The 112513-nt window shown below is 41.2% G+C and carries 127 protein-coding genes, 1 tRNA gene, 2 rRNA genes and 1 riboswitch (2 of these 131 only partly in view); of the genes, 104 read left to right on the forward strand and 26 right to left on the reverse strand.

Translation table 11 applies throughout. The annotated features are described in order from the left end of the window. The 6 genes from IGJ74_RS08490 to IGJ74_RS08515 all read left to right on the forward strand — a co-directional run. Positions 1-141: ribosomal RNA gene (locus tag IGJ74_RS08490) — 23S ribosomal RNA — on the forward strand (it extends 2774 nt beyond the left edge of the window). An 81-nt stretch (positions 142-222) separates the two neighbouring features. Beyond that, positions 223-338, forward strand: a 5S ribosomal RNA gene (gene rrf, locus IGJ74_RS08495). A 139-nt stretch (positions 339-477) separates the two neighbouring features. Beyond that, positions 478-1392 (forward strand): hypothetical protein, encoded by a 915-nt coding sequence (locus IGJ74_RS08500; protein WP_008381990.1) that lies wholly within the window; start codon positions 478-480, stop codon positions 1390-1392. Continuing rightward, positions 1361-2422: a hypothetical protein gene (locus tag IGJ74_RS08505; protein ID WP_008381988.1), complete on the forward strand. Its 1062-nt coding sequence runs from the start codon at positions 1361-1363 to the stop codon at positions 2420-2422. The genes IGJ74_RS08500 and IGJ74_RS08505 overlap by 32 nt, the downstream gene beginning before the upstream one ends. A 71-nt stretch (positions 2423-2493) precedes the next feature. Continuing rightward, the gene (locus IGJ74_RS08510) at positions 2494-3501 is read left to right on the forward strand and encodes a zinc-binding alcohol dehydrogenase family protein (protein ID WP_194199929.1); all 1008 of its coding nucleotides are present in this window, start codon (positions 2494-2496) and stop codon (positions 3499-3501) included. Continuing rightward, positions 3502-4215: a class I SAM-dependent methyltransferase gene (locus IGJ74_RS08515; protein WP_086299484.1), complete on the forward strand. Its 714-nt coding sequence runs from the start codon at positions 3502-3504 to the stop codon at positions 4213-4215. Between the two features lie 130 nt (positions 4216-4345). On the opposite strand, the gene IGJ74_RS08520 is transcribed toward IGJ74_RS08515, so the two are convergent. Further along, entirely contained in the window at positions 4346-5449 is a 1104-nt protein-coding gene (locus tag IGJ74_RS08520) for an SLC13 family permease (protein WP_061054070.1), read from the reverse strand. A 162-nt stretch (positions 5450-5611) separates the two neighbouring features. Between IGJ74_RS08520 and IGJ74_RS08525 the strand changes: the two genes are divergently transcribed. From IGJ74_RS08525 to dat, 20 genes are all read left to right on the forward strand, one after another. After that, positions 5612-7081 carry a helix-turn-helix domain-containing protein gene (locus tag IGJ74_RS08525; protein WP_008381983.1) on the forward strand — a complete coding sequence of 490 codons (1470 nt, stop codon included), beginning with the start codon at positions 5612-5614 and terminating at the stop codon, positions 7079-7081. Further along, positions 7078-8442, forward strand: a complete 1365-nt coding sequence (locus IGJ74_RS08530; RefSeq protein ID WP_061054071.1) for an FAD-dependent oxidoreductase — start codon at positions 7078-7080, stop codon at positions 8440-8442. The genes IGJ74_RS08525 and IGJ74_RS08530 overlap by 4 nt, the downstream gene beginning before the upstream one ends. 635 nt (positions 8443-9077) lie before the next feature. Then, positions 9078-10028, forward strand: a complete 951-nt coding sequence (locus tag IGJ74_RS08535) for an ABC transporter permease (RefSeq protein WP_008381981.1) — start codon at positions 9078-9080, stop codon at positions 10026-10028. Further along, on the forward strand, positions 10025-10969 hold the full coding sequence (locus IGJ74_RS08540) for an iron chelate uptake ABC transporter family permease subunit (protein ID WP_194188808.1): 945 nt from the start codon (positions 10025-10027) through the stop codon (positions 10967-10969). Before IGJ74_RS08535 ends, IGJ74_RS08540 begins: the two co-directional genes overlap by 4 nt. Further along, positions 10966-11724, forward strand: coding sequence for an ABC transporter ATP-binding protein (locus IGJ74_RS08545; RefSeq protein WP_008381979.1), 759 nt, complete (start codon positions 10966-10968; stop codon positions 11722-11724). Before IGJ74_RS08540 ends, IGJ74_RS08545 begins: the two co-directional genes overlap by 4 nt. A gap of 25 nt (positions 11725-11749) precedes the next feature. Beyond that, positions 11750-12721: a siderophore ABC transporter substrate-binding protein gene (locus IGJ74_RS08550; protein WP_430608753.1), complete on the forward strand. Its 972-nt coding sequence runs from the start codon at positions 11750-11752 to the stop codon at positions 12719-12721. 185 nt (positions 12722-12906) lie between these two features. Further along, complete coding sequence (locus IGJ74_RS08555; protein ID WP_016612097.1) at positions 12907-13239, forward strand: PadR family transcriptional regulator; 333 nt, start codon at positions 12907-12909, stop codon at positions 13237-13239. Further along, positions 13236-14195, forward strand: coding sequence for a permease prefix domain 1-containing protein (locus tag IGJ74_RS08560; protein WP_008381974.1), 960 nt, complete (start codon positions 13236-13238; stop codon positions 14193-14195). Before IGJ74_RS08555 ends, IGJ74_RS08560 begins: the two co-directional genes overlap by 4 nt. 152 nt (positions 14196-14347) lie before the next feature. Further along, a complete protein-coding gene (locus IGJ74_RS08565) occupies positions 14348-14551 on the forward strand; it encodes a hypothetical protein (RefSeq protein WP_008381972.1) in 204 nt (67 codons plus the stop codon). A gap of 308 nt (positions 14552-14859) precedes the next feature. Then, positions 14860-15423, forward strand: coding sequence for an alkyl hydroperoxide reductase subunit C (gene ahpC, locus IGJ74_RS08570; protein ID WP_005226227.1), 564 nt, complete (start codon positions 14860-14862; stop codon positions 15421-15423). Positions 15424-15432: 9 nt separating this feature from the next. Next, positions 15433-16962 carry an alkyl hydroperoxide reductase subunit F gene (ahpF, locus tag IGJ74_RS08575; protein ID WP_008381970.1) on the forward strand — a complete coding sequence of 510 codons (1530 nt, stop codon included), beginning with the start codon at positions 15433-15435 and terminating at the stop codon, positions 16960-16962. A gap of 359 nt (positions 16963-17321) precedes the next feature. Beyond that, positions 17322-19217 (forward strand): endonuclease MutS2, encoded by a 1896-nt coding sequence (locus IGJ74_RS08580; protein WP_087664174.1) that lies wholly within the window; start codon positions 17322-17324, stop codon positions 19215-19217. 288 nt (positions 19218-19505) lie between these two features. Beyond that, a riboswitch (M-box (ykoK) riboswitch) is annotated at positions 19506-19681 on the forward strand. A 126-nt stretch (positions 19682-19807) separates the two neighbouring features. Beyond that, entirely contained in the window at positions 19808-20962 is a 1155-nt protein-coding gene (locus tag IGJ74_RS08585; RefSeq protein ID WP_008381965.1) for an FtsW/RodA/SpoVE family cell cycle protein, read from the forward strand. Continuing rightward, a complete protein-coding gene (locus IGJ74_RS08590; protein WP_005236186.1) occupies positions 20940-22133 on the forward strand; it encodes an FtsW/RodA/SpoVE family cell cycle protein in 1194 nt (397 codons plus the stop codon). The genes IGJ74_RS08585 and IGJ74_RS08590 overlap by 23 nt, the downstream gene beginning before the upstream one ends. Beyond that, positions 22130-22783 (forward strand): phosphatase PAP2 family protein, encoded by a 654-nt coding sequence (locus IGJ74_RS08595; RefSeq protein ID WP_087664171.1) that lies wholly within the window; start codon positions 22130-22132, stop codon positions 22781-22783. The genes IGJ74_RS08590 and IGJ74_RS08595 overlap by 4 nt, the downstream gene beginning before the upstream one ends. 1 nt (position 22784) lies before the next feature. Then, positions 22785-23708, forward strand: a complete 924-nt coding sequence (locus tag IGJ74_RS08600) for an LCP family protein (protein ID WP_042890381.1) — start codon at positions 22785-22787, stop codon at positions 23706-23708. Positions 23709-23908: 200 nt separating this feature from the next. Beyond that, a complete protein-coding gene (locus IGJ74_RS08605; RefSeq protein WP_061054078.1) occupies positions 23909-24325 on the forward strand; it encodes a GNAT family N-acetyltransferase in 417 nt (138 codons plus the stop codon). 73 nt (positions 24326-24398) lie between these two features. Next, positions 24399-24827: a hypothetical protein gene (locus IGJ74_RS08610; protein ID WP_008381958.1), complete on the forward strand. Its 429-nt coding sequence runs from the start codon at positions 24399-24401 to the stop codon at positions 24825-24827. Positions 24828-24988: 161 nt separating this feature from the next. Beyond that, positions 24989-26089 (forward strand): AI-2E family transporter, encoded by a 1101-nt coding sequence (locus tag IGJ74_RS08615; RefSeq protein ID WP_008381956.1) that lies wholly within the window; start codon positions 24989-24991, stop codon positions 26087-26089. 129 nt (positions 26090-26218) lie between these two features. Further along, a complete protein-coding gene (dat, locus tag IGJ74_RS08620) occupies positions 26219-27073 on the forward strand; it encodes a D-amino-acid transaminase (protein ID WP_086338181.1) in 855 nt (284 codons plus the stop codon). Positions 27074-27171: 98 nt separating this feature from the next. On the opposite strand, the gene IGJ74_RS08625 is transcribed toward dat, so the two are convergent. Further along, positions 27172-27345 (reverse strand): hypothetical protein, encoded by a 174-nt coding sequence (locus IGJ74_RS08625; protein WP_005236169.1) that lies wholly within the window; start codon positions 27343-27345, stop codon positions 27172-27174. Further along, positions 27345-28010 carry an NAD(P)H-dependent oxidoreductase gene (locus tag IGJ74_RS08630; RefSeq protein WP_035007267.1) on the reverse strand — a complete coding sequence of 222 codons (666 nt, stop codon included), beginning with the start codon at positions 28008-28010 and terminating at the stop codon, positions 27345-27347. The genes IGJ74_RS08625 and IGJ74_RS08630 overlap by 1 nt, the downstream gene beginning before the upstream one ends. Before the next feature lie 164 nt (positions 28011-28174). Here IGJ74_RS08630 and IGJ74_RS08635 point away from each other — a divergent pair, with 164 nt between their 5' ends. The 4 genes from IGJ74_RS08635 (at position 28175) to IGJ74_RS08650 (ending at position 32167) form a co-directional block, all read left to right on the forward strand. After that, positions 28175-28357 carry a hypothetical protein gene (locus IGJ74_RS08635; RefSeq protein WP_008381949.1) on the forward strand — a complete coding sequence of 61 codons (183 nt, stop codon included), beginning with the start codon at positions 28175-28177 and terminating at the stop codon, positions 28355-28357. A gap of 170 nt (positions 28358-28527) precedes the next feature. After that, positions 28528-29310: a MurR/RpiR family transcriptional regulator gene (locus IGJ74_RS08640; RefSeq protein WP_144330333.1), complete on the forward strand. Its 783-nt coding sequence runs from the start codon at positions 28528-28530 to the stop codon at positions 29308-29310. Positions 29311-29413: 103 nt separating this feature from the next. Further along, entirely contained in the window at positions 29414-30976 is a 1563-nt protein-coding gene (gene malX / locus IGJ74_RS08645) for a maltose/glucose-specific PTS transporter subunit IIBC (protein WP_218193453.1), read from the forward strand. 30 nt (positions 30977-31006) lie between these two features. Continuing rightward, positions 31007-32167 (forward strand): MalY/PatB family protein, encoded by a 1161-nt coding sequence (locus IGJ74_RS08650; RefSeq protein WP_218193452.1) that lies wholly within the window; start codon positions 31007-31009, stop codon positions 32165-32167. A gap of 63 nt (positions 32168-32230) precedes the next feature. Here IGJ74_RS08650 and IGJ74_RS08655 read toward each other — a convergent pair whose 3' ends face one another. Continuing rightward, positions 32231-32401, reverse strand: coding sequence for a hypothetical protein (locus IGJ74_RS08655; protein WP_005236154.1), 171 nt, complete (start codon positions 32399-32401; stop codon positions 32231-32233). Between the two features lie 185 nt (positions 32402-32586). After that, positions 32587-33987, reverse strand: a complete 1401-nt coding sequence (locus IGJ74_RS08660; RefSeq protein WP_218193451.1) for a C69 family dipeptidase — start codon at positions 33985-33987, stop codon at positions 32587-32589. A 164-nt stretch (positions 33988-34151) separates the two neighbouring features. On the opposite strand from IGJ74_RS08660, the gene IGJ74_RS08665 reads away from it, so the two are divergent. From IGJ74_RS08665 to IGJ74_RS08675, 3 genes are all read left to right on the forward strand, one after another. Beyond that, on the forward strand, positions 34152-34571 hold the full coding sequence (locus IGJ74_RS08665; RefSeq protein ID WP_430608754.1) for a DUF4430 domain-containing protein: 420 nt from the start codon (positions 34152-34154) through the stop codon (positions 34569-34571). Beyond that, complete coding sequence (locus tag IGJ74_RS08670; protein ID WP_218193449.1) at positions 34555-35100, forward strand: ECF transporter S component; 546 nt, start codon at positions 34555-34557, stop codon at positions 35098-35100. The genes IGJ74_RS08665 and IGJ74_RS08670 overlap by 17 nt, the downstream gene beginning before the upstream one ends. Positions 35101-35273: 173 nt before the next feature. After that, positions 35274-35645 (forward strand): hypothetical protein, encoded by a 372-nt coding sequence (locus tag IGJ74_RS08675; RefSeq protein WP_005226207.1) that lies wholly within the window; start codon positions 35274-35276, stop codon positions 35643-35645. 88 nt (positions 35646-35733) lie between these two features. Here the strand turns inward: IGJ74_RS08675 and IGJ74_RS08680 are convergent, their stop codons facing one another. After that, positions 35734-36006 (reverse strand): hypothetical protein, encoded by a 273-nt coding sequence (locus IGJ74_RS08680; RefSeq protein WP_005226206.1) that lies wholly within the window; start codon positions 36004-36006, stop codon positions 35734-35736. Positions 36007-36141: 135 nt separating this feature from the next. On the opposite strand from IGJ74_RS08680, the gene IGJ74_RS08685 reads away from it, so the two are divergent. After that, positions 36142-36339: a hypothetical protein gene (locus IGJ74_RS08685; protein WP_005236143.1), complete on the forward strand. Its 198-nt coding sequence runs from the start codon at positions 36142-36144 to the stop codon at positions 36337-36339. A gap of 36 nt (positions 36340-36375) precedes the next feature. On the opposite strand, the gene IGJ74_RS08690 is transcribed toward IGJ74_RS08685, so the two are convergent. Genes IGJ74_RS08690 through rsxC form a run of 3 tightly spaced genes read right to left on the reverse strand, consistent with a single transcriptional unit; the run spans position 36376 to position 39372 of the window. After that, positions 36376-36948, reverse strand: a complete 573-nt coding sequence (locus tag IGJ74_RS08690) for a hypothetical protein (RefSeq protein WP_008381938.1) — start codon at positions 36946-36948, stop codon at positions 36376-36378. A 23-nt stretch (positions 36949-36971) separates the two neighbouring features. Then, entirely contained in the window at positions 36972-38042 is a 1071-nt protein-coding gene (locus IGJ74_RS08695) for an RnfABCDGE type electron transport complex subunit D (protein ID WP_005236139.1), read from the reverse strand. Continuing rightward, a complete protein-coding gene (gene rsxC, locus IGJ74_RS08700) occupies positions 38035-39372 on the reverse strand; it encodes an electron transport complex subunit RsxC (protein WP_008381935.1) in 1338 nt (445 codons plus the stop codon). Before rsxC ends, IGJ74_RS08695 begins: the two co-directional genes overlap by 8 nt. A gap of 184 nt (positions 39373-39556) precedes the next feature. Here rsxC and IGJ74_RS08705 point away from each other — a divergent pair, with 184 nt between their 5' ends. Further along, positions 39557-41491: a heavy metal translocating P-type ATPase gene (locus IGJ74_RS08705; protein ID WP_429969888.1), complete on the forward strand. Its 1935-nt coding sequence runs from the start codon at positions 39557-39559 to the stop codon at positions 41489-41491. A gap of 31 nt (positions 41492-41522) precedes the next feature. Here the strand turns inward: IGJ74_RS08705 and IGJ74_RS08710 are convergent, their stop codons facing one another. Both IGJ74_RS08710 and IGJ74_RS08715 read right to left on the reverse strand, forming a co-directional pair. Next, the gene (locus IGJ74_RS08710; protein WP_008381931.1) at positions 41523-41966 is read right to left on the reverse strand and encodes a hypothetical protein; all 444 of its coding nucleotides are present in this window, start codon (positions 41964-41966) and stop codon (positions 41523-41525) included. Between the two features lie 120 nt (positions 41967-42086). Further along, positions 42087-42614, reverse strand: coding sequence for an HdeD family acid-resistance protein (locus tag IGJ74_RS08715; RefSeq protein ID WP_087664164.1), 528 nt, complete (start codon positions 42612-42614; stop codon positions 42087-42089). 137 nt (positions 42615-42751) lie between these two features. On the opposite strand from IGJ74_RS08715, the gene IGJ74_RS08720 reads away from it, so the two are divergent. Beyond that, the gene (locus tag IGJ74_RS08720; RefSeq protein WP_005226198.1) at positions 42752-43246 is read left to right on the forward strand and encodes a hypothetical protein; all 495 of its coding nucleotides are present in this window, start codon (positions 42752-42754) and stop codon (positions 43244-43246) included. 63 nt (positions 43247-43309) lie between these two features. Here the strand turns inward: IGJ74_RS08720 and IGJ74_RS08725 are convergent, their stop codons facing one another. Together IGJ74_RS08725 and IGJ74_RS08730 are read right to left on the reverse strand one after the other, a co-directional pair. Beyond that, positions 43310-43906, reverse strand: a complete 597-nt coding sequence (locus IGJ74_RS08725) for a nitroreductase family protein (RefSeq protein WP_074933687.1) — start codon at positions 43904-43906, stop codon at positions 43310-43312. 112 nt (positions 43907-44018) lie between these two features. Continuing rightward, positions 44019-45470 carry an NAD-dependent succinate-semialdehyde dehydrogenase gene (locus IGJ74_RS08730; protein WP_010748421.1) on the reverse strand — a complete coding sequence of 484 codons (1452 nt, stop codon included), beginning with the start codon at positions 45468-45470 and terminating at the stop codon, positions 44019-44021. 214 nt (positions 45471-45684) lie between these two features. Between IGJ74_RS08730 and lepB the strand changes: the two genes are divergently transcribed. From lepB to pheT, 6 genes are all read left to right on the forward strand, one after another. Continuing rightward, the gene (gene lepB / locus IGJ74_RS08735; RefSeq protein WP_087664163.1) at positions 45685-46233 is read left to right on the forward strand and encodes a signal peptidase I; all 549 of its coding nucleotides are present in this window, start codon (positions 45685-45687) and stop codon (positions 46231-46233) included. A 124-nt stretch (positions 46234-46357) separates the two neighbouring features. Further along, the gene (locus IGJ74_RS08740) at positions 46358-49975 is read left to right on the forward strand and encodes a PD-(D/E)XK nuclease family protein (RefSeq protein ID WP_087664162.1); all 3618 of its coding nucleotides are present in this window, start codon (positions 46358-46360) and stop codon (positions 49973-49975) included. Continuing rightward, entirely contained in the window at positions 49968-53645 is a 3678-nt protein-coding gene (gene addA, locus IGJ74_RS08745; protein WP_218193447.1) for a helicase-exonuclease AddAB subunit AddA, read from the forward strand. Before IGJ74_RS08740 ends, addA begins: the two co-directional genes overlap by 8 nt. Before the next feature lie 67 nt (positions 53646-53712). Then, a complete protein-coding gene (locus IGJ74_RS08750) occupies positions 53713-54033 on the forward strand; it encodes a winged helix-turn-helix transcriptional regulator (RefSeq protein ID WP_005226192.1) in 321 nt (106 codons plus the stop codon). A 357-nt stretch (positions 54034-54390) separates the two neighbouring features. After that, positions 54391-55437, forward strand: coding sequence for a phenylalanine--tRNA ligase subunit alpha (gene pheS / locus IGJ74_RS08755; protein ID WP_086317392.1), 1047 nt, complete (start codon positions 54391-54393; stop codon positions 55435-55437). Then, a complete protein-coding gene (gene pheT / locus IGJ74_RS08760) occupies positions 55438-57858 on the forward strand; it encodes a phenylalanine--tRNA ligase subunit beta (protein ID WP_218193446.1) in 2421 nt (806 codons plus the stop codon). A gap of 401 nt (positions 57859-58259) precedes the next feature. On the opposite strand, the gene trpS is transcribed toward pheT, so the two are convergent. Then, entirely contained in the window at positions 58260-59267 is a 1008-nt protein-coding gene (gene trpS, locus IGJ74_RS08765; protein WP_005236112.1) for a tryptophan--tRNA ligase, read from the reverse strand. Between the two features lie 266 nt (positions 59268-59533). Here trpS and IGJ74_RS08770 point away from each other — a divergent pair, with 266 nt between their 5' ends. The 8 genes from IGJ74_RS08770 (at position 59534) to cbpB (ending at position 65954) form a co-directional block, all read left to right on the forward strand. After that, on the forward strand, positions 59534-60271 hold the full coding sequence (locus IGJ74_RS08770) for an amino acid ABC transporter ATP-binding protein (protein WP_008381909.1): 738 nt from the start codon (positions 59534-59536) through the stop codon (positions 60269-60271). Between the two features lie 18 nt (positions 60272-60289). Then, positions 60290-61099 carry a transporter substrate-binding domain-containing protein gene (locus IGJ74_RS08775; RefSeq protein WP_008381907.1) on the forward strand — a complete coding sequence of 270 codons (810 nt, stop codon included), beginning with the start codon at positions 60290-60292 and terminating at the stop codon, positions 61097-61099. A gap of 11 nt (positions 61100-61110) precedes the next feature. Next, complete coding sequence (locus IGJ74_RS08780; RefSeq protein WP_005226186.1) at positions 61111-61758, forward strand: amino acid ABC transporter permease; 648 nt, start codon at positions 61111-61113, stop codon at positions 61756-61758. Positions 61759-61775: 17 nt separating this feature from the next. Next, positions 61776-62432: an amino acid ABC transporter permease gene (locus IGJ74_RS08785; RefSeq protein ID WP_005236107.1), complete on the forward strand. Its 657-nt coding sequence runs from the start codon at positions 61776-61778 to the stop codon at positions 62430-62432. A gap of 231 nt (positions 62433-62663) precedes the next feature. Continuing rightward, positions 62664-63479 carry a glutamate racemase gene (racE, locus tag IGJ74_RS08790; protein ID WP_008381904.1) on the forward strand — a complete coding sequence of 272 codons (816 nt, stop codon included), beginning with the start codon at positions 62664-62666 and terminating at the stop codon, positions 63477-63479. Continuing rightward, on the forward strand, positions 63480-64832 hold the full coding sequence (gene rph / locus IGJ74_RS08795) for a ribonuclease PH (protein ID WP_087664159.1): 1353 nt from the start codon (positions 63480-63482) through the stop codon (positions 64830-64832). After that, positions 64829-65341, forward strand: a complete 513-nt coding sequence (locus IGJ74_RS08800; protein WP_005236103.1) for a metallophosphoesterase — start codon at positions 64829-64831, stop codon at positions 65339-65341. The genes rph and IGJ74_RS08800 overlap by 4 nt, the downstream gene beginning before the upstream one ends. 109 nt (positions 65342-65450) lie before the next feature. Beyond that, the gene (gene cbpB / locus IGJ74_RS08805; RefSeq protein ID WP_005226181.1) at positions 65451-65954 is read left to right on the forward strand and encodes a cyclic-di-AMP-binding protein CbpB; all 504 of its coding nucleotides are present in this window, start codon (positions 65451-65453) and stop codon (positions 65952-65954) included. A 34-nt stretch (positions 65955-65988) separates the two neighbouring features. Here cbpB and IGJ74_RS08810 read toward each other — a convergent pair whose 3' ends face one another. Next, positions 65989-66906, reverse strand: coding sequence for a mechanosensitive ion channel family protein (locus IGJ74_RS08810; RefSeq protein WP_005236101.1), 918 nt, complete (start codon positions 66904-66906; stop codon positions 65989-65991). Between the two features lie 147 nt (positions 66907-67053). Next, positions 67054-67809 carry an enoyl-ACP reductase FabI gene (gene fabI / locus IGJ74_RS08815; protein WP_005236100.1) on the reverse strand — a complete coding sequence of 252 codons (756 nt, stop codon included), beginning with the start codon at positions 67807-67809 and terminating at the stop codon, positions 67054-67056. A 206-nt stretch (positions 67810-68015) separates the two neighbouring features. Between fabI and fabZ the strand changes: the two genes are divergently transcribed. Beyond that, entirely contained in the window at positions 68016-68456 is a 441-nt protein-coding gene (fabZ, locus tag IGJ74_RS08820; RefSeq protein WP_005226178.1) for a 3-hydroxyacyl-ACP dehydratase FabZ, read from the forward strand. Between the two features lie 128 nt (positions 68457-68584). Here the strand turns inward: fabZ and IGJ74_RS08825 are convergent, their stop codons facing one another. From IGJ74_RS08825 to IGJ74_RS08845, 5 genes are all read right to left on the reverse strand, one after another. Continuing rightward, positions 68585-69823, reverse strand: coding sequence for a tyrosine-type recombinase/integrase (locus tag IGJ74_RS08825; protein WP_218193445.1), 1239 nt, complete (start codon positions 69821-69823; stop codon positions 68585-68587). A 151-nt stretch (positions 69824-69974) separates the two neighbouring features. Then, positions 69975-70871: an Ltp family lipoprotein gene (locus IGJ74_RS08830; protein WP_218193444.1), complete on the reverse strand. Its 897-nt coding sequence runs from the start codon at positions 70869-70871 to the stop codon at positions 69975-69977. Next, positions 70861-71205: a hypothetical protein gene (locus IGJ74_RS08835; protein WP_218193443.1), complete on the reverse strand. Its 345-nt coding sequence runs from the start codon at positions 71203-71205 to the stop codon at positions 70861-70863. The genes IGJ74_RS08830 and IGJ74_RS08835 overlap by 11 nt, the downstream gene beginning before the upstream one ends. A gap of 151 nt (positions 71206-71356) precedes the next feature. Beyond that, positions 71357-72112 (reverse strand): ImmA/IrrE family metallo-endopeptidase, encoded by a 756-nt coding sequence (locus tag IGJ74_RS08840; protein WP_218193442.1) that lies wholly within the window; start codon positions 72110-72112, stop codon positions 71357-71359. A 12-nt stretch (positions 72113-72124) separates the two neighbouring features. Next, on the reverse strand, positions 72125-72481 hold the full coding sequence (locus IGJ74_RS08845; protein WP_086372882.1) for a helix-turn-helix domain-containing protein: 357 nt from the start codon (positions 72479-72481) through the stop codon (positions 72125-72127). Positions 72482-72754: 273 nt separating this feature from the next. Between IGJ74_RS08845 and IGJ74_RS08850 the strand changes: the two genes are divergently transcribed. The 3 genes from IGJ74_RS08850 (at position 72755) to IGJ74_RS08860 (ending at position 73609) form a co-directional block, all read left to right on the forward strand. Further along, positions 72755-72925, forward strand: a complete 171-nt coding sequence (locus IGJ74_RS08850) for a transcriptional regulator (RefSeq protein ID WP_086372883.1) — start codon at positions 72755-72757, stop codon at positions 72923-72925. A 22-nt stretch (positions 72926-72947) separates the two neighbouring features. Then, complete coding sequence (locus tag IGJ74_RS08855; protein WP_218193441.1) at positions 72948-73196, forward strand: helix-turn-helix domain-containing protein; 249 nt, start codon at positions 72948-72950, stop codon at positions 73194-73196. 218 nt (positions 73197-73414) lie between these two features. Continuing rightward, positions 73415-73609, forward strand: a complete 195-nt coding sequence (locus tag IGJ74_RS08860; protein ID WP_141373863.1) for a hypothetical protein — start codon at positions 73415-73417, stop codon at positions 73607-73609. Here IGJ74_RS08860 and IGJ74_RS08865 read toward each other — a convergent pair. After that, on the reverse strand, positions 73596-74351 hold the full coding sequence (locus IGJ74_RS08865) for a DUF4145 domain-containing protein (RefSeq protein WP_218193440.1): 756 nt from the start codon (positions 74349-74351) through the stop codon (positions 73596-73598). The two genes, IGJ74_RS08860 and IGJ74_RS08865, sit on opposite strands and share 14 nt — an antisense overlap. Before the next feature lie 65 nt (positions 74352-74416). Here IGJ74_RS08865 and IGJ74_RS08870 point away from each other — a divergent pair, with 65 nt between their 5' ends. From IGJ74_RS08870 to IGJ74_RS08955, 18 genes are all read left to right on the forward strand, one after another. Next, complete coding sequence (locus IGJ74_RS08870) at positions 74417-75151, forward strand: BRO family protein (protein WP_218193439.1); 735 nt, start codon at positions 74417-74419, stop codon at positions 75149-75151. Positions 75152-75153: 2 nt separating this feature from the next. Then, complete coding sequence (locus tag IGJ74_RS08875) at positions 75154-75348, forward strand: hypothetical protein (protein WP_016612140.1); 195 nt, start codon at positions 75154-75156, stop codon at positions 75346-75348. A gap of 2 nt (positions 75349-75350) precedes the next feature. Continuing rightward, entirely contained in the window at positions 75351-75503 is a 153-nt protein-coding gene (locus IGJ74_RS08880) for a hypothetical protein (protein WP_218193438.1), read from the forward strand. Positions 75504-75646: 143 nt separating this feature from the next. After that, a complete protein-coding gene (locus IGJ74_RS08885) occupies positions 75647-75940 on the forward strand; it encodes a hypothetical protein (protein WP_255324168.1) in 294 nt (97 codons plus the stop codon). Positions 75941-75952: 12 nt separating this feature from the next. Continuing rightward, entirely contained in the window at positions 75953-76192 is a 240-nt protein-coding gene (locus IGJ74_RS08890) for a hypothetical protein (protein ID WP_218193436.1), read from the forward strand. Positions 76193-76197: 5 nt separating this feature from the next. Continuing rightward, entirely contained in the window at positions 76198-77016 is an 819-nt protein-coding gene (locus IGJ74_RS08895) for an HNH endonuclease signature motif containing protein (RefSeq protein WP_218193435.1), read from the forward strand. A gap of 50 nt (positions 77017-77066) precedes the next feature. After that, positions 77067-77399 (forward strand): hypothetical protein, encoded by a 333-nt coding sequence (locus IGJ74_RS08900; protein ID WP_255324167.1) that lies wholly within the window; start codon positions 77067-77069, stop codon positions 77397-77399. After that, positions 77396-79492 (forward strand): hypothetical protein, encoded by a 2097-nt coding sequence (locus tag IGJ74_RS08905; RefSeq protein WP_218193433.1) that lies wholly within the window; start codon positions 77396-77398, stop codon positions 79490-79492. The genes IGJ74_RS08900 and IGJ74_RS08905 overlap by 4 nt, the downstream gene beginning before the upstream one ends. 3 nt (positions 79493-79495) lie before the next feature. Continuing rightward, entirely contained in the window at positions 79496-80626 is a 1131-nt protein-coding gene (locus IGJ74_RS08910) for a hypothetical protein (protein ID WP_218193432.1), read from the forward strand. A gap of 2 nt (positions 80627-80628) precedes the next feature. Beyond that, entirely contained in the window at positions 80629-81339 is a 711-nt protein-coding gene (locus tag IGJ74_RS08915) for an MBL fold metallo-hydrolase (protein WP_218193431.1), read from the forward strand. Next, positions 81332-82084 (forward strand): putative HNHc nuclease, encoded by a 753-nt coding sequence (locus IGJ74_RS08920; RefSeq protein WP_218193430.1) that lies wholly within the window; start codon positions 81332-81334, stop codon positions 82082-82084. The genes IGJ74_RS08915 and IGJ74_RS08920 overlap by 8 nt, the downstream gene beginning before the upstream one ends. Positions 82085-82107: 23 nt before the next feature. Further along, a complete protein-coding gene (locus IGJ74_RS08925; RefSeq protein WP_218193429.1) occupies positions 82108-82935 on the forward strand; it encodes a helix-turn-helix domain-containing protein in 828 nt (275 codons plus the stop codon). After that, a complete protein-coding gene (locus tag IGJ74_RS08930; protein WP_218193428.1) occupies positions 82932-83240 on the forward strand; it encodes a hypothetical protein in 309 nt (102 codons plus the stop codon). The genes IGJ74_RS08925 and IGJ74_RS08930 overlap by 4 nt, the downstream gene beginning before the upstream one ends. Positions 83241-83282: 42 nt before the next feature. Beyond that, complete coding sequence (locus IGJ74_RS08935; protein WP_016612157.1) at positions 83283-83456, forward strand: hypothetical protein; 174 nt, start codon at positions 83283-83285, stop codon at positions 83454-83456. A 9-nt stretch (positions 83457-83465) separates the two neighbouring features. After that, entirely contained in the window at positions 83466-83789 is a 324-nt protein-coding gene (locus IGJ74_RS08940; RefSeq protein WP_218193427.1) for a hypothetical protein, read from the forward strand. Beyond that, positions 83777-83902, forward strand: a complete 126-nt coding sequence (locus IGJ74_RS08945; RefSeq protein ID WP_255324166.1) for a hypothetical protein — start codon at positions 83777-83779, stop codon at positions 83900-83902. The genes IGJ74_RS08940 and IGJ74_RS08945 overlap by 13 nt, the downstream gene beginning before the upstream one ends. After that, on the forward strand, positions 83899-84042 hold the full coding sequence (locus tag IGJ74_RS08950; RefSeq protein WP_218193426.1) for a hypothetical protein: 144 nt from the start codon (positions 83899-83901) through the stop codon (positions 84040-84042). Before IGJ74_RS08945 ends, IGJ74_RS08950 begins: the two co-directional genes overlap by 4 nt. Further along, positions 84039-84545 (forward strand): phage integrase N-terminal SAM-like domain-containing protein, encoded by a 507-nt coding sequence (locus IGJ74_RS08955; protein ID WP_255324165.1) that lies wholly within the window; start codon positions 84039-84041, stop codon positions 84543-84545. The genes IGJ74_RS08950 and IGJ74_RS08955 overlap by 4 nt, the downstream gene beginning before the upstream one ends. Here IGJ74_RS08955 and IGJ74_RS08960 read toward each other — a convergent pair. Continuing rightward, positions 84520-84696 (reverse strand): hypothetical protein, encoded by a 177-nt coding sequence (locus IGJ74_RS08960; protein ID WP_420698534.1) that lies wholly within the window; start codon positions 84694-84696, stop codon positions 84520-84522. The genes IGJ74_RS08955 and IGJ74_RS08960 overlap by 26 nt on opposite strands. Before the next feature lie 168 nt (positions 84697-84864). Between IGJ74_RS08960 and IGJ74_RS08965 the strand changes: the two genes are divergently transcribed. Both IGJ74_RS08965 and IGJ74_RS08970 read left to right on the forward strand, forming a co-directional pair. Continuing rightward, positions 84865-85059, forward strand: a complete 195-nt coding sequence (locus tag IGJ74_RS08965; protein WP_218193559.1) for a hypothetical protein — start codon at positions 84865-84867, stop codon at positions 85057-85059. A gap of 2 nt (positions 85060-85061) precedes the next feature. Beyond that, on the forward strand, positions 85062-85283 hold the full coding sequence (locus IGJ74_RS08970; protein ID WP_218193558.1) for a hypothetical protein: 222 nt from the start codon (positions 85062-85064) through the stop codon (positions 85281-85283). On the opposite strand, the gene IGJ74_RS08975 is transcribed toward IGJ74_RS08970, so the two are convergent. Then, positions 85280-85540, reverse strand: coding sequence for a hypothetical protein (locus IGJ74_RS08975; protein WP_218193557.1), 261 nt, complete (start codon positions 85538-85540; stop codon positions 85280-85282). The genes IGJ74_RS08970 and IGJ74_RS08975 overlap by 4 nt on opposite strands. Before the next feature lie 44 nt (positions 85541-85584). Here IGJ74_RS08975 and IGJ74_RS08980 point away from each other — a divergent pair, with 44 nt between their 5' ends. The 6 genes from IGJ74_RS08980 (at position 85585) to IGJ74_RS09005 (ending at position 88293) form a co-directional block, all read left to right on the forward strand. After that, entirely contained in the window at positions 85585-85995 is a 411-nt protein-coding gene (locus tag IGJ74_RS08980; RefSeq protein WP_218193556.1) for a YopX family protein, read from the forward strand. A gap of 258 nt (positions 85996-86253) precedes the next feature. Then, positions 86254-86724 carry an ArpU family transcriptional regulator gene (locus IGJ74_RS08985; RefSeq protein WP_218193555.1) on the forward strand — a complete coding sequence of 157 codons (471 nt, stop codon included), beginning with the start codon at positions 86254-86256 and terminating at the stop codon, positions 86722-86724. A 425-nt stretch (positions 86725-87149) separates the two neighbouring features. Next, a tRNA-Ser gene (locus IGJ74_RS08990) sits at positions 87150-87219 on the forward strand. 382 nt (positions 87220-87601) lie between these two features. Next, a complete protein-coding gene (locus IGJ74_RS08995; RefSeq protein WP_218193554.1) occupies positions 87602-87784 on the forward strand; it encodes a hypothetical protein in 183 nt (60 codons plus the stop codon). A 27-nt stretch (positions 87785-87811) separates the two neighbouring features. Beyond that, positions 87812-87994 (forward strand): hypothetical protein, encoded by a 183-nt coding sequence (locus IGJ74_RS09000; protein ID WP_218193553.1) that lies wholly within the window; start codon positions 87812-87814, stop codon positions 87992-87994. Continuing rightward, positions 87991-88293: a hypothetical protein gene (locus tag IGJ74_RS09005; RefSeq protein ID WP_218193552.1), complete on the forward strand. Its 303-nt coding sequence runs from the start codon at positions 87991-87993 to the stop codon at positions 88291-88293. The genes IGJ74_RS09000 and IGJ74_RS09005 overlap by 4 nt, the downstream gene beginning before the upstream one ends. A 120-nt stretch (positions 88294-88413) precedes the next feature. On the opposite strand, the gene IGJ74_RS09010 is transcribed toward IGJ74_RS09005, so the two are convergent. Next, positions 88414-89010, reverse strand: coding sequence for a hypothetical protein (locus IGJ74_RS09010; protein WP_218193551.1), 597 nt, complete (start codon positions 89008-89010; stop codon positions 88414-88416). A gap of 232 nt (positions 89011-89242) precedes the next feature. Between IGJ74_RS09010 and IGJ74_RS09015 the strand changes: the two genes are divergently transcribed. Both IGJ74_RS09015 and IGJ74_RS09020 read left to right on the forward strand, forming a co-directional pair. Then, positions 89243-90514 carry a site-specific DNA-methyltransferase gene (locus IGJ74_RS09015; RefSeq protein WP_218193550.1) on the forward strand — a complete coding sequence of 424 codons (1272 nt, stop codon included), beginning with the start codon at positions 89243-89245 and terminating at the stop codon, positions 90512-90514. A 193-nt stretch (positions 90515-90707) separates the two neighbouring features. Beyond that, complete coding sequence (locus IGJ74_RS09020) at positions 90708-90914, forward strand: hypothetical protein (protein ID WP_016612268.1); 207 nt, start codon at positions 90708-90710, stop codon at positions 90912-90914. Between the two features lies 1 nt (position 90915). Here the strand turns inward: IGJ74_RS09020 and IGJ74_RS09025 are convergent, their stop codons facing one another. Then, positions 90916-91476 carry a hypothetical protein gene (locus IGJ74_RS09025; RefSeq protein ID WP_218193549.1) on the reverse strand — a complete coding sequence of 187 codons (561 nt, stop codon included), beginning with the start codon at positions 91474-91476 and terminating at the stop codon, positions 90916-90918. A gap of 122 nt (positions 91477-91598) precedes the next feature. On the opposite strand from IGJ74_RS09025, the gene terS reads away from it, so the two are divergent. The 22 genes from terS to IGJ74_RS09135 form a co-directional block, all read left to right on the forward strand. Further along, a complete protein-coding gene (gene terS, locus IGJ74_RS09030; protein WP_218193548.1) occupies positions 91599-92507 on the forward strand; it encodes a phage terminase small subunit in 909 nt (302 codons plus the stop codon). Next, positions 92482-93780, forward strand: coding sequence for a PBSX family phage terminase large subunit (locus tag IGJ74_RS09035; protein ID WP_218193547.1), 1299 nt, complete (start codon positions 92482-92484; stop codon positions 93778-93780). The genes terS and IGJ74_RS09035 overlap by 26 nt, the downstream gene beginning before the upstream one ends. 11 nt (positions 93781-93791) lie before the next feature. After that, a complete protein-coding gene (locus IGJ74_RS09040; RefSeq protein WP_218193546.1) occupies positions 93792-95330 on the forward strand; it encodes a phage portal protein in 1539 nt (512 codons plus the stop codon). A gap of 4 nt (positions 95331-95334) precedes the next feature. Further along, positions 95335-96483, forward strand: coding sequence for a phage minor capsid protein (locus IGJ74_RS09045; RefSeq protein WP_218193545.1), 1149 nt, complete (start codon positions 95335-95337; stop codon positions 96481-96483). A 165-nt stretch (positions 96484-96648) separates the two neighbouring features. Continuing rightward, complete coding sequence (locus tag IGJ74_RS09050; protein WP_218193544.1) at positions 96649-97038, forward strand: hypothetical protein; 390 nt, start codon at positions 96649-96651, stop codon at positions 97036-97038. A gap of 128 nt (positions 97039-97166) precedes the next feature. Next, positions 97167-97742 carry a hypothetical protein gene (locus IGJ74_RS09055; RefSeq protein ID WP_218193543.1) on the forward strand — a complete coding sequence of 192 codons (576 nt, stop codon included), beginning with the start codon at positions 97167-97169 and terminating at the stop codon, positions 97740-97742. A gap of 13 nt (positions 97743-97755) precedes the next feature. Next, complete coding sequence (locus tag IGJ74_RS09060) at positions 97756-98640, forward strand: hypothetical protein (RefSeq protein ID WP_218193542.1); 885 nt, start codon at positions 97756-97758, stop codon at positions 98638-98640. Positions 98641-98705: 65 nt separating this feature from the next. After that, complete coding sequence (locus tag IGJ74_RS09065; RefSeq protein ID WP_232508817.1) at positions 98706-98825, forward strand: HeH/LEM domain-containing protein; 120 nt, start codon at positions 98706-98708, stop codon at positions 98823-98825. 29 nt (positions 98826-98854) lie between these two features. Further along, a complete protein-coding gene (locus tag IGJ74_RS09070) occupies positions 98855-99307 on the forward strand; it encodes a hypothetical protein (RefSeq protein ID WP_218193541.1) in 453 nt (150 codons plus the stop codon). Continuing rightward, positions 99304-99648: a putative minor capsid protein gene (locus IGJ74_RS09075; RefSeq protein ID WP_255324180.1), complete on the forward strand. Its 345-nt coding sequence runs from the start codon at positions 99304-99306 to the stop codon at positions 99646-99648. The genes IGJ74_RS09070 and IGJ74_RS09075 overlap by 4 nt, the downstream gene beginning before the upstream one ends. Further along, positions 99648-100013 carry a minor capsid protein gene (locus IGJ74_RS09080; RefSeq protein ID WP_101699008.1) on the forward strand — a complete coding sequence of 122 codons (366 nt, stop codon included), beginning with the start codon at positions 99648-99650 and terminating at the stop codon, positions 100011-100013. The genes IGJ74_RS09075 and IGJ74_RS09080 overlap by 1 nt, the downstream gene beginning before the upstream one ends. After that, on the forward strand, positions 100013-100411 hold the full coding sequence (locus IGJ74_RS09085; protein WP_101699009.1) for a minor capsid protein: 399 nt from the start codon (positions 100013-100015) through the stop codon (positions 100409-100411). The genes IGJ74_RS09080 and IGJ74_RS09085 overlap by 1 nt, the downstream gene beginning before the upstream one ends. Further along, complete coding sequence (locus IGJ74_RS09090) at positions 100412-100930, forward strand: phage tail tube protein (protein WP_218193540.1); 519 nt, start codon at positions 100412-100414, stop codon at positions 100928-100930. A gap of 54 nt (positions 100931-100984) precedes the next feature. Continuing rightward, positions 100985-101365: a hypothetical protein gene (locus IGJ74_RS09095; RefSeq protein ID WP_255324179.1), complete on the forward strand. Its 381-nt coding sequence runs from the start codon at positions 100985-100987 to the stop codon at positions 101363-101365. Between the two features lie 4 nt (positions 101366-101369). Then, a complete protein-coding gene (locus IGJ74_RS09100; protein ID WP_218193538.1) occupies positions 101370-101951 on the forward strand; it encodes a Gp15 family bacteriophage protein in 582 nt (193 codons plus the stop codon). Continuing rightward, entirely contained in the window at positions 101938-106668 is a 4731-nt protein-coding gene (locus tag IGJ74_RS09105; protein WP_218193537.1) for a tape measure protein, read from the forward strand. The genes IGJ74_RS09100 and IGJ74_RS09105 overlap by 14 nt, the downstream gene beginning before the upstream one ends. Beyond that, positions 106665-107420 carry a phage tail protein gene (locus IGJ74_RS09110; RefSeq protein ID WP_218193536.1) on the forward strand — a complete coding sequence of 252 codons (756 nt, stop codon included), beginning with the start codon at positions 106665-106667 and terminating at the stop codon, positions 107418-107420. Before IGJ74_RS09105 ends, IGJ74_RS09110 begins: the two co-directional genes overlap by 4 nt. Next, positions 107417-110452, forward strand: coding sequence for a phage tail spike protein (locus IGJ74_RS09115; RefSeq protein ID WP_430608755.1), 3036 nt, complete (start codon positions 107417-107419; stop codon positions 110450-110452). Before IGJ74_RS09110 ends, IGJ74_RS09115 begins: the two co-directional genes overlap by 4 nt. 16 nt (positions 110453-110468) lie before the next feature. Continuing rightward, positions 110469-110657 (forward strand): hypothetical protein, encoded by a 189-nt coding sequence (locus tag IGJ74_RS09120; protein ID WP_218193627.1) that lies wholly within the window; start codon positions 110469-110471, stop codon positions 110655-110657. Further along, the gene (locus IGJ74_RS09125; protein WP_218193626.1) at positions 110632-111069 is read left to right on the forward strand and encodes a DUF1617 family protein; all 438 of its coding nucleotides are present in this window, start codon (positions 110632-110634) and stop codon (positions 111067-111069) included. Before IGJ74_RS09120 ends, IGJ74_RS09125 begins: the two co-directional genes overlap by 26 nt. Then, a complete protein-coding gene (locus tag IGJ74_RS09130; RefSeq protein ID WP_218193574.1) occupies positions 111056-111277 on the forward strand; it encodes a hypothetical protein in 222 nt (73 codons plus the stop codon). The genes IGJ74_RS09125 and IGJ74_RS09130 overlap by 14 nt, the downstream gene beginning before the upstream one ends. 13 nt (positions 111278-111290) lie before the next feature. Beyond that, positions 111291-112513, forward strand: partial view of a BppU family phage baseplate upper protein gene (locus tag IGJ74_RS09135; protein WP_255324184.1) — the 5' portion only. 157 nt of this gene lie beyond the right edge of the window; 1223 of the gene's 1380 nt are visible here — the first part of the coding sequence; it begins with the start codon at positions 111291-111293; its stop codon lies beyond the right edge, outside the window.

Consider the following 112513-nt stretch of genomic DNA (forward strand, 5'->3'; position numbering starts at 1 on the left):
TGTGAAGCCCACCTCAAGATGAGATTTCCCATTTCTTTAAGAAAGTAAGATCCCTGAGAGATGATCAGGTAGATAGGTCAGAAGTGGAAGGCCAGTGATGGTTGGAGCGGACTGATACTAATCGATCGAGGACTTAACCAAAAAGAAAAAAGCACGTAAACTCGTAGAGTTTTGATTTCTTCGATCCAGTTTTGAGTGAGCAACACTTACTCAATTGAATAGTGTGGTGGCGATAGCAAGAAGGATACACCTGTAACCATGCCGAACACAGAAGTTAAGCTTCTTAGCGCCGATTGTAGTGAAGGGTTTCCCTTTGTGAGAGTAGGACGTCGCCACGCAGTCAAACACATGTCTTCATTGACATGTGTTTTTTTGTTATTACAACGATGTATCATTTTACTAAAAACAATCACTTAAAATAACTTTTTATGGAAAAAAATGATACACTAGTAGTGAAGTATTTTTAGGAGGGATCATATGACTGACGATGCCAAAAAAGAACAAAATGTTGTTCAAGATCAAGACGTTGTTTCAGTTTCAACGAATGAAGAAGTATCCTTTGGCGATATTAAACAAGTGGCCTCAAAAAATATAGGTCAGATGCTGCAAGACCTGCAAGATTTTGAAGTCGCGATCGAAAAAGAGGATATTCCTGAAATTTATCGTATATATAATGGTCGATTACACAAACAGTTAAAAGAAACATCAAATCAAAATCATGAGATTGATGAATTGTTATCAAGGAAGTTCCACGATAACTTTACCCAAGCTTTCCCATTTATGATGCATTGTGCCAAAATATCTCCTACGGTGCATTACTATAAGTTAGGAACCTATTATCATGAGCGAGCGACGATTGGTATCGATGCGAGTATTCCCGAAATTTTTGTTATCCCTGAGATAGATGAAGAATGGGAAAAGTTCCAACGAGGCAATCGTGAGATGCTGACAGCAATCGAACAGCAGATGGACAAGCTGGAAGCCAAACGGATCACTGCGTTATCAGAAGTGAAGGAAATCCAAAATCAGATCGATAAACTTACGGAAGCCGAAAATGAATTGACGGAATCAAAGGGCTTTTTCAATCGGACAAAAATCGATGAAGAACTAGAGCGTTTGACTTCTGACCGGAAAGCTCTAGAAGCCAAACGTAGAGAATGGGAAAGATATTCAAATAATAATGAAGAAGTTTTTGCTGAAAAAGAACGCCTGCAGCAGCAATATCAAACATTGCGTTTAAAGAAAGCAATCGTAGAAAAAGAATTCCGACAAATTGATACTTTTTTTGGTTCTTTTGAAGAATTCAATACTAAATTATTGGCTTTCTTAGCTCAGTATACGGGAAAGGAGCTGATTGAAATTGACGAAAGAAACACAGAAAAATCCTCTTGAACCACAACTGATGGATCAGGAAGAGACTCTAGAAGTTCAACCAGAAGAAGTCAATGAGGTCGACGAAAATTCAGCAACCAATGCGTCTACCACAGTTGATGATCGCTCTTTAGTAGAAGACAATGTAGAGGATGATTCTTTCAAATTAGTGGAAGAGGAAGAGGAAGCGGAATATGAAGATGATTACTATGCTGTAAAAGCACAAGATCATCAGCGCATCGAGTCCCTTATTGAACAAGCCGAAAATGAGCTAGCTGATTTAAAATTGCGAAAATCAATCATGGAGGCTGATTTCTCCGGGTTGCTCAACCATTATCGTCATTTGATCTTAACAGAACAAGAAATCTCTGTCATTGCAAAAAAAACCTTGCTTGAGTACTATGCCTATGAATTCTTGAAACCATTAAAAGTGATTCATTTAACAGCTACCGACAATTACGATACCTGGAAGACAAAGCACTTTAATGTCCGCTTTCGTTTAACAGAAACAAAAGAACTAGAGTTTAGTTTTAAGTTAAACCCGGTCAATTCAAGTTACCAATCAAACTATTTGCCGTTGTTGACAATCAATTCAAATTCCCAGTCGGTGGTGGTCAACGATGAACAGATTTTACATCTGATCAGTCAATGGCATGCCGATAATATTTTCTCAGTCAATCAACTTTCACTGTTTAATTACGATGTAAATTTGATACTGGCTCATTTAAAAGAATTGGATTTTACTGTCTCGCCAAGTTTGATCGACAATACCCAAACCTTAGCTGTCGATATGGAAACAGATTTTCCTGTTGCAGCGGAAGTCCTTGACCAAATTTTCATCATCACGATGGAAAATCAGTCGTATGATTTTATCACAGAAAACAAAGGCGAGATCCTTGTTCTGCTTGATAAAAATCAGCGTTTGACGATTCATTTGTACACAGAATCAACGTTACTCACGATTGACTCGGATCAATGGAAGCGATCTTTATTGGATTTCTTCACAAGTTATCCGTTTTTGGTTCCGCTTGTCGTTCAAGGTGAAGAATAAATGTTCTAAATTGGTTAAAAGTGCTAGAATGGTTTTTATAACTATTCAGCACTTTTTTTGGAAGGAGCAGTATGATGATAAATAAAGCACTAGGTTTTTATGAAGGACGATCTTTAGATGATCCAGAAGTATTTATTGAAAAGGAATTTCCAATGCCAACTTGTCAGGCAAACGATCTATTGGTGGAAGTGCAAGCTGTTTCTGTGAATCCAATTGACACGAAACGCCGCCAAACAACCACTTTAAGTGAGAAATTCCATATCCAGGGATATGATGCAGTAGGTATAGTACATGAAATCGGCTCAGCAGTTAATGGCTTTGCCGTTGGTGATCGGGTGTTTTATGCTGGAACCACACAACGACCTGGTGCGAATCAAAGGTTCCAAACAGTTGATTCTCGGATCGCAGCAAAGGCGCCAGCCGGCTTTTCTGACGGTGATCTTGCAGCTATGCCATTAACGAGTATTACGGCATGGGAATTGCTTTTTGAAAAATTTGGGTATGTGCCTGAAGAGAACGCGAATGAAGGATCAATTTTATTGGTCAATGCCAGCGGTGGTGTTGGCTCGATTGCGGCGCAACTAGCAAAATGGGCAGGATTGACAGTCTATGGCACTGCGAGTCCTAAGAACGATCAGTGGCTTAAAGACAATCAAGTGGATCAGGTACTGAATCACCGCTTGCCATTAGCTGAACAAATCACTGAACCTTTTTCAGCCGTTGCACTTTTTTATGACGCATCTGCCTATTTGCCACAATTAACAAAAGCAATCTTGCCATTTGGCAAAGTCGGAATGATCGTGAATACGAAAGAAGCGCTAGATTTAAATCCATTTAAAAACCTCGGCATCGATTTTTATTGGGAGTATATGTTCACAAAAACAGATGCTCAGTTGATGATTGAAACACAAGGGGGCATTTTGCAACGGATCGCCTCGTTGCTCGCTGACAAAAAGATCCATACGACTGCGGTCCAAACGTTTGATGGAGGAATTACCATCGAGACCTTAAAGCACGCTACAAAAGCGGTTGAGCAAGGAACGAAAGGAAAGACAGTGATCACTGGAGGCGTCCGCTAAATGGAAGAAGAGGAAGCGATGCTGTTTTGGGATGAATTCGCGCAAGAATATGCGCAAATTCAAAGAGAATCCCAATTGAAAATCGCCGAAGAGGCAGCAGCTTTTTTGGTGGAGCAGAAAGTGTTTCCGATATCGACCTTCGTTGACTTTGCTGCGGGCACTGGTCGCTACATTTCAGCTTTTTATCCTTTTGTAGATGAGTATTACGCAATTGATTTTTCAAAAGAAATGTTAAAAATCATCGAAGAAACGATGGAAGATCCGATGAGCAAGCTCCATCTGGTTCAGCAGAGCCAAAAAGACTTTTTATCTGCAGACCAGCACTGGCCCTGTATTTTTATGGCAATGAATCCAGCAGTCAGAGACAAAGAAACCTTGCTTCAGTTTCAAAGAAAGGCCCATCAATTAATTATTCTAAGAATGATCGCAGAAGAAGAGAACGTGTTTCAGCCTTATGAAAAAAATCATTCAGCGAAGAACGATCTGAACCTAAATACTTGTTACAAGAAGTGGTTTACAGAAGAAGCGATCGATTGGCAGAGTCGGCAATTCGAGTATATTTTGAAGGAAGAGATCGATCAAGAATTATTTCATCTTTATTTTGAGGAGGAGTATTCATTGGAACAGCGGCAAGAAATGGTTCAACATGTCTTTGGTGAGGCATTGACTGTCGAAAGCCAAACGAAAATCACCTTTGAGCTTCTCTTAGCCTAGGAGAAATAACACAATGGACATCAAAAAACGAGATTCTGACATAAGATCAAGAAACAGGACAGCAGGTAAACTTCTGTTGACTGCTGACTGGAAACATCTTATGCTGGAATCTCGTTTTAAAGAGAGTTTGCTACAATAAAAGGTAGACGATGCTGCCTAATAACAGTAAAAAAATGACATTGACGATAAAAAACAGCTTTTGAAATGTTCCCGCTTCTTTGGGTCTGGCTTGTTTCAATAATTTGTACCCAATCAAATTCGCCAAAGAAGCAATCAATGTACCCAAACCACCCACATTGACGCCCAAAAGAACGGCTTTTTCTAAATCGGTGAAAGGAGCAATCAAAATTGCTGCTGGAACGTTAGATATTCCTTGGGAGAGTAAAATACTACCTAAAAAAGCGCGATGCGTTTCTTGAAAATACGGTCGAATGAGATCGGTGACCAGAGATTGGTCTTGAATATTCCCAACGATCAAGAAGAAGCAGAGGAAGGTAAGTAGTAACCGATAATCAACTTTTGCGAATAATCGTTTGTTGCTAAACCAAACCACGGCTGCGACGACAAGCACGGCGATTGAAATAGGGAGAACACTAAAAATACCAAGAATCATAAGGACAAATAATCCTGTATTGAGCAGCGCTGGCTTTTTTTCAAAGGGTTCTTCTTGCAGGGCGATTTCCAATGGAGTCTTTGGGATGAGCTGGATCGAAACAAGGAGTAATAGCAAAGAAAGTCCCACAAAGGTGCCGGTAGTCCACATGAATTGTGGCAGCGAAATCTGATAGTAAGAAAATAAAAATAGATTTTGCGGATTTCCAAATGGAAACAGGCTACTTCCTAAATTGGCTGCCACAATCAAATAGACAGCGCCTAATAAGACACTGGTGCGCTGTTGTTCTTTCCTCGCTAAGAGTAAGTAGATGGGCAATAATGTTAAGATAGCCACGTCGTTTGTTAAAAACATCGAACTGAAGAAGCTTAGCAAGACGATTGAACGGATCAAGTCACGCAGATTGCGACTTTTTTCCACTAATTTTTGTCCAAATGCTCGTAAAAGACCAGCTTCTTCTAACCCATTGATTACTAACATCAACCCAAACAGTGATAAAATCACTTTAAAGTCAATAAATGACCAACGGAAGGTGCCAAAAAAACACGCAATGAGTGCTAGTAACAGGGAAATCGAAAATAATCGATCCGTTCGAAAAAATGCTAACATTCGTTTTCCCATAGTTCACCACCTTTCTTCTCAAGAATTTTACCATTCCCGCGCTTTAGGAACAATAAATAACGCTTTTTCTATATAACTCAAAGGCATTCAGGCAATTTTTATAGTTGACAAACGACCCATTAATTGGGAAATTAGTATGTGAAAGGTGAAGGAGGTTCAAAAATGAATGTTATGCAGCTGCTTGAAAAAAATCAGCAGGTTCATTTTCAAATTTTAGCTGTTTTTTTTCAGAACGGCTCAGAAATCTCTTACAAGAAACTTGCAAAAACATTATCCATTTCCGCACCCACTTTGCAAAAAGAACTTCAAAATCTTCATCAAAATTTAGTCGCTTTCCATGAGGATGCGGCATTGACTTATTTAGAAAATGATCAAGTACAGTTAACACTTCCGCTTGATTTCTCACTAAAAAAATTCTTTTATGCGTATCTTTCAGAAGCAATCGATTTTCAGATATTGTCGTATTTGTTTTTTCATCGAGATGAGTCAACGACGAAAATGATGTTAGAACTGATGTTGAGTGAAGCTTCATTGTTTCGTCGATTCAAAGCCATCAATCAGTTATTGAAAGAATTCGACATCCAATTAAAAAATAAAAAATTGCTTGGGGATGAAAAACAGATTCGCTTTTTCTATTATCAGTTTTTTTCACAAAGTTATCCCAATGAAGAATTGATCGCTCGCTTGAATGCACCAGCCATCAACAATTTGATTCGAGTAATCGAAAAACAGCTACAGACAACGTTTAGTCAATCCGAACGCTGGAAAGTCGGGCTGTGGTTAGGTATTATGGAAGCCCGTTTTGATTATCGTGGCTCGCAGCAGCATGAAGCATCGTATCCATTGTTGAAGTCATTGGAAAATGAAGCGATGTTCCAGCTTTTGCGGAATATATTAGGACGCTATCTCAGTCGTTTTGCCGTATCCTGGAGCGATTATGAAACGGTTTATTTCTATTTATTTTTATTAGCTGAAGGCTTGATTCGCCCTTCACTGGATGACTCCTTGCAAAAATCACTTTTCTTCCAAGAGATCGATGCGTTAAATGGGGAGCTGCTGCAGGCAATTGGTGATAGTGAGAGAAAGACTACAGAAACTTCTACGGAATTATGCGTCTTCTTGACGAGTGTGACGATCCAAGCGTTGTATATTCATGGCGGCATTATTGCCTTTGCTGAATTTCAGCCGCAAAGTGTTGCGAATGAGAGCTTGATTGAAGTGGCACAGCAAGCAATCGAACAGTTGGAGAAAAACGTAAACCAGTCCTTTTCTCTTGAGAAAAAGCAGCATTTGACCAATGAATTGCTTTTGATCCGTCAATGGATTCAAGTAAAACAGGAAAAAGCATTTACGGTCGGCATTTTGTTGACTCAATCACGATTACGCAGTGGCTTTTTGCGGCGTTTTTTGATCAAAGAATTGGCTGGCTATCCGAATATTCATTTTGAGGGGACGAAGGAGAAGGATTATGATTTATTGATCGTTGATCATTCTGAGATCTCGGAAGGCTATCGTTATAAAAAACGATTGATTTTAACAGGTGGGGCAACCCCATTTGAAGAAGAGCGGCTTCATCAAATCGTGGATGAAATACGCAATGAGAACCTTGAAAGCGAGTTGGAAAAGATATGAGAATAGTGATTATTGGAGGCTCTCATGCAGGAATTGCTGCTGCCCGTCATTTAAAAAAAGTTGACCCAAAAGTCGATGTGATAATTATTGAAAAATCAAGCGTTCTGGGTTATGTTGCTAGCAGTTTGAATTTAGTGCTGGAAGGCTACATTCAACGATTGGAAGATTCCCGAACGGCAACTGCGAGTGAGCTTCTTTCTGAAGGAATCAATGTGATGTTAAACAGTGAAGTCACAAAAATCTTTCCGCAAGAACAAACGGTTCATTTTGTCACATCAACGGAATCTTATCAGCAAGAAGACGAAGTGAGTTATGATGGCTTGATTTTGGCGATGGGATCGAGTACTTTCCGTTCGGAGTTTGCCTCAGATGTCGAAGCACATATAACGACCTACAAAACCATTGGTCAATCAAAGCAAGCGTTAGAAAAAATCGAAAGTGCGCAAACCGTGGCGATCGTTGGGGCGGGTCTGATTGGGTTTGAATTGGCGGAATCTTTAAGTGGCCAGCAAAAAGCCGTTCATTTGATTGATCGAATGGATACCCTTTTGTTCCGTTATTTTGATCAAGAAATTGCTGAAATTTTGATGGCGCGCTTTCCAGAGAACTTACAAATCTATCTTAACAGCAATGTCGCCCATACGATCAAAGACGAGAAGGGTGAATATCAGGGAATCGAGCTTTCAAACGGAACCAAGATTCGAGCTGACGTGGTCGTTTATGCCGTAAATCCGCGACCGAATGTCGCATTGGTTGAAGACTTTTTAAAACTAAATCTCGATGGCACGGTATTTACAAATGAATATTTACAAACGTCTGACCCAGCGATTTATGCAATTGGTGACCTGGTTTCGATTCCTTTCAATCATTCGGATAGCTCTTTGTATATCCCTTTAGTGACTAATGCTTATCGGACGGGGATCGTTGCTGCCACCAATTTATTGGCAAATGAACGGGGAACGACGAAAATTCCTTTTCCAAATATGCAACGGACCGTCGTTAGTAAACTGTTTGGCTATTTCGTCAGCAGTTCAGGTATTAATGAGACCGAGGCACCGTATTACGGCTTTGAAGTAGATTCAGTGACGCAGACATTTCATTCTCGGACATTTTTCGCGACAGATGAGGATTTTGAAGTAACGTTAAAACTGATTTTTGATCAGCAAACGAAAGTGATTATGGGGGGACAAATCATTACGAGTGATCGTGGAAGTTTGGAGATCATCAATACGATCTCAACCTTGATCAATAGCAAGACGACCTTGCACCAACTAGCGACAATGGATTACTTTTTCAATCCAACCATTTCTTTCCCTTTGCACTTTTTGAATCAATTAGCCCTTGATGGCTTGTTAAAGTAAAATAATAACTCTTGATAAACCTGCGATGATCGTAGGTTTATTTTTTTTAATTACAGATAATCGGGAAAGACTATCGATTACAATCAGTGACTGGTATCGCGTATTGAAAACAGGTAGGCTTTTGTCGGAGATTGAATTCAACTGGTATCATGATTTTTTGGAAGAAGAAACTCAAAATGAAAACTATAAAACTCGTTCCACGACTAAACTGTTTTTACTCACAAATTCTTATCGATAGACGAATGGTGTTTAGGTGGAGGAGACGGCGCGTCATTTGCTTTTATCTGAAAAGTTACATCACCATTGCATCAGTAAGTGCTGGCTTTACAAGGGTTTCAATAGATGAAAATAATTGCAAATCTAAGTGATCTGTTATTGAATGATCCTCATAAAATGAATATAGTATGAGCGAGCATTTTATAATTAAAGCAATAAAATAGACAATATTGAGGTAAAAATAAGTTTTCTCGCAAGGATATAAGAGAAAAACATCACATAATCCTTTTCTTTACACACTCATTTTTTCGAAATTGCGATAGGAAAGGGATTTTTTTAAAAAAATTCTTGTGATTTTAAGTGAAATACGTTACCCTATTAAAGAGAGTGAGAATCATTCTCAATAAGGAGGGCGGGGCATGTTTAAAAAAATCGGATTACTGCTGATCTTTGTTCTTCTAGTGGGTTGCTCCTTGTTGGCAGGCACCCATGAATTGTCTTTATCAGGTTTACAGCAGGGTGATCCGAATCATTGGCTTGTTTTGGTAAAAGTTAGGCTTCCACGGACGATCAGTTTGATCATTGCAGGTGGGATCATTAGTATCTGTGGAAAAATTATGCAACACATGATGCAAAATAAATTTGTGGCCTCGGAGTCGATTGGACTGACGGATAGCGCCCGTTTAGGAATTTTGCTCGTTATGCTCTTTCTACCAAATGCCTCAAATTTGATTCGCACTACAGCAGCATTTGTGTTTGCCTACGCAGGTGTGTTGTTCTTTTTATTTTTAAGCCAATTTCTACCAAAGAAAGATCCAATGATGCTGCCTTTAACAGGGGTGATGTTCGGTAATATCATCGGGGCTATCAGTAGCTTCTTAGCCTATCGCTTCCAATTGGTTCAAAACGTTTCTTCTTGGCTGCAAGGAAATTTTGCCACCATTATGGTTGGACAGTATGAACTTTTGTATTTGACGATTCCCGTTTTCGGTCTATTGTATTTCTTGGCTTATGAGATCACGATCGCCGGTTTAGGAGAAAGTGCGGCTAAGAGTCTGGGAATCAATTACTTGTTCTTGCGTTTTGCTGTATTTGCGCTGGTGGCGTTTGCTAGCAGTATCGTTTTATTGACTGTGGGGCAAATTCCTTTTTTAGGGATCGTTATCCCAAATATGATCGGCATGGTTTTTGGGGATCATTTGAAAAACAATCTGCTTTTGATCAGCTTTGCCGGAAGCGCGTTCTTGCTATTGTGTGATGTATTGGCGAGAATCGTCATCGCACCTTATGAAATGCCGGTCAGTGTTGTTGCCGGCGTACTGGGTGGCTGCTGTTTCTTGATTTTGCTTCTGGGGAGGAAATTTCGATGAAGAAAAAACTCTTTCTTTTGTTGTTTCTGATCCTTTGTGCATGTGGTGCCTATCTGACCTATAACACCTATGGAAACTGGTCATTTGCTTTTGCATTAAGGGGACGCCGAATCTTGGCTTTTGCCTTAGTTGCAATCGCCATCTCCTTTAGTACCATCACCTTACAGACACTGACAAGCAATCGCTATCTGACCCCTGGAATTTTAGGCTTGGACCAACTGTATGTTCTTGTTCAAACCCTTTGTTTCTTTTTTATCGGAGGAATTCAGATGCTGAGCCAAGAAACAGCAACGATGTTTTTGTTTTCTGTCGGCTTAACTGCCGTTCTAGGTAGCTTCTTAATTGGCTTTTTCTATCAAAAAGCAGTCGCTGGGTTGTTTTTGTTATTGATGGCAGGGATGGTCTGTGGCACGATGTTCGGTAGTCTCAGCACCTTTCTGCAAGTGTTGATGGATCCAAATGAATATGATTTACTACAAGGTCGTTTGTTTGCCAGCTTTGGCAATATCAATACCCAGCATCTATTGATTGCTGCCGCGATCATTTTGCTAGGGAGTTTTTGTCTGGTTCTGCTGATTCCAGAATTGAATTTGCTCCATTTAGGAAGTGGGCAAGCCAAAAGTTTAGGTGTATCTGTTCAATGGCTTCATAAAGGTGTTTTATTTTTGATTGCTTTACTGACAGGCACCGCCACTGCTTTAGTTGGTCCAGCAGTTTTTCTAGGCTTTGTGGTGGCAACGATCACCTATCAGCTTTTCCCAACTTATCGTCACGGCTGGTTGTTTTTCGGTGGGAGTTTGATTGGTTTTCTCCTGTTGGTAGGAGGTCAATTCCTAGTGGAACAGGTCTTTCAATGGCAAACGACCATCGGCACCGTGATCCAATTATTAGGCGGTATCTTCTTTATAAGCAAATTGCTGCTGGAAAGGAAAAAATCATGATCGAAACCAAAAATGTATCCAAGAATTATGCAAAAACACAAGTTTTGACGGAATGTTCCATAGCGTTGCCGGAACAGAAAATGATTGCCTTCATCGGGCCCAATGGTGCCGGAAAAAGTACCTTGCTTTCTTTAGTCAGTCGGATGTTGGATCAACGCACCGGTGATATTTATCTGGATGGAACGGAGATTCGTCAATGGAAGTCCAAAGAGCTAGCAAAAAAAATGGCTTTTTTGCAGCAAAGCAATCGCTATGCCGTCAATCTGACTGTAAGAGAACTGGTGGCATTTGGTCGCTATCCGTATAACCGGGGGCGACAATCGGCAGCAGATGATGGGATCATTGATGACGCTTTGTCTAAGTTATCTCTAACCGAATATAGTGATCAATCGATTCATGAACTTTCTGGTGGTCAGTTACAACGAGTTTACTTGGCGATGATTTTAGCCCAAGATACAGATTATCTACTCTTGGACGAACCGTTAAACAATTTAGATTTAAAACACGCCAACCAGCTGATGAAGCTATTGACAACCTTGGTGGAAGACTATCAGAAAACTGTTGTGATCGTTTTGCACGACATTAATTTTGCAGCACGGTATGCCGATCACATCGTCGCGATGAAAGATGGTCAGATTTTTAAAGCGGCTGACACAGAGGCAGTGATTCAAGAACAACTATTAGAATCATTGTATGAGATTCCAATCAAACTGGTACAAGTGGATGGGCGGCAATTTTGCTACACCTTCCAATAAAAAATATGTTTCAAAGGAGGAAAAAATGAAAAAAATAGCAGTAAGTTTTATGAGTATTTTCGTATTAGCGGGGTTGACCGCTTGCGGCTCGAATAATACAGGGACAACAGATTCAACGGGTACAGCTCAAACCCAAGTAGAAGAAAGTACACAAACGCCGACAGAAGTCGAGATTACGGACAGCAATGGGACTGTCACTGTTCCTTATGCGCCGGAAAAAGTTGTTGTCTTTGACAACAGTGCATTAGATACGATGGATGCACTTGGCCTTGGGGATCGAATCGTTGCTGCCGCAACCAGCAATTTGCCAGATTATTTATCAGCGTATGCGGATGTTGAATCAGCAGGGGGAATCAAAGAGCCTGATTTAGAAAAAATCAATCAACTGCAGCCAGACCTAATCATTATTTCTGGTCGACAACGTGATTTCCAAGAGGAATTGTCTGCAATCGCGCCAACCGTTTTCTTAAGCGTTGACAATAGTGATACTTGGGCATCGATCGAAGCCAACATTACGACCATTGGTCAAATTTTTGGTAAGGAAGAGGAAGCGCAAGAACAACTAGCATCGTTACAAGGTCAGATTGATACCTTGAAGGAGCAAGCGCAAAATGCTGACGAGAAAGCCTTGGTTGTTATGGTAAATGAAGGCAATCTTTCTGCTTTTGGTCCAGGTTCTCGTTACAGTATCTTGTATGACACGTTTGGTTTCCCAGCAGTAGATGAGGAATTAGAGGCGTCGACACATGGACAAAGTATTTCTTATGTGTACTTGCTTGAAAAAAATCCTGATGTCATTTTCGTGATCGATCGGACAAAAGCGATCGGTGGCAATGAAAGCGAAAGTGAATTTGTTGCAAATGAAATTGTTCAAGAAACAAATGCAGGGCAAAACGATCAAGTGATTGAATTGGATGCTGCGGTTTGGTATTTAGCTGGTTCCGGATTGGAGTCGATCCAATTGATGATGGATGATGTCAAGCCAGCCGTTGAATAAATAGGTGAAAAAAATTAAGTAATAAGGGACACGCTTATCAGTTTACTGAGAAAGCGTGTCTTTTTATTCGAACTGTTTCTAGGACCTGCGACTGATTTTTGACAAGTTATCCAGCTTTACTTTACCTGTCGTAGTAATTGATTTATAATTAGTACGACAGATGAAGTAATTTAGGAGGCGATTGCGTGATCTCGAGTGACGGAATTCGCGGCTATAACGACGCAATCATTTTATCCATTCTTTCGAAAGAAGACTCTTATGGATATGAAATATCCAAGCGTATTCGTGAAGGAACAGATGCTTTATATGTGATCAAAGAAACGACGTTGTATTCCGCTTTTACTCGGTTAGAAAAACAAGGATTGATCCGTTCGTATCCCGGAGAAGTGACACATGGCAAAAAGCGGACCTATTACCAGATAACTGCAGACGGAAAAGCAAGCCTTTCGGAGAAACTATTGGAGTGGCAGCAGACGAAGATCGTCGTTGACCAGTTCTTACAAGGAGGAGACAAATGAAAACCATTCATGACTATCTAGACAGCTTATTTTTATCAGTACCCATCACACCGGAAACGAAGAAGGCAAAAGAAGATCTTTTAGCGATTATGGAAGACCATTACTTGGAACTGATTCACCAAGGGAAAAGTGAGCATGAAGCCATCGGTGCGGTGATCAGCGAGTTTGGTTCGGTGGATGAACTGCTGCAAGAGTTAGATGTTTCAAAAGAAGAAGAGCCGATTGATGATTGGTCCGATGCCATCACAGAAGACGATGCGTTTGATTATTGGGGAACTGTGCGGCACTTTGCTTTTTCGTTGTCGATAGGAATCGGCTTTTGTATCGCCTCCCTAGCAGCCCTAATGCTCTTTGTTAGTGTTTATGCTGAGACCTTTGGAATAATGGTGATGTTTCTTTTCATCGCCATCGGGGTTGGTTTTATCATCTCTAGCAGTTTGCACTTTTCCGGTGCTCGTAAGCAGTTAGATGATCGACCAATCAAAAGGGATGCCAAACGAGAAGCCGCTCAGCAACTAGCAAATTATGAAAAAAGTTTTCGTATTGGTCTTGTTTTAGGAATTGGTGCCTGTATTTTATCAATTGCGCCTGTACTTTTAAGTGAATTGTTTTATTATTCTGTTGAGTTTGGTATTTCCTTGTTTTTCTTGACAGTTGCAGTGGGTGTGTTCTTTATTATTTATGTAAGTATTATTCGTACAGGCTTTGCGAAGCTGGCAACTGAGACGTATTTTATTCGTGACGAAGAGAATCTTGGTGATCGAGCAACACGTCATAAATATGGCGAATCCGCTGGTAGAGTTACCTTTTTTCGAACAGTCTACTGGCCAGTGATTTTGGTCGTTTATATGCTTTGGTCCTTCATGTTTCATGCCTGGGCATACTCTTGGGTCATTTTTGTGATTGGTGGTGTCTTAGAGGACTACTTTATCGGTCAGACAAAAGCCAAAAAATAAGAGATGTTTCAACCGAGAGTGGTTTCTTTACTTTTAAAAAAAGGAAGACTATAATACGGCTTGTAACTGAACCAAGCAAAAAGAACAGCGAGAAATAAGATCCTCTCAATGCTTTTTCAAAAGTTCAGAATACAAGAAAAGAGGCAATGGATATGTTAGAAATTCATTATCTGAAAAATGGTAGCAAAGAAATAACAACAATTGAATCCCCAGAGCGCTTTCTCGCAAGTCAATACTTGGAAGTTCCACCTTTTCAAGATCATTACCCAGTCGAAGAAGTTTTTCTAGACGGCAAGCGGATTACATTGAAGGAGCGAACGATCGGTGGATTGTTCAACTATTTCAATACTAAATAAAAAAATTGTCTTTTTTTATGACTCACTTTCCATTGTGAGGAATCATAGGAAGAGGCAATCTTTTTTTGTTTAATTGAGAATAAGAGATGTAATTGAGAATCTAACAGGTAGGAACTTTGCTTAGAAATGATTAGCCAAACTTATTACTATACTCCATTTGCTTTCGATAAAAAATAAATATGCTCATTTCTGAGGATGATAACATTTTTTTTGACTATTTCTGAATAAACTATTGCATTTTGTAGTTAGATATACTAATAATTAATAGAGATTATTCTCAAATAATTATTCTAATTGGAGGAAATGATATGTCATTAATTGGAAAAGAGATTGGTTCATTCGAAGCGAAAGCTTACCACAATGGAAAATTTATAGATGTTTCATCAGAAGATTTTAAAGGAAAATGGAACGTTGTTTGTTTTTATCCTGCAGATTTCTCATTTGTTTGTCCGACAGAACTTGAGGATTTGCAAGACCAATATGCATCATTAAAAGAATTAGGCGCAGAAGTTTATTCTGTATCAACTGACACCCACTACACACATAAAGCGTGGCATGACCACTCTGATGCTATCAATAAAATCGAATATATCATGATTGCTGATCCTTCTCATGTGATCTCAGAAATCTTTGATGTATTAGACGAAGCATCAGGTTTGTCTCAACGTGGTACATTTATCATCGATCCGGATGGTGTGGTACAAACGGTTGAAATCAATGCGGATGGTATCGGTCGTGATGCTAGTGGTTTGATCGATAAAATCCGTGCCGCACAATATGTCCGTACCCATCCAGGTGAAGTATGTCCTGCAAAATGGAAAGAAGGCGAAGAAACTTTAACGCCAAGCTTAGACCTTGTAGGCAAGATTTAGGAGGCTCTCATGGCATTAGATAAGGCAATCAAAGACCAACTGACGCAATATCTAGCGATGCTAGAATCAGAGGTTGTTTTTGCGGCGACTTTAGGTGAGGATGATTCTTCAACGAAAGTACGTGAATTCTTAGAAGAAATCGCAGAAATGTCGTCAAAAATCACGATTCAAGCTGTAGCAAGTGAACGGACACCAAGCTTTTCGATCAATCGTCCCGGTGAAGAAAGCGGCATCGCTTTTGCTGGTTTACCGTTAGGACATGAGTTCACTTCATTTATTTTAGCGTTGCTTCAAGTAAGCGGTCGTCCGCCGAAAATTGATGAAGCACTTCAAAAGCGCATCAAAGCGATCGATAAGCCATTACATTTTGAAACCTATGTCAGTTTGACCTGCCATAACTGTCCTGATGTTGTTCAAGCGTTAAACATTATGGCAGTGCTAAATCCTTCCATCAGTCACACCATGATCGAAGGTGGGATGTTCAAAGAAGAAATTGACAAGAAAAAAATTATGGCTGTGCCAACAGTCTTTCTAGATGGGGAAGAATTTGCAAGCGGCCGACAAACGATCGAACAGTTGTTGGAAAAAGCAGCTGGTCCGACGAGTAAAGATGACTTTGCTGAAAAAGAGCTTTTCGATGTATTAGTTGTCGGTGGCGGACCTGCAGGCGGAAGCGCAGCGATTTATGCAGCGCGTAAAGGCATCAATACTGGGATGGTTGTCGAAACAATGGGTGGACAAGTAATGGAAACCCTGGGGATCGAAAATATGATCGGTACCCCTTATACCGAAGGTCCAAAATTAATGCGTCAGGTAGAAGAGCACATCAACGAATACAATGTAGACGTGATGAAAGGTCAGCGTGCGAAAGATATTCGCCGCAATGACGTCATCGAAGTTGAATTAGAAAATGGTGCAGTATTAAAAACCAAAACGGCCATTTTAGCAACTGGCGCTCGCTGGCGCAACATCAATGTTCCGGGAGAAAAAGAATTCAAAAATAAAGGTGTTGCCTATTGTCCGCATTGTGACGGTCCGTTATTTGCTGGGAAAGAAGTTGCCGTCATTGGTGGCGGAAACTCTGGGATCGAAGCAGCAATCGATTTAGCTGGCATGGCGAAACATGTCTATGTTCTTGAATTTTTACCAGAACTAAAAGCGGACCTTGTGCTACAAAACCGTTTGAACACGTTAGATAATGTGACTGTTATTACGAATGCGGCAACGAAGGAAATTGTTGGATCCGATCATGTCGAACAATTGACCTACGTTGATCGTGAAACGAATGGTGAATTCACTTTAGCTGTGGAGGGGGTCTTCATTTTGATTGGCTTGATGCCGAATACTGAATGGTTAAAAGATCGTGTCGTCTTAAATGAACGCAATGAGATCGTGGTGGACAAACATGGCGCAACCAACATTGAAGGGGTCTTTGCAGCGGGAGATTGTACCGATAGTGTATACAAACAGATCATCACTTCAATGGGTTCAGGTGCCACTGCTGCATTAGGTGCGTTTGATTACCTGATTCGCTCGTAAGTAGGTAAGTAGCTTATTATTTGATCTAGATCAGAAACGTCTCAGGAGCTTCTAGCAGCTTCTGAGACGTTTTTTCTTTGAGGGGAAGGAGATTTGAAGGAAGTTGACAGAAGGACAGTTTCTATATTACAATGAAAAAAACTCGTTCAAAAAAGAAAGAGGTATATTAATGAGTGTCGTAGGTATCTAATCAGCTAATTAAAACAAATAAGCAAAAACAGACTGTTTATTTGTTGTGCCTGTAGATACCGATAAAAATCGTTATTGATGAATCAGGTGATGGGAGACTATCGCTTTTTTTGTACACTTTTTTGGACGGGGATGTTACCGGGATCCTCAGGCACAAGAAAGGATCACTCATGAAGATACCTCAAGCAACTGAATTTGAACAAATTAAAGAACAAGTAAGTAAAAAAATAATCAGCGATTATGGTAAAGCACGTTTTGCCAATGAAAAACCAGCAGCTACGATCCATTCCGCCCAAAAACGAGTGTCTGAGACAACTGAAGCGATGGCGCTATTAGACGCCGGACGTCAAGTCCCTTTCATGGGGCTTCAGCATGTCTTACATCATACGGAGAAGATTGAAAAAGGCTTTGTATTGGAGCCGCAGGAATTGATTGAATACGGAGACTTTTTACGGTCTTTTCGAATCATCCGTCAATTGTTTGAGAAAAATCAATCAATTGCCCCAAGATTGCATCACTATGCTCAGGGGTTGGCCGACTTTTCTGAAATCGCCGAAATGATTTTCCGAAAAATTCGCAATGGTCAGGTAGATAGTAACGCCAGCCGAGAATTACGGAAAATTCGTGGCACAATCGAGAAATATGAGGCCGATTTAAAAAAAGTTTTTGCAAAGTTTTTTAAAGAAAGTCGCTATCTGCAAGAAAACCGTGTGATCAAAAAGAACGACCGTTATACGCTGCCGGTACGTGCTGAATTTCAACAGCAAATTAAAGGGACGATCATCGAACGTTCTAATAAACGCGCGACTGTTTTTATTGAACCAGAGGCAGCTGCCCGTCTGAATGATCGATTGATTTTGGCACAGGCGGAAGAAACGGCCGCCCAATACCAAGTTTTATCAGAATTGACCGGGGCAATCGCCGAACAAATGAATGCAGTATTTGCCTGTCTTGATATTTTAGTGGTACTAGATATTATTTTTGCTCGTGGAAAGTATTGTCGGGAAATCAATGGTCAACCGATAGCAATTACTGAAGAAGAAGTTTTGCTTCTTGATCAAGTCCGGCATCCTTTACTGGGCACTGATGCTGTTCCTCTATCTTTAAAACTAGGAGAAGAGAACCGATGTATGGTCATCACAGGTCCGAATGCTGGTGGTAAGACGGTTGTCTTAAAAACCGTCGGACTCGTTTGTGCGATGGCACATTACGGCTTGTTTCCAGCGCATAATGGCAACAGCAGCGTGCCGTTTTTAAAAAGTCTTTGGATGGATATCGGGGATCAGCAAAGTCTAGAAAATTCTTTAAGTACCTTTTCTGGACACATGTCGAATATTGCACAGATCATGACGAATGCCAGCCGGAACAGTATCGTTTTGTTAGATGAAATTGGCAGCGGGACTGAACCAAATGAAGGGGCAGCTTTAGCGATCGCCATTATGGAATCGATCTATCGATCGGGGGCGTTAATGATCGCCACGACTCATTATGGTGAAATCAAGCAGTTTGCTCTTGATCACCAAGATTTTGAAACAGCGGCGATGGCTTTTGATGCCAAGACCCTGACGCCGAAATACCGCTTGTTGACCAATGCGGTCGGTGAAAGTAATGCGTTTTGGATCGCCGAAAAAATGGCGATTCCTGCTGAGGTCGTGCAAACGGCAAAGGACTATTTAAAGAATAAATCTTATTCTTTTGAGAAGCAGCCTTTTGAGACGTCCAGAAAACGAACCGATCCTCAGGAAACAAAGTCTGAGCACATTTTTCAAAAGGGAGACCAGGTCTTTTCAGCAGAGCATGAAAAACGGGGAGTCTTTTATGAATACTTGGAACAGGGACAAGCGAAGATTTATATTGAGAAACAATGTTTCGTTGTTGCTGCTCGGCGATTGCAACTGCTCACCAAACGAGAAGCACTCTATCCAGCCGGCTATGATCTAGATCAATTATTTTCCGATTTTGCCCAACGTAAATTTACCCGAGATATTGAACGTGGGTCTAAAAAAGCGCAAAAGCAGTTACGAAAAGCAGCGCAAGAGCGTCAGGCCAAACGATCATTGGATTGATCGGCACAGATATATTTAGAGCGGGAGTATAAAATCAAGAAAGCAGCTCTTTTTCGAGTTTTAGAAAAAGAGCTGTCTTTTTTTGAAAATGACCGTTTTTTAATAACGTGTATGATCGAAGGGAATCCAGTGATGGTCGAATGATTTCCATTGATTTTTCTTTAAATATCGGAAATTACTCGAAATATCTAAATTCTTTAAGAAAAGTTAAAGAAAAATAAAAATAACAAAGAATGGGTTGTATCTTTATACGAGGAAGGGTACCATTCATAGTGGATTGAAAATAACATATAACCTTGTTAGGTGAGGCTCCTATACAAACATAAGCTATTGCGCAGAAACGTCGAAAGACGCCAATGTGTAAAACAGGAATTGTCGGATTAAGGCTTTTCATAAAATAGCTAAGAAAGGGAACAACTTTCTTTACGTTGTATAGTGCTAAAACTCGGACGATGAGATTGCTAGCAAAGTCTGACGTCCTAAGAGAAGTGAGACTTTTTTGCTTTTCTCTTTGATGGATGACTAAGCTCAAAGGGCATAATAACTGGTACCGTCTGAACACCTACTCCAAGGCAAGAGGAGTGGAAGCAATGATAGAAAAAAAGAAGATCGATTGGCTGCTGATCATAGCTTATTTGCTATTGAGCCTTATCGGTCTTTTAATGATTTATAGTGCAAGTTCTTATCGTTTATTAACGAGAGATCAGCCGCCAGCAAGCTTATTTATGCGTCAGCTTGTCTTTCTGTTACTCAGCTGGGTGCTCCTTTTCATTATTCAGCGAACACGGCGTGAGATTCTGCTCAGTAAATATTTAGCGATCGGTCTGTTGGCATTTGGCGTCTTTACTTTACTATTGGCACGTTTGCCGTTTTTCGGTGTTTCTGTCAATGGAGCGCAACGATGGGTCTCGATTGTAGGGATACAATTTCAGCCCTCAGAGATCGTGAATGTGGGCATGGTCTTATACCTTGCTCATTACTTTCAATCAGCAAAAACTACATTGCAGGAAATGAAACGTCCGCTTTTCGTTTTATTTTTGTGCTGTGTGTTGATCCTCATTCAACCAAAAGTAGCCGGCGTGATGATTTTACTTTTCTTGGCTTTTATCATGATTACCACGGTTCAGGTACCCGTTAAACTCACGGCTCTTTTGTTTGGCGGGTTATTAATCAGTCTGTTCTTGGTTGCTATGTTGATCCTCTTTTTAGGAAACAATGATTTATTGCCCCACATGTTTATGCATGTGTATAACCGAATTCGATTAGTGGGAGATCCATTTTCCGACCCATATAATCAAGGATTCCAAATGATCCATTCCTACTATGCTTTGTTCAATGGTGGTCTTACGGGCCTTGGTTTAGGAAATAGCATCACCAAGAAAGGCTTTTTACCAGTAGCAGAGACTGATTTTATTTTCTCCGTTTTAGTAGAGGAATTAGGGTTGATTTTCGGCATTTTTGTCATCGCTTTATTATTCGTAATTATTTTACGTCTGTTTATACGATCAGCGGCAATCGCAAATCCTCAGATTGGCTTAATATTATTGGGAACCAGCACGTTGCTGTTATTACAAACAAGTATCAATATTGCCAGTATTTTAGGGTTGATGCCGATGACGGGGGTACCTTTGCCATTCATTAGTTATGGTGGCTCCAGTTACTTTATTCTTTCATTTGCCTTCAGTTTATGCCTGAAACTAGAACGAGAGGAGGGTATACTTAATGAAGTTCCTCAAACGACATGAAGCAAACTATGCTTTATTGCTGCCGATTTTCCTGCTGTTTTTGTTAAGTATCTGGGTACAACATCAGGCTTCTGTGATGGATGGCAATGATCCTTCAGGGATTGTTTTTCGGCAGATCCTCTTTTGTATCCTTTCGGCGATTGCTCTTTTTGTAACGAGTTTGATTCCTACGAATTTACTCCTCCGCTTTTCTGGTCTTTTGTACTTGCTATCACTTGGTTTGATGGCCTCTCTTCATTGGTTTTACGATCAAACGATGTTTGAACAAACGCACACCAAACGGTGGATCAGATTTGGTGCGTTTACGATTCAGCCTTCTGAGTTTATGAAAGTGGCCTTTATGCTCTTTATGGTCTATCTCACTTTAGTCTATGAGAAACGTAAAGCAGAACGAACAATCAAATCCGATTTGATCTATGTTACTAAGATCCTGCTATACAGCTTACCCACATTTTTATTGATGTTTATGCAGCGGGACTTTGGAACGAGTTTGGTGTTTATCGTGATGTTAGGTGCCTTATTCATCATTTCCGGTGTTCATTGGAAAATACTGACCGTCGTGATCGGTTTGATTGCCGCTCTTGGTGCTATTTTGTTGCTACTCGTATTCACGGAATGGGGCAATCGTGTGTTGTTTCGCCTTCACTTTTCACAATATCAATTGGATCGGGTGAGAGCCTGGGCAGATCCACTCGCGTACCAAGATTCCATCGCTTTCCAACAAGTCCGCAGTATGTGGGCGATTGGTTCTGGCGGCTTATTGGGGGCACCTGATACCCATACAACGGTGTATGTGCCGGTTCGGGAGTCAGATATGATCTTTACAGTCATTGGAGAAACGTATGGCTTTTTAGGAAGTACTTTAGTCATCTTCCTTTATTTCTATCTGATCTATCAAATCATTTTTGCTGCTTTAAAAACAAATAACAAAGCATCGGTCTATATTGCGATTACCTATGTGTTTGGTTTGGTTTTTCAAATTTTTGAAAACATCGGAGCGGCGATCGGTTTGCTGCCTTTAACCGGCATTCCCTTACCATTCTTAAGTCAAGGAGGAACCTCTCTGATTGCGATCAGCATTGCTATGGGAATTATCTTTGGGTTAGACAAATTTCCGATAAAAGCCAAAAATAGGTCGTATCCATTAAAAGAAAGTAGGGGCTTAACATGAGTAAAACAGCAAAAAAAGGAGTGATAGGCGGAATACTCTGCAGCTGTTTTGCATGGCTGTTTTTCCTCGTTGCATTAGAACCGCGCTGGTTCCAAAGCATCGACAACCTGTTTTCCCAGTTGCCTCAATGGCGGACACCTGCTGTGGAATCGCTTTTTCTCACACTTGCCAGTACGGCTACGATCATTCCCATAGCTGTCGTTCATTTCCTGTTAGCAAGTATTTTATTTATGCGCAAGCAGCGGTTAGAAAGTCTTTGGTTGATGGGGAATATGATTGTGATCAGTGGTGTTGGTCAAGTGATCAAGAAAGTAGTTGATCGACCGAGACCGGATTTTGCTGACAGTATGGAACGGGCATCAGCAAGTTTTCCGAGTGGACATACATTATTAGCGACCACGTTGATTATTTCTCTCCTCTTTTTCTTGGGGCAAACAGTTCCTGCCAAAAGAGGCAAGCGTCACTTTATCCAAAACATGGCCCTATTTCTAGGATTGATCTATTTGTTGCTGATTATGATGAGTCGGTTGCTATTTGGGGTTCACTATCCCAGCGACTTGCTAGCAAGTATTTTATTGGCAAGTGGGATCAGTTATATCACCTATGCTTTCGTCTTTTCAATCAAAAAATATGTACTTAGGGGGAGATAAATTGAGTACAGCAAAAAAACTAATAATCATTTTCCTGATATTGCTGACCGGAATTATCTCAGCAGGAACTGTCTATGCGGTTAGGGTGTATTTTCAAGTAGAGGATGTTGCCCACTCGATCCATCGTCCAATCGAAGGACGAGAAGAGGCGGAAGTCATCGAAAATGCCGAGCCTCTAAGCCTTCTTTTGTTAGGGATCGCCAATGACTCTCGTCGCAAAACCGATTTTCGCGCCAACACCATCATGGTAGCAACGTTGAACCCTGCCACAAGAAAAACCACCCTCACGAGTATTCCTAGAGATGCTTATGTGGAAATCGTGGGACAAGGGTACCATGATAAAATCAATCATGCCCATTCTTTTGGTGGAGCAAAAATGATGATTGAAACCGTCGAACAATATCTTGATATACCGATCCATCATTATTTCTCCTTAAACATGGATGGGATGGCAGATCTTGTTGATGCAATTGGTGGCATCACGGTTGAAAATGAATTTGCTTTTACTGCTGAGAAAATCGATTACCCAGAGGGGGTCCTCGATTTAGATGGCTGGGAGGCGCTTCAGTATACTCGTATGCGAAAGGATGATCCAGAAGGTGACTATGGCCGTCAGCGCCGTCAGAGAGAAGTGACTGAGATTCTGGCAAAAGAGTTAGTTTCACTTTCCAGCGTGATGCGGATTCAGGATCTGCTAACGATCATTGGAGAAAATGGTGAAACCGATCTAACTTTTTCGCAAATGAGTCAATTATTTATCCAATATCAATCAGCATTAGGGACTGTCGAGTCTTACCAAATGGCTGGCAGTGGGTTCACCGGCGATGGCTTCAGAGGAGAATATGGAATTTCCTATCAAGAAGTAACGCCTGAAGAGCAACAGACGACGAGCCAACGTTTAAAAAATGAGTTGTTGATTGATTAACGTCCTGGCTTAGAAACAGAACCAGTTCAATTTTGTTCTTCAAGTATTTCGTAATTAGAGTTGACAGCCGCTTTTCCTCAGGATACTCTTTAGTCAAGCAATGCATTACGGCTTGATAACAAGAGTTTGTTTGGAAAAGAGCTGTCAACTCTATTTCTATTGTTCCACCCTGTCGCTAAGTTATTACAAGGAGGAAAAGTATGAAGATCGTCTTTAAAGACCAATTACCATCTGATTCAAATCAAGTACTCGCTTTGTATGAGGGAGTTGGCTGGAGCGCCTATACTAAAGATCCCGAGCGTCTTTTAAATGCGTTAGCCCACTCAGAGGTGATCACGGCCTATGTTGAAGAGCAGCTAGTGGGGCTTATCCGTTGCATAACCGATGGACAAACCATTCTTTATATTCAAGATCTATTAGTAGCATCCGAGTTCCAAGGTCAAAAAATTGGTCAGCGATTACTCAAAAAAATGCTGGCGAATCATCCATCAATACGGCAAAAGGTTTTGATTACGGACAACACAGAAAAAACGCGTCATTTTTATGAGGCGTGTGGCTTTTCCTCTGTGGAAGAGCAGCAAATTGCCGCATTTATCTATTCAGCAAAAAGCGAATAAGGAATAAGAAAATCGATGTGTCACTGAGAATATTTTTTTAGTTGCGTTGGGTTTGAAGAAGGAGTGGAGAAAAATGAAGATGCGCTTTGCGTTACTTTTTTTGTGTCTCTTTATTGGTGTTGGCGCTTGTGGAGGAAGTCTATTGGCGTTTAAAAGCATTGAGCCGTTAAGCAAAGGGGAGACATTTGCTGGTTTGGAAGCGGCCATGCTGCAAGGAACACCCTTCACGACCTTCTTAATTCCCGGCTTGTTTTTGTTCGCTATCTTAGGTTTGGGTAATCTGATTGTTGTTTTCCTCTTGCGGCTTAACAAAGGGTACCACGGGGTAATGCTTTTAGGCATGAGTTTAGTTGTCTGGATCATCGTGCAGGTCATCTTATTACAAGAATGGAATGTCTTGCATGTGATTTTCTTTTTGCTAGGGTTGCTCCAGTTTGCTTCAGCAGTCTACTTTGTCAGACGGTTGCATATTCCGTTGCCGTTTTCAGCTCATCAAAATTGATTAGATTCGAGATATAGAGATGAAAAAAATTAAATTAATTGAAAGTTTGCTATGAAAAACATGGATTTTTGAAAAATTCTTCTTGAAATCATCCTTCGTTTTTAAAATTATGCTAAACTGAAAGAAGTTGAATTACTTTCTAGAATCAGGAGGATTTATTATTGGAGTTTCTTAAAAAATCAAAAATTTTTGCAGGTCTAGTGATCGTCTGTCTCTTAGGGATCGCGGTCTGGATCTATTCAAATATACTGTTTGTCTTTCGACCACTGGAAGCCATCTTTTCTAGTGTCTTTTTACCAGTATTGATTTCAATTTTTATTTTTTACATCTTTTTACCTTTCTTTAATTGGGTAAAAAAAAGAACGAAAAAGAAAAGCATTGCGCTATATTCGACATTGCTGCTGATCGTTTTTGCAGCGTATTTGATCGTTCAGGTGATTGGACCAGCATTAGCCTATGAGATGGGGCGTTTTATCAATCAAATTCCCATCATCATCAATTTGGTGATCGATACTATTGATCATTCTTATTTAGAAGAATTATTTGGTCCTTTTATTGATTCGATTGATATTTCCCAAGCTAGCAACTTTGCCTTACAGTTTATTACCGGGGCAACCAATAGTCTGACGAGTTTGATCTCCATCGTTTCTCATTCAGCGATCGTCTTGTTTACGATTCCACTGTTATTAGTGTATATGTTTAAAGACGGTGAGAAAGTTCCTGATTTTTTGGCAAGTAAGACACCGAAAAACTATCAAGGCTTAATGCGACAACTTTGTAGTGATTTTCATCAAGCAGCGTCAGCGTACATCGGTGGGAAATTGCTGGTTTGTTCTTATGTTGCGGTTTCAAGCTATTTCATTTTTTCTTTGCTAGGCTTACAAAATGCCTTACTATTAGGATTAATTTGCGGCGTTCTGGACATTATTCCTTATTTCGGCCCCTTTATCGGAGCAGCACCAGCCTTTTTATTTGCGTTAAGTCAAGACATTCGAACAGCTATTTTTCTGATTGTCGGAATCACGATCATTCAGTTAGGTGAATCATATCTTGTTTCACCATTAGTGATGAAAAAAGTATTGCATATCCATCCAATCATTGCGGTTTTCTTATTATTGATTGCCGGCAACTTGCTTGGATTTGTAGGCATGATCGTGGCACTGCCAGTGTATTCGATCGTGATGGCAATGTCTGGTACATTGTTGCGTTTTTTTCAAGAACGAAAATTAGAACGATCTGTAATTGATAAAGATTCATTATAACGAAAATGTTCTACCTTGCTGTTGGAGCGGTCTCCATCAGCAGGTTTTTTTGTTTTTAAGCACTACGTAGCAAGGCCTAAAGACAAATGCTATACTTATTGAAACGAGAAGGACGATAGGAGTGAGGAAATGAAGGTTTTATGGAACGATCAAATCGTTGATCGAGAAGCGGTGAAAATTGACATTGAAGATCGCGGTTATCAGTATGGTGACGGAATCTATGAAGTGATTCGAATCTATAATGGTCGCTGCTTTATGTTAGGGGAGCATATGACTCGCTTAGAAAGTAGTGCGCAAAAAATTAAACTGACGTTGCCTTATACAATTCCCCAATTAACTGAAAACCTTAAGTTACTGGTTAAAACCGAAGGAATCACAGAAGGAGAGATCTATATTCAAATCACCAGAGGAATCGCCTCTCCCCGCAATCACGAGTTTCCGTCTGCTGGAGCAGTCAAAGGAGTCGTGACCGCAAATGTGATCCCCTTTGAACGACCTCTGGAAATGCAGCATGCAGGGCTATCTGCGACCGTTCTTCCAGATGAGCGTTGGTTGCATTGTGATATCAAATCATTGAGCTTGTTAGGAAATCTGTTAGCGCTAGATCAAGCGATCGAAGCGGGGTTCGATGATGCACTCCTGCAACGAGATGGATGTTTCACGGAAGCTTCGGCATCAAATCTCTGGTTTGTCATTGATGGTATCGTCTATACACATCCGGATGGACGCTTGGTATTACCAGGTATCACGAAAATGAAGGTGCTACAGTTGTGTCAGCAATTAGAAATTCCTTATCGAGAAGAACCTGTCCCTGTTGAGGCACTAAACAACGCGCAAGAATGTTTTTTGACCAATTCTGTCTGGGAAATTGTGCCTATCGTCAAAGTAGATGGGAAATCAGTTGGCAATGGTACATTGGGTTCGATCACGAAACGTTTGCAAGCAGCCTATATCGCTGCTACAAAGAGTATGTGCGAATCCTAGTTAACAAGCAAAAGAAACGATTCAAAAAAACTTTGGCCCACCCAGCATGTTTTATAGCTAGGTGGAACAAAGTTTTTTCTTGGATACAAGTGCAGATTTTACCATTCACTAGGATTCCACAATTTTCCGTCAAGTTCTCCTTGTTTCAATTCGATTCGAATTTCTTGCTGATGAAGCAACTTCTCTAGTTCTTGCAAAAATGCTTTTTCGTGATAGTCAGCTGTTTCTTTTATTGACTGCTCTATCAGTGGCTTCAGCCATTCGTGATCCATCACAGCACCTCCAATTCAGTTAAAGCGTCATCTAATTCGATCAACGTTTCATGGTTTTCCTGCAACAAGGATAGCAAAGGAGCAAGCTGCGGTTTTTCAGAAACCAAACGCGCCAGCTTTTCGCTAAACCATTGTTGCTTTTGATCAAATGTAAAGGGAGCCGGCATTAATAAAAGTTGCTGATAGGCAATGACAAAGGCTCGTTTCTCTTGTTCTGATTTATACATCAGTTGATCGAGGACAACGATGGGGAGTACCGTCATTTGGTGTTTTTTTGCCATGAGTACCAGTGGGTGCAAAATTTCATTGAAGGTCGTATTTTCTCGGCCGCCTAACTGAAATTCTTTAGCGGCAACGCCGGTAGAAACGGCGAAACTGATTTCCTTGCCCACCAATGCAGGGGCACATTTTTCCCAAACCGTATCGATCCAAGCTTTCATTTTTGCTGGAACGCTGTACCAATATAGGGGGAATTGTAGAATCAAACGATCGCATGTTTGCAACAGCATCCGTTCATTGGCGAGAGAAAAATCAGAAAGATCATCAAGGAAATGCATGGTGACGTTAGGAAGCTTGGCACTTTCACTAAAGAATCGTTGGGAAAGCGAATTGTGGAAATCCGGATGGCTGGCTACCACTAAAGTTTTTATCATGAGACTGATCATCCTTTCCTATTACATTTACCATATTTTACCAAAAAGAGAAACTAGTCTGCTTTTCTTTTTGTCGAAGTTCTTCTCTTTTAGTTTCGTTTAAGGTACTTCTTTTATACTTGTTATAAGAAAAAGCCAGTAGCGGCTTAAGCGTGATAGAAATGGGGGAATAGAGGATGGAATCAAATGATCCCTTGATGAAAGGTCTAGCAACTATAATAAGGATCGTTGCAAATACAGTGAACTATGTCGAAAATGGACTTGCCAGTTGCAAACAACGAATTGATGGAAAGCGTCAAACGAAAGAAAATGATTACGGCAACGGGCAAGAGTTTACTGAAGTGACTGTCTACAGATGACCGATGCAAAGAAAATAACAAAGATGGCTCACTCCTCAAAGGGTGAGTCCTTTTTTTTATTTCAAGCCATTCATCATCAGTTTGTACTTTTGTTGAGGGAAGGTATAATGAGTAAATGAAGCATAGTGGAGACGGAAGAATGAAGCAATAGTAGGGAGGAGAAGCAGGTGATGAATCATTTATATAAACGAATCCAATACAAAATTCCAGAGCTGAACCGAGTAGAAAGAACGGTCCTTAACTATTGTTTAAGGGCGCCCGAGAAAGTTTCAGAAATGACGGCCGATGAGTTAGCTTCCCAAACGTACACCAGTCAAGCGACGATCAGCAGAATGGCAAAAAAGCTTGGCTTTACCGGTTTTCAAGAATTCAAATTTTCACTGAAGAATTATCAAACTCTTGAAAGAAAATCATCTACTCAAGCTTCTCTTGGCTTATCCCCACTGATCAAGCAAATGATTGACCAGCTGACGACATCCTTATCAATGATTGAAGAGGCTGACTTTCAGCGTGCCGTGGAAATGTTGCAGCAAGCACAACGAATCGAATTTTTTGCTTTAGGGCAAAGTGCGCCGGTTGCATTATCTGCGAGTCGAAAGTTGCGGTTCTTAGGAAAAACGGTTGGCGCTTCAACGGATTGGGATGAATTGACAACCATCGCTAATCAACTATCAAAAAAAGATATGGCTATTTTTATTAGTCATAGTGGGGAAACAATCGGGATGCTAAATTATGCTAACCGGTTGAAACAAAGAGGTGTGCCGATTTTAGCCTGTATTGGTCAATCAACAAGCACGTTGGAAAAGCTTGCCACCTTCTCTTTTTCTGTTGAAATGACAACGATTTATCATCATGAAGTCGATTTGAGCCCACGGATCTCTTTAGCAGCGTTACTGGATATTTTAATTATTCAATACGCCAATCAAATCGAAGAAGTACTTGCTCCGGAATGACCATTCCATTTTGTGAATGGTCATTCTTGTTTTGGTAACTGTATTGTAAGCCTTCTTGATATCGTTTACATTTTAAGAGATAAAAGTGTTAGGAGGAAATGATATGCAAAAAGGAAAGAAAGCAAGCTGGATGGAAATTTTTCAAGGACTTGGGAAAACATTTATGTTGCCAGTCGCTTTACTCGCATTCATGGGTTTATTTTTAGGGATTGGTAGTTCATTTTCATCTTCTTCAACGATCGACGTTTTCCCATTTTTAGGTGCCTCTTGGCTTCAAGTGGTTTTTCGTTTCATGTCAACGATCGGTGGGTTTGCCTTTAGTTACTTACCCGTCATGTTTGCGATGGCGATTCCTTTAGGTCTAGCACGAAAAGAGAAGGGAGTTGCGGCATTTTCAGGCTTTGTGGGCTATGTCGTGATGCATTTATCCATCAATTTTTATTTACAAGAAACGAATCAATTAGCTACTGCAGATCAACTTCGAGAAGCAGGACAAGAGATCGTTTTTGGCATTCAAACATTATCAATGGGTGTTCTAGGTGGTATTATCGCAGGATTGATCGTTTATAAATTGCATACGCGCTTCTACCATTTTCAATTGCCAGATAGTTTTGCCTTCTTTTCAGGAGCCCGGTTTGTTCCAATCATCACCTCGCTTACTTTAGCTGTGGTCGGGGTGATCATTCCGATGATTTGGCCATTGTTTGCTATGATCATCACAGGAATCGGACATTTGATCCAACAAGCTGGTCCTTTCGGTCCGTTCTTATTTGGTTCAGGTGAGCGCTTATTACTGCCATTTGGGTTACACCATATTTTGGTTTCCATGATTCGCTTTACCGAAGCAGGGGGAAGTCAGCTGATCGATGGTCAGCAAGTCTTTGGGGCGTTAAATATTTTTTATGCGGAATTACAAAACGGTTTAAGCATCTCACCAAGTGCAACGGCGTTCTTGTCTCAAGGGAAAATGCCAACCTTTATGTTTGGCTTACCGGCAGCAGCATTAGCTATGTACCAGACAGCAAAACCTGAGAATCGTTCAAAGATAAAAGGCTTGTTGATTTCAGGCGTCATTGCAACTTTTGTGACAGGAATTACTGAACCAATCGAATTTTTATTCTTATTCATCAGCCCTTTATTATGGATTTTTCATGTCATCATGACAGGTGCTGGATTTATGGTAATGAGTCTATTGGGTGTCACGATTGGAAATACCGATGGGGGCGTGATTGATTTTCTTATCTTTGGCGTGATGCAAGGCGCATATACAAAATGGTGGCTCGTTCTGATCGTAGGAGCTTGCTGGTTTGCCCTGTATTACTTTGTTTTTAAAACAGTGATCCTTCGCAAGAACTTGAAGACACCTGGTAGAGAAGAGAACAACGATCAAACGAATGAGTTGGAAGAGGAAATGACCTATTCTGGAAAGAGTGGCTACGATGCCCATGGTATTTTGGCAGCTTTAGGGGGAGCAAGCAATATTGATTCTTTAGACAATTGCATTACACGGCTACGCCTCGTTCTAAACGATGGTACATTGGTTGATGATGAACGGCTAAAAAAACTAGGTGCGCTTGGGGTCGTTCACTTAGATGATACGAACGTTCAAGTAATCATTGGAACGAAAGTAACAACAGTCAGAAATCAACTTGATGCGATTCTTTAGCAAAATTGTCAAGTAGTAGGAGTGAAGAAAATGTTTTTTGATGAGCCAATCAATCGTAAAGGAACCCATTGTACCCAGTGGGATTATGTGGAAGACCGTTTTGGTGAAAAAAACTTGTTGCCATTTACGATTTCCGATACGGATTTCAAGGTGCCAGCTGCAGTTGAAGCGGCACTTATCAAGCGGATGCAGCACCCGGTATTTGGGTATACACGTTGGAATCATAATGAATTCAAGCAAGCGGTCTGCAAATGGTATTCTGAACGCTTTAAAAGTAGGATCGACAGCGATTGGCTGGTCTACAGTCCTTCCGTCATGTATAGCATCAAACTACTCGTCACCTTACTCAGCAATCCAGGAGATGGGATCATTATTCAGACGCCAGCGTATGATGCGTTTTATAAAATGATCAAAGAGAACAAAAGAAAAATCGTACCTAATGCACTCATCTATGATGCCAACTCGTATCGCATTGATTTTGAAGAGCTAACAAGATTGATGGCACAGCCTGAAAACAAAGTTCTTCTCTTATGTAGTCCTCATAACCCAACTGGGAGAGTCTGGCAAAAAGATGAGTTGCAACGAATGATCGAATTGGCGAAAACCCATGATGTATTTATCATCTCTGATGAGATTCATATGGATATTGTAAGAAAAGGACAAAGGCATCAACCAATCATTGAATTGTTGCAAAAAAATGTAGCCCTTGTTACTTCGGGAAGCAAAACGTTTAATTTCCCAGGGTTGATTTATTCTTATGGAATTATTCCTGATTCCAAATTGCGTGATCGCTTCTTAACTCAGTTAAAAGAAGCCGATGGGTTGAGCTCCACCAGTATTTTTGGCATGACCGCAACGATTGCTGCCTACGATAATGAAAGTAAGTGGGTGGATCAGCTCAATGACTATCTGGATGATAACATTGCTTATGTGATTGCTTATTTACAGGAATATCATCCAGAACTCGTGGTCACGAAAAGCGAAGCCACGTATCTTATGTGGATTGATTGTACAGCACTGGATTTAACGATGGTGGAATTGCAGCAACGAATGATTCGTAAGGGAAAAGTCGCGATTATGTCAGGGGAAATCTATGGGAATGAAGGGAGAAATTTTTTACGCCTAAACGTTGGCTGTTCGCGAGAAAAACTCATTGATGGATTGAACCGATTCACATTGAGTTTGACATAACAAAAAAGAACCCACTGAGCAATCAGAAAGATCCTGTATTCTTTCTGATCGCCAGTGGATTTTTTAGTCTTTCGTCCTGTGGGGAGTTGATGTAGTAGTAGCGGGGATTGGTTCAACGACATGGAAATAGCCTTTTTTGTCTTGAATGATCAGCATATCTTGCTGACTCTGGCTCTTGATGATTTCACCTTTAACAATTTCGTTGGTGACAGTCCGATAAATACTTGCAGTCATGCTCATTCCTCCCAACGTTTTTTCCCAACTGGTCTTCAATAGGGGGACCAGTACAAATCAATTGCTTGATTTGTACCAGCAAGGAAAAAGAAAACGAATTGGTATCTTTAGTATAGGAGAGCAATGTTTAGATTGCTGCAATTCCATGTAAAGTTTTTGTTAATCCTTTTATTTTCAGCGATTGACTAATCGGCTAAAGAAAAACGCAAGGCCATTTTATTACTGCCAGACTCCACCATTTTTCCTAGTAACGTTGTTGCATTTTTTAAATACAGTTCGGCCATCTCAGCGTTGGCTTCTTCAAGCAGACGAGTAGGCTCCTTTTCAGCGGAAGCTTTACGATCAGTTTCTTGTTGGATGCGGCGACAAGCCGCCATCGTTTCCATTTCAAAACGGTTGGCAAGATCACTATAGCGATCGTATTCGCTGTCCCCAATCAACGCCAAGGTGCGTCCTAACCAATAGCTATTTGTTGGATCGTAGGTCTTTGTCGTATCACAATAGCCAAGTGGGGTCTTAGTGATAGCTGCATAAAAGGGCACAACGCCGTTGAAGGTATTGGGGCCAAAGGCGAGCCAATGAATGCCAGCGATTGCTGCAGGCACGTGGTTGCGGATCTGCAAAATATGGACTTGCTGGTTGCGATTGAGAGCAATCGATCGAAATTGTGTTTTTTGTGTCTCGGTCCCTGTACCGTAAGGGTCAAAAGGCGTACTTTGGAAGTGGGAGCTCAATGCCCATTTTACATCTTCCACGGATAGCTTTTGTTTTGGGTAGCATACAAACGGGAGCTCTTGATCGATCGGTTCAGCAACTGTTCCGCTAAAGTGTTTTTGAATGTACCATGCCCGCGGGTTGTTGTAACGGGTATCTTTTTCTGAGGAGCTGCCAAAAATATGGCGTAGATTAATGCCTTCAAAATCAGGATTTAATTGATAGTCTTCAATCAACTGTTCGAGATCCTGCGAACACAACGTCATTTCTGAGGCGAAATCGAAGTGATCAATGTTTAAGCGATTGGGTGCCACGACATAGGCATCATCTGGTATGCGAACAGCTGCCCAGTGATGTCCACCGATGGTTTCCATATACCAAATTTCCTCGGCATCAGAAAACGCGATCCCGTTGGCTTCGTAGGTCCCATAGATTTCTAAGAGTTCCCCTAGGCGAAGAACACCTTCTTTAGCGGAATGAATGTAAGGCAGTACAATGCTGACAAAATCAGCTTCCCCGATACCATCTTCCACATATGGATCAATGGCCAAAACGCGTGAATTGGTCGTAATCGTTTCTGTCGCAGTCATGGCGATATTTACTTCATTGATTCCTGAAGCTGCCCAGACTCCTTGGGATTCATCTGCTTCAGGTGTCGAAGTATAACGTAAGGGATCCTTAGGTAAACGGATTCGACAGCCGCTTAAAACGGCGTTAAATTCATTTCCTTGCTGTTCTGGAGTGATGACGACGAATTTTTGCGGTTCCGAACCGCTCCCTGAATCTTCATTACGGGCAATCAGGGTCGAGCCGTCAATCGATGCTTTTTTTCCTACTAGTAAAGTGGTACAGGACGCTTTTTTTCTATCCATCTTTCCAACACTCCTTCATTTCTTCTTACGAATGATTGAAGCTAGTATACCCATAGTCACATGGATTTACAATGCTTTCTATAGAGGGGAACAAAAAAATTTCGCCTTTTTTATTTATTTTTAGTACAATAAGGTGTTGTAAAAAAATCAAAGGAGCCATTATTATGAAGAAAACAGTAATTTTTAGTTATATTTTTTTACTAAGTCTGGTTTTTGCCGGATGTGCCAAACCACCGATGGATGCGGGTGACTCCTCTAGTGACTCTTCGTCAGTCCAACAAAATGCCGAAGAGCGCACTGCCCAAATCAGCTTCAATAATAAAAGTGAAGAGCAAGACCAGGAGATCGAAACCAAAACCGTCACTTTTAAAGAAGGGGTTTCTTTGATGACTATCATGAAAGAGAACTTTGACTTGGAAGAAAATCAAGGGATGATCACCAGCATCGATGGTTTAGCCCAAGATGAAAAAGCTGGCTATTATTGGACATATACGATCAATGATGAAATGATTACGACTGGGGCAGATGATACCTTTTTAGGAAACAACGATAAAGTGGTTTTCACCTATGAAAAATTCGAATAAACCACTTGTATTTGCTAGAAAAGAAATTGCTTATTTAGGGTTGCTTATAGCAGCAGCCGTCGTCGGCAGGACACTTTTTCAACCCTTACCCAATGTTCAACCAATGACGGTGATCTTTTTATTAGTAACCATCCATTTAGGTCTTAGTCGTGGATTGATCGTTTGTCTGCTCTCGATGCTGATTACCAATTTTTACATGGGAATGGGGGTATGGACGATTGCCCAATTGATTAGCTATGCCGTCGTAATTTTTGGAATGTATCTATTATCAAAAAGCAAACTGTTTATGAAAAAGTTGTATTTACAAGTCATTTATAGTGTATTTGCAGGTTTTGCGTATGGCTTTGTGATTTCTTGGATCAGTGTCAAGCTTTATGGGTTTCCCAGCTTTTGGGCTTATTACTTTCAAGGATTGAGCTTTGATGCGTTGCATGCAGCGGGGAATGGCATCTTTTATTTGATGCTGGCACCGATTTTTCTGCGACTTTTCCAACACTACTATCCAAATAAAGACAGCGAAGGGCACTAAGCGCCTCGCTGTCTTTTTGCTTGACTCAGCAGTCGTGGTGGCAAAAACATCTATGTCTAGATGAAAAGTCTTTGATGATCAAACGTGTTGAATGGGGCTATGTGAGGAAACAAGCAGGCATATTGTTGTGCAAAAGCGTTTTCTGCAGGTATCCTTAAGGTATCTAAGGAAGGATGTGGCTTTTGATGAAATGGATCGTGAAAAAAGATGATTTAGAAAGCTACCGTGCGAAGTTCCATGGAAAACTGGCTGGTTATGCCGAGGAAGCCAAAATGATTGCCCTGCCAACACCAAAGTATTTTATCGTGGTGGTTGACGAAGAAAAAATCCACTTGATTCAGTTAGATCTGCAATTTCATGAAAAAGGGATGCAGACAATTATGATCCATGAGATCACAAAATTACAACTAGGCGGTGTGGTAAATAAAAAAGTTCAGATTCAGACACCTTCGACCACTGTCAAATTAATGATCAAACCGTTGGCGATCGGTATCAAAGAGGAGCAAAAAGCCTTGATCGATCGGTTTACCAGAATGTCGCGATAAACATCGGAGGAACACGCGGGAAAATTAGTTGGATTTTTTCAGAAAAAAAGCAAGGGCAGTTGTCTGCACTTGCTTTTCGTGAGTCCTGTTATTCTGGCGTACCGACGATTTTAATAAATTCATCGATATTCTTGATCTTCATATGTTTGATCACTAACTGTTCCCGCTTGTTCCATTTTCCTTCAACTTCTAATTGGTATTTATTTAATGGAAGGCGTAAGACATAGCTGGCTAAGTAGCGATCCTTAATAATGCAATTTACGATTTTGTGGTCTTCTAAAAGTTGGATACCTGTCAGCATCATTGGCGTTTCTTGAAAAACGCGGCTATTGACTAACAATCCAGTGTGGGTTTCGTTCATGGGATCTTCCTTTCTGATAAACCTGGGATAAATCATCTTTCTGTCTGTTATGTTACCTGATTTGCATCAGAAAGGCAATTCCTATAATAAATCCTCGTTATTATAGGTCAAGCACAAAGAAAGGAGGGAAACGACATGGTTGGGTATAATCGTTTCTCAAATGAGTTTCAAAAGGCTTCGAAAGAACTCCGTGAAGGGAAGAAGTCCAAAAATGCCAATAAGGGGCTGCGAACCCGACAAAAAATCGCTGCTGAAAAAGAGCAAAAAGCACAAAATGCTTTTTCGACTGGTTTTTTGATCGGTTCCTTCAGAGAGTTATTCCGCAAAAAATAAGCAAGTTCCGCTGCCAAAGCGGGACTTGCTTTTTGTTTAGAATAAATAATTGAAGAAGACACCATTGAGAAAGGAAAAGCTTAGATAGAATAGAAAAAGTGTTACGATATCCAGCGGTAAACCTTTTAGAATTGGCGGAATCGTGGCAATTTGATTCCGTGTATGAACCCCTGACAAAGCACAAGAAAAGAGGAAATACATGCCTACAGCAACAAATAAATTGGTTAAATAATCGGTATAGGGAAATTGGGTCACGGTGGCGATCGTCAGCAAGAGAACATTGACTAGGAGCGTTTTTTTTAGATCAGTCGTCAAGAAACGTTTTTTTGCAGGAACGATCAGTAAACACAAGCCCCCCGCAATCAAGGCGATGATGGCAGCACTTACCAAGTTGGTGACCACTTGATTGCCATAGACGAAACGATTTTGAAGTAAAAGATAAAAGCTTAACCCACTGAACAAGTAAGCGACCGCAATGATCCCTGAGAGGAAAACCACCCGTGTCGTCACGTTCGGTTTTTTCTCTTTGACGGTCGGTGCCAAATTTTGACAGGCGTAATTTGTGAGTAGAATGACTAGAAAGACCACTAGCCGATTGGCGATCATCATAAGGAACCCTCCTTTTTTACGATTTAGCTCATGATTTTAAGGTTGAACGGGGTCTTTTTTCCTTCCCCTAATATGCGAAGGCGTAAGAAGCGATCAATAAGTGGGGTGAAACAATTCATGATCAAGATGGCATAGCTCATGCCTTCATTTGTAAAACCAAAGAAACGGAAGAGCACAACGAGGAGGCCAACGCCTAAGGCAAAAAGATTTTCTCCTGCTTTTGTTCCTGGTGTCGAAGAATAATCAGTCGCCATATAAATCGCACCCAACATGGCACCACCACTGATGATATGACCGATGACCGTTTGCCAACTGCCAGTAAAAAGTCCTTCTGGACCAAGGATAAAAGCAAAGAGCCCGATCGTCGCAAAGATAATCAGTGGGATACGAGGGGAGATGATTTTCTTGTAAACGAGAAAAATCCCACCCAACAGTAAAAGTAAGGCACTGGTTTCACCGATTCGTCCTCCGGTAAATCCTAAAAAGGCATCCACTAGTTCAGAGCCACTCAACGTTTCTCCTGCTTTCATGACAGCTAATGGTGTGGCACCAGAAACAACATCGTTCGCTGTAGCCTGCGAAACGACATCAGGTGCGATGCTGCCAAAAGGTGGATCAGGCCAACTGATTAGAAACATTTGGTTATAAAACAAGCCAATCAACAGGGCTCGACCGCCGAGGGCTGGATTTAGAAAATTATAACCAATACCGCCAAAAAATTCTTTGACGATGATTACGGCAAACGCCACCCCAATCACGGGAAAATACCAAGGTGCGGTTGGTGGGAGGTTCATCGTTAAAAGCAAGGCCGTCACGACGATGCTTAAATCGAAGCGAAACGGCCGTTTGACAAGATAGGACCAAAGTCCGTCGGCAGCAAACGCCGTGGCTAGTGCAATGAAAAACAAGCCATAAACTTTCAATCCAAAAAGGTAGCCAGAGAATAAAACTGCTGGCAGCAAGGCTAATACCACACACCCCATGATTTTAATGGTCTCGTCATTGCTGCGAATATGGGGGCTTGGGGGTGTTTCTTGATTTTTCCTTTGCTGAAAGAGACGTTCGCTATCGGAATCCTTGTAATAATCAGGCACTTTCCTTCGCCTCCTTTTGCAACTGGGCAACTTTGCCTTTTGCGGCAGTGATATTGGCAGCTAAGGAACGTTTAGCTGGGCAGACGAAGGTACAGGCACCACAATTGATACATGCTTCTGCCAATAATTCTTCACACTTTTGATAATCCCCCGCTCGATAAAACTGATCGATCTCCATTGGCATGAGGCGCATTGGACAAGCTTCGACACATTTGTTGCAGCGAATACAGGGGTTTTCGGCATAGAGCCAATCGGTTTCTTCATTAAAAACAACGATGCCGTTGCTGCCTTTGGTGACCGGAACTTTCAAGGTTTTGACGGATTTTCCCATCATTGGTCCACCAAGAATCAATTTGCTGGGGGCTCCTTGAAAGCCGCCGGCAAAGTCGATCAATTCTCCTGCGAGTGTTCCTAACGGATTTTTGACGATGCAGGGATTTTGAACATCGCCGGTAACGGTTGTATAGCGTTCAATCAACGGTTTGTCATAACAGACCGCTTCGCCGATGGCAAAGCTGGTGGCAACATTGATCAAGACGATACCGATATCGGCAGTCAAACCACCTAACGGCACCTCTTGATCGGTCAATAACTCTACTAACTGCTTTTCACCACCGGTTGGATAAACAGTTGGGACAGTAACGACTTCTATCGTGTCATCCTCTGCACTTGCGGCTTGCATGGCTGAAATGGCTCTTGGTTTGTCATCTTCGATGCCTATTATGATTTTTGGACCATCCAGTAACTTTTGGGCAATCTTTGCACCGTGAATGATTTTCTGGGCTTCTTTTTGCATTAAGAAAGCATCACTGCGTAAGAACGGTTCACATTCAGAACCATTTAAGATCAAAGTATGGATTTTTTTGGTTTCATCAATACTGAATTTGACATGGGTGGGAAACGTTGCACCGCCTTTGCCGGCGACGCCGCCTTGACGGATTTTGTTGAGGATGGTTTCGTTAGCAGCAGATTGCCAGTCGAAGGGGGCTGACAAAAAATCATTTTGATAAGCATAATCATTTTCAATGATGATGGTTTTTCCTTCTTCATTGTTTTGATTCGGCCAATCGACCATGTCGACGATTTTACCCGAAACAGATGCATGAATTTTGGCAGATACAAACGCATCAGACTCAGCGATCACTTGCCCTTGCTTGACGTAATCACCAACGGAAACAATCGGTTCCACCGGAGCACCAATATGTTGTGCTAAAGGGATAAAGACCATCGTGGGTGAAAAGGTAAGAATTTCATCTTGTTCGATCATTAATTTTTCTTTTAACATTTTTAATGGGGGACTTAGTGAAATACCGCCAGTAAATGTTCTCATAACCAACACTCCTTTCTCTCCTAAGTTTATTCTAGCATGCCATAAGGAATCACAAAACCCAAAACGCTTACATTTCACAAGAAAAACTTCTTTCGGTTGACATATGATTGTTTATTCATATATAATAAGTCTATAAATATGATTGATCGTTCATATGACAAATGGACTAGAGGAGGTTTTAATGATGGCTGAACATACTTGTCAACATGATCACACAAAAACGGAGGGGCATTCTCATACTCACGATCATGGGACTCTCCCACGTAACATTTATTTTGTAGGCTTACTGCTCTTTATACTGGCACTTTTTGTTCCGAACCAATGGGTGAAAGATGGGTTTTATTTTGCTGCGGTTTTATTAGCAGGTTATCACATTTCGTGGGAAGGAATCGAGGATACCATAAAGAGTACCAGAGCCAATCGGCGATTCACACCGAATGTACATCTTTTGATGTTGTTGGCAGCGATTGGTTCCATGGTCATAGGAAATTTTAATGAAGCAGCTTTGTTGATTTTGATTTTTGCAGGCGCTCACTTCTTAGAAGAATACGCCGAGGGACAAAGTCGAAGAGAAATCACCAATCTTCTCAAATTGAATCCCACGGAAGCCCGTTTGATGGGTCCGGATGGGAAAACCAAAAAAATTGCCGCTTCTGAGATAAAAAAAGGAGATATTTTGCAAGTGCTACCTGGTGATCAGTTAGCAACAGATGGCGTAATCCTTTCTGGAACGAGTGCCATCAATGAAGCTTCGATCAATGGGGAAAGTATTCCTCGAGAAAAGACTACAGGAGACGAAGTCTATGGGAGTACGATTAATGGAAACGGCACATTTTTGATGGAAGTCACGAAAGACAGCTCTGAAACAGTCTTCGCAAAAATTCTTTCAGTGGTGGAAGCGGCGCAATCAAATCAATCACCGACCGAAACACGAATCAAAAAAATCGAACCAATCTATGTAACAGTTGTTTTCATTGCAGTTCCTTTGTTCATTTTGACTGCACCGTTTCTCTTTGGTTGGGATTGGTATACAAGTTTTTATCGTGGGATCGTAATGATGATTGCGGCTTCTCCTTGTGCTTTAGCGGCAAGCGCCGTCCCTGCTAGTTTATCGGCGATCTCGAATCTAGCGAAAAAAGGGATTCTTTTTAAAGGGAGCAATTACTTGACCAATTTCGCTCAGATCAAAGCGGTGGCTTTTGACAAAACGGGAACTTTGACCGTCGGAAAACCTACAGTCACGGAAGCCGTTTTCGCTGATACGATCGATCGAGCAGAGGCAGCAGCGGTCATCGTTTCGATGGAAAAGCAAGCCAACCACCCATTAGCAGATGCGATCGTTACTTATTTCGAGAAGACAGAGAAAATACGAGAAATCGAACAGTTGACTGTCACAAACGAGATTGGTTCCGGTTTAGGTGCCGTCGCAGGAACAAAAACCTATCGATTAGGAAAAAGAACCGAAAACACCCAGTTAACAGGTTTGATGGAGCAACAGTACCGTCAATTGGAAGCGCAAGGAAAAACAATGGTCGTGTTTTCCATCAACGAAGAGGTTACGGCGATCATCGCATTGATGGATGAGCCGAACGAACAGGCAGCTTCTGTGATTCATTATTTGAAAAATGAAGGTATCCATACTGTTATGATCACCGGAGACAGTGCTTCTGCTGGTGAAGCAATCGGTCAGCGCTTAAAGGTTGACCAAGTGGCTGCCAATGTTTTGCCTGAGAACAAAGCGGAAGCGGTACGAGCACTCCAAGAAGCATACGGACAAACCGCCATGGTGGGTGATGGTATCAATGATGCCCCTGCACTTGTTCAAGCAGACATCGGCTTTGCGATGGGGGAAGGGTCAGATGTTGCGATTGAAGTAGGAGACGCAGTGATCATGAAAAATGATCTTTCGCGTTTTGCATATGCCTATCGCTTAGCGAAGAAGATGGATCGGATCATTTGGCAAAATATTTTTTTCTCCATGTTTATCGTCGCGTTATTAGTCGGCTTGAATCTATTCGGCTTGATGAACATTGGGTTGGGGGTATTTGCCCATGAAGGCAGTACATTGATCGTATTGTTTAACGGGTTACGTCTTTTGCGTAAACTGCCAGAAGCATAAAAAAAGCGGCTATCGAAAGATAGCTGCTTTTTTAATGACTGAATTGTGTCGAAGTTGGAAAATCAAAGGCATCGATTTTTTGTAATCGATTTTCGATCCTTCTTAGAATTCCTTCAGAGGATTCTAACGGTTTGATTGCATGATAAGCAGTCAGCAATAGGACTTTTTCTTTAGCAGGACGATTTTCGATGCGATAGATATTGGCTAATCGTTCAACATATTCGTAATGACTATAGTCCGTTTTATTGATCAAGAAGTGCAAGAGATCTTTTGCTTTCGCATAGTCTTCTTGAAGATAGAAACTGATCGCTTCACGATACAATTTGATATCGAGTTCTTCGATTTGTTCTGGATTCGCTTTTAACGCACGCCACTCATTGATCGAGATTTTTCGTACGACTTTGCCAGTTGCATCGGTCAAAAAAATTACCGGCACATCATTTGGATGTTTTGCTTCTTGCTTAATTTTCTTCATGTCGCACCTCCCGCCTCTCAATGGACTGACTGTTTGATATCTCCTATTTTAAAAGGAATAGCGGGAAAAGTCTACATGTAGATGTTAGATTCGTAGAAAATTTTAAAACATTCTCATTTATTAGGCTCTTTTTCGTTGAAAATGATTAATAGCGTCGGATGCCCCCATGAAAATCAAGATACCGCCAAAAATTTGGAAGAACAGTAGCCAAGTGGCGAATGGATTCAATACGAGAACGAGTCCAGCAGCAATAATCAAAAGACTGATGATTAAGCTCGTGATGTAAGGTAAACCAATGCGTTTTTGGTTAAAGCTTGCCATTGAGCGGGTGCATCCGCTGATGGTGATCATAATCCCTAAGAAAAATGGCACGATGGCAAGTAATCCTTTAGCAAAAACTAAAATCGCAGCTGCAGCAATCAACAGTAAGATACCAGAGACCGACTGCACATTGCGATAGCCCTTTTGTTTTTCTTTGTAGCTCGTATACAAGCTGATAATCCCTAGACATGCGATGTATCCGGCAACGAGATAAACGATCGTGTTGAAAACAGATCGTGGTGCAATCAAGATAATGAAGCCGAAGACGATATATACGACGGCACGAAGCAAGTCATAGCGTTGTAATTTATCAAAAAATGCATTCATGATAATTCCTCCTTTTTTTCTTATTGTACCGAATTCTTGTTAAAATAGATATCAAAAAACCTACGAAATAGGCTAAGCCTTTTGTATCAGATGGTTTTTTGGTAGAATAAGGAAAAGAAAACAGAACGGAGAGTATTATGAGTGGGTTAACGCTAGTGATGTGTGCCTTTACGATCGTTTTATACCTTTATTTATTCGTGGTAAGGAAAGACATTCAATTTCTTGCTGTGGAGCGCAAACTAAGCAAGGTCGCCATTACGATTTTTTCAGTAATGATTATCCTATCTATGGTGATGATGGAAGAGGCACTTGATAATCGGGTGCGAGGGATCGTTTCGGGTTTGGTCTTTTTGAGCTTTGTTTTAGATAGCCGCGGCTTAGCACTTGATCGAATCATTGTCCATCCAATGAGTATCAAAGGGGTACTCTACCAAGAGATCGATCGAGTCGTTTTATTTCAAGAAAAGGAAGGGCAGCCCATCAAGATGAACTATTTTCGAAGAGGGATGAGAGGCCCATTGATGAAATTCAAGCAGCCATTAGCAGAATTGGTTGTTTTCTTGTCAGAACACTTGAATGAAGGGACACCGATCGATATTTTAGTCGATCATGATCAAGGAACAAAGGACTAAAAGACCCTCGATTACTGCCAGTTTAAGGCGTAATCAAGGGTCTTTTTTTAGGTTGAAAATTGATTAATGGAACACGCGGAAGCGCTCATCGTCACTTAGAAATTCTTTTTCGTTCGGTTCGCTTTCTTTTGAACCAAAGACTAGTTGCGCCCGTAGTTGCCAATTTTCAGGAATTGACCATTCAGCTGCAACAGCATCATCGATGACAGGGTTGTAATGCTGTAAGTTGGCACCTAATCCAGCTTCTTCTAAAGCGGTCCAAGCGTTCGCTTGAGCGATCCCATTCGATTGTTCTGCCCAAACGGGAAAGTTCTCTGCATATAGAGCAAATTGCTCTTGCAAATTTTTCACGGTATCCGTGTGAATAAAGAATAGAACGGTTCCGTAACCCGCTTTAAAACCAGCAAGTTTTTGTTTTGTCGCTTCAAACGCTTCGGGTGGTGTCAATGGTTCTATCGCAGCCTCTGTTAATGTCCACAATTTTTCGTGGGCTTCGCCAAATAAAATCACGGCTCTTGGTGATTGTGCGTTAAACGCAGTTGGACTATTTTTCACTGCTTCTTTCACAATGTCTTCGATTTCAGTGTCGGAAAGAGCCACATTTTTACCTAGCCCATAGATTGAGCGGCGCTGTTTGATTGTATCAAGAAATTTTGTCATCGTATTCCCACCTTTTCTATTGTCATAGAGTGAAGTATACATTCTTACTTAATGTTAGTAAAAGAAAATGCTTGGGACGTCAAAAAGTCAGGCAAACGCACCTGACTTTTTCTTATTGGGCATCGATAGCAATGAATTTAACGGTCACGTATTCTTCAGGGCCATATTTGCCGTTTTCACGACCAAAACCGGAATGCTTGACGCCGCCGAAGGGAGCCGCCGGATTTGAGATCGCAATGTCATTGACCCCAACCATCCCATATTGGAGGTTTTGGGCTACATTCGAGATCGTTTGCAAATTCGTTGAAAAGAAGTAGGAAGCTAGTCCAAATTCCGTATCATTTGCCGCAGCGATGACTGCTTGTCGATCCGTAAATGAGATCAATGGAATCACAGGTCCAAAGGTTTCTTCATAGTAGATAGCCATCTCAGAAGTAATCCCATCGATGACCGTTGGTGCGAAGAAGTTGCCTTTTTCGTATTCACCTTCAGTAAGCTTTTTACCACCGAGTAAAACTTTAGCTCCTTTATTTACCGCATCTTCCAACTGCTCGATGACTTTTTCAACGCCTGCTTGGTTGATCAAAGGACCAACAGTAGGGTTTTCCAGACCATTGCCGACCGTTACGGTTTCCATTTTCGCTAGTAATGTTTTGGTAAAGGCGTCTTTGATGGACTCTTCGACAAAAATTCGATTGGGGGATGTACAGACCTGACCGTTGTTGCGGAATTTTGCTGCAATTAATTTTTCAGCAGCTAAATCTAAATCAGCATCAGCAAAAACAAGAAACGGGGCATGACCACCTAACTCCAATGAAACTTTTTTCAGAGTTGGTGCTGCTTGTTCATATAATTTCATCCCAACTTTCGTGGAGCCGGTAAAGGTGATTTTTTTGACTTGTTCATTTTCGGTCAATTCTTTCCCAATCTCAGAAGAATCACCTAAGACGATATTGACGACCCCGTCTGGAAGTCCTGCTTGTTGAAAAAGCTCGCCTAAAGCTAATGCGGATAGTGGGGTTTCTTTTGATGGTTTCATAACAAGGGTACAGCCAACGGCCATAGCAGGTGCAATTTTTCTTGCAATCATGTTAGAAGGAAAGTTCCAAGGTGTGATCGCGCCAACAACCCCGATCGCTTCTTTGCGTACCAGCCAATGATTGTGTTCAGGGGCTGGAATCACTTCGCCATAGACCCGTTGCGCTTCAGCTGCATTCCAACGGAAATTGTCAACGTTAGATTGGATTTCTGCCTCCGCTTCTTTTAATGGTTTTCCTTGTTCCATACTCATGATTTTTGCTAAACGATCGCTTTCTTCCTCCATCAAATCAGCAATGACGTTCATCAAATCGGCACGTTCTCGAGGGGAGCGTTTTGACCATTCGGGAAAAGCAATCGCTGCGGCATCGATTGCTTGCTTGGTTTCCTCGATCCCTCCTTGACTGACTTTTACGAGTTCTTCATTAGTGGCAGGATTGGTAACCGAAACCGACTCTTTTGTTCCTTCAAGCCATTTTCCGTTAATCAATAACTTTGTTGGTACTTGTGGTAACTGTTGGTTCATCATGGCACTTCCTTTCAATAATGGGTTCTTATTTAACCCTAGCACGGATCAGAAAGGATGACAATTCATATGCAAGTCTCTTGATTCTCCAAATTTTTGTAAAGAACCAAAGGGGAAATGTCCTGCTCCTATCATTTTATGGTAGAATAGAAAAATAAGAATGTTTGTTCGATTCTTGGAAAATATAGTAAAATATTCAAGGAGTGAGGGACGCGTGCAACAAGTAAAAGAGCTTTTAAAAACAGTAGGATTTGTCGTGATCTTCACTTTATTCCTCTTGTTATTAAGACAGTATGTCTTTACTCCTGTGATCGTAAAAGGAGATTCGATGGACCCCACATTACATGATGGTGAGCGGGTGATTGCTTTGAAAAATACCGAGATCGAACGTTTCGATATCATAACGTTTGAAGCACCGGATGAAGCAGGCAAAAACTATATCAAACGCGTGATCGGTTTACCTGGCGATCAGGTTTCCTATCAAAACGATACCCTTTATATCAATGGACAAGCATATGATGAACCCTACTTGGATGAATTCAAAGCAGCTGTCACAGATGGCTTTCCATTGACCAGTGATTTTGATATGGGGTTATTTGGTGTTGAAGTCATTCCTGAAGGTCAAATTTTAGTGTTAGGGGATAACCGTCGAATTTCCAAAGATAGTCGTCAATTAGGTCTGATCGATGAATCAACAATTTTGGGGGATGTAAAATTTGTTTTCTGGCCAATTGCCGATTTTGGTATGGTAGGCAAAGAATGAAATTCTGCGATTGTTATTTTGTTTTTAAGGAGAGTCTCTTAAAAATAAAGACGCATTCGAAAAAGCGTGTCGCTGATTTTTTAGTGGATTTTTTTAAAAGACGATGGAGAGAAGGAGTCCTTTCATGAGTTTACGATTTATTCTTGGCGATGGCCGTTGTCGTCATGATCAAGCAGTGATAGAAAATGCAAAAAGCTGGTTAGAAAAAGACCATCAAGAAGTATTTTTCCTGGTACCTAACTACAACAAATTTGAAAGAGAGCGCGAGATCCTTCAATTACTGAAAGAGGATCGCGTAGAAGATTTTGCTTCTATTCGCGCGCAAGTGTATAGTTTTCACCGTTTGGCTTGGTTTTATCTGCAGCAAACCGGCTTGCTTTCTCAAAATGCCATCACTGAAAATGGTGCCTCCATGATCATGCGTAAGCTGCTTTTGGAACTAGAAGAAGAACTCGTCTTATACCGTGGTGAGATCAACAAAGCGGGTTTTATCCAACAATTGTTGGCTTTCTATCAAGAAATGCATACAAGTAGATTGGGGATCGAAGATTTATTAGCAGGTGGTGCTGCACCAAGCGCAACCCAAGACGAAGAAAAAAAATACAGTGAATTAGCGATAATTTTTCAACGATTTGAACAAGAACTTCTAGAGCGTGCCTTGCAAGTCGAACAACCGATCACCTTACTGACACGCTTTCTGGAAGGTTCCTTGCTGGGCGATTCCTCGGTGGATCATGCAATGCCAACCACTGTTTCTTTGAACAAAGCGCCAGATCTTTCCCACGCCTTATTTATTATCAGCGGTTTCTCCGCCTTTTCAACACAAGAGCAACAGTTGATTCAAGTACTGATGAAGAGAAGTCATGTAGTGATTGATCTTATTTTGGATCGCGGGTACCCACAAGAGATGCCCACGCCATTGAATTTATTTTACGAAGCAGGACGGACCTATTATCAGTTGATCAGTTCTGCTCGTGACAATCAAGTGAACATTTACTTAGATCAGAAACTTTCCGTCAACCAAGAGGTGGACAAAGAAGACGAGGGATCGATCCCGCAGGCATACAAGGAAGTAGAAACTTTTTGGCGGCAGACCCAATCACAAGCCAATTATCATCAGCAGACGTCCGTCAAAGACTTCTTGGCTGTCTGGAAAGTTGGGAATCCCGAAGAAGAGATTCGTCAAATCGCAGCGTCGATCCGCGGGATGATGAGTGATAAGAAACGGTACCCAACATTACGGTATCGTGATATCCAATTACTGATCGCCGAACCAGAAGTCTATCATCAGTATATTCCTAAAATTTTTACTGAGTTTGAGATTCCTTTTTATATCGATGAAGAGCAGATGATGGCGCAACATCCATTGGTTGAGTTTTTGAATGCTTTTTTTGCTTGTCAATCCTATGGCTTTCGCTTAAATGATATTTTACGGTTGCTTAGAACGGAACTTTACTTACCGGCAGCCTATCGCTCCGAAGCAGATTGGCTTGTTGGGCGTGACCAGTTTCGTAAGTTGGTGGATATTACCGAGAACAAAGCGCTGGCTCATGATTTCCAAGGAGCGAGTTGGACGAGAAACGAAGATTGGGAACTGATCGAGTATTTACAATCGGAAGAAGAAGCAGTGGACAAAGTGGATTTGACGGCGTACACCAATCAGCTTCGCAGGGCTTTCAAGCAAGATGTCGTGGATACACTCGATTGGCTGACAGCAGCTAGAACAAATCGAGATGCCGTAGAACTGCTGTATCGCTTTTTACTGAATGCGGGTGTCGAGCAACAGCTGAGGCATTGGCGAGACCAGGCAATCCAACAAGGAAAATTAGATCAAGCCCGCAATCATGAACAAGCATGGCAAGCTTTAATGGATCTGCTGGATGAGTATGCCACGATCTATGGAGATGAGCCCTTTGATTTTGCGCTCTTTGAAGATGTCTTATTGACTGGCTTAGAAAATGTCACATTCGGAAAGATCCCAACAGCGATCGACCAAGTCAACATCAACCGCCTTGATTTGGCACGTCCGAAACAAGCGAAGATCACATTTGCACCGGGATTGAATGAAACGGCTTTGCCAAGAAAAATGGAAAATAAAACATTGTTGACGAATGAAGAACGTCAGCATTTCAATCAGTTATTTAATGGTGAAAAATACCTTAGAGATACAGTGGTGGAAGGCAGTGTCAAAGAACCATTTGCCTTTTATTCTGTCTTGCTTTCAGCGACAGAGCACTTATCACTGTCCTATGCCGTTAATTTTGATACACAGCAAAACATCAAGATGTCGCCTTATTTAGACCGCGTGGTCAAGCATTTGGATGTACCACTGCAAGAGCGGGGGATCTTGACGCTAGTCAGTGACCCGAGAGACTATGTTGGCAGTTATCGTGGCCTGATCTACCAAATCAATAATCTCAGTCAGCAAGCGCAAAAAAACAAAGAGAATTTGCCTCGAGTGTGGGAGCAACTGAAACAAGCGCTGTTACGTTCGGAATGGACAGATTTAGCTGCCCAAGTATTTGAAAGCCAAACCCATCAAAATATTCCGATTCCTTTGTCTCAAGCACAAGCTGCGGCGCTATATGGCCCGTCGATCTACAGCTCCATTTCTCAGATGGAGACGTTCTATCAGTGTGAATACAAGTATTTCGTCAGCTACGGATTACGGTTAAAAGAACGGGAAGTTTATGGCTTAAATCCAGCAATGACCGGTGAGTTTTTCCATGATGCGTTGGACCGCTTTGTCAAAGTCCTAATTGCTGAAAATATTTCCTTGACCCAGTTAACTGCTGACCAACGCGTGCAATTTGTGGAAGTCGTTTTGCAGGAAATTTTTGGCGAAAGCCGTTATCGCTTACTGACGAGTTCTGCTCGGATGAATTTTATTCGGTATCAATTAGGCAAGACGATTCAGCGAGTAGCGTGGGCATTAGCGAAACAAGGACAAAAAATGCATTTTAGTCCTGAAAAGACGGAGGTGCTGTTCGGCCAGATCGCTGGCTCAAATGGGATTAACGGGATCGAATTACCATTAAGTTCTGGCGGGAAACTACATGTGCGGGGGAAGATTGATCGTGTCGATACGGCGAAAACGGAAGAAGAACAATGGCTTTCCGTTGTTGACTATAAATCTAGCAGCCGAGATTTTGACCTTTCTGAAGCCTACTACGGACTTGCGATGCAGTTGATCACGTATCTCGACGTCGCATTGACGGATGCTGTCCAACTGGTTGGTTCGCCAAAGGTTCGACCAGCGGGGGCATATTATCTGCATGTGCATAATCCGCTTTTGGACGGACAAGAAGCCAGTGAAGAAGAACGTTTAAAACGTTTCAAGTATGACGGGTTGTTTATTGACGAACCGGCTGTTTTCCCGTTACTCGATGAGGAAGTTGAAGCCAGCAAAAATTCGCCGGTATTTCCTGTTCGGAAAGACAAAAACGGCAATTATCAAAAAACAACACAGGTGAAAAACAAGTTTTATACAGAAGAAGAGCTTGAACTATTAAGAAAACACAATCGGAAAAATATGCAACAAAGTGGTGAGAAGCTGTTGAGCGGTGAAATCGCCTTAAACCCGTCTTATAAATTAAAAGACAAAAAAAGGGCGTGTGAGTTTTGTCCGTTTCGCAGCATCTGTGACTTTGATGTATTGTTGAAAGAAAATGAGTACCACCGTTTAGAAAACTTATCTAAAGATGAGATTATCCATCGCTTAAGGGAGGAAGAAGATGAGTAAGATCCCTTTAAAACCGCAAAATGAAACCTTTACGGATACCCAATGGCAAGCCATTTTTGATAAAGGGGATAATATCCTCGTTTCCGCTTCAGCGGGTTCAGGCAAAACCACCGTTTTGGTTCGGCGAGTGATTGAAAAGCTAAAAGCAGGAACGACGATCGATTCTTTACTGATCGTGACCTTTACCGAAGCAGCTGCTCGAGAAATGAAAGAACGGATTCAAGCGGCATTGCAGCAGGCCATCAATCAAGAAAGTGACGAGCAAAAGCGCCAGCACTTCGTCCGTCAGCTGCAGCTATTGCCGACAGCTAACATTTCTACCTTGCATGCGTTTTGTTTAACTGTGATTCGGCGTTTTTATTATTTGATCGATTTAGATCCAAATTTCCGCATGATGACTGATGAAACCGAAATTTTATTGATGAAAGAAGAAATCTGGACACAGCTGAGAGATCAACAATATGAAGCCAATGATGAAGCGTTCTTTCGTTTGACGGAAAATTTTTCTAGTGATCGTTCCGATGAAGGCGTCGGGGATCTGATCCTGTCTCTTTATGACTTTGCCCGAGCAAATCCGGATCCAGTAAACTGGTTAGCTCATCTAAGTGATCACTATATCGGCAAAGAAACCTTTGCTGAAAATACCCTGTACCAATCGCAAATCAAGCCGACTTTGCAAGAAAACTTGAAGACAGCGGCGCATTTGCTGCAGGCGGCGCAAGACTATGCCCGTTCTGATGAAGCGATGGAAAAAGCGGCACTATTGATCGATACCGAATTAGGAATGGTGGAAACCTTAAAGGCTCTGCTTGATTCAGACGATGTTGATGGCTTCTATGAGCAAATCCAAGTGTTGCGTTTTGCTCGCTACCCAGCTTTTCGCAAACCAGAACAAAAGGAACTCTCTCAAGAAATTAAACCTTTGCGAGATGATGCGAAAAAATTGGTTGAGCAATTGAAAGCGGCCTTTCCATACCCACCGGCTGAAATGATGGAGCTGCTTCATCGGTCCGCACCTGTCGTTGAAAAAATGGCAGCTATGACCGAAGCGTTTATGAAAGCATTCCAAGAAAGGAAACTTTCAAAAGGCCGTTTAGACTTTAATGATTTGGAACATTTCACCTTGCAGATTTTACAAGGAGACGGTAGTGGAAGTGAAGCGTCGACCTATTATCGTGATCGCTTTGAAGAAGTTTTAGTCGATGAATATCAAGACGTCAATCGGCTGCAAGAGGCAATTTTATATTGGGTGAGACAAGTCGATCATAACCCCGGCAACATGTTTATGGTGGGGGATGTAAAGCAGTCGATCTATTCGTTTCGACTAGCAGATCCGACGCTATTTATCGAAAAATACTTGGCATTTGAAACGGAGAATGGTGGGCGGAGAATCGTCTTAGCAGAAAATTTCCGTTCTCGCTCCGACGTATTGGATTTTACGAATCTAGTTTTTCAACAGCTGATGGATGAACGGGTTGGACAAATCCCTTATGATGAGGCGGCAGCCTTGATTACCGGTTTTCCTCATTTTCCAGAAAGCGACGCCTTTGCCACAGAGCTCTTGTTATATGAAAAAGAGCATGAATCCGAAGAACAATTGATCGATGACAAAACAGAGGGTGAAATGCAGATTACTGCATTGAAGATTCGAGAGTTGATTGAATCAAAATTCATGATCTATGACAAAAAAGCCAAAGCAAATCGACCAATCACTTACAACGATATCGTCTTATTGACCCCTACACGTAAAAACAATCTTGTCATTTTAGATGTCTTTAAGCAGTTTGGGATTCCGATGGCGGTGAATGATGCTCAAAACTATTTTCAGGCAACGGAAATCCAAACCGTCGTTTCTTTGCTGCAAATCATTGACAATCCGTACCAAGATATCCCCCTTGTGGCGGTCTTGCGTTCGCCAATCGTCGGCCTAACAGAAGATCAATTGGCTGAGATCCGTTTAGCAAATCGTTCCAGCGACTACTATGATGCAGTATTGGATTATCATGTTCAACAAGAAGAGTCACCCTTGTGGCAAACGGTGGATGGGTTTTTAGCCAAACTAAATCAATGGCGCGAAGAAGCACGCAGATTACCGATCCCGACCTTATTATGGCAAATCTATGAAGATACTGCTTACTTGGATTATGTTGTGGGACTTCCTGCAGGACAGCAGCGTTATGCAAATTTAGTGGCATTGATCCACAGAGCCGAAAAATACGAAAAGAGCAGTTTCCGTGGTTTGTACCAATTCATTCGCTTCATCGAAAAAATGCAAGAAAAAAACAAAGATTTGGCGGAGCCTGTGGCTACTCCTGTAGAAGATGCCGTTCGAGTGATGACCGTTCATGCAAGTAAAGGCTTGGAATTCCCTGTTGTGTTCTTACTGGATACAACAAAATTCTTTAACTACCAAGATTTTCAAAAACGCTATATCTTTGAAGAACAGCTGGGAGCTGGGATCCAATATGTGAATCCAGCAGAAAACCTTAAATTTGAGACACTGCCGTTTCAAGCCATCAAGCAAGTTCGTTTGAAAAAAGCCTTGTCAGAAGAAATGCGAAAATTATACGTAGCATTGACACGAGCAGAGCAGAAGCTTTTCTTAGTGGGCTCCTATAAAAATCAAGCGGATGCCTTTAAGACTTGGCAATCTGGCCTGACACAAGCCGAGATGGTTCTTGATCCTGCATTACGGCTTGTTGCCCGGGGGAGCTTGATGGATTGGGTCGGACGGACCCTGATGCGCCATCCAGATATGGAAGCAGTATTCTCTGAAGCGTCAGAGCGCAAGCGGACGATCGATCATCCTGCTCATTTTCGTCTGTCATGGTGGAATCAAGAAACGATCACGCAACAAGTCCAAGAGACCCTTGCGCCAGTCGAGGAGTCTAAACGATTGCTTGCGCCAGATAGCAATATCGATGATCTTTTGAAACGCCTAGCATATCGCTATCCTTATCAAAAAGCGACCCAAACGACTAGTTATCAATCTGTATCAGAATTGAAAAGACTCTATAACGATCCCGATGATCAACAGACCACTTTGTTGGAATGGCGGTCGGTTTCCGAGAAGACGAATCCTCAGCAATATCGCTACGTACAGGATGAATTGGCGAAACCAAAATTTCTGCAAGAAACGAAGCCTCTCGCCAGCAGTATCGGGACAGCAACACATACGGTTTTGCAAATGATCCCATTAGGAATGACGCCAACACAAGATACTTTGGAGCTCCTGATTGCTGAACTCGTGAAAAAGCAATTTTTTTCTGAAGAAATCGCCAAAAAAATTGACCGATCGAGCATTTTGTGGTTTTATCAAACTGAACTAGGTGAACTGCTGAACCGTTCCTCTGCTGTGGTGAAGCGGGAGCAGCCGTTTTCGATGCTAAAAGAGGCTGATACGATCTTTGAAGGGTTTGACGAACCAGATGCGCCGCTTTTGATCCATGGTATTATCGACGGCTATATTGAATTGGCGGATGAAATCATTTTATATGACTTTAAAACAGATGATGTTTTCGGCAGTCAGGCTCAGATTGAAAAGAAAATGCGCGAACGATATTATGGTCAATTGAAACTCTATTGCCAAGCATTGGAGAAAGCATTGAGCAAACCAGTGAAACAGACCTATTTAGTGCTGTTAAAACCTAAAATGATCGTGGCATTCTAGCTGATCGATCCTAGTTTCTTACAATTCGTAAGTCATATGCTATAATAGGTAAAAGAGGTGATGGAGAATGATAAAAGTAGAATCGGATTATGCCCTTTGTCCTAAATTTGAAAAAGCTTTTTCTATTTTAGGCAAAAAGTGGAACGGCTTGATCATTGATGTCCTTCTTGAAGACGGCAAACAAAGATTTGTTGAGTTAGCAAACAAGATTCCTCAAGTGAGTGATCGGGTGTTAGTCGAACGCTTGAAAGAATTAGAGCGGGAAGAAATTGTCTGCAAAGAAAACAATCTTTACTGCTTGACGCCAAGAGGTATTGCTCTTGAAAAGAGTATGATGAGTGTGAAGCGTTGGGCAGAAACCTGGGTGCGTGAGGAAGAATGCAGTTGATTTCTCACCGGAAATTAGGTAAACTAAGCTTAAATGAATAGATAAAAAGCGTTGATAGAAACTAGTAATTTGGCTGAATCAGAAAAAGGGAGACTTGTCACAGACTGAAAGCAAGTCCTGTATTCGAAAAATGAATTTCACTTCTGGAGCTTGCTGATTACAGTCAGTCGGCAGTTTTGCTGTCGTTAGCCGAAGTGAGTGCGCGGTTTTTTTCGCGAATGAGGATGGTAACACGAGACGTCGTTCCTTTTTAAGGGATGATGTCTTTTTTTGTCTTTATACGAATGATACTCACTTTATTCAGTCAATCCAGTCTTTTTATTCTTGCACTATTCACAGCATAGAAGGAGGAAACACATGTCTTTACAAGAGAAATTAGAAGCATTGAAGGAAACGACATTGCTTAAAATCAAAGAAAGTCCAACCATGAATGACTTGAATCAAATTCGAGTGGAAGTGCTTGGGAAAAAAGGCCCTATCACAGAAGTTCTACGGGGGATGAAAGATCTTTCTGCGGAAGAACGGCCGAAGGTGGGGAGCTATGCCAACGAGATTCGTGATATCTTGACAGAAGCGATCGAAGAAGCCAAGACGTCTATCGAAGCAGCAAACTTGGAAAAAGCTCTTGCTGAAGAATCCATCGACGTGACGTTGCCTGGTAAAAAGATGGACCGAGGAACACGCCATGTGTTAACGAAAATCATGGAAGAAATCGAAGATATCTTTGTTGGTATGGGCTACCAAGTAGTCGAAGGTTACGAAGTGGAAAAAGATCATTACAACTTCGAACGGATGAATCTGCCAAAAGATCATCCAGCCAGAGACATGCAAGATACTTTTTATATTTCAGAGGAAGTGCTGATTCGAACCCATACGTCACCAGTGCAAGCGAGAACAATGGAGACTCATGATTTTTCTAAAGGGCCGCTGCGGATGATCTCACCCGGGAAAGTTTTCCGTCGTGACACAGATGATGCGACCCATAGCCACCAATTCCATCAAATTGAAGGATTGGTAATCGATAAGAATATTACGATGGGTGACTTAAAAGGAACCTTAGAAGTCATGATGCAAAAAATGTTTGGGGAAGATCGCCAAATTCGCTTGCGACCAAGCTATTTCCCTTTCACAGAACCATCGGTCGAAGTCGATGTCAGCTGCTTCAAGTGCGGTGGTGCCGGTTGTAATGTTTGTAAACAAACTGGCTGGATCGAGATCCTCGGTGCTGGAATGGTGCATCCTAACGTCTTAGAAATGTCAGGGATCGATCCAACCCAATATTCAGGATTTGCTTTTGGTTTAGGTCCTGATCGAGTGGCAATGCTGCGCTACGGCGTGAACGACATTCGCCAATTCTATCAAAATGATGTGCGTTTCATTCGCCAGTTCAAGGGGGAACAATAAATGTTAGTATCATACAAATGGTTAAATGAATACCTTGATCTGTCTGAGATCACACCCAAAGAGCTGGCGGATAAAATGTCAGTGACGGGGATCGAAGTCGAAGGTATTGACGTGCCTGAAGAGGGTTTAAAAAAAATCGTTGTCGGAGAAGTGACCGACTGCCGACCACATCCAGATTCTGATCATCTATCAATTTGCCAAGTAAATATTGGCGAGGATGAAGACTCACAGATCGTTTGTGGTGCGCCGAATGTCAAAAGCGGCATCAAAGTCATCGTGGCATTACCAGGCTCTCGAATCGCGGGCAACGTAAAAATCAAAAAGGGCAAGATGCGGGGAGAAGTTTCCAACGGCATGATTTGTTCGTTGCAAGAGTTGGGATATGCCGATAGCGTGATTCCCAAAGAATATGCAGAAGGAATTTATTATTTACCAGCAGAAGCAGAACCAGGATCACCGGTTTTTCCTTATCTTGATATGGATGATCACATTATCGAATTATCGATCACTCCGAATCGTGCGGATGCGTTAAGCATGCGGGGGGTTGCTTATGAAGTCGGTGCAATCTATCGGCAAACACCGAAGTTTCCTGAAATTGCGCTTACCGAAAGTGAAGTAGTTGCTGCCGATAAAATTCAGGTGAAGGTCACTGAAGTAACGGATGCACCCGCCTACCAAATTCGAATCATTGATGGCGTAACGATCGCCCCAAGTCCACAATGGCTGCAAAATCGCTTGATGAATGAAGGCATTCGTCCAATCAATAATGTCGTGGACGTGACGAATTATATCTTACTGTTATTTGGTCAACCATTGCATGCTTTTGATTATCAAAAGCTAGACAGCAAGGAAATACTGGTACGTCGCGGCAAAGAAAATGAAAGCCTGGTTACCTTAGATGGAGAAACTCGTCAGCTTTCCCCAGAAGACATCGTTATCACCAACGGAACGACACCAGTTGCGCTCGCAGGCGTCATGGGAGGTCTTGATTCTGAAATCACGGAAACGACGACCACAGTCGCTTTAGAAGCGGCCTTGTTCGATCCATTAGCGATTCGTTTGACTTCGAAAAAATTCAATTTAAGAAGCGAATCATCCGCTCGTTTTGAAAAAGGGATCAACCAAGCAACGGTTGCAAAAGCTTGTGATGCAGCAGCAGCACTGATTGCGGAACTTGCTGGCGGAACGGTCTTAAAAGAGGCAGTAATAGGTTCCCAAGTAGCAGTAGAACCTGTGGAGGTTGCGATTACTTTAGCACGGATCAATAGCTATTTAGGCACAGAAATCACTGATGAAGAAGTGCAAGAAATCTTTGATGCATTAGGCTTTGGTCATCGTCAAGAAGCAGACAGCTATATTGTTTCAGTCCCACCTCGTCGTTGGGATATTACGATCGAAGCAGATATCATTGAAGAAGTGGCGCGTATTTACGGTTATGATCGTTTGCCATCGACTTTACCGCAAGGAGAAACGGTTGCCGGTCATTTAACCAAAGCGCAACGTCTGACTAGAGAAGTTCGGACTCTTTTGGAAGGCAACGGGGTCAGTGAAGCCATCAGCTATGCTTTGACAACGGAAGAGAAGGCACAACAATTTACGGATAAATCGAGCCAAGTGACTCGATTGGATTGGCCAATGACCGAAGAGCGTGCCGTCTTGCGCTTGAATCTTATTTCAGGTTTGTTAGACGACGTTGCGTACAATTTGGCACGTAAAAACAATCGTGTTGCTTTATATGAAATTGGTCGCGTCTTCTATCAAACGGGCGACAGTAAACACGAACTGCCAACAGAAGTCAATCACTTAGGGCTAGCATTGACAGGAAATATCCATGAGAAAGACTGGCAAACCCAAGCTCAAAAAGTTGATTTCTTCCATTTGAAAGGCATTTTAGAAAATCTTTTTGATTCGTTGGCATTAACCGACCGTATTCGTTATCAAAAAACGGCAGATATCAAAGAGATGCATCCTGGGCGTACGGCAATGATCTTGCTAGATGACCTAGAAATCGGCTTCTTGGGACAAGTCCACCCATCGATCGCCAAAGCCTACGAAGTGAGTGAAACCTATGTTGCTGAATTGAACTTAGATCAGTTATTAGCAGCTAAAACAGAACAATTGGTCTATCAACCAGTTTCTAAGTTCCCATCAGTGACCCGAGATATGGCACTCTTGCTCGATGAAACGATCGATAACCAATCCGTGATGGAAATCATTCGTGAAAGTGCAGGTCGCTTCTTAAGTGATATTCGTTTATTCGATGTTTATCAAGGGAAAAACATTGAAGCAGGTAAAAAATCTCTAGGGTACAGTCTGACCTTTAGCAATCCGGAAGCTACCCTGACGGATGAAGAGATCAATCAAGCAATAGCGAAAATTACTCGTAACTTAGAAGAAAACGTTCAAGCAGAAATCCGCTAATCAAATAAGTAGAAAAACGTTCTCCACCATACAAAGAAGTTGGGTGGGGAACGTTTTCTACTATTATAATAGATGCTCAGATGACAAAAAAATGTTAGGAGTTGAGTGAAAGCCTTAAAAGATTTCTCTATAGAAGGCATTCCAGCTTTTTTGGTACAACCTTTTTTAAACACTGGCTAGGCTGAAAAAATGCATTTTCTAATCAGCGTTTTATGAAGTTATTTTTTAGGACAGCTCCTCGATTTTTGCGCAAGAAACAGCATCAAATCAAAATACACAAAGTGTCAGTCTGGGGAGGAAGTGTTCTCGTGAAATCTAACACAGAGTTTGTACATAGGTTTTGCATGAAAGAATTCATTCCGATTTGTAAACAAAAAAACAAGCCGTAAAGGCTTGTTTTTTTAAGCAAAGTAATTGATGCCCATTGCATTTTTGACTTCAGCTAACGTCTGAGCGGCAACTTGTTCAGCTTTTTCACTACCAAGTTTTAGTAAGTTCATCACTTCACCGGGATCTTTGGCAAAAGCTTCACGGCGTTCACGAATCGGTGCAAATTCGGCTTCTAGAACATCGATCAAATAGCGTTTGATTTTGACATCGCCTAATCCACCACGGGTGTAATGTTCTTTTAATTCAGCAATTTTTTCTTTTTCGGTACCAAATACATCAAGATAAGTGAAGACCATATTGCCTTCAACTTGTCCGGGGTCGTTGACATGAATGTGATTTGGATCCGTGTACATGCTCATCACTTTCTTTTGTAATACATCGGCTGGATCAGCTAAGTAAATGCCGTTGTTCAATGATTTGCTCATTTTCCCGTTCCCATCGATCCCCGCTAAACGTCCCATGCCTTTTGGCGGTAAAACCGCTTTTGGTTCGACTAATACTTCACTATACGTAGAATTAAAACTATGCACGATTTCTTGCGTTTGTTCCAGCATTGGTTTTTGATCTTCGCCGACTGGAACTAAATTTGCTTTAAAAGCGGTGATATCCGCTGCTTGAGAGACAGGATAGATGAAGAAACCAGAAGGAACGCCTTCACCAAATTTTTTTTGTTCAATTTCGGCTTTAACGGTTGGATTGCGTCGTACTCGAGCAACACTGACTAGATTGAGATAATACATCGTCAATTCAGAGAGCTGAGGGATTTGCGATTGAATAAACATCGTTGTTTTTGCTGGATCCAATCCAACGGCTAAATAATCCAAAGCAACTTCTAAAATATTCGCTGAGACCTTCTCAGGTGTTTTCGCATTATCTGTTAGTGCCTGCATGTCAGCGACCATGATATAAAGCTGATTTTCAGGGTCAGCTTGCATTTCGACCCGTTTTTTTAAAGACCCCACATAATGGCCAAGATGCAATTTGCCAGTTGGGCGGTCGCCAGTTAAAATCGTATTCACTTTTTTTCCACCTTTTCCTTTGTTATATGGTTTATCTTACCTTTTTTTAGCAAAAGAAACAACCGGTTCTCCTTGTGATCTGATGGGGTGAGAAAAATTTTCATGGACAAAAACCTCACATCAAAGTAAAATAGCACTTGTCTTTTCAGAAATAAGGGGGAACATTGGAAAAGAACCTTTACAAATGAAAAAAGATTGAGCTATAATATGAATCAAATCTTTCCAATTACTCATTTAATTTTAAAAAAAGCTAGGAGTGTGAATCAATGGCAATGATCGAATTTAAGAACGTAGAGAAATATTACGGAAAGTTCCATGCATTAAAAAACATCAACCTTGAATTTGAAAAAGGTGAGGTCGTTGTTGTTATCGGGCCTTCAGGATCTGGTAAAAGTACAATGCTCCGTACGATTAATGGTCTAGAAACCATTTCAGGTGGTCAATTATTGGTCAATGGTAAGAACTTGTTTGACAAAGATGTCAAAATGACAGAAATTAGAAAAAACATCGGCATGGTGTTTCAACATTTCAACTTGTATCCAAATAAAACCGTGTTAGAAAATATTACGTTGGCACCGATTAAAGTATTAAAACAAAATGAGCAAGAAGCCATCAATTTGGCGGAAAAACTTCTTGATCGGGTAGGGATGTTAGATAAAAAAGATTCCTATCCTTCCATGTTATCCGGCGGACAACAGCAGCGGGTCGCAATTGCCAGAGGGCTTGCGATGAAACCAGAGATGCTGCTTTTTGATGAGCCAACGTCAGCATTGGATCCAGAAATGATTGGTGATGTATTGGATGTCATGAAAAAAATTGCCAGTGAAGGTATGTCCATGATCGTTGTTACCCATGAAATGAGCTTTGCCCGTGAAGTAGCAGATCGAATCGTCTTTATGGCGGAAGGACAAGTCTTAGAAGACCGGCGCGATGTCGATGGATTCTTTGATGCACCAAGAGACGAACGTGCAAAACAATTCTTGAGTAAAGTCACAAATCATTAAGCAATAGGAGGAACCCTTATGAGAAAGAAAATATTTTCCTTTCTAGTCTTAGCCTTTGCCCTTGTGACTTTCTCAGGTTGTAAAGGACAAAGTGCCGCAGATATCGATATTTTAGAAAACAGCAAAGAGACGAATCAGATCGTTTGGGGCGTAAAAAACGATACCCGTCTTTTTGGATTGATGGATATCGCGACTAGAGAAGTACGGGGATTCGATATTGATATCGCTCGTGCAATCACTGAGAAAATTTTAGGTCGTGATGGCAATGCCATCTTTGTTGAAGTTACCTCAAAAACCCGGATTCCTCTTTTGAAAAACGGCAACATCGATGCAATCATCGCCACGATGACTATCACGGAAGAACGTAAAAAACAGGTCGATTTTTCCGATGTCTACTTTGATGCAGGTCAATCTTTATTAGTTGCCAAAGACAGTCCTATTCAAGGGATCGAAGATTTGACCGCAGACACCACTGTATTGGTCGTGAAAGGCTCTACCTCAGCTGTGAACATCCGTGAAGCAGCACCAGAAGCGCAAATTTTAGAACTTGAGAATTATGCGGAAGCCTTTACTGCTTTACAATCTGGTCAAGGGGATGCTATGACCACGGATAATGCGATCTTATTAGGGATGGCGAGTGAAAATCCCAATTACCATTTAGTTGGCGAAACTTTTACAGAAGAACCTTATGGGATTGCCATCAATAAAGGACAAAAGCCGTTTCTTGATGCAGTGAATCAAGCCTTGCGGGAAATGCGTGAAGATGGAACCTATGATGAGATATACAACAAGTGGTTCCCTGAAGACGAATCAGGAAAAGTAGAGTAGGAGGAAACCGAATGGTTGAATTATTTCAAACGTATACCGGTCAGTTTATTGAAGGCTTTAAATACACAGTCATGGCGAGTTTGATCGCACTGTTTTTTAGTCTTTTGATCGGAACCTTAATGGCAATTTTTCAGTTGTCAGACAATCGCCTCATCAAAGGGATTGCCAAAGCGTATGTTGAGTTTTTTAGAAATATTCCCTTATTGATCATCGTGATGTTCTTTTATGTCGTTGTGCCAATGTATTGGGTTTCTTTTGACGGTTTTCAAGCGGGAACGATTGGCTTAACGATCTATACATCGGCATTTATCGCTGAGACGATCCGGTCAGGGATTCAAACGGTTCCTAAAGGCCAGATGGAAGCTTCCTTGTCTTCTGGTTTTACGTACAGCCAAGCGATGCGTTACATTATTTTGCCTCAGGCTTTTAAGATCGTCGTACCGCCGTTAGGCAATCAATTTATCAATCTTGTTAAAAACTCATCAATTTTGGCGATGGTCGCAGGATTAGATATTATGTATCAAGGGGATTTGATCGCAAGTGAGACCTTCAATACATTCGATACGTATATCATTGTTGGTCTTTTCTATTTGATCATTACCCTACCATTGTCTTATTTGATGGTTTACTTGGAACGGCGTTGGGCTGTCCGCTCATAGAAAGGAGCTAACGAACTATGGATTTTTTTGAAGCTTTTTCAGCGATTAACATTCGCTTCTTGATCGATGGCTTGCGGGTAACAGTTGAAGTGTCGATCCTATCGATTTTATTTAGCTTTATTATCGGAGGGATCGCCGGCATTTTGCGCTTCAGCTCGATCCCGGTCTTTTCGAAAGTATTAGGTGTCGTGATCGATGTTATTCGTAACTTGCCTTTGCTCTTGATCATCTTTTTCACTTACTTTGCATTGCCGCAGATCGGTATCCGCTTTAATATTTTTTGGTCAGCGGTTGTGGCGTTGACGATTTTTGAATCAGCGATGCTCTCTGAAATCTTTCGTGCTGGTTTGAATGCTGTGCCAAAAGGGCAGATGGAAGCTGGTTTGTCAACAGGGCTAAGCTATGTCGAAGTATTGCGGAGTATCGTCGTGCCACAGGCATTTAAAGCGATGTTGCCAGCGATCGTCAGTCAGTTGATCTCTTTGATCAAAGATACGTCATTAGCCGTGATTATTTCTTTACCAGAGCTGACTCATCATGCTCGAATCATTTATGGTCAAAATACAAACTATGTTTTGCCTATGTTTTTGGCAATGACTGTTTTATACTTTTTGGTTTGTTATGCATTATCATTGCTTTCTGGCTTTTTGGAAAAACGTCAGTACGATTACTAAAAAGAATAATCGACAAAATCATCCCCACGATCGGTCTTTTACCCATGCAAGTGCAACTTGTGGGTTGTGAGCCAATCGTTGGGGCTTTTTTTCTTTTTGACCGTTTCGTGTTTTTTGGGAAAGCTTTTTTAGCAAACGAAAGGAATACTTGAAAAATAGACAAAAAAAGTCCAAAATGAATAAGAGAGAAAAACGCACCAAACTCTTTTTTTCATGTAAAGGATGGAAACTATGACAAACAACAGACCAATTGGTTTTATCGATTCTGGTGTTGGTGGGTTGACGGTCGTCAAAGAAGCAATCAAGCAATTACCCAACGAATCGATTCTTTATCTGGGAGATACAGCCAGATGCCCGTATGGTCCGAGACCTGCTGAGCAAGTTATCGCGTATACGTGGCAAATGACCCGTTTTTTATTAGAAAAAAACATTAAAATGTTGGTGATCGCTTGTAATACAGCGACAGCGGTCGCCCTTGAAGAAATCAAAGAAAAACTAGCGATCCCGGTGATTGGCGTGATCCTGCCCGGTAGTCGAGCAGCAGTCAAAGCAAGCAAAAACCAGCGAATCGGTGTCATCGGAACAAATGGAACGATCAAAAGCGACTCTTACAAGCGCGCTCTTCATGGCAAAGCGCCCCATGCGTCAGTCGTCAGTTTGGCTTGCCCAAAGTTTGTGCCGATCGTAGAAAGCAAACAATACCATAGCTCGGTCGCCAAGAAAATCGTGGCAGAAACGTTGCGTCCATTGAAAAACAAGCGGTTAGATACAGTGATTCTGGGCTGTACTCATTATCCTCTATTGCGCCCTTTGATCCAAAATGAATTAGGCGCCCATATCCAGCTGATTGATTCAGGGGCAGAAACGGTGGGGGAAGTCAGTACCTTGTTGGACTATTTTTCCATTGCAGCAACGAGTCAGGACGATCCGCATCCGCAACATGCATTTTTTACTACTGGTTCACCGAAAATATTTGATGAGATTGCCAATGATTGGCTTGATTTAGACACGATCTCATCGATTCACACTGATTTAGGAGGCTTTTAAATGCGACATGATGGCAGAAAAGAAACAATGTTAAGACCAGTCAACATTCAAACCAACGTCTACAAACACCCCGAAGGATCGGTTGTGATCTCTTTTGGTGACACAACCGTGATTTGTTCGGCAACGATTGAAGATCGGGTCCCTCCGTTTTTACGAGATACGGGAAAAGGCTGGGTCACAGCCGAATACAGTATGCTCCCACGAGCGACCAACACTCGTAATCGTCGAGAAAGTGCCAAAGGCAAGCTTTCTGGTCGTACGATGGAGATCCAACGGCTGATCGCTCGTTCCTTACGAGCCGTAGTCGATTTAGAAAAATTAGGGGAACGTAGTATCGTCGTCGATTGTGATGTCGTCCAAGCGGATGGCGGTACCAGAACAGCCAGTATTACCGGCGCTTTTGTCGCGTTGCGTTTAGCTATCGATACCTTGTTGCGTGACAAAGCATTGACGGAAGATCCAATCAAGGAGCATTTGGCAGCAATTAGTGTCGGGATCTTACCAGATGGTACCTGTGTGACTGATCTCGATTATCAAGAAGATTCTTCAGCTGCTGTTGACATGAATTTGGTGATGACGGAATCTGGTCGATTTGTCGAATTGCAAGGAACTGGGGAAGAAGCAACCTTTGATGGCCAGCAGTTGAATGAGATGCTGATCTACGGAAAAACAGCTATCGAAGAATTGATTGCCTATCAAAAAGAGGCACTGTTTTTACCAGATGAACCCCCTTATGAGATTCCCGAAAAAACGATTGTCATTGCTACAGGCAATCCAGGAAAAGCCAAGGAGTTTAAAGCCGTATTTGGCGCAGCAGGTTACGATGTCCGCACCTTAAAAGACTATCCTTCCTTGCCGGATGTTGAAGAAACCGGCACCACCTTTGAAGAAAATGCCCGCCTTAAAGCGGAAACCATCGCCAGAATTTTGGGAAGACCGGTGTTAGCTGATGACTCAGGACTGAAAGTCGATGCATTAGGGGGGCGACCAGGGGTGTACTCTGCTCGATTTGCTGGTGAGCAAAAAAGTGACGCTGCTAATAATGCAAAATTACTTTACGAATTGACGGATGTCGAAGATGACAAGCGCAGTGCTCAATTTCACTGTACGTTAGTTTTCGCAGCGCCAGGAAAAGATAGTTTGGTGGTTGAAGCTCAATGGCCGGGAAGAATCGGCCGTATCCCTCGTGGAGAAAATGGGTTCGGTTACGATCCATTGTTTATTCCTGATGGTTCAGAGCAAAGCGCAGCCCAAATGAGTCAAGAAGAAAAGAACCGAGTCAGCCACCGTGGTCTAGCAATCAAAAAGCTGCAGGAACAGTGGCAGGAGTGGTTAGAAGGAGAAAATGCATGAAATATTTAGTTGTCAGTGACAATCATTCAGATCGTGAGATTCTTGTTGATCTTAAAAATGAATTCGAAAATCAAGTCGATTTATTCCTGCACTGTGGGGACTCCGAACTACCTGACACAGACCCTTTGTGGGATACTTTTCAAGTCGTTTGCGGCAATTGCGATTATGGCGGTGGTTTTCCCAATGAGCGTATCATCAAAACGCCGCTGGACACCATCTATATGACTCATGGCCACTTAGCAGATGTCCGTTTTGGTGTAACGAAATTAGGGCTGCAAGCGCAACAAGCCGATGCCTCGATCGCACTGTTTGGTCACACGCATCAAATTGCTTGTGAGAAAGTTGGGAATCGGCTTTTCTTGAATCCCGGCAGTATTTCCCAACCGCGAGGGCAAATTCAAATCAAAAGCTTTGCGATTATTGAAAGTACGCCAGAACAATGGGCAATCCAATACTATGATCGTTCCTTTCATAAAGTCCCTGAGCTAGCTTTTGTTTTCACACGCTAAGTAAGCGGAATCAAAAAGTAAAAATTTCATTATAATTTTGCAGGTTTCAACTTTCTATTCTCATTTTCAAGTAAAATAGAAGAGTAGCTGTGAAATGGAGGCAATTAGATTGATAGGACAGACCGTAGAAAAAATATTACTCGAGAACCAAGAAAATTTCTTGGTGCCGGCAGAAAATGTGGCATCGGTATTTTATAACCACCCTTTGAGTCACGCATTGCTTGTTTTATCAAAAGTGGGCTATTCAAAGATCCCTGTACTAGATAGTGAGGACCATTTAGTCGGCTTAATCAGCCTCTCAAACATCGTAGAACGCATGATGGATCTCACTGGCTTCAGTATGGAAAATATTGAAGGGCTGACTGTGGCAGATGTCATGGAAGTCAATGTGAATTGCATCAAAGAAAACGATGAGTTGGAAAGTATGCTGCATTTGTTAGTAGATCAAGCATTCTTGCCGATCGTTGATGATGACAATGTCTTTGTTGGGATTATCACCCGCAAAGAGATTTTAAAATCCGTCAATCATTTGGCGCACGAAATTGAAAGACGCTATTTGCTGATTTCTAAAGAGGATGCCCCAAAGATGACAGATGAACTGCATGTGGTATAGAAAAAAGGTTATCCCAGCTTCGGGATAACCTTTTTTAAATACCGACGATCGGCGCATTGGGGATCGTATAGCCTTTGGCAGTTAAAGCATCGATCGATGCGGCCAAAAATTCCTCTTTGATTTTCCATTGCGTACCGTTGGTCACATACATGGTCGTACGAATTGCAAAGTTGTTGTTCCCCAGATCCACTAAACCGAAGACCGTAGGGGCCGTTTGAATCTCTTCTTCATGCTGCTGAGCAATCTGTTCATTGACTTCTTCAATGATGGCACGTATTTCATCTAAGCCTTCAGATGGTAAGATACGTACGTCGACCACGACTTGCATATTGGCTCTTGATGTATTACTGATGGTCGTGATGTTACGATTTGGGATATAATGAACGGTTCCATCAACGGATTTTAATTGAACAGTCCGAATACCGACTGCCGTCACCGTACCTTCAAGCGTCAGATTGGTCAAGCGGACGTAATCACCAACATTGATTTGTTGCTCGGTAATAATAAAGAAGCCAGTAATCAAGTCGTTCATAAAACCTTGGGCGCCTAAACCAAGTGCGACACCGACGACTCCGGCACCTGCTAATAGAGAGCCTACAGGTACGCCGATGGTTGAAAGGAGTGCATAGACAAAAAAGAAGCCTAATGTGTAATGAACCGTATTGCGGATCAGGGTATGGATCGTGTTGATTCGACTCACATTGAAACTGGCTTTTTTTTCATAGGAACGATAGATCCGATCGATGATCATATTGCTTATTTTCAATAAAATACCGAATAGGATACATAAAAAAAGCAACATCAATGCTTTTTGAATCAGTAGGCCAATGATCGATTCCCAGTCGATGGACGCCCACCATTTTTGCAATGCATTGAGCTGAGCAGCTGCTGGTTCAGTAATGCTGGAACCACTTGAATCGGTCGTGCTAGCTGCGAGTAGCAGTTGTTTCATAAAATCCCTCCAAGTCTTACTGCATCTATTTTAACGAAGATAAAATAGAAATGCAAAGGAGGTTTTCTGAAATACCTGTTTTTTTCAGAAAAAGCCTGCTCAGCCAACGGGTAGGCAAATAGCAGACTTTTCTATGACTATCATTGATTAAGATAAATGAACGCCTTTATCAACAAAAATCACTTCGCCGATAATCCCGCTTGATAAAGGACTGATCAAGAAGGCACAAGCATTGCCGACTTCTTCGATCGTTACACCAATATGATCTGGTGTTCGATCCTCTGACAATTGGATCAGTTTTTGATAGTCTTTTACACCAGTTACTGCCAGCGTCTTGATGGCGCCAGCTGAAATCGCATTGACACGGATCTTTTGCGGTGAAAGTTCGGCAGCTAAATAGCGAACACTTGATTCCAAAGCAGCTTTCGCAATACCCATCATGTTGTAGTTTGGTACTGCCCGTTCGGCACCTAAGTAGGAAAGGGTAACGATTCCAGCATTTTCAGCTAAGATTGGTTTGGCATATTTAGTGACGGCAATCAATGAATAACTGCTGATGTCTTGCGCCAAAGCATAACCGTCACGAGAAATATTCAAAATGTCGCCAGAAAGATCTTCTTTATTAGCATAAGCGACGGCATGGACGACACCATGGATCTCTCCAGCATATTCTTTGATTGTATCAAAGGCGGCAGCAATGCTTTCGTCATTAGCGACGTCACACTCCACTACAAATTCATCAGATTCCAATAAGCGCTCTAAAGGCTTCTTCATGCGGTCGTTTTGATACGTGTAGATCACTTCGGCTCCTTGTGCTTTTAATGCTTGTGCACAGCCCCAAGCGATACTGCGTTTGTTGGCAACGCCCATGACGACAACTTTTTTACCGGTTAAAAAACTCATAATTCCACTCCTTAATAAATTCAACAATAATAAAATACGTATAATGACAAATAGTAAATCAAACTATCTTGATTTCTAATTATTAAGCATAATTGTTTGATTGTCAAACTATTTTTTTCTTAATAAATATTTAGTTGCGAATTCCGCTGAACTATGATACTTTGATAATCAAACTATAATAAATTCTTAAGCAAGGAAGGGAAACCATGAAAAAACTATTGACTGAAACAGAAGTCATGGATTTGATTCCAAATCGCTACCCAATTATATATATTGATTATGTCGATGAAATCGAGTCTGGCAAAAAGATTATCGCAACGAAAAATGTTACCATCAACGAAGACTTTTTCCAAGGTCATTTTCCGGGAAATCCAGTAATGCCGGGTGCCTTGATTTTAGAAACATTGGCACAAGCAGGATCGATCCTGATCTTGAAATCCGAGGAATTCCAAGGTAGAACGGCGTATATCGGCGGCATCAACAAAGCCAAATTCCGTCAAAAAGTTGTTCCGGGAGATACTATGAAACTTGTTTTTGAGATCACCAAAATCAAAGGCTCCGTTGGAACTGCTGATGCGGTAGCGACAGTGGATGGCAAAAAAGCTGCTGAGTGCGAATTTACCTTTATCGTAGGCGACCAAAAGTAAAAACCGATTTAATTTTTTTGTTTATTGGTAGCCAAGAATGCTTATAAAATAGTATTCTTGGCTATTTGGTGATTGAAACAACGATAAACGTAACAGAAGATGGTGATTGTTTTGGTGATTGGTAGGGGTTAGTGAACTGAAGCGTTTTGTTTAGATATTAGATATGTTTCGAGCTTATCTACAGCACGCTCTTTTATTTCTGGGGTTATATGAGCGTATATGCGGGTAGTTTTGGCGTCTGTGTGACCTAGAAGCTCTCCTATATCATCAAGGCTAACACCAGCTTCTCTGAGCCTCACAGCATAGGTATGTCGACCGTCATGTACTTTGATTTTAGGTAGACTTTGCGATTCAATTATTCGGTTCATTGCTGGATTAATCGCTTGCCCACGAAATGGGGTGCCAATTTCATTGTTATAAGCGGTTTTGATAAATATGAACTGGTTTTCACCGGTATAAGGCAAGTGACCAAAGATTCCTATTACATAGTTTCGATAGGAGAGGAGAGCTTGCTTCATTCTATTAGTCATAGGAAGATCACGTATGCTAGAAATTGTTTTGGGATCATCCACTACGTAGGTCCATTTCTTTTTGTTTTCGGCTGCAAAAACTCGAGTACGTCGTATATGCATAATGTTTTTGTTAAAATCGATATCTTTCCATTCCAAGCCTAACGTTTCGCCTTTTCTTAAACCTTGATCGAATATAGTTAGAAAAATGGGATACCAAGCAGGATCTTTCTGATTCCGTGCTTCTTCCAAAAATATTTCTGTTTCCTGGTAGGTGAAATAATGCAGGGTGTCATCTTGTTTCTTTTTTGGGAACGAAACACCTTTTGCTGGATTATTTTTCAAAATACCCAACGCTACAGCCTGGTTAAAAGCACTAGAAATTAAGTCATGTACTTTTTTGACTGAACCTAATGATAAGCCATTATTGTCTTTCCCTATATTCTTATCGCACATTAGCGAATTTATATACTTTTGATGGGTGCGGGTATTGTATTCGCTCAAAACATAATTTCCAATATAAGGTATTACATAAAAGTCGATAGTTTGCCGATAATTGATTTTAGCACCTAATTTCAAGTTAGGTTTATAGACATTTAGCCATTCATTTAGGTAATCTTTGATTTTTACTCTGCTCGGGTTGTGATGAATGTATTCCTCATCCGCAAATTCACCTTCAGTAACTTTTTTCCATTTTTTTGCATCTGCATAAGTATGGAATCCTTTTTTGTGCTTTTTTGATTGTTTTCCTGTGCCTTTATCAACTCCATTAAAAGCATATGCTTCGTATCTTAATTTTCCATTTTTTAAGTAATAAGGGTAAATCCCATCACCAGATGTAGTTTTATTTTTGACCATGAGAAATCAAATCCTTTCGTACAAAGTTTTTTATTAAGATAGGCCAATCTTTTGCAATTTTTTAAAAGTACTAAACCGTTATTTTTTCTAATAGTGATTAAATATTGTTCGAATGTATGTTCTTCCAGAGTTAAGAAGAAAAGCCCTAAGGCTAATCTTTCAAATTATCTATTCCATGTTGAGCTTGTTCAGGGGAAAATCCTTCAAATATTAATTGATCATAAATCCCTTGATTAGACATATCCATTAAACGAGCATAATCTTCAGCCTTTTTCACAGCTTGCTCATTCCAATCAACATCAATGTTGTCCACTGCCCATTGTGCATCAGAATCATTGAATCCTTCAAACACCAATTGATCCTTTAAGCCCGACTTAGAAAAAGACATCGTTCCAAGGTATCTTTGAGCCATTGATTGTGCACGAGATTGTTCTGAGGAAATTGATTCAGTTTCTTGTTCCTCTTTTGCTTTAGCTTTTTCTGCTTCTTCAGCTCTTTTCTTTTCTTCTTCCTCGGCTTTCTTCTTTTCTTCAGCCTCTCGTTCTTCACGTTCTCGCATTTCTTCTACTTCAGCAATTAAGGAAGTTATCGAGTCGGGCATGTAGCCATCAAAGTAATTCGTAGAGAGGGTATTGATAATTCGACTTATTTGATTGATCAATTCCGCTTGTTTTTCTGAATCTCCAGCCAAAACGGCATTTCCATAATCAGTGTTCCTGTTAGCGTACATAAGCAAATATTCAGCTGTATCATTATTTTCTTCAGCTAACTTATTTTCTACAGTTCTACTCACTAAAAAAACAATTTCTGCATACTGGGTGATAACATCATTTGTTTGATTCGAAAGTGCTGATTTTCCTAATTCCGTATATGCCTCAGATAATGAGTCAAACATTTCCTTCAATTCATCATCAGAAAGCTCTTCTCTTGAACTTTCCGTGGTAGGGACTGATTGAGAAACGCTATCAGATTCTACCTCTTGAGGTGAAGAGCAGCCAGTGAGGATTGTGGTAGCAATTGTTAGTATAATAAATGATTTAATCTTCATTAGAGCCTCCAATATTCTTTATTTTGTCTTTCGTATTACCGTTATAAATTTTAATCACATTGAAAAAAGCGATGATACCTAAATAGCAAAAATATAAAGTTATTGCTAGACCTAGCGCTTTTGCGAATTGTCCGAATCCAGCATAGATAGTGTCTAAATTTTGATAATATGCTTCTTCCAATGTAGCTCCACCTTTTGACTCTATTTGAGCGATACGATACCCTCCGTTAGTTAGCCAAATAGTTGCCTGATTGAAAGTCTGGTAAACCTGATAAGCTGCTACGAATAAAAAAATTCCTTTCAATGACTCAAAACCTAATTCAATCTTTTTCATAAAACCCTCCATTAAAATTTTTAAACGCTTAAATTTTTCTTATTTCTTTAATTATGTTACAAAATATCTTCCTTTCTGATAAAATAATATTTGTAAGGTTAAAAAAATTTCCTCCTAGAAGTGTGCAGCTTCTGTGGGGGGATTTTTACGTTTATCGATAGCTGTTTTTACTCATAGCCATTAGTGACTGCAAGTGAGTTATGCCGTCATTACCATATACTTCATCTTTATACGGCATTAAATAGTTGAAGAATGCTACTTTTGGATTTAAACCAACGTCATATATTAGGTAATTATTTATCCTGTTATGTAGAGCTTTACGACTAATACAGTGTTTAACTAATATTCGATCAAATGATAACCCTTCATCTAGATACTCAATCAATTTTTCATTGTTTAGATAAAGAATCGATGCAATTACGTTTGCTTCATCTTCAAAGGGGAGTATTTCATCTGGATAAAATCCGTCTACATCCACAGAGGCAAAGATCTGCATATAATCTCTATCTGAGCAATGAAAGTATATATGAACTAGTTCATGTAAAAGAGTAAAAATCATACGTTGTTTGCTATTATACTTGCGAAGAAATAATTTAAATCGTGATTCCGAAGCGCTAGCGACAGTAAAGCCTGATACTTTCTTACTAAAAGCATTGGAGACTTTAATTACTTCAGGGTGGACGAAATTGTGTTTTGAATTGATGGAACAGGGTTTATTATCAAAATAGACAATTTCTATATCAAATATTTCACTAAAATAATCAATGATTGTCAGATAAGTAATTTCAGAAAGGGGCATCTGTGCCCAATCTGAAATACTATTGAGTAAATCATACGCCTTTTGAGAATATAACTGGTAATCTGGTTGGTCAATTTCTCTATATTCGTAAGTTTCCTGATTGTACATAGGCAGCAGTCCTTACTTCTTTTTTTTATCTCGTTCAAATAGATCTCTTGCGACGGACATAAGCTTATCTAATGATTCATTGAACTCCTTTTTTTCTTCTGAATCCATGTCCGCAGTATTTTTTCGAAACATCACAATAAGTTCATCCTCTTCAGGCTCTAATTCCACTTTTTTTGAATCATTTTCTCCTAATAAGTAGTCAGTTGATACACCAAAATATTTTGCAACCTTTTGCAACTTATCAGCAGTCGGGACAGTTTTTTTCCACTGGTAAAACAAGTTTTCGCTAAATCCAATTTCTAGAGCAACCTCTTTTAAACTCTTATCTCTTTTTTTCGCCAACTCTTTTATTCGGTCAAAAAGCGTCATATTTACTAACACCTCGGTTATTGCCTTGAGATAGTATAACTTTTTATATTTAAGTGTTGACAAAAGTATAATATGTAGTTATAGTTATCTCGTAAGCAAGAATATTTACAAAATAAATTATCAAATAAGACCCATTGAAAACCGCTCCCCAGCAAGAATCAATGTGTATTATTGGTTTACTTTGTATGCTTATATAGTACTACTTGTTATACTTTTTTGCAATAAAATTTGTAAATATTCTTGCGAACAATAAAAATCGGAGAGGGTGAGGATATGACCTTAAAGAAGGAAGTAGATGTATTTCTAGCATTGAAAAGCAAGCCACGATCGTGGTTAGCAAATAAGCTAGAAATAAACGAAGGGTATCTTTCTCGTATCTTAAACGGTCGAGATGAGCCAAAGCATCAAATTGAAAGAATCAAAGAATTTATCGAAAAAAATTGAAAGTTTGAGAGGAGGATATTGAATGGGAGTGCAGATTTCCAAAGCAAAGCCTATTCAAATTATTAAAACTCAAGCGGAATCTAAAAAGAAGCAAAACAAAGTTGATTGGAAAAAAGCTAAATTCGTAGCTAGCTATCTTGGTGTGAGTTTAGCTACTGTTTCGAGGTGGACCAATCAAAAAGATGATCCGCTACCTAGTAGAAGGCTCCGTGGTGTTTTGCAATATGATTTTGAAGAAGTTAAGGAGTGGGAAACTAGGAATTCTAATTGATTGAATTGGGAGGGTATGATGTCCTACACACCAAAACAAGAAAGATTAATTCATGAATTGGCCACAGAAAAAATTCAAGATCTTCAATATCTGCTCCATGATAAAAGGGGATCTTTAAGCGATCGACAACGTGAAACTAGTAACCGATATTTGAAGGATTATCAAGAATTGCTTTATCGAAATCGGCTTAATCGCCAGGTAGGAATGAGGTCAGAAGAATGGAAGAAAAAGAAAAAAGAGCCTGTGCAGGCTCAAATTGTGAAATAGATGAGTTAAAAAGGAGATTGGTTTTCAAGGATAGTGTAATCGAGAGTCTTATAGTAGCGAATATCAACTTACTAAAGACTTATCAAAACGTTCAAAATTATATTTTAAAAGAAGACCCTTTAAAAGAATTATCTAGTCGAGAGTAGCTTTCTTTTCAGATTGTTTCTGTTGGCTGATTTCTCCAATGCTATGGAAAATTTTTTCTGTGTTGTATCGCTCAATGTATGATATTTCTATCAAATACTCGATAAATTTTATGAGTATTTTAGCTTCTTTAGAAGTGATATCGACGATAACATTAATATTTTTTTCGGAATGAGCGCCAATATTACCAAGTTTCCTAAGATGGTCCATAGCTTCCCACACTTCAGAAGAAACTTTTGGCTTTACTGCCTGTATTTCATCGAAAAGTGTGTTCTTATTCTTAATATCCCAATAATCTCTGATGATTGATTGCAGACATCGGCGTGATAGAGTTCCTGAAGCTTTAGGACTAAGATCCACTATTGCACAGGCTTCTCGGTAATCTTGAAGAATACTTTTGGGAATATAATCAGGAAACGATCGAGCTGGACCGAGCGGATTAATATTTAACTGTAATCCTTTGGTATCTGCACCACGACCTTCAATGGAGATAGTTGTTTTTTTACATTCGCTATTTGTACACCTTTTTAGCTCTATAATGAATTCTTCATCTGGAATTACTGGAGTTCTCGCGCTTTGGTACCCAGCATTACCACTAAATGTGATTTGTTGTTGAATTTTCCTAACATGATTATTACGAACTAAATATTTGCTGTAATTTTCATCAGACAAAGGAATAGAAAAGTCGCAAAAAGGACAGACGTAACTTCCCGAATGGAAAGAAACCAATTTTTTATCAGTCATGGCTACACGCTCCGTTTTCTTTTTATTATAGCAATTAAATTACATCAATTAAAGGAGGCGATAATATGAACCAAACTCAAATTTTTAACTTTGAACAAAATAAGGTTCGAACAGTATTAGTAAATGATGTTCCGTATTTTGTAGGAAAAGATATAGCTGAAGTACTAGGTTACTCAAAGCCAAGAAATGCTATCTCAATTCATGTTGACGTCGAAGACAAACAGGATGCCCCAATTCAGGGCGCCCTTGGTGGTAAGCAAAGTATGACGATTATCAACGAGTCAGGATTGTACAGTCTTATTTTTAAGTCAAAACTTCCAAATGCAAAAAAGTTCAAACGTTGGGTGACGAGCGAAGTGCTTCCGTCTATCAGGCAAACTGGAACCTACACGAACATCCCACAAACATTTTCTGAGGCACTAAGACTGGCTGCAGATACAGAAGAAGAACGAGCAAGAATGGAGAAACAAATAAAACTAGACGCACCATACACCATGTTCGGAAAAGCAGTCTCGAACTCAGATGGAGCCATATCAATTGGTGAATTTTGCAAAATAGTTTACGAAAAGCATGGAATAAGTATTGGGAGAAACAAAATGTTCTCATGGCTTCGAAAAAAAGGCTATTTGATCTCATATGGTCGAGAGAAAAATAATCCAAAACAAAAATACATCGAACAAGGTTTATTCGTTAGTAATCCTGTAATTGTCCCAAGAACACAAGGGAATATACAGGAAGCGACAACATTAATCACAGGTAAAGGACAAGTGTATTTTTTAGAAAAATTACAGGAGGAATAGGAATGAGGAAATCAACTAAAGACACAATAGGAGTATGGCTGTTATTACTAATTGTTGTCACTGTCAGCGCTATCCACGCAGCTCTTGGAGTTGCATTGATCACGGCTTGGGCTACTATCGATCTTGCTTGGTATGCAGGAGTTGCGGAAGGGAAAAAGCGGTCTTCGAATCAACTTAAATCCAAGGAGGGCAGCTAAGGATGACTAATACAGACGTGCGTCATTTCGATTGGGTTGGCGCAAATCAATGGTGGGAAGAACACAAGGAGCTGATTCGGTCCCGTCAGAATATCAACCGAATGAAACGATCTATTCAGTTGTATCTGAAGGAGGATAAAACATATGCAGTTTGAAGAAAAATGTTACACATTTTCTTGTAAATTTTGTAGCAGAACAGTTTATCTGAACGCAACTGAGCTAGAAAAATGTAAACCTTGGAAGGGTCCATACTGTTCGAAGTGTGGGCGAAAACTCAAAAGAAAGTAGGGAGAAAGTGATGGCAACAACTAGAAAAAGACTGACAGAATACGGGTTTGAGGAGGTTAAAAAGACCCAAAGTTACCAATTACTGCAATTGGTAATCAGTAAAGAAGGTGATCGTTTCCGAACGGTCCTGCATTGGTACTCTGATACACCGAAAAAGGTCTACATCAATATGTACAAGATGTCTGGTGCCGAAACATTGACCGAGAAGGATGTGCGAGACAATTGCAACGGACTGCATTGTGGCGTATTGGAAAACTGGACGAAATTTCAGGATGCGTTTCCTGATATCGTAAGTGCAATTTAAGGAGGAGATAATATGCCGAACAATACGCTAAACGATTTGAACAATTTTCTTTTTGGTCAACTGGAAAGATTGGATAACCCAGAAATGACACAAGAAGAATTAGAAGCAGAAATCAAGCGATCAGAGGCTATGACAGACGTTGCTGAACAAGTGATCAAAAATGCCAATACGGTTCTTGCAGCAGAAAAAATGTACTCAGGAAAAGACGGTTGGGTCGATCCAAAACGAAGACCAAAAATGATTGAAGGGTGATAAGCATGCCTAAATATTTGTATACCCAAGAAATGATCGATTATCTGAAAGAGATCACTCCTGGGCGATTGAATGACGAAGTCACCGCGATGTTTAATCAAAAATTCGACATGGCTCTAACAGAAAGCAAAATGAAGAGTCTCCGAAGTAATTATAAGATACGAAGTGGGATTACTCATTCTGAAAGAAGACGAAGAGCAAATCAATCACGAAAACTCTTTTCTACCGAGCAAGAAGCTTTTATTAGAAAAAATGCAAAAGGGAAAACGAACAAAGAGTTGACGGAATTGATCAACCGTACATTCGATCTTCAGTTAACGATTGCACAAATCAAAGGATGGAAGGCAAATCATAAGGTTAGCAGTGGCTTAACTGGCTATTTTGAAAAAGGACATGTGCCTATAAATAAGGGAACAAAAGGAATGTTCAATGTTGGCGGTAATAAGACATCCTTCAAGAAAGGGGAACCTGCCCGAAATCATAAGCCAGTCGGCACCGAACGTATCGATCGTGATGGCTATGTGATAGTAAAAGTGCAAGATGATGGGCCATGGCATAAACGCTGGCGACCAAAGCACAAAGTAGAATGGGAGAAAGTGAATGGTGCTATCCCAGAAAGAAAGGTCCTAATTTTTCTGGATGGCAACAAACAAAACATTACCATGGACAATTTGAAATTAGTCACACAAGGACAAAATTTACAACTAAATCGGAAACAGTGGCGTTCTGAAAATCCGGAAGCAACACTTGCAGGTGTAAGTTTGGCTCAACTTCAAGAAAAGGTTATCAAACGAAAAAAAAGAACTCACACCAGTTCCCGCTAGTGTAAGCAAAAATGCAACTAATAAAATTCATTCAAGGAGAGTTTAACAATATGAACAAAAAAATTCAAGACTTGGTCGTGCAATTACATGCAGAATGTCACAAAGAAGAGGCCTCATTTCTTTGTACAATTCAAAAAAATGGATCAGCCGAAACCATTGCATGTGGAAACTTACCAGAGCTAGGTATGTGTTTGGCAGCACAAGAGCGCAATTTGGATAAAGGATTACCTATTCCCGCAAGTACTTTACGATCAGCTGCTATAGCAGCTACCGAATCGATTTCCAAAGAGGGTAAGAAGACATCAAGTCATACGTTTGTTGTAAATGATTTGAAGGATATTCCTGATATTCTTGATCGGATTATTCGGGGTGATTTCACATGAAGCATATACAGTTACAGTCATTAACCATCAATCACTTTAAAGGGATTGAACATTACAGTATCACCTTAGATGGAAAGAGTATGGATATTTTCGGAGATAATGATGCAGGCAAAACCTCCATTTATGATGCCTTTTTATGGGCGCTGTATCACAAAGACTCAAGAGACCGTACACATTTCCACTGGAAGCCTTTGGATGAACACAATCAGCCTATTGAGGGGTTGCAGACGTCGGTCAAGGTTGTATTGCTTGTTGACGGCAAAGAACGGAAGTTTGAGAAGGTCAAGACAAGTAAAAAAGTGTTGAAACGAAAATTAGAGCGAAGTGTTTATGAAGATGCCAGCAGTTATCTGATCGATGGTCTCAAGACAGAGACTAAGAAAATCTATGATGAAAAAGTCTCTGAGGTAGTGGATGCTGAAACGTTCCGTAAATTGTCGAGCATCAGATACTTTATGCATGAACTACTGGCTAAAGAGCGAAGAGAAGCACTTTTTAACTACTTTGGCGCGAAATCGGATCTTAAGATTATCCAAGAGACAACGGAATTAAAAGACCTTCTGCCGCTTATAGAAAATTCGAACGTGATCGATGAGCGTACCAAACATATGCAGGAAGCTAAAACGATTGCAGAAACACTAAAATCGATCCCAATCAAGATTGAAGGGATCCAATCTGTGATGCCCGAAATCACGGACATGAATCGTGATGCATTAACGTCTCAGCGTTTGAAGCAAGCTCAAGAATTGGCTGATCTACAAGATCAGATGGTCAATATCAAACATGGTGGAGCCGCCGGGGAGTATCGCTCACAATTGCGATTAAAAGAAACCGAGCTTGAAGAAGCCCGTCTAAGTCATGAAAACCTCCAGAAAGCCAAAACAGCAGGAATCGAAGAAAACAAGGCAAAAGTTTTTGCCGAATTAAACAAGAAAAAGCAACAGCTGATTATGGAAGAAAACAAGCACAGAAGTATCCAACTGCAGATCGATGATGAGAAACGAACGGTTGAGCGGTTACAAGCAGCACACGAAAAACTTATTGAAGAATATGATACGATCGATGACCTTGAGTTTGCGCCAGCAGTGTTTACCCCTATTGCATTCGATGAATCTGCGCTTTCTTGCGCTTATTGTGGAACAACTTATCCAACAGAAAAGCAAGATGAGATGCGCAAGCACCACGAAGCAGAAGAAGCTCGGCGAAAAAAAGAAACCGATGAAAAAAATGCAAAACACAAGGAACAGTTCGAGAAGGAAAAAGAAGCGGACTTGGAAGCGATTCGCTTAAAAGGACAAAGCAATAATCAAGAACGCGAGTCAGCGGAGAAGCGGATGGCCGAGCTAGCGCAACAGTTGTCAGAGATCACTTTGGATCCATTGAGAAAAGAAATCGAAGAGCAGGAAAAAAGATTTCAAGAGCTATCCAAACAATTTAAAGCCTTGCAAGGGGAGACGATCGCTTTTGAGTCAACGCCAAAATACGCGGAAATCACCGAACAAATCATCTTTTATCAAAAAGCAATCGAAAACAGCGAGGCGACAATTGCTGAACAGATCGACAAGCAGTCTACCCTGATTGAAGAAGCAGAGGAAACTATTGCGAAGATTGATCAAAAATTGGCTATGTTCGCGGAACTGGACCGGCAGAACCAAGCAATCGAGCAATTGAACGAACAAGAACGAGAGTTGTCAGCACGTAAAGGTGAAATTCTTGAAGTGCTCGCACTCTTTGACAGTTTTTTCATCAAGAAACGGGATCTGCTTCAGACGCATATCGATTCACATTTTTCAATGGTTAATTGGAAGCTGTTTGATTTTTCAAAAGATGGCAACTTGATTGAGGACTATTGTGAACCGGTAATCGAAGGTGTACCTTACTCTGATTTAAATAACGGCAGTCAAATGCAAGCAGGGCTTGACATCGCCAACACCTTAATGAAACAAGAAGGCTATTTGTTGCCAATCATCATTGATAACGCGGAAGGGATGACCACTCACAAGCGTGAGGAAGTCACTATTGATACACAAGTAATCGCCATGTATGTGAGCGAACCGGACAAGAATTTACGGTTAATGCCGAAAGGAGAGTAATCAATGACACCAGAAACAAGTGTTGAAATCCATGAAACAGGTTTATCAAAAATAAATAACACATTTATGCCGCATATTGAGAAGCAACTTAGCGGAAATGGCATCCGAATGTCTGATTATCAAAAACAGTGTGTTCTCAGCGCTATACAATCCATTAATGCCGTTGTCGCAAAAAGTAAAAATGGCTGGTCACAAATTGATCAAAGCAACATGACCGACACGCTTTTATCGATTGCTGCTTTACAACTCAATGCAGCTGCTGTTCCGCGAGAGGTCTATTTTCAGACGAGAAGTATCAAGCAAGGTGACAACTGGGTCACTCAAATTGAGATGGGCATAGAAGGAGATGGAAATGATTCGATGCTCTCGCGTTTCGGCAGGAATGTGAAGACCATCCATCCATTCTGGGAAGTCCGTGAAGAAGATGAATTTACCTACCCCGGTTATCACGGCTTAGAGTTAACTCCGCCGACATGGCAACCGACTGGACAAGGCAGAGTCATTCGGGTCGTCTATCCAATTGAACTGAATGATGGATCCATTGATTACCGTATCTCCGAACGAGAGAAAGTTGTTTACAATTTGCTAGCTCATATCAACAACAACCTCATGAATGAAACGTTTGGCTTTGTAAAAGGTACCAAGCAGGCATATGGGAAGACGGTCGCGAGAACGCGTTTTGATGCCACAAAAGAAGAAAAAGCAAAGATCGATGAGAAGAAAGCAGAGATCATGAACCGTCTGCAGGCGATGGTCCTTGATGAGATCCTAGCGGATGAAGAAGCACAGAAATATATCTCGCCAGCTTGGAAATCACCTCAGAGCCGAGAAGCGATGTTCATTCGTAAAATGCGTAACAACGCCATCAAGAAGGTTCCGAAGGACTTTGGCAGTGCCTATGTGGCTTTGAAGTACCAGGAACAAGACGATGAAGTTGTCAGTACAATTCGAAAAGATGTGACGGAAAACACTGGCTCTGAACTATACGATTTTTCTGCAGATGTTTTAGCAGAATCTGCAGATATTCAAGAAGAGCCGGACACTGTAGATGGAGAATATGTAGAAGTAGAACCTGAACCAGAGCCAGAGCCAGAAGATCCGCCTAAGACGAAAAAGAAGAATCGAGGCTTCTAAGAATGGTGGATATACAGATACTGGGATCTTCCTCAAAGGGGAACTGTTATGTATTGAGTGACGGCGGCTCCTCGATCATGCTAGAAGCTGGCTTGAGCCCAAGACAGCTGGCAAAACAAGGCGTGAAACTCTCGGCAATCGATGCCTTGTTTATCACTCATGAGCACGGAGATCACACAAAATATGCCTCTGATATTTTATTGAGTATCAAGGGCGATATATGGGGCTCTGGTAAGACTTTAAATGTTTTAGGTATAAATAGACGGAAACACGTTTTAAAAGCGCTGAGGGAGCAGAAAATCGGTAAATGGGTGGTTCTGCCGTTCGAGACGATACACGATGATCAAAAGATGCGAGCGAGAGAGGCACTAGGATTTTTCATTCTTGCCCCCAACGGAGAACGGATCGTATTTGCGACGGACACCAATTGGATCCGAGGGAATTTCCCGAAAGTTACGCACTGGATGATCGAATGCAATCATGATGTTGCCCTCGTTAGGCAAAGCAGCTATCCGAAGTTTTTGCAAGATCGGATCCTCAAGACCCATATGAGCATTGACAGCTGCAAAGCTTTTTTTGGTCGTATGGATCTGAGCTACACGAAACAGATCTATTTGCTGCATTTGAGCGACGCTAACAGCGAACCTAAACGGTTTAAAAGAGAGATTGAAGAGCTGACACAAAAGCCAGTAAGGATTGCAGGAGATGGTTGAAATGATTAATGGCCGGATTGTTGCAAAACGGAACAATGGAGACATTGTTATTCGTCCTGATCAAGAATCACAGGAGGATCTGGAGGCTTTGATTCGGCGGCGGAAGATGCTTGTAACGATGCAACCATACGACGCCGACAAAGTGACTCGACAGCAGCAAAAAAAAGCCCATGCCTTGATCCATGACATTAATAGCTATTCGAACAACGATCCAATGTTTTTAGCAGAAAATGATTTGAAGTATAAATTTTGTGATGCAATCGGTTGGCCCACAACGCCGATATTCTCGCTAGCCAATTGTAGCAAGCAACTCGCGTCTCAATTCATAAATTTTTTAGTGGAGTACTGCTTTAAGTATGACATTCCTTTTGACAGTCGTGAGTTGCATCTGAGTATGAATGTCCAGAGAATGATGTTTTTATCCGCTGTGCATAATCGTTGCTTTGTGACGCAAGCAAGGCGACAAGATGCAGTATTGCATATTCATCATGTGAATGCAGTAGGGCGTGGAAAACGGAAAGAAGCCGATCATCGCAATCGCTATTACATGATCTTAAAAGCAGAATTGCACAACGAGATTCATGAGCTAGGTTACTGGCGCTTTTGTCAAAAATGGCATTGTGGAGCAATTAAACTCACTGATCAGCAAATCCTAGATTTTAAACTTATGTCTCAGGCACAGATGGATGAGCGAGATGCGGATCCAGAATATGAAATCAGAGATTGGCAGTTGCCAAAAACGTAAGAAAACGATAGGAGGCGGAAGTCTTGATAGGACATAGAAGTTACTTTGCTATCATACCTGCAGATGTCAGATACGATAAAAAACTGACTGCAAATGCAAAGTTACTTTACGGAGAGATAACAGCTTTAGCAAATGAAAAAGGATATTGTTGGGCAGGCGACCGATACTTTGCGGAATTATACGGTGTTAGCAAAACAACTATCCAAAGTTGGCTTAAGGCTTTAACAGACAATGGCTATATTACAAAAGAACTCATTTATCGAGAGGGTACTAAAGAAATCTTGAATAGGTATATAAGAATAGTTGTATACCCTACCCAAGAAAATTTGGGTACCCCTACCCAAGAAAACTTAAGAGATAATAATACATCTTTTAATAATACATTTAATAAGACATATAAAGAAGAAGTTGACACTTCTTCAAGGAAGTATTCTGACGAACACTTCCGCCTTGCCTCGAAATTACAAAATAATTTGTCTAATGATTTTCCAAAAGAAATGAAAAAAGTAGACCTGAATAAGTGGGCTGATGTTATTCGGCTTATGGAGGATAAGGACCATCACACGGTTGAACAAATCGATTACGTACTAAGTTGGCTGCCATCAAATAGCTTTTGGTTTGGCAATATTCGGAGTGCAAAAAAACTCCGAGATAAGTTTGAGACTCTGAAGTTTGAAATTAAAACAGAAAAGTTAAAAAAACAGGAGAAAAAGAAATTTGCTCGAGAAGAAAAGCTGCCAGATAGATTTGTGAATCCTGAACCGGAGCCGACATTGGATCCAGTACGTCAAGCGGAACTTGAAGCAAAGCTTAAGGCGTATCAGGAGCAAAAGAAAGGAGCTGCTACATGAACAAAGAGCAGCGTCGAGAGAGAATGATCCGTCGTAGACGTATGGTTTATCTGGCAGAACATCCCGATTTTCACACGAATCCAAACATAAAAGCAGAGTGGGGACGCCTCAAAGGAGGCAACGACTATCCTTTTCCTAATCCAGGCGATCTACAAGTAGAAGTGCTATACGAAGGTGAAGTGATCTTCACGGGAGATAGGGTTAAAGTGCGTGCTGAGTTTGGAATTAGTCAATCGAACTTGAGCAGGAAGTTGCGAGAGAATCGACCAGATCGAAAAAAGCGGTACTACCGGATAAAGGAATAAATCAAAAGGTGTCCCACCCTAACATAGGAGGTGTCCCACCTAGTGCCGACAAAGAAAAAACGCCCCAGATATGCGCTGGATGATGACACAATCGAGAAACTTGAATGGTTATGTAAACAGCATCAGAAGCGTGCAGGAAAACAGAAAGTGTATCCAAAGGATACTTTGACCGAACTCATAAACAACGATTATCAAATCAGGAAACGATTTGGATAGGAGGAGCGCATGTTAACCAAACAGCAAAAAACACTTTATCGACGTAAAATGATTTTTATCATTGGGGATCGATCTGTTGAGGATATCCCCAAAAACGAATTGCAACAAGTTCAACGAATCGGAAAATTGATCGGATCGCCAATTATGGACCATTCAAAACCATTAGAGCCAATCGATTTTTACACATTTACCTACGAAGATTATATGAGTTTGATTGATGAGGGCTACAGTGTGAGAGCAATTGTCAATGCATTAGGTATCAGTAAATATCGATGGATGAACTGGCGATTAGAGAATGCGCCAAAGGAGGAAGAAGTTGAATGTCCCAAATAGTGGATGATATGTTGGATGGATTTATTTGCCAGACTTGTGGCAGTTTTGTCGACGGAGAAGCACCCGACTACCCAAGAGACTGTGAGGACTGTGAAAGTGAGGCAGATGAATGAATCTATTTTTGCTCTTCTTAGGAATTATCGTTCTTACTAGCGCCTACAATCTTGCCGAAGAGCGAGAGCATCGAAACAAAGCAGTTCACGCCATCGTGATTTTGGTCACGTTAGTGATCATGTGGAGCTTGATACGATGAACACAAAAGAATCATTGATTAAATGGGTCGTAGCAGATATGGAAAAAGACTTTGACGGTGAGAAACTAAGAAAGCTACAAATCATCTTAACGATGCGCTTGGACCATTTTGAACTAACTAAGCCTTCAAGAGAGCTCGTTTTGTATGACGAGACATCGGATGTCGCCGCATATCGTCAATTTGTAGTCTCAAAGAAGATTCAGGGGCTTTCAGATGGAACTTTGAATCTTTACATGCAAACAATCAATCTCTTTATGAGGACGCTTAGAAAGCCATATAAGGATATCACCACAAATGACATTCGATTGTTCATTGCAAATCGTGAAATGACTGACAAAGTCTCGAAAGGGACATTGGCCAGAGAGCGTGGTTGCATCATACGATTTTTCCGATGGCTGTATGTTGAAGAATATATCCCTCGTGATCCGGGAATACGAGTAGAGAAGATAAAGGTGCCGAAACGACGCAAGCAAGAATTCAGCGAACTTGAAGTTGAAAAGTAGGTGCAAAAGCTTCGGAAATTTTTGTCTTATCTTTACTGAAATAAGTTAGCCATTGGGCAAATCCCTCAGCAAAGACTTCAGAAATGCCTTGTCGAACTTCGTTCTCAGAAAGTCCTAGACTACTTGCTTGGTTGGCATGGATAATTTTCATAATAATCATCTCCTTAAATATAGTTAGTGGTAAGTAACCAGTATGTTATAGGAACATGGAAAATTCAATTGTTTATTTGGTAAAGATACTAAGTTTGAAGATATCAGTAAATGACGATCAGAATATTAATTCCGCAATCGTCAGCGATAGCAAACAGGAGGGATAAGAATGAAATATATCATTACCACTGACAATGAGGAACAGGGGTGGCTTGATTCCTTTAATGATTGGGCAGGTCATTCTTACAAAATGAATCAAGAAGTTAAGGAAGACCACCTTGATTCTGTAGAGACAAATATTGATAGATTCAACAATGTAGTTGCTTGCGGGCCCGCTATTCGTTTGATTGAACAGGAGGGATAAGCTTGGAAAAATCTAAATATTTAAAACTAAGAAAAAGCCTTATTCGCAGATTGGAGAGAAGGCAATTAGAAGTTGCCGAATTTGAAAATAAAAAGCTTACAGACGATGGGCTTTTGCAGTATGGAAAAGCCATTGGCGCAATGTATGCAGTGGAAGATGCTATAGATGACTTAGACAGCCTTTTCGAAGTGGCTGCCAGCGATAACGAAAAAAAGACCCACTAGGAGTCTTCATTGCGAACAATATGAATACCGTCATCGGTAAGCTGTTGGCTACTTACTTGTGACAAGCGAGCATTGAATTCTATTTCAAGGCAGCGGACGAACTCGTTCCTATATTCATTAGCAATTTTGGACACAGTTTTCAAGAAGTCGTTTGGATCGTCTGTCAGCTCAATCTCGACTGGCAGGCACTCCAAATCATTCAAAACGTAGTCGGCAGCAGATTTCATAACAGTACGTGCATCAACAGTAATTTTCATACGATCGCCTCCTATGGCGATTATATCATGGACGGAGGGACAATATGGTAACAAAATTTAGAGCGTGGGATAAAGCAATTAACGAAATGATACCTTGGCGCATGCTGCTAAACGTCTACAATTTACGAAATGTTTTTATAAGACCTGAAACATGCGGATTAGTCCTCATGCAATCCACAGGCTTGAAAGACAAGAACGGCATGGAGATTTTCGATGGGGATTTGGTAAAGAAATTCTCGAATATTAACAAGTTTACAGATGATTTTGCTGAAGACATTGAACCAATCTATGTGATAACCTCCATTGTGCGTGACGGTGCCTGTTTTAAGACAACTTTTAAAGGTGTACCTAGCTTCGTGCTAGATCAAAACAGTATGTCTATGGTAGAGCATATGGAAGTGGTAGGTAACATCTATGAGAACCCAGAACTATTGGAGACAGCCAATGAAAGTTAATCACTATACAGTACTAGCTAGTGCATCAATACTGCTAACGATCGCTGGCTTGAGTTGGCTATCCTATACCCTAACGGAATGGAGGTGATTTTGATTGGGCAAAACAAAATCAAAAGTGAAAAAGAAAAAACGTAGGCTACAGCAAAAAGCAGAAATGAACGGAACTGGAAAAAAGAAATAAAAAAAGCCGGATTCCCCCGGCTGCGAACTAATGTTCTCGACAAAGACATTATAACATAGTAGGGGGAATCAGGCACTATGGCACTTTTTGACGTAACGAAATATGAAGTACCAGATCCTAAGAATGTGGATATTGAAAAAACAAAATATAATGTGGGTGTCTTTATGGCTGCCTATTTATCTGCAAGATGTCGAGTAGGTGAGCCGAGAGAGCCCAAAATCACTAGTACCTTTTCAATTGTCCCGCCGACATTTTCAACTGAAAATTATGCCGCAGCGGAAGAGCTGCTTATTCAAAAAGAGGAAGCAATTAATGAGTTCCATAAGCTGCATGATCTTTTTGAACGTGGTTTTTCATCAATACAGCATCCATTTAAACCAGAGATAGCCGAAAGAAGGAAGAAAATCTTTTGCCAACGCTATGTGAATGGCCTGAGCGTGTACCTTACGGCGCAAAGAAACCACATAAGCGAGGACTTAGTATCGCAAGAATCCAGCAAAGCGATCGTTCAATTTGCTTCGGCATTGGAATTGCTAGAATTTCGGTGAAAAATCGGGGTTTTATCGGGTAAATGTCGGGTTTTTGTACGGAAAATGTACTGATAACATGCTGATAAACCGTGTTATTATGTTAGTGTCGAAAGATTAAGAGATGTGGTTAATGGGCTACTCACATAACTCATAAACCGAAAGGGGGCTAATCCCCTCGTCGCTTTATTCTTCTTTGACAGAAAGACGGTAAAACTAAAACGAATGGAGTTGAGAACGCTCCTTATCTTCATTCGCCGTCTTTTCTTATGTCACTGTGGCGGAAGTAGGAGACGCAACGGTCAATGGTGAATAACCTCGTGAGAACCTAGTAAGTTCTTGTGTGTGGCGCAATCCCACACCAGTGACATTGGGAGGACTTATTTATACCGGCCAGTGTAATAAGTATCTGACCCATTCGCATGCAGAGGAGAGCTCCCTCAAGTTGGTATATAGTTTAAAGGAAAAACAGCCGTCAGAATGCGGTAGTTGTCGGTTCGAGTCCGGCTATGCCAATAGGGTTTACAGTTATCCCTACAAACTGATCTAAACATTAAATTGGACTTGCTAGGAACACGGCAAGTTGCCTTACGCAGGCTTTGTAAGCGGTCTGTGGTGACGAAACAGGAAGTTGGAGCACAGTTCAATGAGTTTGCCTAGATCAGGGGCGGTATTCTGATCCAGTGTTCAAATGAACCCCGTACACCTCTTAACAATGTGTCCCAAGCGGGGACGTACATATCTGCAGGTCTGTTGATATTCAGATAAAACGAGATGATCTATAATGTCCGCGGGAAACTTTATAGATAAGATTAGGCTGTTAAAGCCCGCCTGCTCATCTTACTACATAGCTAAGTCACTCATTGCGAGTGGCTTTTTATTTTTGGAGGTGTCCATTTTGACAGCATTAGTTGATCTTGTTTTAAATGGTATTGTTTATTGTACAAAAGGAATGCAAGTAAATGTGGAAAAGAAATCCAGAAAGTATTCAACTGTTTCAAGAATAGACTCGTCACAGAAAGAACCGAAAGAAATTAAATTTAATGTCAGTAATGAATTAATGCCGATGTACTTTGTATAAGCGGTTTTTTATTTGGAGGAAAAAACAGTGGAGATCATCAAAGAACATTTAGTAGAGTATCACGATGTAAAATCTGAAAATGATATCGACCTCTACTTTAGACCCGAAGAAGTTGTAAAAAGAACCATTGATCCAAAGCAAGCCAAGAAACAGAGGAAGAACAAGATGCAGCGATTCTTACATAAATTATCTAGGAGGAAATTCAAATGAAATTTCAAAAGAAACCAGTAGTGATTGAAGCGTTCCAATATGATGGAGATCTAATGAACTCAGACGGTGAATATTATGTCCCTGATTGGGCAGTTAAAGCCCGCGAGAAAGGTAAGTTGTTTTATGGAACGTATAGATCAGGAGACAAAGAATTGCCAGGTGCATTATTTGCTAAAACATTAGAAGGCGACATGCATGTGAGCGTTGGGGATTATGTGATTCAAGGCGTTGCTGGTGAAATCTATCCATGCAAACCGGAAATCTTTCATCAAACTTATGAAAGGTATGATGAAAAATAACCACCGAGAGCTAGGAACTCGGTGGCTAGACAGAACGATGTGTATCTTGATCTAATTCGTGATTAAAGAAGTATTTTATAGATAATAATATAACGCAGGACGTATATTGAAATGCATATTTTATTTGAATATGTTTAATAAAAATGACTCCATCCAATAGAGCGATTCACATTCGATTGAATGTTCTAAATCTATGATTAGACTTTGAACAGTTGCGCTAAATTGAGATGACTCGGGATTCGTGTTGTCAATTATTTCAAAGACTTTTAAAGATCTCTCATTAATCATAATTTGATTATTATTGATTATTTCTTTACGAGTATGTTCAAGTAATGCCTGAATGCCTACTAAGTCTTCATGTTCTTTTAAATGGAGAAGTCTGATACAGAAAACCTTCATTGAATTGTATGAATCAATTTCAGCTGAACTATCCAGCTTTCTTTTTACGAGAATAAATAATTGGTAAATAGCAAATGATAAGAAAAATCTTTCTAAAAGCACTTCAATTTGGTTTTCTCCATTCCATAGCCAAAAGTAATTATCTTCAAACTTAGTAATAAGCATAGTGAAAAATAAGGAAGAATAATAAATTTCAATGATGTAAATCCAAGTCTGACGTTTCTTTTGTAAAGAAAACGTCTTTTTTCGTCTAATCAATGTCGCTAGTCGAATAAAAGGAAAAAGATAAATTGCCACCCAGAATAAAATATTTGCCATAAAATCACCTCCAGTATCATTATATCAGAGGAATAGGGAGTGAAGAACATGTTAATGTATTTAGCAAGTTTTGAGAAAAATTATCTTTTAAATAAATATCAAATAAGGCACCGAAGGAAGTTGAAAAAAATTATCTTCTACCAAAGATTGATAAAAACATTGGGGGTGCCAGGGACAATATATACGAGTCCGACACTTCGGATGTTTGAAATCTTTAGAATCGGAGGAAATTATGAAAATATCAAAAATGAAACTCGCTGATCTGAAAGCTGCAGATTACAATCCTCGGGTGGATCTTGTTCCAGGAATGGATGAATACGAAAAACTGAAACAATCAATCATCGAATTTGGTGTTGTCGATCCGCCTATTTTTAACATCCGGACAGGACATCTCGTAGGAGGCCATCAGCGTGTCGCTGTGGCTCGAGATTTGGGCCTATTTGATGAGATAGAAGTATCAATCGTAGATTTACACCTCGAGAAGGAAAAAGCCCTCAATTTGGCTCTCAATAAGATTTCTGGGAAATGGGATGAAGAGAAGTTAACCATTCTCTTAAAAGAACTCGGAGAAGAAGATATCTCTTTAACTGGTTTTGATCTTGAGGAGGTCGAAGATTTAATTGCTGCTTTTGATTATCAAGAAGACATGGATCAACCAATTGTTGAAGATGATTTTGACGTAAACCAATACATTGAAGATCATCCAGAGCCTAAAACAAAACGTGGCCAGCTATGGCAACTAGGCAATCATTTTTTGCTTTGCGGTGATTCGACGGATCAATCTGATGTTGATCGCCTTATGCAAGAAAATAAAGCAGACTTAGTTGTAACGGATCCGCCATACAACGTTGCTGTAAAGTCTAGCAACGAAGAACTGAAAAATTCTGGTCGTGGAGAAATTCTCAATGATGATATGAATCACGATGACTTTGTGGGATTCTTAGAACAAATCTTTCTAAATTACGCGAAACTGATGCATGATCAAGCGGCAATTTATGTCTTTCATGGGTCTTCGTATCAACGAGAGTTTGAAAATGCGATGAATGCTGCAGAGATCGATGTACGAGCACAATGCATTTGGGTTAAAAACAACGCTACCTTTGGCTGGAGTCAATATCGTTGGCAGCACGAACCAGTGTTTTATGCTTACAAGAGGAAACAGGCACCTGAATGGTATGGGGATAGAAAACAAACTACAGTCTGGAAAGATGACTTGATCCATGATATTCCGGACATAAGCGTTTGGCAAATCGCTAAAGATGATGCAACTAAATATTACCATCCGACACAAAAGCCGCTATCTCTTATTGCAATTCCGGTAAGAAATAGCTCGAAACGTCAAGATACAGTTGTGGATCTCTTTGGAGGATCCGGAAGTACGTTAATGACTTGCGATCAATTGAAGCGAACGTGTTACACAATGGAGCTTGATCCGATTTTTTGTGATGTGATCATAGACCGATGGGAGAAAGCTACCGGAAAAACTGCAGTTTTAATAAACTAGGTTATAAAGCTCACTTTTGGGAACTTGCAACGAAGTCATTTGAAAGGAGCTTACTAATAAAAAAGAGGCCGGTGCGCTAACACCGACCCTTTCCACGAGGATCGCTCCCCGAAGATACAGAGAATGTCCACGCGTGGTCTTCTGATACCCTCTGTATCTTCTAGCATTATATCTAATGCGGAGGGCTTAAACAATGGGAACACAAGATCGGGAAATGGAATATCTGATTCAAAAGGCGTTAGAAGAGCAAGAATCCATTGAAGAGTACAAAAAAATAATTCGTGTGGCTTTAGGAAAGTGGCTCAATAATCTGAAATCAGGTGAAATAAAGTTAAACTCAATCAGTGATCTGAAAGTACTCATAGAAGCTGATTTAATGCTTAAACAAATTGAAAAATAAGTTAAAGATTATGTCTATCAGACCTAGTTAGTTCCTTTTTCATTTTTTGAAGTTCAAGTTTGCTTATCTGGTTTTCAATCTTAGCTTTCTTAATATTTTCATGATTTAACATGATTTCTTGTATAGATTTAATTCCTTTCGGAAGAATTGAACATACACTTGCTAAACCTATTACTACTCCAGCCCAGTACTTTATAGCTTCTACAGTGTCTGGGGTAAATTCTAATCCAGGTAATAATTCGATAAAGCCCCCATGGGGCACTAAATAATCTAGGTCGGTAGCACTAGAAAGCAAAACTTGTTTTTCCTCATCGGTTAAATCGTTCGATGATATAATTATTTGTTTCAAGTCTAAGTTATTTTCTTTTAAATAATTCTGAATTGAAAAAGACATATGTGTGATTTCAGATATTAAGTCTTTGTATTCATCAGAAGGTCCATTACAATTTGCAATAAAAATGTATGATTGGAGTTTTCTTTTTTCGAAGGAATCAAGAGAAGTATTTTTAATAATTTGATTCAATTCGGAAACGACTTTACTTATTTCAATAGTATTATCCATGTGGCACATCCTTTATTTAAGATTATATCATGGATATAAAATTTAGAGACTGAGTTATAATGGTATTTCAAAAAATCAGGAAACAAAACTTAATTAATTTGATTGCGAGGTGGTGTGAATGGATGGCTAGAAAAAGAGACCCGAGACGAGATGAAGCTTTTCTGATATATGAAAAAAATGACGGAAAGATTGCTCTTGTCGAGATTGCTAATATTTTGGGTTTGCCATCTGGTACCATCCGAGGTTGGCGATCTAAGGATCGCTGGGATGAAAAGTTAAATGGGACGTTCCGATCAAAAGAAACGGAACGCTCCAAAAAAACAACGGAACGTTCCAAACGGGTCGGTGCTCCAGACGGGAACCAAAATGCAAAAGGCAACAAAGGTAATAGTAGGGCATCACCGCCTGAACGAAACAAAAATGCGTTGAGAACAGGCGAGTATGAAACTATATTTGAGGATTTTTTATCTGACGAAGAAAAGGAAATTTACTCAAGCTTGAGTGATGATCCTTTTTTTGTTTTGTCCGAAGAAATCAAGTTGTTGAAAATTAGACAACGTCGAATGATGCAACGAATTAAAGATGCTGAGGACGGTCTTAATCAGGAAGAAATTGAAAGATTACAACAGCTGCGAAAGGTCAAGGAGCCGACTGTTGTTGACGATAAAGTGGTTACTATCAAGCGAGAAGTTCTTAAAGATGTTCAAGTATCAAGGAAGCAGTTTCGTAAGATAGATAATATTTTAGCTATTGAGGAAGCTCTAACACGCATCAGTAACCAGCTGACAAAATCCATCAAGCAACTAAATGAATTATCCTTATCTGGTAGAAAAGTTACTCTGATGGAAGAACAAAAACGGAAGATGACCTTTGAAGCAGATATTCTTGAAAACAAAGCTGCTAAACTGGTACTTAAACAAGGTGAACAAAGTAAAGTGCAAGGGCTCATTGATATTGGCCAAGCACTTATTGGTCCAATAGAAGAAGATGAGGAGAGTGATACCGATGAATCAGTTGAAATTATCGACTAAGCAACAAGAGAATATTTTCCAATCGCTCAAAGGGATCCGGATGGAACTGAACGAGGGAACGATTCGTTCTGGTAAGACGATGTCGGATGCTCAGAAGATGGCTTTAATCTACGCAGGACATCCCGATACAAATCATCTTGTACTCGCTTATAACCAAGAACAAGCATATCGAATGTTTATGGATTGCGAAGGATTTGGACTTGAACATATCTTTGCCAGCTGTGCGGAGATTCGACACGATGAGCATGGAGATCACTTATGGATCAATCTTCCTACAGGGGAAAAGAGAATCTATTATAAAGGCGGCGGGAAAGTGAATGCTGTCGGTGCTATCACTGGGATGTCTTTTGGTACGGTCACTTTTTTAGAGTTTAATCTTCTGAATAAGGCGGTTATCGAAGAAGCTTTTCGCCGGACCAAGGCTTCTAGTTTTCGTTACCATCTTGCAGAACAAAACCCACCGGCTCCAAATCATCCGAATCTTGAAACGCTGAAGCCGTTCATTGAAACGGGTTCTTACAAATTTCGGCATTGGCGGCCACAAGATAATCCTATTTTAACGAAACGATCATTAAAAGAATGGGAAGCAGAGTGTAAAGTCTCTGACTATCTCTACAAACGAGATTGGCTAGGCGATCGAGTGATGCCCGAAGGCGTGATCTATTCAATGTTTAATGAAGATACCCATATGACAAAAGAAATCATAGGCAAGCCTGTAGAAGTGTTCTTCAGTGCCGATGGTGGTCAAAGCGATGCGACAACTTGTTCGTTAAACCTCGTTACATGGAAAGATGGAAAGTATTATCTCTATCGAATGGCCAACTTTTATCATAGCGGCGCTGATACTGGTGTCACAAAAGCAATGAGTGAGTATGCCAAGGAAATCAAGCACTTTAAGGAATGGTGTTATAAAGAATGGTCGTGGCTGCCAAAGCATTCGAAATTTTTTGTCGATCCGGCCTGTAAGTCATTGAGTGAGGAATTACGTGTTTTGGGTATTGTCACTACAAAAGCAGATAACAATTCAAAAGATAAAGTAACGAGTAACGGCACCAAAATTGAAATAGGGATTGAACGCATGCAAAGCGCCTTGTCAAAAGGACGCTTTTTTCTTTACGATCATGAAGGCAAATATGGACATTATTATTTTATCAAGGAGCTAGGGATGTATGTCCGTAATGATAATGGCTACCCAGTTGATAAAAACAATCATGCCCTTGATGAATGTCGGTATGCAATTAATTACTTTACGAAACGTTATGTTCTCTTATAGGAGGTGGTCCAATGTCATTCTGGCAAACAATAAAAAGAGTCTTTGGAAAGGGGGCGGTTGCGATAGGTGCAAAAAAAGAGCTTCAGAGTATTTTAGATCATCCCAAGATTCAAATGAGTCGTGAAGAGTATGACCGTATTCAAAACAGTTTGCTTTATTACCAGGGGTACACGCATTGTAGTTCTGATCAGAGAGCAAAGGCAAATATCAATATGGCCCGCAAGGTTGCTTCTGAGTACGCGAAGGTAATGTTCAATGAACAGGCAGAAATCACGATCGGGAAAGAGGATAAATCTAAAAAATATGATGAAGCCAGTGCTTGGATAGAATCTGTGTTTCAGCATAATGATTTCAAACGTAATCTGAGTAAGTACCTTGAACCAGCGATGGCACTTGGCGGATTGGTTGTACGACCTTATTTCAATGACAAATCAGAACAAATTGAGTTTTCATGGGCGCTACCTGACACCTTTTTCCCACTAGAAAGTAGCACTAATAAAATCAGTCAGTGTGCTATGGCATTCAAAACCACCAGGGTAGAGGGTGACAAAACTATATATTATACACTTCTCGAATTTCACGAATGGATTGAGGGGGAATATTGGATTTCCTTGGAACTTTACGAAAGCGAGAAACATAATGTATTAGGGATGCAGGTGTCTTTAAAAACTTTGGATCAATATGCCGAGTTGGATCCATCGAAGCGAGGGGAAGGAATCGAACGTCCGATTTTCTCTTATTTCAAAACTGCGGGATTCAACAATATCCACCCTTATTCGCCATTGGGTGTTGGTGTTTACGACAACTGCAAACAGACACTTGATCGACTAAATAAAGCGTTGGATGCATTTGACCATGAAATTGATGTAGGAAAAAGACGAGCGGCTTTCCCTGAATCTATGCTAAGTGGGGTTCCTGACAAGGGAACAGGAGAAACGAAATTAACCTTTGATAAAAATGACGACTTCTACGTTATTGTTCCTGGCACTAATCCAGATGAATTTAAAATCACTGATCTAACTCAAGATATTCGGACGGAACAGTATATCGGGGCAATCAATCATCGCTTGCGACTTCTTGAAATGGAAGTAGGACTTTCAACCGGAACTTTCGTCTTTGACGGTCAAGGCATCCGATCAACCAACAAGACCGCAACTGAGGTAATAAGTGAAAACTCGCAAACGTATCAATCGAGGAACCAGCAAACCACTGAACTTGAAGAGTTTATTCGTGATGTTGTACTTGCCCTTTGTGAGCTAGGACGAGCAACAGAAGTCGATGGAAAACCCGTGTTCGATGGAGAAGCTCCTACTCGGGAAGAAATAGGGGTAAATTTTGACGATGGAATTTTCTTAGATAAGAAATCAGAGTCAGATTATTATCGAGAGCTGAAAAACGATGGACTGATCCCAGGGTGGTTAGCTATCTCGAAGATAATGAAAGTGCCAGAAAACGTTGCACGAAAAATCTATATTCAAGCACAGATGGATGTGGTTGATGAAACAGCAGGAAGAATACAGGATTCTGGATTTGAAGACTTCGAGGAGTGAGTAGATGACTATCACACCGAAGCAATTAGAGATTGAAGCCTCATACGTCCAAGATGCCTATATGGCGATGGAAGATGAGATCATGAAGATGCTTGTCCGCCAGTTAAACATGCCGACGAGAACGTCGCTCACAGAGGATAACGCATTCCGGTGGAAGATTGAAAAGATGCAGCAATTAAATTTGTTGAATCAGCAATCGCTGCAGCAGCTGGTCAATGAAACAAGTCAGTATTCTTATGATCAATTACGTAAGATTATCGTGGACATGGGCTTTGAGGTCGTTTCGGATCTCGACAAGAATTTGTCTAAGCAGACAGGAAACGAACCGCCGCCAAGGACTGAAATCGATAATGTGATGGAGTCATATTTCAACCAACAGTGGCGTGATCTCGACAACCATGTCAATCAAACCCTGATCGACACCAATTACCCTGACAATCCACTAGCTAAGATGTATCAGCAAGTTCTCAACGATACAGTAGCCAAAATCATCGGTGGTGCTAAAACGACACAGCAGGCGCTTAGAGAATCGATCTATGCGATGGTGGAAAAAGGTGTGATGACGACCTTTGTCGACAAGGCAGGGCGTGAATGGAGCCTTGAGCGTTATGTTCGGATGGTTTTAAAAGCAACCACTCACCGTGTCTATCAGGATCTGCGACTTAAGCGAGGCTTAGAGCATGGCATTGTTACTGCGTTAATGAGTAGCCATATGGCTGCACGACCACAATGTGCCCATATCCAAGGGGGATGGGTGCTAATTGTTCGTACAGAAGATGCTCCAGAAGAATTACGGCACATTCCATCCATCTATGATCATGGATACGGTGAGCCTGATGGCACACAAGGGATTAACTGCAGGCATCGGCTGTACATTCAAATCTATGATCCGAATCTTGATGTTCACATGAATCAATATGATCCAAAGGAAGCGATTGACAATGCGGATTTAGTTGCCAAGCAACGACGTATGGAAGTCGCTATTCGTCGTGCCAAAAGGCAACTGAATGCCGCAATAACGATTGACAATAAAGAAGATGTTCAGCATTTCAAACAGCTGATCAGACGACGACAAGGAGCGTTGAGAGCATTTATCAATGAACATGATCAATTGTTGCGTCGAGATTACTCAAGAGAACAAGTGTATTCATAAAAGGGGATGAGAGTATGAAGCGATCATATTGTTTACCAATTATTAGGATATTGAACAGAAAACGTTTCTACACTGGCGAAATTATAGTTGAACGGAAAACGCGGCTGCTTAGCATACCATGGGCAAAGACCGGCACTAAATATAAAAGACAATGGAGATAATAGTATGAAGTTAAGTATTAAAAATAATGGGAAATCAAAATTTTCCCCAGATTACGAGTTTTTAATTGATGGTAAACCTATAGAAAGGGACAGATTGGTAGATATTACTATTAATATGCCAGCAGACGGCGTACCTAGAGCAGTCTTCACATATGAAATTGATGAATTGTATGTCGAAGATTTGGGAGTGGGGGAAGGACCAGTAAGTATAACTGCCGGTACAATCAAGGTCGCTGATATTAAAACACCGAATATTCCAAGAACTGATATTAAGGTTGATGGTATTACAGCTGGAACAATCAAAGCTCATAGCACAACCATGCATGATATCGACCTCTTGGCTAAAGAAATCGCGGAACAGACCGCAGAGGAATTGCGCATAAGTCTTAAATAAAGTCATCATAGCGATGGCTATTTAGTTTGCCTTCTTACTGCTTACAGGCGTTAAAGAGAAAGCTGTCTCGGGTGGTGGACGTAACCATCAAATTTATCGGGTTGTGGCGTAACCACTAGGAGGTCACTATGAAAGGAATGTCTAAGCGAATGAAGATGAATTTGCAGTTTTTTGCAGATCCTGAATCTGACACAACTAATGATGAACAGGCACAAGTTGAGGAGTCTCAAACAGAAAACGAGCAAGAGACGGATTCTGAGGAAAAAGAAACGTCCCCGAAGAAGTATTCTCGTGATGATGTAGGCAAGATGGTTGCTGCAGAAACCAAGAAAGCCGTGGAGAAAGCAAAAAAAGAGTGGGAGAAAACCAACTCCAACGATACCGAAGAAGAATCCTCAGGTCAGAACCAGAATGAAACATCTGCCCAAGAAAAACTGGCTCAAAAAGAGGCGGAGCTAGCTAAAAAAGAAATCCGTCTAGAATACCGGGAGAAGGCACAAGAAGAAGGTCTGCCGTTGAAAATCATTGATTTGATCGATTGCAGTGATGCTGAAAGAGCAGAGGCGTCCTTTGAATTGGCTAAAGAGATCTTAGGCGAAAACACCTCAAAGAAAAAGAAAAAGCAGTTTGTCAGTGGTGGGAATCCTCAATCGGGAAACCCAGATCAGTTAGACCCGTTTTTAGCGGGATTAAAAGGAAAATAGGAGGAATTTTTAAATGACAGTTACAGTTCAGAATTATGCAGAGAAATGGCAGAAAGAGTTAGATCAAACCTTGCAACAAGAATCATTAACAGCGGAGTTAGAAACCCCTGAGGTGAATTGGTTAGATGCAAAAACGTTCCGTGTCCCTCATATCAAGACATCAGGATATCAGAACCATAATCGTGAGAAAAAAGGATTCAATTCTGGGAAAATTACTGTTGAGGATGTCCCTTACACGTTGAATTTTGACCGCGATATTGAATTCTATGTCGATAAAGCAGATGTTGATGAAACGAATCAGGCAGCGTCAGCTGGTAATATTACCCGTGAGTTCTCAAAAGAGAATGCGACACCAGAAATGGATGCTTACCGTTTTTCTAAATTAGCAGCCTACGCTGAAAAAGAAGGGCTTTCGAAAGATGAAGTGATCACGGAAGATAATGTTGTCAAAATTTTAAAAGCCGCTATTCTAAAAACGCGCCGTTACGGTACTCAAAACTTGATTCTTTACGTGTCTTCTCAGGTGATGGATTGCTTAGAACAATCGCCTAAATTTACTCGCACGATTAACGTTGATTCTAACGGCATGAAGATTGAAACGCGTGTGACGAGCTTAGACGGTGTCCGTATTAAAGAAGTATGGGCAGAAGAACGGTTCTATGAAGCGTTTGATTTTACAGAAGGATTTGTTCCTAAAGATGATGCTCGAAAATTAAATTATCTGTTAGTTGCTAAACCTGCAGTAATTGCAAAAGCAAAATTCGCAAGTGTTTATCTATTTGCACCAGGGCAAGTAGGACAAGGAGATGGGTATTTATACCAAAATCGTATCTACCATGATTTGTTCAAGATGAAGCATCAAAACAATGCAGTAATTGCTTCTACGTTGTCAAAGTAGATTCCCCGGAAGAACCGGGTGAGCCTGATGGAAACGAAGGTGGCGATGGGACAGCAGGTCAGTCATTGGTTATCGATGACATGAAGGTTGATGAGCTTAAAGCCGAGTTAGATCGCCTTGGGGTTGAGTACCCAGCTGCTGCCAAGAAACCAGAATTAATTGAGCTGTTAAAAGAGAGTGAATAATCGCTCTCTTTTTTCATGGAGGTGAAACCATGGAGCGATTACGTAGAAAGCCGTTAAATGAAATTTTTGACGATCAGGAAAGCATCGAGTCTTGTGGCTACTTATCTCTAAAAGAGTACAAACGTTTGGTAGACAAAGAAACGGAACTGACAGAAAAAGATTTCCGCAAGCTTCTGAGGAGAGCCAGTGCATTGTTGGACATCCAAACGAGACGTTTCTATCAGCGCAACGATCTTGAATCAGATATTCCTCTGCGCCGCAATGCCTTTAAGTTGGCTATTGCCTATCAAATCGAGTACATGCATGAAGCAGATGCCACTACAACGTTTGGCATGCAGGAGGCTGACAGTTGGTCCATTAATCGGATGAGTGTTTCTAGTTCAAAGGGGAGTGCTTTAAAGGAAGAAACTCCTTTACTCTCTGGCGACGCTATGATGCAGCTTTCGGGAACTGGATTATTGTACAGAGGAGTGAGCCGATGAGAATGAGATTACCACCAAAAAAGTTCTTTCCCCATGAAGTGATTTATCGTAAGAAAACGGGGATTTCACCGATTGGTGAAACTCTATTTGAAGAAGAGGAACAAGTGATCCGAAATGTTCGCTTTGATTTTTCTGTCAAATTCTCACCAAGAGATATTAATGGTGAGGTTCAAATACCTAATGCTTTGATTTCGATGGTAAGCAAGTACACTGGACCATTGCCAGATTTTTTTGCTGCTGATCAAATTGAATTCGGAGGAAAGCAGTACACGATTGCTCATGTAATCCCATTACTTGCTGATTCACCTGAACCGTTTGGCTATGAAATTGAGGTGGTTTGATGGCTGGAATCAAGATTGACATCGATCTTTCAGGTGTCCGCTCCAAACTAAGCGAAGACAATTTAGGGCGTGGACAATTGAACATGGCCAATCGTATGCTCCAAACAATAAATGAGACAGTCGTCCCTTGGGACACCGAGCATTTGCGAGATAGCGGTCATGTATCAGGGGTGGGAAGTCAGTTGGTTTGGGATGTTCCTTATGCAGGCCCTCAGTACTATGGTGGTCGAAAACATCCAACGACAGGTGTCTGGATTCCGTTTGTTAATAAACAACCGGGGACGGGTCCCTATTGGGATGAAACTACGAAGCCCATTTTTATCAATGATTGGCTACAAGCCTTTAAGAAAGGAGCGAACCTCTAATGGATTTTATTCATCGACTACAAGAAGTAGCAAGTCAGATCGATGTACCAGTGATTGCCCATGCGATGGATCAGGAAGATTCAATCAGATTGTCAACGCAAGCTGGTGGACGTACGGAAAAATCTTACATGAACGGTGACAAAATCAAAGTGATCCCGTTCGAATTTGTTTTGAAGACAAAAGAAGCGACTGGTGATCAGGTGATGGCGAGACTAGCAAGTATTATCGAAAATGCCAGATCAATTCCTTCGCAGGATGATTCTTATAGCTTTATGGGACTAACGATCGTCAACGAGCCGTTCTTTGCAGGTCGTGACAATCAACAGTATCTATACTATCGCTTAGTTGTACAAGCAAAACTTTATATCAAAAAACGAAAACAGGAGAGTGAAGACTAAATGAAAAATGTAAACAGCGAGCGTGGCCATTTCATTGCACCATTTACGAGTATCAACACAGCACCTACGGAATCAGCGTGGGTAGAATTGGCTGACGGAATTGAAGACATTTCGGACGCAAGTACGGAGGCTACAGAAGAAAAGTCTTACTACAATGGCGTAACAACAAACTTAGTTAACCGTGTATCTGGTGCCTACAATGTCAGCGGAGATTACGATTCTGAAGATCCAGCGCAGAAAATTGTCGCAGATATGAAATACAAGACGGGTGTTGGTCGAAAAGTTTGGCATCGAGTGGTAAGTGCCGACAAGACGAAACAATGGACTGGGCATGCGACGGTTACTGACATCGTGGCAGGATCTGGTGCAGCAGATACTACGGAGGACTTTTCTTGTACGATTACCTATGACGCAACCCCAACGGAAGGTGTCCCGGGTTCTGGGGGGAATAATGCAGATGCGGCGTTGAATTCGGCGCCAGTTAATGCCAAGGCAAATAAGAAGGAAGAAACCAAGTAAGAGAGGCGTTTATCGCTTCTCTTTTTTACATACAAACGAATGGAGGCAACAACAATGGTAAAAATCCAAGTAAAACTAACACAGTTACCAATTGAAATTGGCGAACATACATTTTACGTCGACACATCGGAAAAAGGTGCAGAAGCCTTTTGGAAGTTAGTTTCAGGGTATGCGTCCAAGTCAGCAAAGATTACTGAAAAAGTGGAAAAAGAGACGATCACACCTGAAAGAGCGGATAAGCAAGCAAAAAAAGAGCTTGAAAGAGTGATTGATCAACTTTTAGGTGATGGCGCATTTGAAAAGCTGTACGAGCTTTCCCCAGAGTATATCTTCATTTCTGAGTACTATATGGAGATTTGTTCAGCAGTCGCTGAAGAGCTTGGTGGACGCAAGAAACAATTATTTGAAAAAATGCAGCACTACTTAGAAGGTTAGAACGATGAAACTGCAGTATCGATTAGAAGAGACGGTGGAAATCGAAGGCGTAACCTATCCGATCGATCTTTCTTTCGATACGGTATTACGCCTTTTTGACCTATTAAAAGATCCAGTATTAACGGAATCAGAAAAAATTGTTTTGGGGTTGCAGCTTTTATTGGGTGTGTCGTTCTTATGCGAGATCGAAACACAAAACACAATTTTTTTGTCGATATTGGAGATGTTTGATATTTGGGAAGAACCAAAATCTCGTTATGACAGAAACGGAAAGAAATTAAAACCTAAAATGAAAGAGATTGCGGACCAGCATTTTTCTTTTGATTATGATGCGCCAAATATCTACGCAGCCTTTTACCAAGCTTACGGAATTGATTTGTTTGATCAGCGAGGAAAAATGAGGTGGGAGAAATTTATTGCGTTGTTTGGCGGATTGCCGGATGAAACAAGATTCCGCCAAATCGTATCCATTCGGACGAAAAAAATGCCAACAGGAAAAGGAAACAAAGAAGCAAAGGATGAGCTTCGGAAATTGAAGAAACTCTATGCACTACCGAAAGAAGGTGAAGAAGATGAGCAGAAGTGATGGCAAGGTAACAATCGACATAATCGTCAATGGAAAACAAGTCACCAAAGAAATCGATATGGTCGAACAAGGTTTTTCCCGACTAGGTAAAAATGCCGATGATGTCATGAAAAAAGTCGGTTCTGATATGGGGGTCAATACTGAATCAGGAGCCAAGTCCGCTAATAAAGCGGTGGATTCAGTAGAAAAAACCGTTTCAGATCTAGGCAAGACGACTGAATCCGCAACATCAAAAGCGGGGAAGTCGATCGGTGATAACTTTGATTCAGGATCAAAAGGAGCGAACCAAGCGACTGATAGTGTGGCCAAGACTGTTGCAGATCTAGCATCATCTGTCGAATCTTCTGCACCACTTATGGGGCGTAGCATTAGTGAAACTTTCTTAAGCGCTGCTAAAGATTCAGAAGCATCTACGTACAAGATCTCAAATGCGACAGGGGAAATGAGTGGAGCTGTTGAAGCCCATGCGACTCGAGCATCCAATTCAATAGCCAAAGGCTTTGAATCAGGTGCCAAAGATGCAGGCAACTCCACAGATGGAATCACTAAATCTGTATCGAATATGGTTGGTTCAGTAGAAATAGCCATGCCAGGGCTCGGAGGGGCAATCAGTGAGCCATTTATCATTGGTTCGAAACATGCCACTGCATCAATGGATGCTATCAAACAAGCCTCCGCTAAAATGGTTCCTGAGGTAAAACTAGCAGCAACTAGTGCTGGAAACGGACTGTCTCGACATTTAGAAGCGGCAGGGAAAGATGGTGCACGATCAATCGCCGATGCCGTTGCCATCATGAAAAAGGATCTGGGAACCCTTGGAGAGACAGCTGATCAAGTTGGAAAGCAAACAGGGAATGCATTTCACGTTCCGGAACCGCCAGCACAAAAGCTGACTAGCACAATCGGTAATCTAAGTGCAGCTATGTTACTCACTAAAGGTGCAACTACAGCACTGTCTATGGCCAAAGGATCATTGGACAGTGCTTTTGGTCGTATAGATACCTTAAATAACTTTCAAAACACGATGACACGTTTGACCGGAAGTTCCGAAGAAGCCGAACAAGGGATGGAAGGTGTGCGAGATGCAGTAATTGGTACCAACTATATGCTTGATAGTGCAGCACAGACAGTCCAACGATTGGTCTTACAAAATAAAGACCTTGAGAAGTCAACAGAGAGTTATAAAGTCTGGGGCGATGCCGTCGCTTTCTATGGTGATGGATCCGCTGATGCGATGGATAATGTCATGGATGCGATGATTCAGATGCGTGCTACTGGTACCGTCAATATGGCACAGATGGACCGCATGGTACGTCGTGGTGTCGATCCATGGGAAATCTACGCAGATGCGACTGGTCGCAGCGTGGCGGATGTCAGGGATGCTATGCGTGATGGAGAAATGAGCGCAGGGGAATTCTTTGATGCTGTGGAGCATGCCATGCGTGAAGGTGGCAATGAACTGGCTTCTGTTACCGGGATGGCTCAACAAGCAGGGGATACATGGAAAGGTTCATTTGCGAATATGGCCACAGCCACTGCAAGGGGAACCGCAAGTATTATCGAATCAATGGATGATGCATTTGCAGAAACACGTTTCGGATCAATGAAGGAAAATGTTCAGGGATTTGGTAAAACCTTCGAGGGTGTGTTGAATGGTGTAGCAGGTGTGATTCCTCCGGTAGTGTCAGCAGTCGATACAATGGTTGGGGGCATTATTGATCTCAAAGATTCCTCGGCAGCAGTGGCGCCAGTTATTGCTGGGGTTACGGGAGCTATTGCGGGCTATATGGTCGTAAAAAAAGCAGAGTTGTACACTCGTGGCTTTATTGCCTCAATTAAAACTTTAACCGGTGCTAAAACAGCAGCAACTGCAGTTACTAAAACGTTAACTGTTGCGGAAAACACACATTTGAGTGCTACGGCTAAAACCAAAGCTCTTATGGCAGGATCGGCAGCTGGAACCAAAGCGTATACATTGGCTACCGGAGCCCTAACTGCAGCGAAGATGGCGCTGAATATGGTGATGAATCCTCTAGGGGCTGGATTGGCATTGCTAGCTGGTGGTGCAGCATGGTTAACCAAAAAGTGGAACGATAACCGTAAAGCGGCAAAAGAGTTAGCAAGTGAAATTGATGGTTTAGGTGATGAATTTGATGGCCTTAATGATGCAACGGAATCCAATGCAAAAGCGTTTGAAGCACAAGGAAAAGTCATTGATTCCAATGCCGAACGAAACAAAGACCTAGCTGCAGAATTAGAACGATTGACCGCAATAGAAGGCAAGTCAGCTGCTGAAAAGCAATTAATGGCCGATACCGTGGAAGAGTTAAACAACTCAGTTACTGGATTAAACCTTGCCTATGATGAAGAATCGGGTTTGTTAAATGCCACAACCGAAGAAATTCAAAAACGCATTGAGGCTTCTAAAGGCATGGAGGAAGTCAATAGCTTGGTGGAACGTCAAAATCAACTGACGCAAGAAGCCGCTGATTATGAGACTACCCTTAAGGAAGTTGCGAAAGAGCGAGCAATGCTTGAATATGATGCTGCTGTCTCAGGAGTTGACGGAAAAAAAGCAGTTCAGGAATCCCTAGCAGAATTGGATGCTAAAGAAGCAGAGGCTATGGGAAATCTCGAAGGTATCTATGCCGAAAAAGACCGACTATCGGATGAAGAGCAAGCGAAAAGGCAAGAAACATCTGAGGCTACCGCGGCAGCAAACGAAATGATGATTGTTTCTTATGCGAATTTGAGTGACAGCCAAAAGGCAGTTGTTGATGAATTAAATAGTCAGTTAGATAGTTTTCAAAAGAAGAACGAAGATGTTTTCAAAGATGTCCCTGAAAAAGTAGAGTACGGCATGGGGCAGGCTAGGCAACATCTGAAAGATCACCTCACCTATCAAGCCGAACACGCTGACAATATGGAAAAATTGTGGGCTAGAGCCGGGGATGGTATGGATACAGGTTTGCTTGAGAAGATGGCAGAAGGCACACCAGAGATGCGCGCATTGGCTGCAGATATGGTCAATGCTTCTGAAGAGGAAATGTCGAAGCTATTAGAGGAATACGCCAAAATTGGTGAAAATGCACCGAAACAATTCGCCAAAACCCATGGTCTTGGGGAAGAAGATGTACGACTCGCTTCAAGAGAGTTAGCCAATGTATCTGTGGGTACTCTTCGGGATGAGTTGGATAAAGCAGATTTGACCTCCGTCGGCAAAAAAATTCCTGAAGAAACTGCAGAAGGAATGGCTGAAGGTGAAGAACAGGTTGCAGAAGCAGCAGAGAATATCGCACAAGTTCCGGGTCAAGTGATCGAAGAAACGATCGCTAATACAAATTACGCAGAAATTACAGATCCACTTGCCAAAGGGACGTCAGACGGCATTTTGGCAGGGATCCAACCTGTAGGAGATGCATCGAAAGAACTAGCTGAAACGCCTGAGAAATTATTTGGTGAAGTGATCGATCAAGATGTTTTTGTCGCTCACGGCGAGACGCCGGGTAAAGGATACGTTGAAGGCATCGATCGAAGCAAGGAAGCAGTTCAGGCAAGTGCCGCCGAATTATCAGGTGTGCCACGTGAAGTCTTTGAAAAAGAAATGGATCCAGAAACGTTTAAAGGATTCGGCGTAAATATTGGTGAAGGTGCAGCTGGAGGGATAGATCAATCTGCCCCGCAAGTTGAAAACGCCACGAAGCAGATGGCTGAATTGGCAAACAAGGCCTTCCGGAAGGAAAATGATATCAACTCACCATCAGGTGTTTATCGTGGGTATGGCGGCAACATTACGACCGGGCTTGCACAAGGAATCGAGCAAAATAGTAGCGCACCTGAACGAGCGATCGTACAGTTGGCCAAGAAGCTGATGTCCTTATTAGATAAGGAATTAAATGCCAATCAGATGGGCAAACAAATCGGGAAGCCAATGGTCGAAGGAATCGCCCAAGGGATTGATCAGAATTCTTCCAAAGTATTGACATCGATTGCCAAAATGACGGATGAGATGGTCAAAAAGTCTAAGAAGGCTGCTGAAGACGTCGTCAAGGAATTTGAAAAGATGGATCGTGATGTGGATCGAACGTTACAGAACATGCCAAGGATCGCCGCAGCCACTATGCGTGAATCAAATCAAGCTTACCGTGAGGGAATGCGAGAGGCGAACGACACAATCCGTGAAGGTGCTCAACGCATGCCAGACCAGATGAGCCATTTGCCTGATCAGTTTTATCGCATCGGACAAAATTCCATGATTGGGTTAAACAATGGCTTAGTCGCAGGTCAAGCACAAGTATTGAATACTGCAGCTACGATTGCCAATCAAGTGGCTCAAACGATGCAGCGCGCCTTAGACATCAATTCACCATCGAAAGTGATGATGATGGATGTAGGTCGTTGGATCCCTGCCGGAATAGGTGAAGGGATTGAGCGATTCAAGCATTTTGCACTAGATGCCATTGAGGATTTAGGTGCGCAACTTGTCTTACCGAATATCCAAGCTGAATCGGTGGCCATTGCCGGTAATGCAGGCTTTGGATTGTCGTTGCCAGCGGTTAAGAGTGAATCGACAACAACCAACCAAACGATCCATAACTCACCTCGTGTCGAGGTCCATTTACATGATGTCAATATCTATGATAATCGGGATGTGGCGGAATTATCACAAGACATTGCCCAACAATCGGCAGATGAATTAAGGAGGTCGTTAGAATGACGAATGAACCTTTTTTTGAATATAACGGCCACAAGTCGATCGATAAAAATCTTTATTTACTGAATGAGATGGAGTTGACGATTCCGGAATCGGATCTACGATTTGATGAGGTGGATGGCCGGCAAGGCGCGATCATTTACGACAATGAACGAGAAAAAGACATTATCAAAATATTTCCTATGGAGCTTAGAAAAGAAGCAGACAAGCCGCTTTTCCAACAAGTCAGAGAGATCACTCACTGGCTGAAGGAACCCAAGCGATACAGTCGGCTTCTTTTTTCTGAGGATCCGGAATACTTCTATGAGGGCATCTTTCACTCGCAAGTTCGTATTCTCGATCGATGGCGTGATCACTTTGACGTGGCCTTGCCTTTTCGATGCAGGCCAGTAATGTTTCGGCTTGATGGCCAAACTGCAACAGCTCACATATCTGGGCGCACATTAGAGAACCCGGAACCGGTTAATTCGTTGCCGCTGATCCAATTTAGATACAGCGGGACGGCAGATGCAACACTGACCATCAACGGAAAGCAGTTCCGCATCTTAAGAGCTGCCGGAGCTGGGTTGATTACGATTGACAGCGAGCTAGGGACGGCTTATCGGGATGGAATAGCAAATATATCCAATGCGATCCTGATGCAAAGTGATGGCTACCATGTACCGGAGTTACGACCGGGAGCAAATGCGATTTCGTTCACAGCGCAAATCACACAAATGACGATTACGCCACGATGGAGGGTGACTGCAATATGAGCGTGCCGATTTTGTACGACAAAGCAAATAATGATTACAGCACGCTTGGCTTGGGTCTTCTGAAGGATGTGAGCCAAGCGTTCGCAACTCGAAAGAGAAATAATTTTCCTTTTCTAGAATTTACTTATCCGGTTTTCGGCGTTCTCTTTTCTCAGCTTGAGAAAGGAAAAAAAGTTGTGGTCGATGTAGGACCGGGCACAAGATCAAAGCGACAACGATTTGAAATCGTGCGGATCACCAAACCACAAAACGGGCTTGTGGCGGTCTACTGTGAACACATTGCATTGATCACTGAAAAAACAGCACTCAATAAAGGACAGAAGCACACCGCTATTTCAGCGCAAGAAGCGTTGAATCAGTGGCGTGCTCTTTTAGTTCCACAGCATGATTTTACCGTGTTTACGGATCTGACGACGGTCACAGCAATGGACTTTTCTGAAGTTGGCCATTTCGAAAGTGCTGCAGAAGCTTTGGGAGGTAAAGAAGGCTCCATTCTTCAAAAGTATAACGGCGAATATATTTTTGATAACAACGAAATCCGCTTGATGCGAGAAGGCGGTAAGGAGACGGGTGTTGTTATTGCGTATGGCAAGAATTTAGTGGATCTCGTTCAAGAAGAAACGATCGAGAGCACTTATACGTCGATTCGACCCTATGCTCGAGCGAACGAAGAAGGGGCGAGTGAGTTAGTTCTTCCGGAAGTCATTCTGGACAGTTCCCATGTCGACAAGTTTCCGGAACGTCGGGTGCAGACGGTTGATCTTAGCAGCCGAAACCCTCAAACAGTCGCAGAACTTCGTCAGTTTGGCCAGTATTACATTTCAAGCAATCAAGTCGGGTTGCCTCGTGTGAATCTAAAAGTAAAGTTTGCGGATCTATATAGTGCGACTGGTGAGGAACAACATCGACTACTCGAGCAGTTGGAACTCTATGACACCGTCACCGTGGCTTTTAACAAGTTAGGTGTCAACGTCAATGCAAAGATCAATCAGACGGTTTGGAATGTGCTTTTAGATAAGTACGAATCGATCGAGATTGGTGATTCAAGAGCCACGCTTGGATCTAGTCAAAAAGAACAGGAGCGTGATCGAGATCAACAAATTAGTCGACCCCCAATCATTGGGCCAGGCAACATTGCCAACGTTCGACCTGGCACGATTACAAATCTAGTCGCTTATGGCGGCTTTAGCCAAGTGCTTTTATTTTGGGATATGCAGGGATTGACCGTTCGTGAGTATGAAATTTATGGCTCTCAAGAAAAAGGATTTGTCCCGGGACCTAGCAATCTGTTGGGAACCACAAACGTCAATGCATATACACATGGCACCGAGACCAAATTGCAATGGTATTACCGAGTTCGGGCAGTCAATCATCATGACGTTGCTGGTCCATTTAGTGACGAAGTATTTGGTCAAACGGCAAACGCAAAAGACCTCGACGAGTTAGAGGGGATCTTAGATGATTTAAACAATCGGATTCTTCCTGAGCTAGACGAGCGATTAACGGAGAACGACAAAATACTTTATGACTTGAAGCAAAACATTTTGCCGGATCTTGAAGGACGACTGAAAGACCTTGAAGTCGAAATGGACATACTCACCACTATCAAGTTACCGGGGCTTGAGCAAAAATTACTTGATAACGAGCTTGCGTTGAATGAATTGAACAACGTTTCGCTACCTTTATTGGATGAGCGTTTGAAATCAGCTGAACAAAACTTCCTTGATGCACAAAAGCGAATCGATGATGCAATGTCGGATATTCGAGAAGTTGAGGATCTCCTTTCGGATTGGCAGTGGCAAGATACGGTGGAAATTGATGGCGGCAAAATTCGAGCAGATACAATTTTGGCAAGATCAATCCAAACTGGAAGTATCACTACAGTACAGATTCAAGCGGGTAGTATTGTCGGCAATGATTTGGCGATAAATACGATTACCGCCAGGGAAATCGATGCACAGACAATCACAGCTATAGAGATTGCGTCTGATGCGATCATCACAAGACACATTTCTACTAATGCAGTGACAGCAAACGAAATTGCCGCAAATACAATAGTGGCAGATAATATTTCAACAGATGCGATTATTTCCCGTCATATATCCGCGAATGCGGTAACCGCAAATGAGATTATGGCGCAAACAATCACGGCGGATGAACTTGCAACAAATTCGATAATCACGCGTCATATATCGACCAATGCAGTCACTGCGAACGAGATTGCGGCAAATACAATTACAGCTGCGGAAATTGCCACAAATACGATTACTGCCTCACAGATTGCGGCAAATACGATTACTGCAAATCAAATTGCGGTAGAAACAATTACGGCAAATCGAATCGCGACCAATGCAATCATTGCAAGGCATATTACGGCGGGATCTATTGTTGCGGATAAACTTGCGACCGGTTCTGTGACAACAGTGAAGTTAGCAGCCGGGGCAGTGACAGCTAACACGATCGCAGCAAATGCGGTTACCTCTGAGAAAATAATCGCCAATGCGATCACTGCAAATAAAATCGAAGCAAATGCAATTGAAACAAGGCATATGCGAGCCAATACGATCAATGGTGATCGTATTCAAGCAGGAACGTTACACGCGAATAAAATTACTGCAGGAACCCTAACCGCAAATATGATTACAGCTGGTTCGTTATCAGCCGATCGAATTGCAGGCGGGATTATTTCTTCTTCTCAGTATACGGCGACTAACGGTACAAGAACATTGAACATTCGACCAGATCGTTCAATGCCTGCAGGAGACGGATGGACCGCTGGAGTAACTCCTGCCATTTGGCTGACGGCGGGATCGAACAATGTTTCTATTAGTATGGGGAGCCAAAATGGTATGCGCTTGCGAGGGAATATCTACGTGGGCGCTAACTTATTTACATTTCGTGGTAACGCTGCATGGAATATTGCAGAAATAGCCCATCGGCTGCGAAACTTAGCTGGGATTAACGGTACAGTATATATTCCTGCAAGTATTCCTAGTGGGGTGTCATATTACACGATAAGAATAGGCGGATAAAAAAGGAGAGGATGTCATGGTTGAAAAAATATTTTCAGATTTTGCAGGTGAGGTGGGTGTCGTACAAGAGCCTATTTTAGTAGAATCGGAAGTTGACCTCCAATCTATTGACCGAGAAACAGCTGAAAAACTGATTACAGAAATTCAATCATTAAGAAAAGAATTGGAGGAATATAGAAATGAAACTAGTACTAAAAAATCATGAGGTTGTGAAAGCATTAAACTTTTTATCAGGACTAAAGCTAAATGCCAATCAAACGCGTCCAGCCACGAAACTAATTCATTTATTGGATGAGGTTTTACAAGAAATTCAAAGATCACAATTTGAGTTGATAGAATTATACGGAAAAAGAGACGAAGAAAACAATCTTGTGCAGCTAGAGAATGGCAAATCGCATGAAATTGATCCAGACCATGCGGAGGATTATGCCAGAGAAGTGGACCTTCTTTTGAATGAAGAAGTCGTCATTGATGGTGGGCCATTCGTGAAAATAATCGAGCAATTGCCGAGCATACTGGAAAATTATGAAGAAAAAATTGATAATGCAGAAGCCTATATTTATGATCGCCTAATGGATGAATTTGAGAAGGAGGAGAATCAAGATGTTAAAGACTAATACGAGCAGCAACTTTACAGGGCAGATCATGATCAATGAAAAAATGGTTGTCTACCTCTCTGCATCGATTGATGGAGATCAAGACGTTTCAACCTCACCTAGTATCAGTATTCAAGATCCAGAGCTGTACCAGAAAAACAAAAAAACTTGCCGTGAAGGAATTCAAGAATTTTTGAAAGAACTGTGGGCGTTAGAAGACAAGGATTGAAGGAGGAAGGACGATGGAAAATCTCTACGTAACCAGTGAGATCACCTTAAATAAATCTGCGGAAAAACGTTCTTCTCCTGTACCAACTAACACAGAGTTTTTCAGTTTTGATCAGCGAGTTGCCAAAAAGACGATCAACTTTCAGTTTAAAGGGGAGCCGTTGGACCTATCAGAAGCCAATGTCATTTTGGGCTTTGATTTCGTGACTGCAGGTCAGTCAGTCATTTTTGAAAGTGCTGATGAATCAATCGTAATTGAAGATCCTGCCGCCGGAAAAGTGAATGTAATGTTGCCAAATGACATCTATGCGTACTCTGGCTCAGTGATCATTTATGTCTTTGTCGAATTTTCTAATGGCCAATCGTTAGACTATCCAGCATTTAGTACGGAATTCCAAGAATCTTGGATTGATCAGGACCTAGAAGAAATGGCGCAGTTTTATGTGAAGCGATTTGAGGATCTACGAAACCTCGTTCTAGAACAAGCAGCAGGAATTGATCAAGATTTGTCTGAGTTTGAAGAGAGGATTCGGAATATAGAGTCGGCCATCGATTCGTTTGATGTTGATCAGTTAGCGCAAGAAATTACCGAGGAATTAAAGCAGGAGATTTCGGATCAACTTGATCCTATGAACTTGGAAATAAGACAAGCTCAACAACAGCTGGAGACTTTGAAACGTGGGCTGAATATTAGCGAAGCATGGTCATGGTCAGAAGATGGGACGGATCGTTTTACTACGGTATATCCCAAAAAGAACCTCTGGGATGGCACAATTACCACTGCTAGAACAGAGAGAAGTAGCGATGGCCGACATATAAAACACACAATAAATACACTCTTAGGATCGAGGATTTTAATTGCTGGCAATCGTTTTATAGAAGCTGATTTGACTCGTCAAGCACGTGCTCATACAGGAAAGATATTGCTCAATGGAATTCCATTGAGAAGTGATCAAGTGCCTGTTAGATTTGCGGGGTCCAATAGTACATCAGATGGTTTTCGTCTTATATACAATAATTATGATCTGGAAACAGGTGAATTTCAAACTGTATACAGTATTTTCAGCGTAAACCATAGTGCTATTTTAGATATTCCTTTTTCGATTGGGGTAATAAGTACCGGCGATGTACTGGATATTTATGATTTAAAAATCGAATTTATAGATTTAGACCCATCAAGTCCCACTCGTGCACAAGGAATTTATACGACCCCAGAAGAATTGGATCCATTAAACGC

It is taken from the genome of Enterococcus sp. AZ009 (genome assembly GCF_050548785.1).
Lineage (GTDB): Bacteria > Bacillota > Bacilli > Lactobacillales > Enterococcaceae > Enterococcus_D > Enterococcus_D entomosocium.

What these genes read in the sequence shown, in the direction of transcription:
- IGJ74_RS08515 (WP_086299484.1), top strand. Translation starts at nt 3,502, where the DNA reads ATGGAAGAAGAGGAAGCGATGCTGTTTTGGGATGAATTCGCGCAAGAA.
- IGJ74_RS08725 (WP_074933687.1), bottom strand. Translation starts at nt 43,906, where the DNA reads ATGACAAAATTTCTTGATACAATCAAACAGCGCCGCTCAATCTATGGG.
- IGJ74_RS08975 (WP_218193557.1), bottom strand. Translation starts at nt 85,540, where the DNA reads ATGAAAATTACTGTTGATGCACGTACTGTTATGAAATCTGCTGCCGAC.
- IGJ74_RS08955 (WP_255324165.1), top strand. Translation starts at nt 84,039, where the DNA reads ATGAACACAAAAGAATCATTGATTAAATGGGTCGTAGCAGATATGGAA.
- IGJ74_RS08845 (WP_086372882.1), bottom strand. Translation starts at nt 72,481, where the DNA reads ATGACGCTTTTTGACCGAATAAAAGAGTTGGCGAAAAAAAGAGATAAG.
- ahpC (WP_005226227.1), top strand. Translation starts at nt 14,860, where the DNA reads ATGTCATTAATTGGAAAAGAGATTGGTTCATTCGAAGCGAAAGCTTAC.
- IGJ74_RS08920 (WP_218193430.1), top strand. Translation starts at nt 81,332, where the DNA reads ATGGTTGAAATGATTAATGGCCGGATTGTTGCAAAACGGAACAATGGA.
- IGJ74_RS09105 (WP_218193537.1), top strand. Translation starts at nt 101,938, where the DNA reads ATGAGCAGAAGTGATGGCAAGGTAACAATCGACATAATCGTCAATGGA.
- IGJ74_RS08705 (WP_429969888.1), top strand. Translation starts at nt 39,557, where the DNA reads ATGGCTGAACATACTTGTCAACATGATCACACAAAAACGGAGGGGCAT.
- IGJ74_RS08835 (WP_218193443.1), bottom strand. Translation starts at nt 71,205, where the DNA reads ATGAAAAAGATTGAATTAGGTTTTGAGTCATTGAAAGGAATTTTTTTA.
- IGJ74_RS09100 (WP_218193538.1), top strand. Translation starts at nt 101,370, where the DNA reads ATGAAACTGCAGTATCGATTAGAAGAGACGGTGGAAATCGAAGGCGTA.
- IGJ74_RS08915 (WP_218193431.1), top strand. Translation starts at nt 80,629, where the DNA reads ATGGTGGATATACAGATACTGGGATCTTCCTCAAAGGGGAACTGTTAT.
- IGJ74_RS08525 (WP_008381983.1), top strand. Translation starts at nt 5,612, where the DNA reads ATGAATGTTATGCAGCTGCTTGAAAAAAATCAGCAGGTTCATTTTCAA.
- IGJ74_RS08585 (WP_008381965.1), top strand. Translation starts at nt 19,808, where the DNA reads ATGATAGAAAAAAAGAAGATCGATTGGCTGCTGATCATAGCTTATTTG.
- IGJ74_RS09070 (WP_218193541.1), top strand. Translation starts at nt 98,855, where the DNA reads ATGGAGCGATTACGTAGAAAGCCGTTAAATGAAATTTTTGACGATCAG.
- IGJ74_RS09090 (WP_218193540.1), top strand. Translation starts at nt 100,412, where the DNA reads ATGAAAAATGTAAACAGCGAGCGTGGCCATTTCATTGCACCATTTACG.
- IGJ74_RS08510 (WP_194199929.1), top strand. Translation starts at nt 2,494, where the DNA reads ATGATGATAAATAAAGCACTAGGTTTTTATGAAGGACGATCTTTAGAT.
- IGJ74_RS08605 (WP_061054078.1), top strand. Translation starts at nt 23,909, where the DNA reads ATGAAGATCGTCTTTAAAGACCAATTACCATCTGATTCAAATCAAGTA.
- IGJ74_RS08875 (WP_016612140.1), top strand. Translation starts at nt 75,154, where the DNA reads ATGAGGAAATCAACTAAAGACACAATAGGAGTATGGCTGTTATTACTA.
- IGJ74_RS08950 (WP_218193426.1), top strand. Translation starts at nt 83,899, where the DNA reads ATGAATCTATTTTTGCTCTTCTTAGGAATTATCGTTCTTACTAGCGCC.
- IGJ74_RS09040 (WP_218193546.1), top strand. Translation starts at nt 93,792, where the DNA reads ATGTCATTCTGGCAAACAATAAAAAGAGTCTTTGGAAAGGGGGCGGTT.
- IGJ74_RS08780 (WP_005226186.1), top strand. Translation starts at nt 61,111, where the DNA reads ATGGTTGAATTATTTCAAACGTATACCGGTCAGTTTATTGAAGGCTTT.
- addA (WP_218193447.1), top strand. Translation starts at nt 49,968, where the DNA reads ATGAGTAAGATCCCTTTAAAACCGCAAAATGAAACCTTTACGGATACC.
- malX (WP_218193453.1), top strand. Translation starts at nt 29,414, where the DNA reads ATGCAAAAAGGAAAGAAAGCAAGCTGGATGGAAATTTTTCAAGGACTT.
- IGJ74_RS08775 (WP_008381907.1), top strand. Translation starts at nt 60,290, where the DNA reads ATGAGAAAGAAAATATTTTCCTTTCTAGTCTTAGCCTTTGCCCTTGTG.
- IGJ74_RS08710 (WP_008381931.1), bottom strand. Translation starts at nt 41,966, where the DNA reads ATGAAGAAAATTAAGCAAGAAGCAAAACATCCAAATGATGTGCCGGTA.
- IGJ74_RS08545 (WP_008381979.1), top strand. Translation starts at nt 10,966, where the DNA reads ATGATCGAAACCAAAAATGTATCCAAGAATTATGCAAAAACACAAGTT.
- IGJ74_RS08960 (WP_420698534.1), bottom strand. Translation starts at nt 84,696, where the DNA reads ATGAAAATTATCCATGCCAACCAAGCAAGTAGTCTAGGACTTTCTGAG.
- pheS (WP_086317392.1), top strand. Translation starts at nt 54,391, where the DNA reads ATGTCTTTACAAGAGAAATTAGAAGCATTGAAGGAAACGACATTGCTT.
- racE (WP_008381904.1), top strand. Translation starts at nt 62,664, where the DNA reads ATGACAAACAACAGACCAATTGGTTTTATCGATTCTGGTGTTGGTGGG.
- IGJ74_RS08910 (WP_218193432.1), top strand. Translation starts at nt 79,496, where the DNA reads ATGACACCAGAAACAAGTGTTGAAATCCATGAAACAGGTTTATCAAAA.
- IGJ74_RS08690 (WP_008381938.1), bottom strand. Translation starts at nt 36,948, where the DNA reads ATGATGATCGCCAATCGGCTAGTGGTCTTTCTAGTCATTCTACTCACA.
- IGJ74_RS09020 (WP_016612268.1), top strand. Translation starts at nt 90,708, where the DNA reads ATGGGAACACAAGATCGGGAAATGGAATATCTGATTCAAAAGGCGTTA.
- ahpF (WP_008381970.1), top strand. Translation starts at nt 15,433, where the DNA reads ATGGCATTAGATAAGGCAATCAAAGACCAACTGACGCAATATCTAGCG.
- IGJ74_RS09045 (WP_218193545.1), top strand. Translation starts at nt 95,335, where the DNA reads ATGACTATCACACCGAAGCAATTAGAGATTGAAGCCTCATACGTCCAA.
- IGJ74_RS08855 (WP_218193441.1), top strand. Translation starts at nt 72,948, where the DNA reads ATGGGAGTGCAGATTTCCAAAGCAAAGCCTATTCAAATTATTAAAACT.
- IGJ74_RS08500 (WP_008381990.1), top strand. Translation starts at nt 478, where the DNA reads ATGACTGACGATGCCAAAAAAGAACAAAATGTTGTTCAAGATCAAGAC.
- IGJ74_RS08890 (WP_218193436.1), top strand. Translation starts at nt 75,953, where the DNA reads ATGCCGAACAATACGCTAAACGATTTGAACAATTTTCTTTTTGGTCAA.
- terS (WP_218193548.1), top strand. Translation starts at nt 91,599, where the DNA reads ATGGCTAGAAAAAGAGACCCGAGACGAGATGAAGCTTTTCTGATATAT.
- IGJ74_RS09095 (WP_255324179.1), top strand. Translation starts at nt 100,985, where the DNA reads ATGGTAAAAATCCAAGTAAAACTAACACAGTTACCAATTGAAATTGGC.
- IGJ74_RS08840 (WP_218193442.1), bottom strand. Translation starts at nt 72,112, where the DNA reads ATGTACAATCAGGAAACTTACGAATATAGAGAAATTGACCAACCAGAT.
- IGJ74_RS09130 (WP_218193574.1), top strand. Translation starts at nt 111,056, where the DNA reads ATGTTAAAGACTAATACGAGCAGCAACTTTACAGGGCAGATCATGATC.
- IGJ74_RS08675 (WP_005226207.1), top strand. Translation starts at nt 35,274, where the DNA reads ATGTGGCTTTTGATGAAATGGATCGTGAAAAAAGATGATTTAGAAAGC.
- IGJ74_RS08720 (WP_005226198.1), top strand. Translation starts at nt 42,752, where the DNA reads ATGAGTGGGTTAACGCTAGTGATGTGTGCCTTTACGATCGTTTTATAC.
- IGJ74_RS09035 (WP_218193547.1), top strand. Translation starts at nt 92,482, where the DNA reads ATGAATCAGTTGAAATTATCGACTAAGCAACAAGAGAATATTTTCCAA.
- IGJ74_RS08895 (WP_218193435.1), top strand. Translation starts at nt 76,198, where the DNA reads ATGCCTAAATATTTGTATACCCAAGAAATGATCGATTATCTGAAAGAG.
- IGJ74_RS08535 (WP_008381981.1), top strand. Translation starts at nt 9,078, where the DNA reads ATGTTTAAAAAAATCGGATTACTGCTGATCTTTGTTCTTCTAGTGGGT.
- IGJ74_RS08640 (WP_144330333.1), top strand. Translation starts at nt 28,528, where the DNA reads ATGAATCATTTATATAAACGAATCCAATACAAAATTCCAGAGCTGAAC.
- IGJ74_RS08670 (WP_218193449.1), top strand. Translation starts at nt 34,555, where the DNA reads ATGAAAAATTCGAATAAACCACTTGTATTTGCTAGAAAAGAAATTGCT.
- IGJ74_RS08945 (WP_255324166.1), top strand. Translation starts at nt 83,777, where the DNA reads ATGTCCCAAATAGTGGATGATATGTTGGATGGATTTATTTGCCAGACT.
- IGJ74_RS09085 (WP_101699009.1), top strand. Translation starts at nt 100,013, where the DNA reads ATGGATTTTATTCATCGACTACAAGAAGTAGCAAGTCAGATCGATGTA.
- IGJ74_RS08900 (WP_255324167.1), top strand. Translation starts at nt 77,067, where the DNA reads ATGAACAAAAAAATTCAAGACTTGGTCGTGCAATTACATGCAGAATGT.
- IGJ74_RS09010 (WP_218193551.1), bottom strand. Translation starts at nt 89,010, where the DNA reads ATGGCAAATATTTTATTCTGGGTGGCAATTTATCTTTTTCCTTTTATT.
- IGJ74_RS09110 (WP_218193536.1), top strand. Translation starts at nt 106,665, where the DNA reads ATGACGAATGAACCTTTTTTTGAATATAACGGCCACAAGTCGATCGAT.
- fabZ (WP_005226178.1), top strand. Translation starts at nt 68,016, where the DNA reads ATGAAAAAACTATTGACTGAAACAGAAGTCATGGATTTGATTCCAAAT.
- IGJ74_RS08530 (WP_061054071.1), top strand. Translation starts at nt 7,078, where the DNA reads ATGAGAATAGTGATTATTGGAGGCTCTCATGCAGGAATTGCTGCTGCC.
- IGJ74_RS08520 (WP_061054070.1), bottom strand. Translation starts at nt 5,449, where the DNA reads ATGGGAAAACGAATGTTAGCATTTTTTCGAACGGATCGATTATTTTCG.
- IGJ74_RS08550 (WP_430608753.1), top strand. Translation starts at nt 11,750, where the DNA reads ATGAAAAAAATAGCAGTAAGTTTTATGAGTATTTTCGTATTAGCGGGG.
- IGJ74_RS08635 (WP_008381949.1), top strand. Translation starts at nt 28,175, where the DNA reads ATGGAATCAAATGATCCCTTGATGAAAGGTCTAGCAACTATAATAAGG.
- IGJ74_RS08810 (WP_005236101.1), bottom strand. Translation starts at nt 66,906, where the DNA reads ATGAAACAACTGCTACTCGCAGCTAGCACGACCGATTCAAGTGGTTCC.
- IGJ74_RS08980 (WP_218193556.1), top strand. Translation starts at nt 85,585, where the DNA reads ATGGTAACAAAATTTAGAGCGTGGGATAAAGCAATTAACGAAATGATA.
- IGJ74_RS09080 (WP_101699008.1), top strand. Translation starts at nt 99,648, where the DNA reads ATGGCTGGAATCAAGATTGACATCGATCTTTCAGGTGTCCGCTCCAAA.
- IGJ74_RS08625 (WP_005236169.1), bottom strand. Translation starts at nt 27,345, where the DNA reads ATGGATCACGAATGGCTGAAGCCACTGATAGAGCAGTCAATAAAAGAA.
- IGJ74_RS08680 (WP_005226206.1), bottom strand. Translation starts at nt 36,006, where the DNA reads ATGAACGAAACCCACACTGGATTGTTAGTCAATAGCCGCGTTTTTCAA.
- IGJ74_RS09025 (WP_218193549.1), bottom strand. Translation starts at nt 91,476, where the DNA reads ATGGATAATACTATTGAAATAAGTAAAGTCGTTTCCGAATTGAATCAA.
- IGJ74_RS09060 (WP_218193542.1), top strand. Translation starts at nt 97,756, where the DNA reads ATGACAGTTACAGTTCAGAATTATGCAGAGAAATGGCAGAAAGAGTTA.
- IGJ74_RS08860 (WP_141373863.1), top strand. Translation starts at nt 73,415, where the DNA reads ATGGAAGAAAAAGAAAAAAGAGCCTGTGCAGGCTCAAATTGTGAAATA.
- IGJ74_RS08885 (WP_255324168.1), top strand. Translation starts at nt 75,647, where the DNA reads ATGGCAACAACTAGAAAAAGACTGACAGAATACGGGTTTGAGGAGGTT.
- IGJ74_RS08740 (WP_087664162.1), top strand. Translation starts at nt 46,358, where the DNA reads ATGAGTTTACGATTTATTCTTGGCGATGGCCGTTGTCGTCATGATCAA.
- IGJ74_RS08560 (WP_008381974.1), top strand. Translation starts at nt 13,236, where the DNA reads ATGAAAACCATTCATGACTATCTAGACAGCTTATTTTTATCAGTACCC.
- rsxC (WP_008381935.1), bottom strand. Translation starts at nt 39,372, where the DNA reads ATGAGAACATTTACTGGCGGTATTTCACTAAGTCCCCCATTAAAAATG.
- IGJ74_RS09050 (WP_218193544.1), top strand. Translation starts at nt 96,649, where the DNA reads ATGAAGTTAAGTATTAAAAATAATGGGAAATCAAAATTTTCCCCAGAT.
- IGJ74_RS08730 (WP_010748421.1), bottom strand. Translation starts at nt 45,470, where the DNA reads ATGAACCAACAGTTACCACAAGTACCAACAAAGTTATTGATTAACGGA.
- fabI (WP_005236100.1), bottom strand. Translation starts at nt 67,809, where the DNA reads ATGAGTTTTTTAACCGGTAAAAAAGTTGTCGTCATGGGCGTTGCCAAC.
- IGJ74_RS08940 (WP_218193427.1), top strand. Translation starts at nt 83,466, where the DNA reads ATGTTAACCAAACAGCAAAAAACACTTTATCGACGTAAAATGATTTTT.
- IGJ74_RS08610 (WP_008381958.1), top strand. Translation starts at nt 24,399, where the DNA reads ATGAAGATGCGCTTTGCGTTACTTTTTTTGTGTCTCTTTATTGGTGTT.
- IGJ74_RS09015 (WP_218193550.1), top strand. Translation starts at nt 89,243, where the DNA reads ATGAAAATATCAAAAATGAAACTCGCTGATCTGAAAGCTGCAGATTAC.
- IGJ74_RS08665 (WP_430608754.1), top strand. Translation starts at nt 34,152, where the DNA reads ATGAAGAAAACAGTAATTTTTAGTTATATTTTTTTACTAAGTCTGGTT.
- IGJ74_RS08685 (WP_005236143.1), top strand. Translation starts at nt 36,142, where the DNA reads ATGGTTGGGTATAATCGTTTCTCAAATGAGTTTCAAAAGGCTTCGAAA.
- IGJ74_RS09055 (WP_218193543.1), top strand. Translation starts at nt 97,167, where the DNA reads ATGAAAGGAATGTCTAAGCGAATGAAGATGAATTTGCAGTTTTTTGCA.
- IGJ74_RS08830 (WP_218193444.1), bottom strand. Translation starts at nt 70,871, where the DNA reads ATGAAGATTAAATCATTTATTATACTAACAATTGCTACCACAATCCTC.
- IGJ74_RS09115 (WP_430608755.1), top strand. Translation starts at nt 107,417, where the DNA reads ATGAGCGTGCCGATTTTGTACGACAAAGCAAATAATGATTACAGCACG.
- IGJ74_RS09075 (WP_255324180.1), top strand. Translation starts at nt 99,304, where the DNA reads ATGAGAATGAGATTACCACCAAAAAAGTTCTTTCCCCATGAAGTGATT.
- IGJ74_RS08850 (WP_086372883.1), top strand. Translation starts at nt 72,755, where the DNA reads ATGACCTTAAAGAAGGAAGTAGATGTATTTCTAGCATTGAAAAGCAAG.
- IGJ74_RS08660 (WP_218193451.1), bottom strand. Translation starts at nt 33,987, where the DNA reads ATGGATAGAAAAAAAGCGTCCTGTACCACTTTACTAGTAGGAAAAAAA.
- IGJ74_RS08930 (WP_218193428.1), top strand. Translation starts at nt 82,932, where the DNA reads ATGAACAAAGAGCAGCGTCGAGAGAGAATGATCCGTCGTAGACGTATG.
- IGJ74_RS08800 (WP_005236103.1), top strand. Translation starts at nt 64,829, where the DNA reads ATGAAATATTTAGTTGTCAGTGACAATCATTCAGATCGTGAGATTCTT.
- IGJ74_RS08865 (WP_218193440.1), bottom strand. Translation starts at nt 74,351, where the DNA reads ATGACTGATAAAAAATTGGTTTCTTTCCATTCGGGAAGTTACGTCTGT.
- IGJ74_RS08655 (WP_005236154.1), bottom strand. Translation starts at nt 32,401, where the DNA reads ATGACTGCAAGTATTTATCGGACTGTCACCAACGAAATTGTTAAAGGT.
- IGJ74_RS08965 (WP_218193559.1), top strand. Translation starts at nt 84,865, where the DNA reads ATGAAATATATCATTACCACTGACAATGAGGAACAGGGGTGGCTTGAT.
- IGJ74_RS08905 (WP_218193433.1), top strand. Translation starts at nt 77,396, where the DNA reads ATGAAGCATATACAGTTACAGTCATTAACCATCAATCACTTTAAAGGG.
- IGJ74_RS08770 (WP_008381909.1), top strand. Translation starts at nt 59,534, where the DNA reads ATGGCAATGATCGAATTTAAGAACGTAGAGAAATATTACGGAAAGTTC.
- IGJ74_RS08750 (WP_005226192.1), top strand. Translation starts at nt 53,713, where the DNA reads ATGATAAAAGTAGAATCGGATTATGCCCTTTGTCCTAAATTTGAAAAA.
- IGJ74_RS08595 (WP_087664171.1), top strand. Translation starts at nt 22,130, where the DNA reads ATGAGTAAAACAGCAAAAAAAGGAGTGATAGGCGGAATACTCTGCAGC.
- IGJ74_RS08565 (WP_008381972.1), top strand. Translation starts at nt 14,348, where the DNA reads ATGTTAGAAATTCATTATCTGAAAAATGGTAGCAAAGAAATAACAACA.
- IGJ74_RS09005 (WP_218193552.1), top strand. Translation starts at nt 87,991, where the DNA reads ATGAAATTTCAAAAGAAACCAGTAGTGATTGAAGCGTTCCAATATGAT.
- IGJ74_RS08870 (WP_218193439.1), top strand. Translation starts at nt 74,417, where the DNA reads ATGAACCAAACTCAAATTTTTAACTTTGAACAAAATAAGGTTCGAACA.
- IGJ74_RS08880 (WP_218193438.1), top strand. Translation starts at nt 75,351, where the DNA reads ATGACTAATACAGACGTGCGTCATTTCGATTGGGTTGGCGCAAATCAA.
- pheT (WP_218193446.1), top strand. Translation starts at nt 55,438, where the DNA reads ATGTTAGTATCATACAAATGGTTAAATGAATACCTTGATCTGTCTGAG.
- IGJ74_RS08650 (WP_218193452.1), top strand. Translation starts at nt 31,007, where the DNA reads ATGTTTTTTGATGAGCCAATCAATCGTAAAGGAACCCATTGTACCCAG.
- IGJ74_RS08540 (WP_194188808.1), top strand. Translation starts at nt 10,025, where the DNA reads ATGAAGAAAAAACTCTTTCTTTTGTTGTTTCTGATCCTTTGTGCATGT.
- IGJ74_RS08590 (WP_005236186.1), top strand. Translation starts at nt 20,940, where the DNA reads ATGAAGTTCCTCAAACGACATGAAGCAAACTATGCTTTATTGCTGCCG.
- IGJ74_RS08630 (WP_035007267.1), bottom strand. Translation starts at nt 28,010, where the DNA reads ATGATCAGTCTCATGATAAAAACTTTAGTGGTAGCCAGCCATCCGGAT.
- rph (WP_087664159.1), top strand. Translation starts at nt 63,480, where the DNA reads ATGCGACATGATGGCAGAAAAGAAACAATGTTAAGACCAGTCAACATT.
- dat (WP_086338181.1), top strand. Translation starts at nt 26,219, where the DNA reads ATGAAGGTTTTATGGAACGATCAAATCGTTGATCGAGAAGCGGTGAAA.
- IGJ74_RS08825 (WP_218193445.1), bottom strand. Translation starts at nt 69,823, where the DNA reads ATGGTCAAAAATAAAACTACATCTGGTGATGGGATTTACCCTTATTAC.
- IGJ74_RS08715 (WP_087664164.1), bottom strand. Translation starts at nt 42,614, where the DNA reads ATGAATGCATTTTTTGATAAATTACAACGCTATGACTTGCTTCGTGCC.
- IGJ74_RS08785 (WP_005236107.1), top strand. Translation starts at nt 61,776, where the DNA reads ATGGATTTTTTTGAAGCTTTTTCAGCGATTAACATTCGCTTCTTGATC.
- IGJ74_RS09125 (WP_218193626.1), top strand. Translation starts at nt 110,632, where the DNA reads ATGAAACTAGTACTAAAAAATCATGAGGTTGTGAAAGCATTAAACTTT.
- IGJ74_RS08580 (WP_087664174.1), top strand. Translation starts at nt 17,322, where the DNA reads ATGAAGATACCTCAAGCAACTGAATTTGAACAAATTAAAGAACAAGTA.
- IGJ74_RS09120 (WP_218193627.1), top strand. Translation starts at nt 110,469, where the DNA reads ATGGTTGAAAAAATATTTTCAGATTTTGCAGGTGAGGTGGGTGTCGTA.
- IGJ74_RS08985 (WP_218193555.1), top strand. Translation starts at nt 86,254, where the DNA reads ATGGCACTTTTTGACGTAACGAAATATGAAGTACCAGATCCTAAGAAT.